A 115,343-nucleotide genomic window follows, 5' to 3' on the forward strand; every position below is an offset into this window, starting at 1 on the left:
GGAGGCGGGTCCGCTGCTCGCCGCCTGCTTCCTGGCGGTCGGCGTGTTCTGGCTGACCGCGCAGCGGGCCACCGAGCCGGCCCCGCACCCGCGCGGGCAGGACGGCGGCCGTACGGCACTGCGCGCGCCGGGTCTGCAGGTCCTGGTGGCCACCTTCGTGGCGACCGGGGCGATCTTCGGGGCGGTGGACGTGGTCACCGTGGCCTTCGCCGACGAGCAGGGCCACAAGGGTGCCGCGAGCCTCGTGCTCGCGCTCTACGCGGCGGGCTCGTGCGTCGCGGGTCTCGTGTTCGGCCTGTTGCACTTCAGGGGACGGCCCGAACCTCGCTGGCTGCTGGGCATATGCGCCATGGCCGTGAGTATGATCCCCCTCCTACTGGTCGGAAACTTGCCGTTTCTGGCCGTGGCGCTGTTCGTCGCGGGCCTGTCCATCGCTCCCACGATGATCACGACGATGTCGCTGATCGAACAGCACGTACCACGCGCGCAACTGACCGAAGGCATGACCTGGATCAGTACGGGGCTCGCGGTCGGGGTCGCGCTCGGCTCCTCCGTGGCCGGCTGGGTGATCGACGCGGCCGGTGCGCGTGCCGGGTACGGGGTTCCGGCGGTGTCCGGGGCCGTCGCGGTCGCGGTCGGTTTCCTGGGGTACCGCCGGCTCAAGAGGCCGGTTCCACGTCGGGGAGGCAGCGTTGAGCACGGCAGCGAGCGCGAAGAACGGCACGTGGCGTAACTGGGGCGGCAATGTCGCCGCGCGTCCCGCGCGGGAGGTCACGCCTGCCTCGGTCGACGAGCTGGCCGCCGCCGTGCGGAAGGCCGCCGAGGACGGTCTCAAGGTGAAGGCCGTCGGCACCGGCCACTCCTTCACGTCGATCGCCGCGACCGACGGTGTGTTGATCCGCCCTCAACTGTTGACCGGCATCCGCAACATCGACCGGGACGCCATGACCGTCACGGTGGAGGCCGGCACCCCGCTCAAGAGGCTCAACGTGGCTCTCGCGCGTGAGGGCCTGTCGCTCACCAACATGGGCGACATCATGGAGCAGACGGTCTCCGGAGCCACCAGCACCGGCACCCACGGCACGGGCCGCGAGTCGGGCTCGATAGCCGCCCAGATCAAGGGCCTTGAACTGGTCACGGCCGACGGCTCGGTGCTCTCCTGCTCCGAGAAGGAGAATCCCGAGGTCTTCGCGGCCGCCCGGATCGGTCTGGGCGCGCTCGGCGTCGTCACCGCGATCACCTTCGCCGTCGAGCCGGTCTTCCTGCTCACCGCCCGCGAGGAGCCCATGAGCTTCGACAAGGTCACCAGCGCCTTCGACGAACTCTGGGCCGAGAACGAACACTTCGAGTTCTACTGGTTCCCGCACACCGGTTCCACCAACACCAAGCGCAACAACCGCAGCGCGGGCCCGGAGAAGCCGGTGCCGCAGCTCCAGGGCTGGTTCGAGGACGAGTTCCTCTCCAACGGCGTCTTCCAGGTGGCCCAGTGGGTCGGCCGCGCGGCGCCGGGCACGATCCCCTCGATCGCAAGGATCTCCAGCAAGGCGCTGTCCGCGCGGACCTACACCGACATCCCGTACAAGGTCTTCACATCGCCCCGCCGGGTGCGGTTCGTGGAGATGGAGTACGCCGTCCCGCGCGAGGCCGTGATCGAGACGCTGCACGAACTGAAGGCGATGGTCGACCGGTCCGGGCTGCGGGTCAGCTTCCCCGTGGAGGTGAGGACCGCGCCCGCCGACGACATCACGCTGTCCACCGCCTCGGGCCGGGACAGCGCGTACATAGCCGTCCACATGGTCAAGGGGACGCCGTACCAGGCGTACTTCACGGCGGCGGAGCGGATCTTCACGGCGCACGAGGGACGCCCGCACTGGGGGAAGGTGCACACGCGCGACGCCGAGTACTTCGCCGGCGTCTATCCGCGCTTCGGCGAGTTCACCGCGCTCCGGGACCGCCTCGACCCCGACCGTCGCTTCCAGAACGACTACTTGCGCCGGGTGTTGGGGGCATAAGCGAACGGTTGCCGGACATAAGTCCGAAGCCAATAGTTCCGTTTCTGGTGATTCCGTGAAGTACACCACGTTCAAGATCGCGGAATCCGCTCAACGAAGGGCCGGGCAGCGTTTCTTGAACGAAGTTGAGTGGCGCGCCAATCCACGCACGTGGCCCAAATGGAGTACTGTTGCGAGCCCTGGGTCCGGTCTCCCGCCAGGGCGTCCGTGGCCTTCAAGGGCGGCCGGGAGGGGGCTAGTTGCACAGGGTGACGGAGTTGGTCACTTAGCGTTGCGAATAGGTAACCGTGCCATAACGGCGTTCCAGGGCCAGTGCCCGACACGCCGGGCAACTCGGCAAGGTTGTGGCAGGCTGCACCCGGGCAGGCCACACTCGACTAGCGGAAGCAGCGACGCACGTGACGTCGGCAGGCACCACCCGGGAGGTCCCCATGCCCGAACTGCGTGTCGTGGCCGTCTCCAATGACGGCACACGGCTGGTGCTGAAGGCTGCCGACTCAACGGAGTACACGCTTCCGATCGACGAGCGGCTGCGCGCAGCGGTGCGCGGCGACCGTCCCCGCCTCGGTCAGATCGAGATCGAGGTCGAAAGCCATCTCCGTCCCCGCGACATCCAGGCGCGTATACGCGCGGGTGCCACCGCGGAAGAGGTAGCCCAGCTCGCAGGTATCCCCGTAGACCGTGTACGGCGCTTCGAGGGCCCCGTGCTCGCCGAGCGCGCCTTCATGGCCGAACGAGCCCGCAAGACCCCGGTCCGCCGGCCCGGCGAGAACGCCGGGCCGCAGCTCGGCGAGGCCGTGCAGGAGCGGCTGTTGCTGCGCGGCGCCGAGAAGGACACCGTCCAGTGGGACTCGTGGCGCCGTGACGACGGCACCTGGGAGGTGCTGCTGGTCTACTGCGTCGCGGGCGAACCGCACTCGGCGAGCTGGACCTACGACCCGCCCCGGCGGCTCGTCCAGGCCGTCGACGAGGAGGCTCGCTCGCTGATCGGCGAGTCCGAGGACCTCGGCGCGCCGGAGCCCAGCTTCCCGTTCGTGCCGCGGATCGCACGGCTGCCGCGCGACCGTCCGCTGGACCGCGCCCTCGACCGGCCGAGCCTGCCCCCGGCCGAGTCCACCGAGGAGGCCGTCGCTGAACGGGACTCGCTGACCAGCCTGTTGGAGGCCGTACCGAGTTTCCGGGGCGACATGGTCGTACCGGAGCGGCCGTCCGAGACGGCGAGCATCGAGGAACCGCCCGCGCTCGAGGAGGAGCCCGAGGTGGAGGAGCCGCCGGCCCCCGCGGCCTCGGCCGGTTCCGCCTACGCGGACGTCCTCATGCCGCGTTCGGTGGCCAGCCACCGCGACCGCCTCATCGGCGCGACCGACCGCCAGGCCGAGGCCGACGGCGTCCGCCCGGGGCGCAGAGCGGCGGTCCCGAGCTGGGACGAGATCGTGTTCGGCACGCGGCGGAAGAAGCAGGAATAGCCGGTCCTACGGCTGTGAGGGCCCGCCTCCGACGGAGGCGGGCCCTTTCGCCGTGTGCCTACTGGGGATCCGGGCCCACCGCGACCGGTCGCTCCGGGTCCGAGGACCACTCCGACCAGGAACCGACGTACAGCGCCGCCGGGATGCCCGCGACCGCCAGGGCAAGGACCTCGTGGGCGCCGGAGACGCCGGAGCCGCAGTAGACGCCGACCGTCGTGTCCTCGGTGGCGCCGAGGGCCTTGAAGCGGGCGTTCAGCTCCTCGGGAGGCAGGAAGCGGCCGTCCGGGCCGACGTTGTCCGTGGTGGGCGCGGAGCGGGCGCCCGGGATGTGGCCGCCGACCCGGTCGATGGGCTCCACCTCGCCGCGGTACCGCTCCCCCGCGCGCGCGTCGAGCAGCACACCCGCGCGGGCCAGCGCCGCGGCCGCGTCGGCGTCGAGCAGACCGGCCGCCGCGGGCACCGGCTCGAAGTCGCCCTCGGCGAGAGCCGGACCCGGCACGGAGGACTGCAGCGGTCCCTGCCAGGACGTCAATCCGCCGTCGAGGACTCGCACATCCGGGTGACCCGTCCAGCGCAGCAGCCACCACGCGCGGGCGGCCGCCCAGCCCTGTCCGCCGTCGTACACGACCACCGGCGTACCCGAGGAGACACCCGCCCGGCGCATCGCGGCGCCGAACTCCGCGAGGTCGGGCAGCGGGTGCCGCCCGGCGCTGCCGGCCGGCCCGGCCAACTCCCGGTCCAGGTCTACGTAGTGGGCGCCCGGGAGGTGCCCGGCCGCGTACTCGGCCCGGCCGTCGAAAGGCGGCTCGCCGGCCGCCTTGGCCACGCTCAGCTGCCAGCGGACGTCGAGCAGGACGGGCGGGTTCGGGCCCGCCAGGACGCTCGCGAGTTCGGATGCGGAGATGATGGCGTTCATGGCCACCATCCTCGCGCACGGGGTGGCCGCGTCGTCCATGTCCGGCTACTCTGCTCCGCCGGACAGGCCCGGTCACCAGGCGTACGGGAACGGGCACCTGCTGTACAGCCGATCGACATCCGTCGGCCATCGCGCGGCAAGGGTCAGGCAGCCGCGGGACAGGCACCCTCCCGGCACGGGAGGCCGTGCGGCGGCGCGCCCGGAGCGCGCCGCGCCGCGGGTGGTGCGAGCATCGGCTCGGAGGTCCGGACAGCGGACACGAGACGGCCACCGCGAGGGGCCGGGGAGAGAGTGACGATGACCGAGGCAAGGGGGTCGGCCGCCCCGCCCGCTCGGCACACGCCCGGTACGCCCTGCTGGGTGAGTCTGATGGTGCACGGGCTCGCCGCGACCCAGGAGTTCTACGGATCGCTGTTCGGCTGGGAGTTCGTGCCGGGCCCGCAGCAGCTCGGGCCCTACGTCCGGGCCCTGCTGGGCGGCCAGGAGGTCGCCGGGATCGGCCAGCTGCCGCCGGACCGCCATCTTCCGGTCGCCTGGACGCCCTACCTCGCCTCGGACGACATCGACCTGACGGCCGAGTCGGTACGGCTGTGCGGCGGCACGGTGGGAGTGGGCCCGCTGGACGCCGGGGACGCCGGGCGGCTGGTGATCGGCTCCGACCCGTCCGGCGCCGTCTTCGGCGTGTGGCAGGCCGCGGCCCACCTGGGCACCTCCGTCGCGGGCGTACCGGGCACTCCCGCCTGGCACGAACTGCTCACCTTCGAGACGGTGAGCGTCGCCAAGTTCTACGAGACGGTGTTCGGTTGCGAGGGGGAGCCGGTGGCCTCCGCCGACCTCGACTACGTCGCCCTCCACGCCGGCGGCCGTCCCGTCGCCGGCCTGCACGGCGTCGGCCACGCGCTCCCCCGCGACCGGGGGCCGCACTGGATGACGTACTTCGAGGTGGCCGACGTGACCGCTTCCGCCCGCCTGCTCACCGACCTGGGCGGGCACGTGCTGGCACCGCCGCACGACAGTCCGCACGGCAGTGTGGCGACGGTGGCGGATCCGGAGGGGGCGCGTTTCTCGTTGATCGAGAACCCGCGCTGAGACCCGACGGCCTCGGGTCAGAAGCGCGCCCCGGCCGGCGGGACCGGCAGGACGTCCGGGGACAGCGCGGCCGCGCGTGCGGTGCCCGCGGTCATACGGCGGCGGTGGTGCCGGCGGCACAGGACCTCGTAGCCGATGTCGTCGGCCTGGTTGACGTCGCCGACGACCACCTGGGCGCCCTCGACGACCATCTCACCGCCCACCGTACGGGCGTTGTGCGTGGCCCGGGCGCCGCACCAGCACAGGGCCTCGACCTGGAGGACCTCGACCCGGTCGGCCAGCTCCACCAGGCGCTGGGAGCCGGGGAACAGCTTGGAGCGGAAGTCGGTGGTGATACCGAAGGCGTAGACGTCGAGGTCCAGGTCGTCGACCACGCGGGCGAGTTGGTCGATCTGCTCCGGCGCGAGGAACTGCGCCTCGTCCGCGATCACGTAGTCCGCGCGGCCGCCCTGGGAGAGGTGGTCGACGAGGTAGGCGTACAGGTCCTGGCCGTCCTCGACCTCGACCGCGTCCGTGACCAGACCGAGCCGCGAGGACAGCTTGCCCTCGCCGGCCCGGTCGTCCCGGGTGAAGATGATGCCCGTCAGGCCACGCGCCGAACGGTTGTGCTCGATCTGGAGAGCCAGCGTGGACTTCCCGCAGTCCATGGTTCCGGAGAAGAACACCAGCTCGGGCATGGGTGGTCGAGCACCTTTCGGTTTCTGCGGCGGAAGGGCCGGATCGGCTTCAGGAGCGTACTTCGAGCAGCGGGACGAGCTGCTCGGCGGGGGTCATCGAGCCGTGGTTGCCGACCATCGCCGACTCCTTCGGCTCCCGCTCGGAGGCGATGAGCAACACGTCGTCGCGGGCGGCGGCGACCACGTCGCCGATCCGGTCGTACACCCGCTCGTCGAAGTGGTCCGGCGGCCCGAACCAGCCCGCCGCGATGGCCTCGTCCCGGGAGGCGACCCAGAACTGCTCGCCGAGGACCTCGCGCCAGCAGGTCAGCACATCGCCTGCGGCGCCGGGTACCGCGTAGACATGGCGGGCCCGGCCCTCGCCGCCGAGCAGGGCGACCCCGGCGCGCAGTTCCCAGTCCTCGTCGAAGTCGATGCGGTGCTGCTCGTCGAAGGGGATGTCGATCATTCCGTGGTCGGCGGTGACATACAGCGCGCTGTGCGGCGGCAGTTGCTCGGCGAGGCGCTGGACGAGGCGGTCCACGTACATCAACTGGGAGCGCCAGGTGTCGGAGTCGACGCCGAAGCGGTGTCCCGCGCCGTCGACCTCGGCGTAGTACGTGTAGACCAACGAGCGGTCCGCTGCGGCGAGTTGCTCGGCCGCGAGGTCCATGCGCTCCTCGCCGGACAGCCGCCCGTGGAACGTCCCGCCGCTGAGCGCGACCTTGGTCAGCGGGGTGTTCTGGAAGGTGGGCGAGGAGACCTGGGCGGCGTGCACCCCGGCCCGGTCGGCGAGTTGGAAGACGGTGGGGTACGGCTGCCAGACGTGCGGCTTGGTCCACGGCTGCCAGCGCAGCTGGTTCATCAGCTCGCCGGTGGCCGGATTGCGCACGGTGTAGCCCGGCAGGCCGTGGGCGCCGGGCGGCCGGCCGGTGCCGACGGAGGCGAGTGAGGTCGCGGTGGTCGCCGGATAGCCGGTGGTCAGGGGGCGGCCGGTGCCGCCGCGCGAGCTGGCCAGCAGGGAGGTCATGAACGGCGCCTCGTCCGGGTGCGCCTTCAGCTGCTCCCAGCCGAGGCCGTCGATCAGGAACACGCAGTTCCGGTCGGCGGGGGTGAGCTCGTGGATCGCGGCGGTGGTGCCCGGTACGGCCATGCCGGCGGCCAGGGTGGGCAGCAGGTCGGCGAGGGAGCCGCTGCCGTACTCGGGGACGGGCGCGGTGTCGAGGGCGAGGGGTTCCGGGTGGTCCCAGGCGGAGACGGGCTGCACCATCAGTGGGTGACGTCCGCTGTGGCCTCGGAGATGGCCTGGGCGAAGGCGAGCGCCTGGCGCACGGTGTCCGGGCCGTCCCCGGCCTCGCTGACGCGCAGGCTGAGGTCGTCCGCCGTGGAGCTGCCGGTGTAGCCGTGGTCCGCCTCGCAGTTGGGGTCGCCGCAGGCGGCGGGCTCCAGGTCGATGCGGGAGACGGCGCCCCAGCCGATGGTCAGCACGACCTCGCGGGGCAGGGTGCCCGGCTGGTACTGCTCCGGGTTCGCGACGACCCGACTGACCACGACCGACGAGATCCGGCCAAGCTTCACGGACTCCGTGGAGGTGGTGGCGTACGGCGTCGGGGACGTGGTGTCCGCGGCCTGTTCGTCGGTGTGGCTCACGATGAAGCGGTTGCCGGTGAGGACGAGCACGGTCACGTGCCGCCGCACCTCGTTCTGGTCGAACGTCGTCTCCTGGTGGACCAGGTACGACCGGATGGGCTCGCCGCCCACGGCGGCCTCCACCGCCTCGGCCACGAGGGCCGGGTAGTAGCCGCTGCGCTCGATCGCCGCACGCAGCCCCTGGGTCGTCGTACTGGTCTTGGCCATGCCGTCCATCCTACGGTGGCGCGCTGACTGCGAGGCACCGCTCGCCGCCGCTCAGTACGCGGGAAGGGTCCGCGGGCCGAGGTCGTCGCGGGCGGGCGGCGGCGCGAGCCGTACGGAGGCGCCGAGGACGCTCAGGCCGCGCGGGGCGACGACGACCGGCTCCAGGGTGACCGCTACGACCTCGGGATGGTCGTCGACCAGCCGGGACACCCGCAGCAGGAGCTCCTCCAGCGCGGGTGTGTCGACCGGGGTGGAACCGCGCCAACCGAAGAGGAGCGGAGCCGTCCGGATCGAGCGGACCAGGGTCGCCGCCTCCCGGTCGGTGACCGGAATCAGCCGGTGCGCGGTGTCGTCGAGCAGCTGTGAGGCCGCCCCGGCCAGTCCGAAGGACAGCACGGCGCCGGCGGCGGGGTCGATGACGGCACGGATCACGGTGTCGACCCCGCGCGGGGCCATCCCCTGCACGACGGGCCGCAGTTCGTCGGGCGGGCCGAACAGCTCGGTCAGCTCGGTGTACGCCCGTCTCAGCTGCTCCTCGTCCGCGAGATCAAGGCGTACGCCACCGAGGTCGGCGCGGTGGCGCAGGTGCGGGGCGGTGGCCTTGAGGGCGACCGGGTAACCGAGGGCGGCGGCGGCCTCGACGGCGGCGTCGGCGGTGGCGGCGGGCAGGGCGCGGTGGACCTGGATGCCGTACGTGGCGAGCAGCTCGCAGGTCTCCTCGGTGCCGAGGGTGAGTCCCTGCCCGCGCGTGAGCAGGCCGTCGATCAGGGCCGCGGCGCCCTTCTCGTCGATGTCCGCGTCGATGGACTCGGGCACCTTGCCGGGCTCGGCGGCCTCCCTGCGCCACTGCGCGTACTGCACGGCGTCGGCGAGGGCCCGCACCGCGCGCTCGGCGGCGGGGTAGGCGGGGATGAGGCGGTCGCTGTTCCCGGGCTCGGGCGGCTGCGCGGGGGCCTGCGTGGCGCGCAGCCGGTCCAGGGCGCGGAACGGGTGGTCGGCACGGATCCTCGGCGGGCCCGCGGCGGCCTGGGGCGCGGTGCTGGTCGCCGCCGACAGGGCCTCCGCGAGGCCGCCGAGCTCGACGTGGACCACGAGGACCGGCTTGCCGGGGACCTGTTCCGCCGCGGACCTGAGCGCCTCGGCGAGGGCGGCGTCGCCTGCGGTCCCCTCGCCGACCGCCGGGATGGCCGTCACGATCACCGCGTCGCAGGAGTCGTCGGCCAACGCGCGCGCGAGAGCCGCGTGGAAGTCCTCGGGCACGGCCGCGGTGGTGAGGTCCAGCGGGGTCGACGGCCTCAGCCCCTCGGCCACGCACGCGTCGTAGGTGAGCAGGCCGAGCGACTCGGAGTTGCCGAGGATCGCCACCCTGGGTCCGCCGGGCAGCGGCTGGCGGGCCAGCAGGAGGCCGGTGTCCACGAGTTCGGTGATGGTGTCCACCTGGATCACGCCGGCCTGCCGGAGCAGCGCGGACACCGTGGCGCGCGGCAGGCGCGTGGCGCGGACGGCGTGGCCCTGCGGGGTGGTCCCCGAGCCCTGCACCACGACCAGGGGCTTCGCCGCCGCCGTACGCCTGGCGAGGCGGGTGAACTTGCGGGGGTTGCCGATGGACTCCAGGTACATGAGGACGACGTCGGTGTCCGGGTCGTCGTACCAGTACTGAAGGACGTCGTTGCCGGAGACGTCGGCGCGGTTGCCGGAGGAGACGAAGGTGGAGACGCCGGTCACGCCGGTGACGCCGCCGCCGCGCCGGTGCAGCCGGGAGAGCAGGGCGACGCCGATCGCGCCCGACTGGGCGAACAGGCCGATCCGGCCGGGGCGGGGGGTCTCGGGGGCCAGCGAGGCGTTGAGGCGGACGTCCGGGTTGGTGTTGATGACCCCGAAGGCGTTCGGGCCGATGATCCGCATGCCGTACGCGCGTGCGTGCCGCACGAGTTCGCGCTGGCGCTCGCGCCCTTCGGGGCCGCTCTCGGCGTACCCGGCGGAGAGCACGACGAGCCCCTGGACGCCATGTGCCCCGCACTCGGCGACGACCTCGGGGACGTGCTCGGCCGGTACGGCGAGGACCGCGACGTCGACGGGGCCGTCGATGTCCCCCACCGAGCGGTGTGCGGGGATGCCGTCGAGGTCCTTCTGCTCCTCGGGGAACGCCTTGTTCACGGCGTACAGGCGACCGGTGAAGCCGTAGTCCCTGATGTTGCCGAGCACGCTGCGGCCCACACCGCCGGGAGCCCGTCCGACGCCTACGACGGCGACGGACCCGGGGGTGAGCAGCCGCTGCACGGACCGCGACTCGGCGCGCTGTTCGCGCGCGTACTGCACCGCGAGCGAGCGGTCGGTGGGCTCCAGGTCGAACTCCAGGCGTACGACGCCGTCCTCGAAGCTGCGCTTCTGGGTGTACCCGGCATCGGTGAACACCTTGATCATCTTGACGTTGGCGGGCAGCACCTCGGCGGCGAAGCGCCGGATGCCGCGCTCACGGGCGACGGCCCCGATGTGTTCGAGGAGGGCGGAGGCCACACCGCGCCCCTGGTGGGCGTCCTGCACGAGGAAGGCGACCTCGGCCTCGTCGGCGGGAGCCGAGGCGGCCATGCCGTCGGCGCCGATGCGGTCGTAGCGTACGGTGGCGATGAACTCGCCGCCGACCGTGGCGGCGAGACCCACCCGGTCCACAAAGTCGTGGTGCGTGAAGCGGTGGACGTCCTTGGCGGACAGGCGCGGGTAGGGCGCGAAGAAGCGGTAGTACTTCGACTCGTCCGAGACCTGCTCGTAGAAGCTGACCAGGCGATCGGCGTCGTCGACGGTGATGGGCCGGATGCGTGCGGTGCCGCCGTCGCGCAGCACCACGTCGGCTTCCCAGTGGGCGGGGTACTCGTGCCGGTCCGACGCGCTCTGCATGGGCCCCAGCGTACGGCTCGCGTACGACAACGGCGCGAGGCAGTCTGTGGAGAACGCGCGAGGACGGACGTCGGACCGAGGCCGCGGTCCGACGATCGCCCCGGAGGGACTTCGGGTCCTCTCCGGAGACACTTCACGTGTGGGAAACTGGTCTAGACAACCTTGAGAACCGAAGGGCAGCATCACATGGCTGAGCGCCGCGTCAACGTCGGCTGGGCCGAGGGCCTCCACGCCCGCCCCGCTTCCATCTTCGTCCGGGCCGCCACGGCCGCAGGTATCCCGGTGACGATCGCCAAGGCCGACGGCAACCCCGTCAACGCGGCCTCCATGCTGGCCGTTCTCGGCCTGGGCGCCCAGGGCGGCGAGGAGATCGTCCTCGCCTCCGACGCCGAGGGCGCGGACGCGGCCCTCGACCGGCTCGCGAAGCTGGTCGCCGAGGGACTCGAGGAGCTTCCCGAGACCGTCTGATTTCGGGTCTCCCGAAAAGCACCGAGGGGCTCGTCCGAATTATCGGGCGGGCCCTTCGCTTTCCCTTTTGCGGGCAGCAGAAATACTCCCCCGCGAATTACTCTTCTTTGTATACGGCGCCCGTGTTAATGCCGCACACCCGTCACGTTTACAGGATGTTGCGAGGTCCTCACACGGTCCGCGCGCTCCGGCCCGGAGGTGAACCGCAGCCGGTGCACCACACCCGAGCGCTCGGTGTGCAGTGCCGTGATCGCCCGCGCTCGCTCGGCGTCCCCGCGTGCCACCGCGTCCACGATGGCGCCGTGCTCCGCCCAGGACTCCACCGGGTTGGCGGGTGCGTCCACGACGTACATCCAGGCGATCTTGTGCCGCAGCTGGGTCAGCATCGAGGTCAGCGCGGGGCTGCCGGAGGCCTGCGCGAGCGTCTCGTGGAACCAGCCCCCCAGGGAGCGCAGATCGTCGCTGTTGCCCCGCCTGGCCCGCTCCTGGCCCAGCCTGACCAGGCCGCGCAGCACCTTCAGGTGGGCCTCGGTGCGCCGCTGGGCGGCCCGGGTGGCGCCGAGCGGTTCGAGGAGCATGCGCATCTCCAGGAGGTCGGCGCCCTCCTGCTCGGTCGGTTCCGCCACGCACGCGCCCGCGTGCCGCCGCGTCACCACGAAGCCCTCGGCCTCCAGGGTGCGCAGGGCCTCGCGGACGGGGACGCGGGAGACGCCGTAGCGACGGGCGAGCAGTTCCTCGGTGAGCCGGCTCCCGCGCTCGTGGACACCGGCGACGATGTCGTCCCGGATCGCCGTGCATACCGAGTGCGCCGGAATACGCATGTCCGACCTCCGTCTTAATCCCCGTGAAACGTCGCCGATTGACGTGTGTTCAGTGACTCTATTGCAATGAGCGGGAATTTCCGACGGCGGACCGGAATCCAGGGATATTTTTTGGACAACGGGGCGCTGGAAACGACGAAACCCCGGCTCGGGGAGCCGGGGTCTCGCGGAGTGTGCGCGACGGGTCGTCAGACGTTCACGCCGTGCGACCGCAGGTAGGAGACGGGGTCGATGTCCGAGCCGTACTCCGGGCTGGTGCGCGCCTCGAAGTGCAGGTGCGGTCCGGTGACGTTGCCGGTCGCGCCGGAGAGGCCGATCTGCTGGCCGGGGGTGACCGACTGGCCGACCGAGACGCCGATGGACGACAGGTGGCCGTACTGGGTGTACGTGCCGTCGGCCATCCTGATCACGATCTGGTTCCCGTACGACCCGCCCCAGCCCGTCTCCACGACGGTGCCGCGGCCGACCGCGTGCACGGAGGTGCCGCTGGCGGCGTGGAAGTCGACACCGGTGTGGCTGCCGGAGGACCACAGCGAGCCGCCGGTCTTGTAGCCGGTGGAGACGTAGGAGCCGGAGATCGGGGCGACGAAGGCGTTGAGACGCTTGCGCTCGGCCTCACGGGCGGCGCGCTCCTTGGCCTCGCGTATCTCCTTGGCACGCGCCTCGGCCTTCCGCTTGGCCTCCGCCGCCGCCTTCTTCTGTGCGGCGGCCTGGGCCTGGGCCTCGGCCTGGGCGCCGAGCTGGTCCGCGAGGGAGTCGCCGACGGTGACGACGGGCATGAGACCGGTCTGCTCGACGGAGTTGTCGGCGGCGAGCGCGGGGGCGGCGACGACGCCGATGACGCCGGTGGTGGCAAGGGCCGCGACGCCTGCGGCGCGGGCGGTCGTGCGCTTCATGCGGCTGGGACGACGGTGCTTCCCGGTGGCGCAGGTGAACGCCATGTGGTGGCTGATCCTTTCCTTCCTTCTCGCCTACCGGGTTAGCTGACGGGTTCGGAGCAGGAAGGTCTCCTACGGACCCCCTCGCGGTGCGCGGGCGTCCGATTCACCCCAGGGACGGTGGGTCCCCGGCTCCCCTGGCTCGCGCCTACGGGGACTCGGCGATGACTGTCCGGTGCCGCGGGCGCGGCGCAGTGCCTGACGGACAGCCCAGAGGACGCTAAGCGGGCCTGCTTTCAATCCCCAAACCGATCAGGGTGTTTGTAGCGCATCCCACAGGGCAGACAGGCAACCTCCTGCCCAATTCGGACATCTAAGTGAGTTGGGTGTCGAAGGGGCCCTGGTGACGCTCGCGTCACCAGGGCCCCTTCGAGGCCTGGTTGCCTCTACTCGGCCGTCACGACCTTGACTTCGCCGATGCCGAGGGCTTCGACGGGCTCCTTGATGGCGGCCGCGTCGCCGACCAGGATCGTCACCAGCCGGTCCACCGGGAAGGCGTTCACGACGGCGGCGGTGGCCTCGACGGTGCCGGTCGCGGCGAGCTGCTGGTAAAGCGTCGCCTGGTAGTCGTCGGGCAGGTGCTGCTCGACCTGGTCGGCCAGCGTGCTCGCGACGGCCGCGGCCGTCTCGTACTTGAGCGGTGCCACACCGACGAGGTTCTGTACGGCGACATCGCGCTCCGCGTCGGTGAGACCGCTCTCGGCGAGCGTGCGCAGCACCTTCCACAGGTCGTCCAGGGCGGGACCGGTGTTCGGGGTGTCGACCGAGCCGCTGATGGCGAGCATCGCGGCGCCCGAGCCGTCCGGGGCGGACCTGAGGACCTGGCCGAACGACCGTACGCCGTAGGTGTAGCCCTTCTCCTCGCGCAGGACGCGGTCCAGGCGGGAGGTGAGGGTGCCGCCGAGGCAGTACGTGCCGAGCACCTGCGCGGGCCACACGCGTGCGTGCCGGTCCGCTCCGATACGGCCGATCAGCAGCTGCGTCTGGACGGCGCCGGGGCGGTCCACGATGACGACCCGGCCGGTGTCGTCGGCGGTCACCGGCGGCACGGGGCGCGGCTCGCCCGTGGAGCCGGTCCAGGAGCCGAGGGTGTCGGCGAGCAGCGCGTCCAGGTCGATGCCGGTGAGGTCACCGACGACCACGGCGGTCGCGGTGGCGGGCCGCACGTGCTTCTCGTAGAAGGCGCGCACGGCCGCGGAGTCGATGTTCTCGACGGTCTCCTCGGTCCCCTGGCGCGGGCGCGACATGCGCGAGTCCGCCGGGAAGAGTTCCCTGGAGAGCTCCTTGGCCGCGCGGCGGGACGGGTTGGCCAGCTCGTGCGGGATCTCGTCGAGGCGGTTGCGGACGAGCCGCTCCACCTCGCTGTCCGCGAACGCGGGCGCCCTGAGCGCGTCGGCCAGCAGACCGAGCGCCTTGGCCAGGCGGGAGGCGGGCACTTCGAGGCTCAGACGGACGCCCGGGTGGTCGGCGTGCGCGTCCAGGGTGGCGCCGCAGCGCTCCAGCTCGGCGGCGAAGTCCTCGGCGGAGTGCTTGTCGGTGCCCTCGGAGAACGCGCGCGCCATGATCGTGGCGACACCGTCCAGGCCGGCCGGCTCGGCGTCCAACGGCGCGTCCAGGAGCACCTCGACGGCGACGACCTGCTGGCCGGGGCGGTGGCAGCGCAGGAGGGTGAGGCCGTTGTCGAGCGTCCCGCGCTCGGGGGCGGGGAAGGCCCAGACCTTGGGCTCGCCCGCCTGCGGCTGCGGGTGGAATTCCATCGTGGCGAGCTCGGTCACTTGGCCGCCTCCTCGTTCTCGTCGCTGGCTTCTACGGTCGCCGCGGCCTGCGGGTCCTCGGCGGCCTCCTCGGCGCTGTCGGCGATCTCGGCCGGGGCGGTGGGCTCGTAGACGAGCACCGCGCGGTTGTCGGGGCGCAGTTTGGCCTTGGCGACCTCCTGGACCTCCTCGGCGCTCACCTCCAGGACGCGCTGTACGGCGGTCAGGGCGAGCTGGGGGTCGCCGAACAGGACGGCGTACCGGCACAGTTCGTCGGCGCGGCCGGCGACGGTGCCGAGCCGGTCCAGCCACTCGCGCTCCAACTGAGCCTGGGCGCGCTCCATCTCCTCGGCCGTGGGGCCCTCCTCGGCGAACCGCGCGAGCTCCTCGTCGATGGCGGCCTCGATGACCGGCACCTCGACGTCCCCTGAGGTCTTCACGTCGAGCCAGCCCAGGGAGGGCGCACCGGCCAGGCGCAGCAGGCCGAAGCCGGCCGCGACGGCGGTACGGTCGCGCCGTACGAGCCGGTTGTAGAGGCGGGAGGACTCACCGCCGCCGAGGACGGTGAGGGCCAGGTCGGCCGCGTCCGCCTCGCGGCTGCCGTCGTGCGGCAGCCGGTAGGCGGCCATCAACGCGCGCGCGGGGACCTCCTCCTCGACGACCTCGCGCAGCTGCTCGCCGATGATCTCGGGCAGGGAGCCGTCGCGGGGCGCGGGCTTGCCGTCGTGCGAGGGGATGGAGCCGAAGTACTTCTCGATCCAGGCGAGCGTCTGCTCCGGGTCGATGTCACCGACGACCGACAGGACGGCGTTGTTGGGCGCGTAGTACGTGCGGAAGAACGCGCGCGCGTCCTCCAGGGTGGCCGCGTCCAGGTCGGCCATCGAACCGATCGGGGTGTGGTGGTAGGGGTGGCCCTCCGGGTAGGCGAGCGCGGTCAGTTTCTCGAACGCGGTGCCGTAGGGGACGTTGTCGTAGCGCTGCCTGCGCTCGTTCTTGACGACGTCGCGCTGGTTCTCCATCGACTCGTCGTCGAGGGCGGCCAGCAGCGAGCCCATGCGGTCGGCCTCCAGCCAGAGGGCGAGCTCCAGCTGATGGGTCGGCATGGTCTCGAAGTAGTTGGTGCGCTCGAAGCTGGTGGTGCCGTTGAGCGAGCCGCCCGCGCCCTGGACGAGCTCGAAGTGCCCGTTGCCCTTGACCTGTCCGGAGCCCTGGAACATCAAGTGCTCGAAAAGGTGAGCCAGGCCGGTACGCCCCTTGACCTCGTGGCGCGAGCCGACGTCGTACCAGAGGCACACCGCCGCGACCGGGGTCAGGTGGTCCTCGGAGAGCACCACGCGCAGCCCGTTGGCCAGGCGGTGCTCGGTCGCTGTCAGGCCCCCGGTGCCTGCCTGGTCTGTGGCCGTGTGACCCATGGGCATGTACGTCCCTTCGATCGCGGTCGCGGTCGTCAAAACCGCGCTTTTCCTGCCGGTCCTGCCACTGTATGCAAGCGTGCGGACCCTCGGCGAAGTTCCCGGAGCACGTACGCCCACAGCGGATCGCGTAGCCTGCGGGCAACCGTGAGGGAGGCGCTGTGCGGTCGCCGGCCCGGGCGGCCCGGCCGGGCCCCGGCCCGGACTGTCAGTGCCGCGGTCCACAATGGTCCGCGTCAGATCCCGTTCACGCTTCAGCAAGAGTGAGCCAAAGGGCCGAAGTGAGCGACCCGTAGGCGAGCGACCAGAAAAGAGGAGCCGGCAGCGATGGCCCGCCGCAGCACGAAGACCCCGCCGCCCGACGACTCGTACGAGGAGCGGATCCTCGACATCGACGTCGTGGACGAGATGAAGGGCTCGTACCTCGAGTACGCGTACTCGGTCATCTACTCCCGCGCGCTCCCCGACGCCCGCGACGGCCTCAAGCCGGTGCACCGACGCATCGTCTACCAGATGAACGAGATGGGCCTGCGCCCCGACCGCGGCTATGTGAAGTGCGCCCGCGTGGTCGGCGAGGTCATGGGTAAGTTGCACCCGCACGGCGACGCGTCGATCTACGACGCCCTGGTGCGCATGGCCCAGCCCTTCTCGATGAGCGTCCCGCTGGTCGACGGCCACGGCAACTTCGGCTCGCTGGGCAACGACGACCCGCCGGCCGCCATGCGGTACACCGAGTGCCGCGCCGCCGAGGCCGCGAGCCTGATGACGGAGTCCATCGACGAGGACACGGTCGACTTCGCGCCCAACTACGACGGCCAGGAGCAGGAGCCGGGCGCGCTGCCCGCCGCCTTCCCGAACCTCCTGGTGAACGGCGCCTCCGGCATCGCGGTCGGCATGGCCACCAACATGGCGCCGCACAACCTCACCGAGGTCATCGCGGCCGCCCGGCACCTGATCCGCTACCCGAACGCGGATCTGGACGCCCTGATGAAGCACATCCCGGGCCCCGACCTGCCCACCGGCGGCCGGATCGTCGGTCTCTCCGGCATCCGGGACGCCTACGAGACGGGCCGCGGCACCTTCAAGATCCGCGCGACGGTCTCGGTGGAGACGGTGACGGCCCGCCGCAAGGGCCTGGTCGTCACCGAGCTGCCCTTCACGGTCGGCCCGGAGAAGGTGATCGCCAAGATCAAGGACCTGGTCAACGCGAAGAAGCTCCAGGGCATCGCCGACGTCAAGGACCTCACCGACCGCGCGCACGGCCTGCGCCTGGTCATCGAGATCAAGAACGGCTTCGTACCCGAGGCCGTCCTGGAGCAGCTCTACAAGCTGACGCCGATGGAGGAGTCCTTCGGCGTCAACAACGTGGCGCTGGTGGACGGACAGCCGCTCACGCTGGGCCTCAAGGAGCTTCTGGAGGTCTACCTCGACCACCGCTTCGAGGTGGTGCGCCGCCGCAGCGAGTTCCGGCGCACCAAGCGACGCGACCGGCTGCACCTGGTCGAGGGCCTGCTCACCGCCCTGGTCGACATCGACGAGGTCATCCGGATCATCCGCTCCAGCGACAACTCCGCGCAGGCGAAGGAGCGCCTGATCGAGCGCTTCTCGCTGAGCGAGATCCAGACGCAGTACATCCTGGACACGCCCCTGCGTCGCCTGACCAGGTTCGACCGCATCGAGCTGGAGTCCGAGCAGGACCGGCTCAACGCGGAGATCGCGGAGCTGACCCGGATCCTGGAGTCGGACGCCGAGCTGCGCAAGCTGGTCTCCGCCGAACTGGCCGCGGTCGCCAAGAAGTACGGCACCGAGCGGCGCACGGTCCTGCTGGAGGCCGGCGCGACGGCCCCCGTGGCCGCCGTACCGCTGCAGGTGGCCGACGACCCGTGCCGGGTGCTGCTGTCCTCGACGGGTCTGCTGGCCCGTACGGCGAACGGTGAGCCGTTCCCGGAGGAGGCCGGCGGAAAGCGCGCCAAGCACGACGTGATCGTCTCGGCGGTACCGGCCACCGCGCGGGGCGAGATCGGCGCGGTGACGTCGTCCGGCCGTCTTCTCCGCCTGAACGTCATCGACCTGCCGCAGCTCCCGGAGTCGGCCGCGAACCTCGCGGGCGGCGCCCCGCTGTCGGAGTTCCTCTCCCTGGAGGACGGCGAGACGCTGATCTGCCTCACCACCCTGGACGAGTCCTCGCCCGGTCTGGCGCTCGGCACCGAACAGGGCGTCGTCAAGCGCGTGGTCCCCGACTACCCGTCCAACAAGGACGAGTTGGAGGTCATCACCCTCAAGGAGGGCGACCGGATCGTCGGCGCGGTGGAACTGCGCACCGGCGACGAGGACCTGGTCTTCATCACCGATGACGCCCAGCTCCTGCGCTACCAGGCCTCGCAGGTCCGTCCGCAGGGTCGTCCGGCGGGCGGTATGACGGGCATCAAGCTCACCGAGGGCGCGAAGGTCATCTCCTTCACGGCGGTGGATCCGGCAGCCGACGCGGTCGTCTTCACGGTCGCGGGCTCGCGCGGCACGCTCGACGACTCGGTCCAGACGACGGCCAAGCTGACCCCGTTCGACCAGTACCCGCGCAAGGGCCGCGCCACGGGCGGTGTCCGCTGCCAGCGGTTCCTCAAGGGCGAGGACTGCCTGTCCCTGGCCTGGGCGGGCGCCGTCCCGGCCCGCGCGGCGCAGAAGAACGGCACACCGGCCGACCTCCCGGAGATCGACCCGCGCCGCGACGGCTCGGGCGTGTCGCTGGCTAAGACGGTGTCGGTGGTGGCGGGGCCGGTCTAGGCCGGTTCCTCCGGGTCCTCCTCGGTGCCCTGGACGTAGCGCAGGACGCCCCACATACCGGCCTCGTCGGCGGTGTGCGGGGCGTCTGTCGTGTCCGCCCTGCACGCCTCCAGTTCCTTGCCGAGCGCCTGGGTGTCGATACCGGAGCCGATGAGGACGAGCTGGGTGAGCCGGTCGTCCCCGGCGTCCCAGGGCTCCGGGTAGAACCGCAGGAAGCTGCCGACGGCGTGGACGGCGTAACGGTTGCGGGCGTCGTACGGCCCGAAGTCGACGTACCCCTTGATCCGGTACAGCCCCTCCGGCCTGCTGTCGAGGAAGGCCATCAACCGACGGGGGTCCATGGGCACGTCGGAACGGAACGCCACGCTGTCGTAGCCGGAGTGCAGGTGGTCCTCGTGGCCGTGCTCGTCGGTGTGGTCGTGGAGGTCGTCGAAGGAGAGCTGTCCGATGCGCTCCTCGCCGGGCCGGCAGTCGAAGAGGAACTCGGGGTCGATGCGGCCGTAGGTGGCCGGGACCACGGCGGCGCGGTCGACGAGCGACCGGACGACCGCCAGAACGCGCTCGGCGTCCTGGGGAGCCGCCCGGTCGAGCTTGTTGACCACGACGAGGTCGGCGAGGCCGAGATGCCGGTCGAGCTCGGGATGCCTGGCGCGGGTGTCGTCGAACTCGGCGGCGTCGACGACCTCGACGAGACCGCCGTAGACGACATGGGGCTGCTCGCTGGCGAGCACCATGCGGACGAGTTCCTGCGGCTCGGCGAGCCCGCTGGCCTCGATGACGATGACGTCGATGCCGGTGTCGGGGTGGGCGAGCCGGGAGAGGTACTGGTCGAGCTCGCCGACGTCGACGGCGCAGCACAGGCAGCCGTTCCCGAGGGAGACGGTCGAGTCGCCGAGCGCGCCGGCGACGGCCATCGCGTCGATCTCGATGGCACCGAAGTCGTTGACGACGGCTCCGATACGGCTGCCTCCGCTGCGGTGGAGGAGGTGATTGAGGAGCGTGGTCTTGCCGGAACCCAGGAATCCGGCGAGCACGACGACCGGGATCTGCCGGGGGCTCCCGCTCGGCTGACTCAACGTACGACCTCTTTCGCGCTGCTGCGTGCACCGGATCGCGGTCCCGGCGCACGTACGAGGTTTCTGTGCCGGACCAGGATACGAGCCGGAATAATCACCGCGAAGTGAACGATTGTTAGCAGCACTTGCGGGGCAGACGTTGGGCAAGGCGCTGGTTCGTGCGACCCTCACTTCCCTCCGTGCGCCTCCTCTCCGCCTCCCCCGCCGATCAGAGCCGCTCGGCACCCTGGGAGACGGCAAGCGCCGCCCACCGCTCGCCGGTCCCCATCAGTCGACCCGCACCCCGACGACCGGCGGACGGCCGTTTGAATCGGGGATTGACATGGCCACAAAGAAGTCTGGGATACGAGGGCTTGGCTCTGCCGCAGCGGCAGGGGCTGCTTTCGCTGCGGGGGCTCTCACCATTGCCGCCGCGTACCAGCACTGGCAGGGGGTTTACGCCGCGCGTGTACAGCGGCTGGAGATCCAGCGCGCCCGACTGACGGACTACCAGCGCCTCCAGTTACGCCTGCTCGACAAGGCCATAGACGATCCCCAGCTGGCGGCCGTGATGAGCACGATCGAGACAGCGTCCGCTGCGGAGCGGCGGCAGTTTCTCTTCGCCAACGCCCTCTATGTCAACGCCGTCTTCGGCTACCGCATCGGGGTTGCCGATTTGGACGAGTTGCGTGGGCACCTTCGCATCCTGGTCCGCAACACCGTCTTTCGCGCGTACTGGGAGGCCACACGCCCCCACCGCGCGAGCCTCCGGGACGACACGGAGGAGGGGCGTGTCGGCAGGATGGTGGACTCCCTGATTCGCGATCTGGATGAGAGCGACACAGACGAGTGGTGGGTGGTGGGTGAACCTCCGGGGTGAACTTTCAGGGTCAACTTCCAGGGTGAACCTCCTGCCGCATGCTGAGGCCTGAACAGCGGCCAACAGCCCGATCCATGCGGCCAGTTGGCCGACACCTGCGGCCGACCGAGTGGTACCGTTTCGGGTAAGGTCCGACCTCTTGAATCACCTCAGTAACACCGAAACATCTGAGCAACCACCGAGGCCTGAGGATCGGATCCCCTTGAAAATCGTGCGCCGTATCGGCGCCTCCCCACGTGAGCGCGGCAGTATGTCCGGCGAGTCCTGCCCGGACATCTTCGAGCTCAGCGACGGCAACTTCGCGGTCATCGGAACCGAAGCCACCGCAGAGTTCGACACTCTGCTTCCTGCCGACGCCTCCCGCGCCGACTACGAGCGGATCGTCATCGTGAGCCGGGAGACCCTGGTTCGCGCCAAGGACGACATTCCGGACGCCTGACGCATCCCCGGGCAACGATCCCACCCCGCTTCGTTCCCCGCACCGTCCCCCGACCGCACCCGACCAGGGAGCGGCTCGGCTGTTCGAGCAACAGACACCCACACCATTGCTCAGCCATCCTTCGTGAGCCCGGCGCCAGAACGGCACCGGGCCTCATTCACCTCTGGGCCGGCACCGGCACCGCCACCGGCGCCTTCGCCCCCACATACCGCGCCACCGGCCGAATGATCTTCGAGTCCGCCGCCTGCTCCAGGACGTTCGCGCTCCACCCCACCACCCGCGCCGCCGCGAACGTAGGCGTGAACATCTCGCGAGGCAGCCCGCACAGCTCCATGACCACGCCCGCATAGAACTCGACGTTGGTGTGCAGTTCCCGCCCCGGCTTCAGCTCGGCCAGGATCGCCTCGACGTGGCGTTCCACCTCGACGGCGAAGTCCACTCGGGGCCCGCCGAACCGCTGGGCGACCTCCCGGAGCATCCGGGACCGCGGGTCCTCCGTGCGGTAGATCGCATGGCCGAAGCCCATGATCCGCTCACCGGCGAGCACGCGTTGACGGATCCAGAGGTCGATACGGTCGGGCGTGCCGATCGCGTCCAGGGTGTCCAGCGCCCGGCTCGGCGCTCCCCCGTGCAGCGGCCCGGACAAGGCCCCTACGGCCCCCACGAGACACGCCACCACATCCGCCCCCGTCGACGCGATGACCCGCGCCGTGAAGGTTGATGCATTGAATCCGTGATCAATGGTTGAGATCAAGTACTGCTCCACCGCCCGGGCCCGCTGCGGCTCCGGCTCCGAACCCGTCAACATGTAGAGGTAGTTCGCCGCGTACGAGAGATCCTCACGCGGCTCCACCGGTTCGAGCCCCTGTCCCAGCCGGTGCAGCGCGGTGAGCAGCGTCGGCACCGCCGCGGCCGCGACGAGTGTGTCCCTTCGCCGCTCGTCCGGGCCGATGTCGTACACCGGCCGGAACCCCTTCGCCGCACCGAGCAGCGACAACGCCGTACGCATTCCGGCGAGAGGACCCGACCGGCCACTCGCCGCGGCTAGCGCGGGCAGCGCAGCCCGCACCCCGTCCGGCAGTCGCCGCAGCGCGGCGGTCTCGGCGCGGAAGGCCAGGGCCTGTCCGGCGTCCGGCAGTTCACCGTGGACCAGGAGATGCCAGACGTCCTCGAAGCCACGGGTCTGCGCGAGCTCGACGGCCGAGTACTGGCGATAGTGATAGAACCCCTCGCGCCCCCGGACATCCCCGACCTCGGTGTCGGTGACGACGACTCCGGCGAGTCCTCGTGGTACTTCGACGAGTGGGGTGGTGGACCTGCTGACCGACATGATTCCTCCCTGGACTTGATTCGACTGTCCATGGTTGACTCAGTGGCTGTCAATATTGATTGAATCAATACAGTCTGATCAACCCACCCCGCTGCGGATACGGTGACCTCTTATGCGCGATCAAGACCCGCTCCCCGGTCCCGCCGACCACCGCCTCAGCACCAAGGAAGCCGCCGAACTGCTGGGCGTGAAGCCCGAGACGGTCTACGCCTACGTGAGCCGCGGCCAGCTCAGCAGCCGGCGCGTCCCTGGCGGCCGGGGCAGCACCTTCGACGCCAAGGAGGTGGAGACCCTCGCCCGGCGCAACCGCCGGGAGAGCGGCGGGAGTCCGGGCTCCGGCGGCGAACTGTCCGTACGGACCCGCATCACGTTCATCGACCGGGACCGCTACTACTTCCGGGGCGTCGACGCGACCGAACTCGCCGCGCGCCACTCCTACGAAGAGATCGCGGAGTGGCTCTGGACCGGACGAATGCAGCCCGGCATCACCTTCACCGCCCCCGACGCCACGGTCGACACGGCCCGCCACGCGGTGGACGCACTGCCCGAACACACCGGCCCCACCGACCGGTTGCGCGTCGCCGCGATCGCCGCCGCGGCGGCCGACCCGCTGCGTTTCGACTTGTCGGAGGACGCAGTGCTCGGCACCGCACGGACCCTCATCCCCACCCTTGTCGCCGCCCTGCCGCCTGTTCTCCACGACCGCCGTCGGGACGACGGCCGACTGGCCCCCCGACTGTGGACGCGACTGAGCGGACGCAAGCCCGACGAGGCGTCCTTGCGCGCCCTGGACACCGCGCTCGGCCTTCTCGTCGACCACGACCTCGCCGCCTCGACCCTCGCGGTACGCGTCGCCGCATCGGCACGCGCGCACGCGTACGCGGCCGTCTCCGCCGGACTCGGTGTCCTGGAGGGCCCCTTGCACGGCGCGGCCAGCGGGCTCGCGCACCGGTTGCTGCTCGACGTGCTCGACCGTGGTGACGCGGCCCCCGTGATCGCGGAGGAGCTGAGGGCCGGCCGCCGCATCCCGGGCCTCGGCCACCGGCTCTACCCGGGCGAGGACCCACGCGCGCGTGCCCTGTTCACCCTCCTGGAGGAGATCCCGCGCGCCGAGCCCGCCCTCCTCGCGGCCCGCGACATCGTGGCCACCACCGCCCGCCACACTCCCTTGCAGGCCAACGTGGACCTGGCCCTCGCCGTACTCACCGTCTCCTCCGGGATGCCGTCCACGGCGGGCGAGACGATCTTCGCCGTCGCCCGTACGGCGGGCTGGATCGCCCATGCGCTGGAGGAGTACGGGGAACGCCCGCTGCGCATGCGCCCGAGCGGCACTTATGTGGGCCCGAAACCACCGCAGCCGCTGCCGGAGCCCTGACAGGGAGGCGGCCGGAAGTCGCCGGGCGCCGAGTCAGGTTAGGCTTACCTCTGTGAGTACCTGCTCAACGGTCTCGCACGACCTCGACGAGCCCGTTTCCGGAACCGCGGCCACCGCGCGGACCTGGCTGCTGCTGGAGCAGCCCGGTCCCTGGGGCGCCAAGGCGCTCACTTCGAGCCACCTCGACCCCGCACTGGGCCGCGCCCTTGAGGCCGCGGCGAAGGACACGGGCGTGCGCATCGCGCTCATCCGCCGCCCCGGTCGGCACGCCGACAGCCGAACACCCACCACCCGGCAGGTGTACGCCGCCCACACCGTGCCCGGCAACGTGTGGCTGCACAGTGCGACGACCCGCGACCCGCGGGACCTGCTCGGCCTGGACCTCGCCGCACTCGGCAGCGGCGACCCCAGCGGCTTCGGCGCGGCGCTCGGCGGAGGTCCCCACACCGGTGATCCGCTCGCGCTCGTCTGCACCAACGGCAAGCGGGACCGCTGCTGCGCGCTCCTCGGCCGCCCGCTCGCCGCGGAACTGGCCGCCTCCGGCGTCGAGGGCGCCTGGGAGGTCACCCATCTGGGTGGTCACCGGTTCTCCCCCACCTTGCTCGTCCTGCCGTACGGCTACGCCTACGGACGCGCCGAGGCCCATGCGGTCAAGGAAGTCCTCCACAGCGTCCAGGAGGGCCGGATCGTGGTCGAGGGGTGCCGCGGCAACTCCGCCTGGGAGCGCCCCGGCCAGGCGGCCGAGCTGGCCGTCCGCACGGCAGTGGGCGAGTACGCGGCCCAGGCCCTGACCGTCGCCCGCGTGGACGGCGCGGCCCCGCACTGGGAGGTGACCGTGGCGCACACCGACGGCCGCCACTGGCGCGTCCTCGTGGCCCAGACCGCGTCCCTGCCGCCCCGTCCCGAAAGCTGCGGGGCGTCGGTGCTCGGCTCGCCCGCGCGGATGGACGTGGTGGCTGTACGCGAGCTGAGGACATCGGCAGCGCTGGCGAGCTGACCGGAAGGCGGGTCGATCACGGCGACCGGGTTCCTGCTCGGCCGCCACACCGGTTGGTCAATGTGTTGATCAAGAGATCCATGCCACACCCCCTGCGGTGAATCGGGCGCCTCCCCGTACCGTTCATGGGTATGAGCCGCACTCCCCCCGCCCGCCGCCTGCGCCTCGGACTGCCCCGCCGGGTGTTCTCGCAGGTGCTCCTGATGCAGTTGGCGATCGCCGCGGGAGTCGTGGTGCTCGCGACCGGCCTGTTCCTCGCGCCTTTGAGCAACCAGCTGGACGACCAGGCGATGCGCCGGGCACTGGCCATCGCCCAGACCACCGCCGCGGAGTCGCAGATCGCCGAGCAGGTCAAGGACACGCCCCCACTGCCCGACGGGCCCGTCCAGCGGGAGGCCGAGCGGATCCGCAGGGCGACCGGTGCCGAGTACGTCGTGGTGATGGACTGGCGAGGCGTCCGCTGGTCGCACCCCACCCGCGGCGAGGTGGGCAGGATCGTCTCGACCGACCCGGGCCAGGCCCTGTCCGGCAAGGAGATCATGCAGATCGACAGCGGCACCCTGGGCCGCACCGCCCGCGGCAAGGTGCCGTTGTACGACAGCCGGCACAAGATCGTCGGGGCCGTCTCCGTCGGCATCGCCTACGACAGCGTGCGCGCCCGGCTGATCCACGCGATCCCGGGGCTGTTCGCGTACGCCGGCGGGGCTCTCGCCGTCGGCGCGCTGGCTGCCTGGTTCATCTCCAGGAGAGTGCAGCGGCAGACCCGTGACCTGGCCTTCTCCGACATCTCCGCCCTCCTCGCCGAGCGCGAGGCCATGCTGCACGGCATCCGGGAAGGCGTCGTCGCCCTGGACCGCGCCGGACGCGTCCGCCTGCTCAACGACGAGGCCAGACGTCTGCTGGGCATCGGTGACGAGGCCGTCGGTCGCTCCCCCGACGAGGCGCTCGGGGACGGCCGTACGGCCGACGTCCTGGCCGGCCGCGTGACGGGCACCGATCTGGTCACCGTGCGTGGCCAGCGGGTGCTGGTCGCCAACCGGATGCCGACCGACGACGGCGGTGCCGTCGCGACCCTGCGCGACCGCACCGAGCTGGAACAGCTGGGCCGGGAGCTCGACTCGACCCACGGTCTCATCGACGCCCTGCGCGCCCAGGACCACGAGCACGCCAACCGGATGCACACGCTGCTGGGGCTGCTGGAGCTGGAGATGTACGACGACGCCGTGGAGTTCGTCGGAGAGGTCGTCGGCGACCACCGGGCCACCGCGGAGCAGGTCACCGAGAAGATCGAGGATCCGCTGCTCGCCGCGCTGCTGGTGGGCAAGGCGACCGTCGCCGCCGAGCGCGGGGTCGCCCTGTGGGTCTCCGACCGGACCCGGCTGCGCGACCGGCTGGTCGACCCGAGCGGCCTGGTCACGATCGTCGGCAACCTCGTGGACAACGCCCTGGACGCCGTCGCCGGCGACCTCCACGCACGCGTGGAGGTCGAGTTGCGCGCGGAGGGCCGTGCCGCCGTCCTCAGGGTGCGGGACACCGGGCCCGGAATCCCGGTGGAACAGCGGGAACTGGTCTTCACCGAGGGCTGGTCCACCAAGGAGCCTCCGGCGCACCGGGGGCGTGGCCTCGGGCTCTCCCTCGTGCGCAAGCTCGCCGAACGCCAGGGGGGCAGCGCGACCGTGGCGGAGGCGGACGGCGGAGGCGCGGAGTTCACCGTCGTACTGCCCGATGCGCTGGCCGAACCGCAACCGGCTCTCACCGGGCCGCCGGCCCAGCAGACCGCCACCGAGGAGGAGTCGTGCTGATCGAGGTCCTGGTCGTGGACGACGACACCCGCGTGGCGCGCGTCAACGCCGCCTACGTCGAGAAGGTGCCCGGCTTCCATGTGGCCGGCGAGGCGCACAGCGCCGCGGACGCGCTGCGGCAGCTGGAGGCGCTGCCCCACGTCGACCTGGTCCTCATGGATCACTACCTGCCCGACGAGACGGGCCTGGCGGTCGTGCAGGAGATGCGCCGACGCGGCCACCAGACCGACGTGATCATGGTGACGGCGGCGCGGGACGTGACGACCGTGCAGGCGGCGATGCGGCACGGCGCGCTGCAGTACCTGGTCAAGCCGTTCGCCTTCGCGGGCCTCAGGGCAAGGCTGGAGGCGTACGCCGAGCTGCGGCGCACCCTGGACGGCGGCGGCGAGGCGGAACAGGCCGAGGTCGACCGCATCTTCGGTGCCCTCTCCTCGCCGGCGGAGCCCGATCTGCCCAAGGGGCACTCCCCGACCACGGTGGAGCTGGTCCGCAGGTCTCTGATGAACGCCGAGGGGCCGCTGTCGGCGCAGGAGATCGCCGACCGCACCGGGGTGAGCCGGCAGACCGCCCAGCGCTATCTGAAGCTCCTGGAGCGCACGGGGCGGGCCAGACTGACCCTCAAATACGGCGACGCGGGCCGCCCGGAACACCGTTACGTGTGGGCGACCCGCGCGTGAGGGAGGTACCTCGCGCTCAGCCTGTGGTGCTCAGCCTGTGGTGCTCTGCGCGGCCTTCGCGACGAACTCGGTCGTGTATGTCCTGTCGAGGTCCACGTCGGCGTTCTGGATGTTGGGGTTGAACGCCTTGAGGACCTTCTCGACGGTCTCGGGGCCGTCCTTGGGCATCACGCCGTCCTTGGTGAACATCGGCAGCGTGTTCTTGATGGCCACCGCGTACAGCAGCTTGTTGCCCTGCGAGTAGTCGGCGGGCATCTTGTCGGCGATCTGGGTGGCGCTGTGGGTGGACATCCACTTGAGCGTCTTGACGAATGCATTGGCCAACTTCTGGACGGTCTCCTTGTGACCGTTGACCCAGTCCGTCTGCATGTACAGGCTCGACGACGGATACGGACCGCCGAGTGCCTCCTCGGATCCTTGGGGCGTGCGCATGTCCAGGAGGATCTTGCCGGCCTTCTTGTCCAGGATGGTCGCGACGGTCGGGTCGGTCGTCATGCCGCCGTCGATGGAGCCCTGCTGGAGGGCCGAGATGAAGGTCGGTCCCGCGCCGACGGCGACCGGGGTGAAGTCGCTGACCTTCACGCCGTTCTTGACGGCGAGGTACTTGGTGAGGAAGTCGGTCGAGGAGCCGAGGCCCGTGACGCCGAGCTTCCTGCCCTTGAAGTCCTTGGCCGACGTGATGTCGCCGGCCGCCTTGTTCGAGACGATCTCCACCTCACCGGGCGCCTGCGAGAACTGCACGACCGACTCCACCTCCTTACCCTTGACCTGCAGGTCAAGGGTGTGGTCGTAGAAGCCGACGGCCCCCTGGACCTGGCCGGAGACGAGCGCGGTCTCGGCCTGGACACCGGCGGGCTCGCTCAGCAGCTCCACGTCGAGTCCCTCGGAGTCGAAGTAGCCGAGCCGCTGGGTGAGCATCGCGGGCAGGTAGATGACCTTGTCGAGGCCACCGACCATGATCTTGACCTTGGTTCCCTTGCCGTCGCCCTTGCTTCCGGAGTCGGCCGACGCCGTACTGGCGGCGTCGTTGGCACAGGCGGTGAGCGAGCAGAGGGCGAGCAGGCCGGCGGCGGCCAGGGAGGTGAGTCTGGCGGTCTTGCGCATGCGGTTCACGTCCTTGTGAGGGGTGGTGCGGAAAGGGCTGGAGCTGGGGAGGAGGCGGCTGCCGTGGACGGGCTCAGCTGTCGGAACCCGTCGGCTTCCAGCGGAAGATGCGGCGCTCGGCGAAGGTGAGCAGCCCTTCGGCGAGGAGTGCGACGACGGCGAGAATGACCATCGCGGCGTACACGCCGGCGGCGTTGAAGGTGCCCTGCGACTGCGCGACGAGCAGGCCGATGCCCTTGGTCGCGCCGATGTACTCGCCGACGATCGCGCCGATGAGGGCGAAGCCGAAGCTGACATGCAGGCTGGTGAAGATCCACGAGGTCGCGGACGGGATGACGACCTGAAGCGTGACCCTGCGGTCGCTCGCGCCGAGGATGCGGGCGTTGGCGACCAGGTTGCGGTCGACCTCTCGGGCGCCCTGGAAGGCGTTGAAGAAGACCGGGAAGAAGACCAGGACAACGGCCGAGGCCACCTTGGAGGCCGGTCCGAGTCCGAACCAGATCACGAAGATGGGGGCGAGGACGATCCTCGGTATGGAGTTGAGCACCTTGATGTATGGACCAAGGACATCGGCAAGCAAGGTGATCCGCCCCAGCGCAATACCGAAGACCACACCGGCCACCACACCCACGACCCAGCCCAGCAGCGCCTCGTACAGCGTGTACCAGATCTGTTCGCCCAACGAGCCGAGTGCGGTCCCGTGCGTCACCCAGGTCCAGATCTGGTCCCAGATCTTCGAGGGCATGGAGAAGTTGAAGGGATCGATGATCTCGGCCCGCGAGAGCGCTTCCCACAGACCGAGGACGGCCACCAGGAGCAGCACCCGGGACGCGGTGACGACGATCCGGCGTCTGCGGGCGGCACGCGCGCGTGAGTGCGCGCGGCCGGTCTTGTCGCCGGAGTCCGTCAGGGCTGGTGCGACCTGAGCCTCGGGCATGACGTCAGGCGACATGGGCGGCGCTCCTCTCGCGAGTGATGCGGACCTCTTCGCCGAGGGACTCCCAGATCTCGCGGTAGATCTCGATGAACCGCGGCTCCAGTCGCACCGACTCGACCTTGCGCGGCCGCGGCAGGTCGATGTCGAAGACCTGCTTGACGGTGGCGGGTCCGGCCGTCATCACGACGACCTTGTCGGCCAGCGCGATGGACTCCTCCAGGTCATGGGTGACGAAGACGACGGAGGCGCCGGTGCCCTCCCACAGTTCGAGGAGTTCGTCGGACATCAGGGCCCGGGTCTGCACGTCGAGCGCGGAAAACGGCTCGTCCATGAGCAGGATCTCGGGATCGTTGACGAAGGTGGCGGCGAGCGCGACCCGCTTGCGCATGCCTCCGGAGAGCTGATGGGGGTAACGGTCCTCGAAGGCCGCGAGACCGACCCGGGCCAGCCATTCCCGCGCCTTCTGCCTGGCCTCCGCCTTGGGCACACCGCGGAAGCGAGGGCCGGCCATGACATTGGACAGGACCGTGCGCCAGGGGAAGGTGGCGTCCTGCTGGAAGACGAAACCGACCTTGTCCCCGACTCCCCGCACCGGCTCCCCGACGACCAGGACCTCGCCCTCGGAGGGCTCCTCCAACCCGCTGACCAGTGTCAACGTAGTCGACTTGCCACAGCCCGTGGGCCCGACGACCGCCACGAACTCCCCACGCCCCACCGTGAGGTCAAGTCCCCTGACGGCCGTGTGCAGACCCCCCGACGGGGTCCGGAATGTCTTGCTCGCGCCCCGCAGCTCGATGGCGGGGCTGGTGTCTGCGCTCATGGCCGGGGACGGTAGATGTGGCCTGCGCCACGGCATCAGGCTTCTGGGCACATGCCGTTCTTTTGCCTGCAACAGCCTGTTGTGCTCGTTTTGCGCGCGCTACAAACAGCGAAGCCGAAACACGGGTGTTACGCCCGCCAGGCCTTGAGGGAAAGAGGCCCGATGATTGACGTCCTGGTCGTGGACGACGACTTCCGCGTCGCCGAGATCAACGCGAAGTACGTGGGGAAGGTTCCCGGCTTCCGGGTCGCGGCCCGCGCCCACAGCGCTGCCCAGGCACTGGCCAGCGTGCAGCGCGGGACCATCGACCTGGTCCTGCTCGACCACTACCTTCCCGACCAGACGGGTCTCGAACTCGTCCACCGCATGCGGGAACAGGGCCACGGCACCGACGTCATCATGGTCACGGCAGCAGGGGACGTGACCACCGTCCAGGCCGCCATGCGCCTGGGCGCCCTCCACTACCTGGTCAAACCCTTCACCTTCGCGGCCCTGCGCACCCGCCTGGACTCCTACGCCGCCCTGCGCCGCACCGTCGACCGGGTCGGCGGCCGCGGCATCGCCGGTCAGGAACAGGTCGACAGGATCTTCAGCGCCCTGCGCACCACACCGGCTCCGGCCTCCCCCGGCCTGCCCAGCGGCCACTCGGAGCCGACCACGGACCTCATCTGCCGCGTCCTGCACCACGCCGAGCACCCGCTGTCGGCCCACGAGGTCGCCGCCGAGACCGGCCTGAGCCGCTCCACCGCCCAGCGCTACCTCCGCCACCTCGAACAGGCCGGTCGCCTCCGCCTGACCCTCAGATACGGCGACACGGGGCGGCCGGAGCACCGTTACGCCTGGGTGGCGCCCTAGCCGTACGCCGCGAAAGACCTCGTCGACAGACGCCGTACGGCGACGGCTGGTGTCGCCGACGAAGGCGGATGCCGTACGACGACGAGGGCGCCGCCCGCTCACTGTCGCCGCCGCCCCTACACGGCTCCCGCCCCGGTGAGCGACCGTACCTCGGTCTCCGCGTGCTTGGCCTCGTCGGCGACCTCCGCCGAGGTGACCGTACCGAGCCAGCCCGCGACGAAGCCCAGCGGAATGGAGACCAGCCCGGGGTTCTGCAGCGGGAAGTACTGGAAGTCGACGCCGGGGAAGAGGGATTCGGGGCTGCCGGACACCACGGGCGACAGCAGCACCAGAACCATGGCCGGGATCAGTCCGCCGTAGACCGACCAGACGGCGCCCCGGGTGGTGAACCCACGCCAGAACAGCGAGTAGAGCAGCACCGGGAGATTCGCGGACGCGGCGACGGCGAAGGCGAGGCCCACCAGGAAGGCCACGTTGAGATCGCGGGCCAGCAGACCGAGGGCGATGGCGATCACGCCGATCCCGACGGCGGCGGTCCTGGCCACGGCCACCTCACTGCGCGGCTTGGCCCTTCGGCGCCGTAGTGAGGCGTACAGGTCATGGGCGACGGAGGCGGAGGAGGCGAGGGTGATGCCGGCGACCACGGCGAGGATCGTGGCGAAGGCGACGGCGGCGACGATCGCGAACAGAACCGTTCCTCCCGTGGAGTCGGTGCCGCCGCCCAGGTCGAGGGCCAGGAGGGGGACCGCGGTGTTCCCCGCGGCGTTGGATCCCCGGACCGTCTCGGGACCCACGATCGCCGCGGCACCGAACCCGAGGACGATCGTCATCAGGTAGAAGCCGCCGATGAGCCCGATCGACCAGACCACCGAACGCCGTGCGGCGCGTGCGGTGGGCACGGTGTAGAAGCGGGACAGGATGTGCGGCAGCCCCGCCGTGCCGAGCACGAGAGCGAGTCCCAGGCTGATGAAGTCAAGGCGGGCGGTCCAGTCTCCGCCGTACTTCAGACCGGGTGCCAGGAACGACTTGCCGTGGCCGCTGCGTTCCGCCGCCGTGAGCAGCAACTGGTCGATGTCTCCGTGGAACCGCACCAGCACGAGCACGGTCAGCGCGACGGTCCCACCCAGCAGCAGGACCGCCTTGACGATCTGGATCCAGGTCGTCGCCCGCATCCCTCCCAGGGACACATAGATCACCATGAGCGCCCCGACGGCGATCACGGTCCAGGACTGGGCCGCCTGGCTGGTGCCTCCGAGCAGCAGCGCAACCAGGCTGCCCGCGCCCACCATCTGCGCCACCAGATACAGAACGGACACCGTGACCGAGGAAGTTCCCGCCGCGATCCGCACCGGCCGCTCGCTCATCCGCGCCGCGACCACGTCAGCGAGGGTGAACCGCCCGCAGTTGCGCACCAGTTCGGCGACGAGGAACAGCACCACCAGCCAGGCCACGAGGAAGCCCACCGAATAGAGCATCCCGTCGTACCCGAAGAGCGCGATGAGCCCGGAGATACCGAGGAAGGACGCGGCCGACATGTAGTCGCCCGCGATGGCAAAACCATTCTCCATCGGCGAGAACAGCCGCCCGCCCGCGTAGAACTCCTCCGCCGAACCGTGCCGGTGGCGGCTCACCCAGGTCGTGATCCCCAGCGTGACCGCGACGAACGCGCTGAACAGCAGCAGCGCCAGAGTCTGGTGGTCTCCCGTCACGATGTCGCACCACCCCGGGCCGTACGCGTCAGTTCCTGGGTGTCCCACCGCAGTTCGAGTGCGGCCCGGTCCCGGCGCAGTCTCGCGTGCCGGGCGTAGGCCCAGGTCAGCAGGAAGGTGGTGAAGAACTGTCCGAGTCCCGCGACCATCGCCACGTTCACCGCGCCGGCCACCGGCCGTGCCATCAGTCCGGGCGCACTCGTCGCCGTCACCACGTAGACCACGTACCAGGTGAAGAACCCGATGCCCGCCGGCACCACGAACCTCCGGTACCTGCTGCGCACCTCCTGGAAGGCCGCGCTGCGCTGCACCTCGAGGTAGACGTCAGCAGCCGCTGCGGCACGGTCCTCGCGCTGCGCGCGTGCCGTGGCGACCGGGGCCACGGGGGTGCCGTCGCCGCCCGTCTCGCCCCAGCCGGAGGCGAGCTCGTCGTACCAGGGGTCGTCGTACCGCACCCCGGCGGACGCTTCGGTGCGGGCCATATCGAGGCCGTCGTGGTTCTCGGCCGGGCTGTCGGCATCACCCTCGCTTCCGCGAGGACGAGCGTTGCTTGACTGCATGCCCAAGGATGGACAGAACGGGAAGATCCCCGACTCTTCTTCCCCGCGCTCTTCACCCCATCAGGTGACTCCTCCCATCGGTGGCCGTACAAGCCCCTTCGCATAGGCGTAACGCACCGCCTGGGCCCGGTCCTTGATTCCCGTCTTGGCGAAGAGGTTGTTGATGTGGGTCTTCACCGTGGCGGTCGAGACATGCAGTTCGCGGGCGATCTCCTGATTGGTCAGCCCTTCGGCGATCAGCGCCAGCACTTCGACTTCCCGGGCGGTGAGCCCGTCGGGTGCCTCCGCAGGTGCCGGCTGCGGCGGTTCGGGGTCCGACAGCCGCTCCAGCAGCCGCCGTTGGATACTCGGGGACAGTCCGGCGTCCCCGGAGAGGACGCTCTGCACGGCCCGCACGATCTCGTCGCCACCGGCGTCCTTGGTGAGATAACCGCGCGCCCCCGCCTTGAGCGCGGGGAACAGCGACTCGTCGTCTGCGAAGGTCGTCAGCACCACGACCTGGGTCGCGGGGTACTCGGCCCGGATCCTCCGGGTCGCCTCCACCCCGTCACAACGGGGCATGCGCAGGTCCATCAGCACCACGTCCGGGGCGAGTTCGGCGACGAGCTCCACCGCCTCCTCCCCGTCCCCGGCCGCGCCCACGACCTCGACTCCGGGCAGCAGACCGAGCAGCATCACGATGCCTTCGCGCACCACGGTCTGGTCGTCCGCGACCACCACCCGCGCGGGCTTCGTCTCCGCCCCCTCCGTCATACCGGCACCTTCAACGTCACCACGAACCCTTCGTCGTCCGGCCCGGCGTGCAGCGAACCACCCAGCAGTTCGGCGCGCTCCCGCATCCCCAGCAGACCGTACCCGCCTCCGGTGGTGGTGAGTTCACCCGGCGAACCACCCGAGTCCCGCACGACCAGCGTCACCTGCTCCTCGCCGTACTCCAGCCGCATCCGGACCCTGGCCCCCGGCGCATGTTTGCGGACATTGGTCAGGGCCTCCTGCGCGACCCTGCGTACGGCCTGCGACGCCTCGACCGGCAGCGGTCTGCGCTCACCCGAAATGGTGGTCTCGGCTCCGTCGGCCGTCCCGACGAGCTCGCTCAGGAAGTCCTCCAGCGGAGTCATGTCCCCGCGCAGAGCCGACAGCGCCTGCCGGGTCTCCGCGAGACCGTCGCGAGCCATGCCCCGGGCCGCCACCACCCTTTCGAGGATCTGATCCCGGTCCGCACCCCCCTCGATCAGCAACCGGGCCGCCTCCAGGTGGACGAGCTGGGCCGAGAGACTGTGGGCCAGCACGTCGTGGATCTCCCGAGCGATCCGGGCCCGCTCCGCGAGCGCCGCCGACTCCGCCTCGGCCGCCCGCGCGGCCCGCTCCTGTGTGAGCAGCCGCTGGGCGTTGCCACGGGCCTCGGCGTCCAACCGCAGGACGTAACCGGCCAGGGACAGCCCCGCGGTCGTGGCCAGGGTGGTCAGCCACACGTCGTCGTTGAAGGCGGCGTAGAAGGCGAGAGCGACCACGGTCACGGGCAGGGCGGCGGCGATGGGCAGCCGTTCCAGAGCGGTGATCGCGCAACCGCACCACAGCACGAGGGCGACGACCCCGAAGTGGGCGGCCTGGGCGGCGACCGCGATCGTCAGGAGGACGCCGTAGAGCGCCAGGGAAGGCCAGAGCCGGTGCGCCAGGGTGGTGCGGAAGAGGGCCCAGGCAACGACGGCGGACAGGAGGATTCCCGTCACTGCTCCGAGCACGCCCCAGCCCTGCACGCGGCTGCTGTGGAAAGCGCCCCACAGGAGCATGACGAGCACCAGCGACCGCGTGACCCAGCCGAGCAGCCGCCGAGGACGCGTGGTCGCCTCACGCCCGAGCGCCTCCCGGGAGGGCCAGCGGGTCCAGACGTTGTCCGTCACACACGTTCCTTCCCCGAGGACCGGACCATGGGCTGACCGTACGCCGGGGCGGGTGCGGCGGCAGGGCTCAGGGAACGCGCTCGCCAGTCGAGGGTCCCGGAGCGCACGAGCAGGGTGGCCGCGAGGGCGAGCAGCAGCGCGGAGGAGTCCTGGTGGACACCGAGCGCCGCGCCGAGCGCGAAGAGGCCGAGACGCAGTCCGATTCCGACGGCCCAGACAGCCCCGCTCGCCTTGGTGCTCCTGCTCCACACCGCGCCGTCCGGTTCGGTCCATATCCGGTTCGTCCAGGCCCAGCCGGCCCCGATGGCAAGGCCGGTGAGGAGTTCGGCGGTCAGCAGGGCGATCGATGCCGTGCGGTGCTGGGCGTCGACCAGTCCCGGCTCGCGCAGGGCCACGACAGCCAGGACGACGGGCAGCAGCCACCAGCGCCGCCCGGTGTCGATCCGGCTCGCCCGGAACTGCCGGGCGATCACCACGACCACCGCGACCACGATCAGCAACGCATCGACGAGCCCGGACATCACAGCCTCCGTGAGCGAGGAAGGGACTGCCGGCAGCGGACGCCGCCGACACCTTCGAAGCTACGGAAATCCGCAGGTCGCGAGATCGGAGCGGGGGTGGATCACGGGTGGATTCCCAGGCTGCCGGGTTCTCCACCCAGGGGTGGACAGCCCGGGGTCGCGACGGCTGACCCCGCCGCAGCGCCAGTCCCGCCACGGGCCGCTGCCGCCTGCCACCTCCCACGGGCCGCTGCCGCCTCCCACCTCACGCCTCACGCCTGCCGCCTGCCGCCTGCCGCCTGCCGTGAACGGTCAGCCGGGCGTGACAGACGAGGCGACGGAGCACGAAGGCCTCCGTGCGGTGAGGACGACACTCCCCTTGCACACGGAGGCCTCAGGCCCAGGCACCTACCAGGACATCCGCCGAAGTTCAGCGCAGCGCTACGCGTCGATGCGCGACCGATCCAGCGTCGCCGCCGAGCCCGAGATGAATTCCTTCCGCGGCGCCACGTCGTTGCCCATCAGCAGATCGAAGACCTGCTCGGCAGCCTCCAGGTCGGCGAGGTTGATCCGCCGCAGAGTCCGGTGCCGTGGGTCCATGGTCGTCTCGGCCAGTTGGTCGGCGTCCATCTCACCGAGACCCTTGTACCGCTGGATGGAGTCCTTGTACCGGACCCCCTTGCTCTGGAACTCCAGCAGCTTCTCGCGCAGCTCGCGGTCCGAGTACGTGTAGACGTACTTGTCCTGCCCCTTCTTCGGCTGGACCAGCTCGATGCGGTGCAGCGGCGGCACAGCGGCGAAGACCCGGCCCGCCTCGACCATGGGCCGCATGTAGCGCTGGAACAGCGTCAGCAGCAGGCATCGGATGTGTGAGCCGTCGACGTCGGCGTCGGTCATCATGATGATCTTGCCGTAGCGGGCCGCGTCGATGTCGAAGGTCCGGCCGGACCCCGCTCCTATGACCTGGATGATCGCACCGCACTCGACGTTCTTGAGCATGTCGGTGACGGACGACTTCTGAACGTTGAGGATCTTGCCCCGGATGGGCAGCAGCGCCTGGAACTCGGAGTTCCGGGCGAGCTTCGCGGTACCGAGCGCGGAGTCGCCCTCGACGATGAACAGTTCGCTGCGGTCGACGTCGTCGCTGCGGCAGTCGGCGAGCTTGGCGGGCAGCGAGGAGGTCTCCAGGGCCGTCTTGCGGCGCTGTGCGTCCTTGTGCTGGCGGGCCGCGATACGCGTGCGTGCGGCGGAGACCGCCTTCTCCATGACGACCCGGGCCTGGGCTGCGGCATCCCGCTTCGTGGAGGTCAGGAACGCCTTGAGCTCCTTGGAGATCACGGTGTTCACGATGCGGCGGGCCGCCGAGGTGCCGAGGACCTCCTTGGTCTGGCCCTCGAACTGCGGCTCGGCGAGGCGAACGGTGACGACCGCGGTCAGGCCCTCGAGAGCGTCGTCCTTGACGATGTCGTCCTCGGCGACACGCAGCATCTTCTTGGCGCGCAGCACCTCGTTCATCGTCTTGGTGACGGCCTGCTCGAAGCCGGCCACATGGGTGCCGCCCTTGGGAGTGGCGATGATGTTGACGAACGACCTCAGGGTCGTGTCGTAACCGGTCCCCCAGCGCATCGCGACGTCCACGCCGAGTTCGCGGGTGACCTCGGTGGGCGTCATCTGGCCGTGGTCGTCGAGGACCGGGACGGTCTCCTTGAAGCTGCCCTGGCCGGAGAAGCGGAGGACGTCGTTGACCGGCTTGTCGGAGGCCAGGTACTCGCAGAACTCGCTGATGCCTCCGTCGAAACGGAACGACTCCTCGCCCTTGCTGCCGCCTTCGCCCAGGCCGTACTCGTCACGGACGACGATGGTCAGGCCGGGCACCAGGAACGCGGTCTGGCGAGCGCGCTGGTGGAGGTTGTCCAGGGAGAGCTTGGCGTCCTTGAGGAAGATCTGCCGGTCGGCCCAGTACCGCACGCGCGTGCCGGTCCGGGTCTTGGGGATCCTCTTGGTCTTGCGCAGGCCGCTCGCGGCGTCGAACTTGGCGTCGGGGCCGTTCGCCGCGAAGGCACCCGGAACGCCGCGCCGGAAGCTGATCGCGTGGGTGTTGCCGGCGCGGTCCACCTCGACGTCCAGCCGCGCCGACAGGGCGTTCACCACGGAGGCGCCCACGCCGTGCAGACCGCCGGAGGCGGCGTACGAGCCACCGCCGAACTTGCCGCCGGCGTGCAGCTTGGTCATGACGACCTCGACGCCGGACAGGCCCGTCTTGGGCTCGACGTCGACCGGGATGCCACGGCCGTTGTCCCGGACCTCCACGGAGGCGTCGTCGTGGAGGATCACCTCGATGTGGTCGCAGTATCCGCCCAGGGCCTCGTCGACGGAGTTGTCGATGATCTCCCACAGACAGTGCATCAAGCCACGGCTGTCGGTTGATCCGATGTACATACCAGGGCGCTTGCGTACGGCCTCGAGCCCCTCGAGGACGAGCAGGTGCCGCGCGGTGTAGTTGGACCCGTCCCGGTCTGCTCCTGCCAGCAGAGCTGTGGACGGCACGGACGTCTCGGCGGTCACGCGGTTCGCTCCTCGCTGAATTTCAGGTGGGGCCCTTGTGGGTAAGGGCGCGGCTTCGGTCGCCGCCAAGAGGGTACCGAGGCCTGGTAGAGCCGTTGTAACGCCACCCTCGTGCGGAAACACAGAGTAGTCCAGGGTCGCATGCCTGTTCGATCCCTCGATGGGGTGAAGTACATATCACGTTCCCTTGGGGGCATGAACCATTTAGGCTCCGGGCACGTCCTCATGAACAACCGGCAAGCCAGCCGGGAGGACCGACCTTGACCGACAGCGCGAAACCGTAAGACACACAGACACGCAATACGGCACATTCGCCGCCAAACCGGCAGCAGCCGGCCGTCCGGAAAATTTCTCTCTGGGTGAAGCCCCGAGCGGGAACGTTTTGGGGCTGGTTGGATGTTGACCCTGGTACGACAGCTCGTCGAGCTAGAGAAGAGGCGACGTGACTACTGTTCTGACCCCCGCGAGCCCGCTGACGGCCGCTGACCGCTGCGACCGCTGCGGCGCCCAGGCGTACGTGCGCGTCGTGCTGCTCAGCGGCGGAGAACTGCTCTTCTGCGCCCACCACGGTCGCAAGTTCGAGCCGGAACTCAAGAAGATCGCCGCTGAGATACAGGACGAGACGGAGCGGCTCACGGCCGTTCCCGCATCCGTATCAGAAGAAGAGCGCTGACACTTCGCGTCCACGACGAGCCAGCTCCGGCACAGGCCGGCACAAGGGCGGCTGTCCCTGCTCCCAGGGGCAGTCGCCCTTGCTCATGCCTTTACGATGCGCTCAGCGCGCCCAAGGCGCTGTCACGCGGCCCCTCGGTGCCGGTCGGCCGCCGCATTGCGACCGTCCCAGCCCAGCGTCCGCATGACGTCGGACACACGGGCATAGACACCAGGACGGCCCGCTCGTCCACAGCCGCTCCCCCACGACACCAGCCCGATCAGCTTCCCCCGGGCGACCAGCGGCCCACCGCTGTCCCCCTGGCAGGCGTCACGACCACCCGAGTCCTCCCCTGCGCACAGCATGCTGTCGGCCCGGTAGGTGCCCTCGGCGCCGCCCGGATAGGCCCTCTCGCAGTCCGCGTCGGCCAGTACGTGCACGTTGGCCGCCCGCAGACTGCGCGCGTAGTCGCCGCCCCCCGTGACGTCACCCCAGCCGTACACCGTGGCGCCGGCTCCCGGCTCGTACGCGGCGTCACCGGCGGGCGCCATGGCGATGACCGCGTTCTGCGGCAACGGCTCGGCGAGGGTGAGGACGGCGAAGTCCCCGGCGTTGCTCTGCGGGTCGTAGCCGGCATTAACCCATGCTCCACGTATGGCGATCTCCTTGCCCTGGTCCGAGAGCAGATCCGTACGGGCCGCGATGACGCGGAAGTCTTTCACCTGCTCGGCCGGTGCTCCCAGGACGTCCTCGCCCATGCAGTGGGCCGCGGTGAGCACCGTGGTCGGGCCGACGGCGACACCGCCGCAGAACTGCCCGGCGCGCGTACCTCCGAACCGGTCACGGGTGGACAGAGCCACCGTCCAGGGCGCCTGGGACACATCGACGGGGAATCCCCCGAGGACGACGCTGTCGGCGGCCACGGGGGCGGCCGACGCCAGCGGTATGGCCGCCGCCACGGCTGCCAGAATCAGCGGCCGGGCCAGCGCCCGGGAAATGGGGTGACGCATGCATGCTCCTCACTCCGGGTGGTGATCGGAAACCCAGAGTCATGCAGGGCGCCTGTACGCGCAGCACGAAGGCCCGGTCCCTGACGAGGGATCGGGCCTTCGGTGTCGTACGACGACGACCTAGTCGAGGTAGTCGCGCAGCACCTGCGAACGCGACGGGTGGCGCAGCTTCGACATGGTCTTCGACTCGATCTGGCGGATGCGCTCGCGCGTGACGCCGTAGACCTTGCCGATCTCGTCGAGGGTCTTCGGCTGACCGTCGGTGAGGCCGAAGCGCATCGATACGACGCCCGCCTCGCGCTCGGACAGGGTGTCGAGGACGGAGTGCAGCTGCTCCTGCAGGAGTGTGAAGCTGACCGCGTCGGCCGGGACGACGGCCTCGGAGTCCTCGATGAGGTCACCGAACTCGCTGTCGCCGTCCTCGCCCAGCGGGGTGTGGAGCGAGATGGGCTCGCGGCCGTACTTCTGGACCTCGATGACCTTCTCGGGGGTCATGTCGAGCTCCTTGGCCAGCTCCTCCGGAGTGGGCTCGCGGCCCAGGTCCTGGAGCATCTGGCGCTGCACGCGCGCGAGCTTGTTGATGACCTCGACCATGTGCACCGGGATACGGATGGTGCGGGCCTGGTCGGCCATCGCGCGGGTGATCGCCTGACGGATCCACCAGGTGGCGTACGTGGAGAACTTGTAGCCCTTGGTGTAGTCGAACTTCTCGACCGCGCGGATCAGACCGAGGTTGCCCTCCTGGATGAGGTCCAGGAAAAGCATGCCGCGGCCGGTGTAGCGCTTGGCCAGGGAGACCACCAGACGGAGGTTGGCCTCCAGGAGGTGGTTCTTGGCGCGGCGGCCGTCCTCGGCGATGATCTCCAGCTCGCGCTTGAGCTTGGGGGCGAGCTTGTCGGCGTTGGCCAGCTTGTCCTCGGCGAACAGTCCGGCCTCGATGCGCTTGGCGAGCTCGACCTCCTGCTCGGCGTTGAGCAGCGGGACCTTGCCGATCTGCTTGAGGTAGTCCTTGACCGGGTCGGCGGTGGCACCGGCCACGGCGACCTGCTGGGCAGGCGCGTCGTCCTCGTCGTCGTCGGAGAGGACGAAGCCCTTGTTCTCGGCCCCCTCCTCTTCCTCTTCGCCGGGCTTGATCTCCTCGAGGACCTCTTCCTCGATGACCTCGGCGTCGTCCTTCTTGGCGGTCGTCTTCTTGGCCGCCGCCGTCTTCTTGGTGGCGACGGTCTTCTTCGCGGCCGCCTTCTTGGTGGCGACCGCCTTCTTCGCGGCGGGCTTCGTGGGCGCTTCGCCCTCGACTGCGGGCTCAGCGGCGGGAGCCGCCGGGGTGGCGGTGGCGGTGGCCTTCTTGGTGGTCACCGTCTTCGCCGCGACCGTCTTGGTGGCGGTGCGCTTGGCCGGACTCTTCGCTGCGACGCTCTTTCGGGTGCGCTTGGGCTCCGCGGCACTGACCATCAGCGTCACACCCTCTTCCTCGAGGATCTGGTTGAGGCTGCGCAGTACGTTCTTCCACTGAGTGGCCGGAATCTGGTCAGCTTCGAAGGCCCGACGCACGTCATCGCCGGCGATCTGCCCCTCGGCCTTTCCCCGCTCAATGAGAGCCATGACAGAGACGGACTCGGCGATCTCCGGCGGGAGCGTACGGGATGTGCTGGCCGACACGAACAACCTCTCGGAACGTTGGAAAACGGCTTCCGGCCCCGTCCACAACGGACAGGAGCCGACCACCGGCCTGGGAGTGGCCGACGGCGCGGGCGGGGGGCCGGGAGGATGCACAGCGCCTGAAACGGCGTCCGTATTCCCTCCGCGGCTGTCACCTCTTAGGTCATCGCGCTGTTCCCGCGAGCGTTACGCCCAATCTGCGTGGCCCGAGTCACACCCCGTAAGCGGCCAAAAACGGTCAGACACGGACAGACAAGGTCACCCAGCGGTTCGGACCAGCAAAGCCCCGGGGTACGTCACCGCGCCGTCGGACCCCGCAGGATCCTTGGGAATCCTGCGGGGTCCGACGGAGGGCGGCTCGGCGGCCGGACGATGCCGCAGGAGCAGAAGGGCATCCTCGGCCGCGCCGCCCGCGCCGCGCGGTCAGTGCTCGCGCGGCGCCGGCACCACACGCTCGACCTCGGGATGAACGGTGAGCAGTTGACGCATGGCCGCTTCGGCCGCCGCGGCATCGCCGGTGGCGAGGGCGTCGACGATACGTCCGTGATGCGCCAAGGACGTCTCGTTCGGCCGGTCACAGCCGGTGACCGGGTTGCCGGAGACCTGGAGGGCGGCGGAGACGATCCCGGAGAGATGCTCCAGCATGCGGTTGCCCGCGAGCTGGATGAGCAGGGAGTGGAACTCGGCGTCGGCACGGGAGAAGGTGAGCGCGTCACCCTGGCTCATGGCGTGCCCCATGATCTCGACCATGTCACCGAGGCGCTGCTGGACGTCCTCCCGGCCATGTCCCGCGGCCAGGCGCGCGGCGAGCGGCTCGATCGTCCAGCGCAGCTCGCTCAGCTCGCGGCGCTGGTCGTCGCGCTGCGGTCCGTAAGCCCGCCATTCGATGATGTCCGGGTCCAGCAGGTTCCAGTCGCTGACGGGACGCACGCGCGTACCGACGTTCGGCCGGGCACTGACCAGACCCTTGGCCTCCAGGACGCGGAGCGACTCACGGACGACGGTGCGGGAGACCTCGAAACGCTGGCCGATCTCCTCGGGGACCAGCGGCCGGTCGGCTCCCAGGTCACCGGAGACGATCATCTGACCCAGCTGCTGGACGAGTTGGCCGTGCAGTCCGCGCCCGCGGTTGCCCGCGGCCCGTCGGCCCACGCGGCCCAGCTCCGGGTCCGAGCCGTCCCAGACGGAGGCTCCGACGCGGCCTGCGGCCGGGGCCTCGGCGTAGGAGTAGCGGTCGAGATCGCCCGGGCCGGCCAGACCGGAGTCGGCGGAGCGGGCGGCGGTCATCATGGTGTGCGCAAGGGTACTCACGGATCCTTTGTCGGCGCCGCCTCCAACTCCCTTGAGGTCTTTGGTGAAAAGCACACGAAAGGGTGATCGCTCACCCCGTCGCAATTGACGCCTTATCGGAAAGAAATGCGCTTTCGTCGGGAAGTTGTGCGCAGGCCGGGACCGGAAGCGCACGGACGGTCGTCATCGGACCCTGCTACGCAGGGTCGTGAGCAGATATGCGCACAGCAGAGCGGTCAGCGACAACGCCAGCGCCCCGCCCACCGGTTGAGCGATCACCCGCACCGCTCCGACGAGATAGCGCTCTCCGCCGAAGGGCCACTGCGGCAGGAAGACCTCGCGCAGCCGCGCGGGAAGACCCGTCGCCGCTCGCACGGACGCCCCCTCCAGGGCTCTTTGCACGAGGGGTACGACGAGAACGGGCACAGCGACCACCGCGGCGAGCCCGGCCGTGGTGGACCGGAAGACGCCGGCGGCCAGGACCCCGGACCAGGCACAGCCGGCCACGAGCCCGAACCAACTCACGCTCAGCGCCGGCCAGTCCGCGGGAACTTCCGTGAGTTCCCGTCCGTAGACGAGATAGAGCACTTCGGCGTCGCAGCCCACCGTGAGAAAGGCTAGTGCCAGCGCGGCGACAGTGGCGACGGCGAGTTTCGCGGTGAGCAGCCCGAGCCGACGGGGCACGGTACCGCGGTCCGCGGCCAGGGCGGGGTGGCGGAACTCGTCGCCGAACGCGAGCGCACCGAGCAGTCCGGCCCCGAGCGCAGCCGGGGGCAGCGGCAGCTCCCTCGGCCATGCGGCCAGCAGCCGCGCCTGCGGGGTGTGACCGACGCGTGCCAGGAGTGCGGCGGTAAAGGCGGACGCGACGAGCACGGCGGCGGCGGTGAGGAACCCAGTGCCGATCCCTGCCGCGCGGCGCAGTTCGTAGCGCAGGGGGCGCAAGGGGCTGGGGGCTGACCTGACGGAGATGGGGGGTGGGAGGGGGGGTAGGGGGGCATGGGCCCCGGAGACGGTGGCGGGGCTCAGAGCGGTGTCACCGCTCTCCGCGGCCTGGGCGCTGCCGGGGTCTGGACTGCAGTGTGCCGTCTGGTCGCCGGGCGCTCTCCGGTCGGCGGGCACCGCCCGCTCACCGCGCAGGTGCGAGCCGCTCGGCGTTGGGGGGTTGTCGTGCGCCTGGCCTCCTCGCACCGCTGTCCCGGCCACCCCGACGGCCTCATTGCCGACGAGCTCGCCGGGCTCCGGCCCCGTGACGCCTGCCCGCACTTCCTGTGCCGCTTCCGCGATCTCACCGGGAAACGGACCCGCGCCGGGCCCCATGTCCCCGATCTCGTCGGCCAGTTGGTGAACCAGGACGCCATGCCGGAAGGCAGTCTCGCCGACGTCGGCACATGTACTGCCGTACACGGACAGACGGTTGCCGCCTTCCCGGACGACTTCGACGGAGCGGTGGGCCGTGCGGGCCTCCTTGGCGAGCAGGGCGGCGAGGCGGGCGGCGTGGGGGGTGCGGACGGCGACACGGGGACGGAGTCTGGTGCGGGCGAACTCCGCGGCCGCCTGGTCTGCGACGAGCCTGCCCTGTTCGAGCGTGATGACGTGATCTGCGGCGCGCGCGGCCTCTTTGGGCTCGGCCGTGGTGAAAAGGACCGTGCCGCCCTGGGCGGCGTGCGCTCGCAGCATGCCGTGCAGCCAGTGGCTCTCCCGAGTGGAGAGTCCGTCGGCGGGAGCGTCCAGCACGAGGGTGTGCGGGTCCGGCAGCAGGGCGCAGGCCAGGCCCAGGCGCCGGTCCATGCCCCGAGACAGGGTGCCGAGCCGCTCGTCGCGCAGGCTGACCAGGCCCACCACTTCGAGCACTTCTTCCGCGCGCCGGACCGGGACACCGGCCGCGGCGCACAGCATGCGCAGATGACCGCGGACCGTGCGCGCGGGATGGCCGGGAACCTCGCCCATGAGGACACCGACCTCGCGCGAGGGGTGCGCGATGCGATGCAGCGGGCGCCCCTTGAAGTAGGTCAGGCCACGGCCCTGTTGGAGTTCGAGCATCAGTCTGAGCGCCGTCGTCTTGCCCGCGCCCGGCGCTCCGAGGAGCGCGGTGACGCGGCCCGCTGGGGCTTCGAAGGACACGTCGTCGACCGCGGGCGGAAGGTCCTTGCGGGAATTGCTGGTCAGTCCGAAGGCCTGGATCACCTGTAGCAAGATAGCGGGTTATGTCCGGTTTTCGGGGCCGTCACACTTCGGGGCGCAGCATCGGGGGGTTGAGAAGAGTGGCGCCGCCGGCCCGGAAGAGCTGGGCGGGGCGGCCGCCCTGTCGCGTGGTGGTGCCGCCGGTGGGGACCAGAAAGCCCGGTGTGCCCGTCACCTTGCGGTGGAAGTTGCGCGGGTCCAGTGCCACGCCCCACACCGCCTCGTAGACCCGGCGCAGCTCTCCGACGGTGAACTCGGGCGGGCAGAACGCGGTGGCCAGCGACGAGTACTCGATCTTGGAGCGGGCGCGCTCCACTCCGTCCGACAGGATCTGCGCATGGTCGAAGGCGAGCGGCACGACCGGCTCACCGTCCCGACCGTAGCCGCCCTGCTGCAGCAGTTCTTCGACGGGCGCCCAGCGTGCGTTGCTGGCGTCACCGCCTGCCCGGGGGGCGGGCAGGTCGGGGGCGAGGGCGAGGTGGGCGACGCTCACCACGCGCATCCGGGGATCACGCTTGGGGTCGCCGTAGGTCGCCAGCTGTTCCAGGTGCGCTCCGTTGTCCTGGACGGGGACGGCCGGGTCATGGGCACGCAGTCCCGTCTCCTCGGCCAGCTCGCGGGCAGCGGCCTGCGCCAGATCCTCATCGGCCCGTACGAAACCGCCGGGAAGCGCCCAACGCCCCTGGAACGGCGGCTCGCCCCTGCGTACCGCGAGCGCACACAGGGCGTGACGGCGCACGGTCAGTACGACCAGGTCCACGGTGACGGCGAAGGGCGGAAAGGCTGACGGGTCGTAGGGCATGCGGCGATCATAGTCGTCTGCCTGACGATAAACACTCCCTTCGCGGGTCGCATCGGTGCCTGATCCAGTACCGTCCGAACGGGTCGCGTCCTCCCCTGCCCGCTTCTGTCGGGAACAGCGTCGTTCGAGGTCACGCCCCCAGTTGCAGCCCTTCGGCGGCCTCCTCGACCATGGCGAGCCCGAGTCTGCTGACCCGTACCGCGAACGGGGCCCCCGCAATCCTCAGCCCGGTCAGGCCGAGCTCGCCGAGAGGCGCGCTGCGCACGGGGCGCAGTGTGACGGTCCCCGCCGGGACATCGGGACGGATGCCCGCGAGGGCGCTCAGCACCAGAACTCCGGTGGCCGCTGCCGTGGCCGCTGGGCGGCAGGCCGCCGGGTGAGGAAGGGGAGCGCTCCCGTCGGTGCGCTGCTCACCCGCGTACATCTCGGGGAGCCGGTGGCCGAAGGCCTCAGCCGCGGCCAGCAGGCCGCGCAGGAGCGAGCCGGCCTCCTTCTCGTACCCGGCGGCAGCCAGGCCCGAGACGGCGATGGCCGTCTCGTGGACTCGTACGGCACCGGTGCGATGGCCGAACGGGTTGTATCCCGCCTCTTTCGTGCCCAGTCCGCGCAGCCCCCAGCCCGAGTCCATGGCCGGGCTCCCGAGCAGCCGGGCCAGCTGTTCGGTCTGCGCCCTGTCGAGCAGACCGGGTGCCTGTTCGCCCCCGCCGAGCAGTCCGGTGTCCAGGAGATGGACAGCCGCGGCGCCGAAGTGCGCCACCAGGCGTCCGTCGGGGGCCCGCGCGGCCGCCGGTCGGCCACCGCTGCGGTCCTCGACCCAGAAGTCCGCGCGGAAGGCCATGCGCAGTTCGCGGGCCCACTGCCGCAGCGCCGCCCCGCCGGGTCTGTCGAACGCGTCCAGCAGTTCGGCACCGAGGACGGCAGCGCGATGCGCATGCGCCTGCGTGTCGCAGCGGACGGGGCCGCCGGGCTGTGGGTCGCACAGATAGGTCCCCTCCCCCACGGTCGCCCGGAGCCAGCCCAGACACCGTTCGGCTGTCGGGAGCAGCTCTTGCGTCTCCTGAGGTGAGAGCCCCCATCGGAAGGCCTCCGCGAGGAGAGCGGGAAAGAGCAGGGTTGCCTCGGTACCCGTGCAACAGGCCGGCAGGTGGGCGCCCGCGTCCCGGCGCGGCCCGGGAATCATGCCGGACTGCCTTGTCTGCTCGCGGAGTTGGGTGCGCGCGAGGGTGCGGAGCGTGCCCGCGGCGAGCCCGGTGCCGAGCGGCAGCGTCATCCGGGCCGCGACGAGCGCGTCGGCCGGTGCCAGGCCGCAGCGCCAGGGGGCTCCGGCCGCGAGGTGGGTGTCGGTGGGGTGCGCCGGGTCGCGCAGCAGTAGGGACTGGAGATCGTCGATGCTCGTGTGCAGGAGCGGCTGGACCGCGGGGTGGTCTCCCGTCGCGCGGGCGGAGGCCAGGGGGCTGGTCGCCGCTCGCCCCACGGCGCGGACGGGGCCCGCGCCCTCCAGACGCACGCGCAGCTCCAGGCCGACGGTGCCTCCGGGGGGTAGGTCGAACTCCCAGCGCAGCAGGCCTGCCGACGCGAGGGCGTCGGCGGGTGGTGGGTCGGCCGTGACCGATGCCCCGCCGGTCGCGCAGGACCAGCGCAGACCGCAGTCGTGGACGACGGCGGGCAGTTCGGGTCCTCTTCGGCCCGAGGCGATCGCGCCCAGGTCCGCCAGGTCCGTACCGAGGGCCACCTCCACCGGCAGCCGCAGCGGACGGGCGGCGGCGCTGTGCAGCATGATGCGTTCCGTCCCGTCCGCGTGGCGGGTTCGCTCCACGACGACGTCAGGGTCCGGGCCGCCGCCCTGGGAAACGCACGCGGTGGCCACGAAGCGTGCGCGATCCGCCGCGGTCGTCCGGGCCTGGACCGCGAGCGGCTCACGGCCGGCGACACGGATCTGACACCGGGAGAGCACACGCCTGCCTGCGCGGTAGAAACCCTCCAGCCCTTGACCGGTCAACTGCCCCTGGTCCGTGGAGATGGCGAGGCCCGGGAGCGCCACACAGATGATGACCGAGTGCGCCGGTGGGAGATCAGCTGAGCCTCGAGGGATCGTCGAGGGGTTCTGTGTCGGCTTGGACGGCACGGGTGAAGGAAGGCGGGCAGCACGGTTCGCCGTCGGAGGCGGAGTCCGGCCCTGCCCCGTGGATGTCGGCGGGCGTCGTACGGGCCCCGATGACGGGGGCGGATCACGGTCCCATGACAGCGAGGGAGTGGTGTCCTCCCGATCCTGTTCCGGAGTCGGGTTCGGATTCCGGCGGTGTTCCACCGCCCCCGCGGTGTGCGCGGTGCCTCTCGGAAACATCGGTTCAGGCGTACCGGTGTCCATGGCCCGCGGCAGCGGACCGGCGCTTCCTTTCCACACCGTCGTCGGCACGCCGAGGACGGCGCGGCCGTCGTCGGCGGAGGGCGGAGTCGGCTGATACAAGGGGCGCTTCCTCTGCACTCTGCGCGGCCCGGGCGTGTTCGGCGCCCGGTGCGGGGCTCCTGAAGGGCATGGGCGATGCGGCGGTACGGCCCGGTAGGGGGTTCCGCCACTCAGGTGAACGGGACGGGCCTGTTCAGGGTCACGCCCATGGGCCCGGAAGCCGACCGAATGGCGGCGGGCCAGGGCCGTCGCCCGACGGCACAGATGAGACCAGCCTCGTGCGAGACCCTTCGAGCGGTCGCTCATCGCTTTTCCTCGGTGGCCTCGCCCCCGGGCCGAGTGCCCTCGGCTCGGCGTGCGTCGCCCATGCCCGTGGTGCGGCGGACCGTACCGGGACGCGTACCGCGGGCCGGGCGGGAGCGTGGGCGGGACTCCTCGGCGCAGGGCTGTCGCCCCTCCGTCTCGGCGGGATGGGGACGGGCATCGGCGCGAGCGCCGGGACGCACCCGCTTGCGTCGGCGGGAGGCCGTGGGCGGTGGCATCGGCGGATTCCGGTCGGCACCGGACGGGCACGGCGGCAGCGCGCCTTCGGCAGGGGACGGACACACAGCCAGCGCGTCCTTGGAGTCCCCGGACAGCTCCATGGTTTCTTCGCAGGCGGGCGGGGATGACGCCTGACTCATGCCAGGACCGGGCATGTTCAGCCCCGTCGTGTCCTCGGCCGACTCCACGTCTGCGGACCGAGCGACCTCGGACCGCGCGCGTGCATCCCGCCCCTCGCGCTCCGCTCGCAGGCAGCGGCGGATGGATTCCGGGTCGAGTCCCTCGTTGCATGCCTGGTGCAGGAGCCGGGCGAAGAGATAGCTGGGATCTGCGCCCAGGGCCATGGCCAGCGCCTCCCTGGCCTCGATCTCGTCGCCCGCGGACCAGGCGACCCATCCCGCGAGGGTGAGTGGCGCCGCCGCATGCTCGCCGTAGGGTCCGACACACCGGCGGGCCAACGCGCGCCACAGACGCAGGGCCGGTCCGGCCTCCTCCGCCTCCATCCACTCCGCCGCGCGGTCCCGGGTCGTGCGGTCCTGAAGCCCGAGGATGAGTTCCGCCGCGTCTTCGTGCCCCAGGATTTCGTCGTCGCGCAGGTCGGCCTGGAGCGGGCCCGACACGGGCGCCGCCTCGGCGAAGCGGGCCATGGTGTGCCGGGCCAGGCTCAGCGTCCTCTCGGCCACGTCCACCCGGCTCGCCTGGTCGAGCATCCTGGGGACCAGGGCCATGCCGGCGGTGTCCAGGGCGACCTCCTGCTCCAGCGCGGCCGCGGTCTCCCAGGGCTGCAGCCTGGCCCGCAACTCGCGAAGGGTCCCCCGCACCTGCAGTCCGGCGTACGTGGCCGCGGCGGCGAGCACCGATGTGCCGGGCAGACCCATCGGAAGTCCCTCCGCGGGGCAGCAGTCCTCGCTCGGGCAGCAGTACGACCAGTAGCGGCCGTCGGAGATGCACAACGCCTCGATCACAGGAACGTCGAGCCGACCGCACTCCGTGCGCAGCAGACCGGCGAGCGGGGCGAGCCGCTCCGTGATCTGCCGGCCCGTCTCGCCGGGCCCCGGTTCCTGGCAGAGGTAGGCGACCATCTGTTCGGGGCGGCCGCCCCTGCGCTCGCTGCCGGTGATCAGCCCGTGGGCCAGCTGCCGGGCGACGGCCGGCCAGTCGTCCTTGTTCGCGGGAATGCCCAGCCGGGCCCGCCCTCCGAACCGGCCGCGGCCGCCCCGGTCGTGCAGGGCGACCAGGACGATGCTGTCCTCGGGCCGGTATCCGAGCAGGTAGGGCAGAGCGTCGGCCAGCTCGCCCGGAGTCCGCAGGGTGACCTGGTGTTCGGCGCCATGTGCGTCGAATCCGACGCGGTCGCTGATCCCCGTGCCGTCGTTGTCCCGCCCGTCGCCGCTCCGTCCGGGGATGTTCCGTCCGCCGCCGTGCCCTCCGGTGTTGCTCCGGCCGCCGCCGGGCCGCCCCTCGCCGTTCCGTCCGTCGCGGTTCCGCTCGCGGTCATTGCCGTTCGCGGCGGATCCAGTCGCTTCGCTGTGGTTCGTCATGCGCAGACGATCTCGCGGATCTTGAGGTTCCGTTTGGGCCTGTGGATAAGTCCGATCAGGGCCACGACAACCCCCGTCCGGTCATCCACAGCCAGGCAACCGAGACGCCCCGCTGTCGGAGGCGTCCTGTTGTATGGGGGCATGACGCACACGAGCAAGACGGAGTTGCGCGAGGCCGCCGACGGGATCCTCGTCCGGCTCGTCGGGGACAGCACCGGATCGGCGCGGCTGCGCGAGGACCAGTGGCGGGCGATCGAGGCACTGGTCGCCGACAAGCGCCGGGCCCTGGTCGTGCAGCGCACAGGATGGGGCAAGTCCGCGGTGTATTTCGTGGCGACGGCCCTGCTGCGCGAGCGTGGCGCCGGACCCACCGTGATCGTCTCTCCGCTGCTCGCGCTCATGCGCAACCAGGTCGAGGCCGCCGCCCGGGCCGGCATCCACGCCCGGACCATCAACTCCTCCAACCCCGAGGAGTGGGAGACCATCCGCGCCGAGGTCGCCGCGGGCACCGTGGACGTACTGCTCGTGAGCCCCGAACGGCTCAACAACCCGGACTTCCGCGACAACGTCCTGCCGGAGCTGTCGGCCGCCACCGGCCTTCTCGTCGTCGACGAGGCGCACTGCATCTCCGACTGGGGCCACGACTTCCGCCCCGACTACCGACGGCTGCGCACCATGCTCACCGACCTCCCGCCCGGGGTGCCGGTGCTGGCCACCACCGCCACGGCCAACGCCCGGGTCACCGCCGACGTAGCGGAGCAACTGGGCACCGGCACCGCTTCGGACGCACTGGTCCTGCGCGGCCCGCTCGACCGCGAGAGCCTGAGCCTCGGCGTGCTCCACCTGCCCGACGCCACACACCGGCTGGCCTGGCTCGCCGATCACCTGGACGACCTGCCGGGCTCCGGGATCATCTACACGCTGACCGTGGCCGCCGCCGAGGAGATCACCGCCTTCCTGCGGCAGTGCGGGCACACCGTCACCTCGTACACGGGAAAGACGGAGAACGCCGAACGCCAGCAGGCCGAGGAAGCCCTCCTCGCGAACAAGGTCAAGGCGCTGGTGGCCACTTCCGCGCTCGGCATGGGATTCGACAAGCCCGACCTCGGCTTCGTCGTCCATGTCGGCTCACCCTCCTCCCCCATCGCCTACTACCAGCAGGTCGGCCGCGCGGGACGCGGTGTCGAGCACGCGGAGGTGCTGCTCCTGCCCGGCCGTGAGGACGAGGCGATCTGGTCCTACTTCGCCTCCGTCGCGTTCCCACCCGAAGAAGCCGTACGGCGCACCCTGGACGCCCTCGCCCGGGCGGACCGGCCGCTGTCGCTGCCCGCGCTCGAACCGCTGGTGGAGCTCAACCGCACCCGCTTGGAGATCATGCTCAAGGTGCTGGACGTGGACGGCGCGGTCCACCGGGTCAAGGGCGGCTGGATCGCCACCGGAGCGCCCTGGTCGTACGACACCGAGCGCTACGCCTGGGTCGCCAAGCAGCGCGCCACCGAACAGCAGGCGATGCGCGACTACGCCACCACCACGGGCTGCCGTATGGAGTTCCTGAGGCGGCAGTTGGACGACGAACAGGCGGCTCCCTGCGGCCGCTGCGACAACTGCGCGGGCCCCCGATTCACCGCCGACATCTCCGTTGCCGCCCTGGACACGGCGGGCGGCTCGCTCTCCCGTGCCGGTGTCGTGGTGGAGCCCCGCCGCATGTGGCCGACGGGTCTGCCGGCCATCGGCGTCGACCTGAAGGGCCGTATTCCGTCCGGCGAACAGGCCTTGCCGGGCCGGGCTCTCGGGCGACTGTCGGACATCGGCTGGGGCAACCGACTGCGACCGCTGCTCGCACCCCGGACTCCGGACGCCCCCGTCCCCGACGACGTGGCGAACGCCGTCGTGACCGTGCTGGCCGACTGGGCCAAGTCGCCCGACGGCTGGGCCTCCGGCGCCCCGGACGCACCGGCCCGTCCTGTCGGGGTGGTCACCGTTCCCTCGCGCGGCCGGCCCCAGTTGGTTCACTCGCTGGGCAGCCGGATCTCCGCCGTCGGCCGTCTGCCGTTCCTGGGATCCCTCGCCTACACGGACGACACCGCCGATGTGGCCCTGCCCCGCTCCAACAGTGCTCAGCGTCTGCGGGCCCTGCACGGGGCGATCGTCGTGCCGCCGCCCCTCCGGGAAGCGCTGCAGGCAGCGGCAGGTCCCGTCCTGCTCGTCGACGACATGACCGATACCGGCTGGACCCTCGCAGTCACCGCCCGACTGCTGTTGCGGTCAGGTGCCCAGGGGGTGTTGCCTCTGGTGCTGGCCGTCCGTGGCTGAGCAGGCACCGCAGCCGGCAGAGCGTCACGCGCGCGACGGATGCGGGCCTCGAACCTCCGGGCTCGGAGGTCCCGGGCGTCGCCCGCCAGAACACTGGGTAGGGATATAAGCCACGAACGACCTGATTCGGGTCGGTGGACCCAATTGCTCGTTGCCGCAACCAAGTTCGACAGGAAGAATTGAGGTCCGCTCCCCGCACGGCTTGTCCGTAGACCGGTAGACCGGTAGGGCTCTGCTGCGGTGCGCGCTTCCCCCGAATCCGACCCCGCCCGCCGTATGGGCGCGTAGCCGAAGGGAGGACCGTGACCTTCGGACTCGCTCCGTCCTCCGCGGCGTCCACGTCGTCAGCCGACCTGTCCGCCGCATCCGCCAACCCTCTGGCCCGTCTGCTCGAACCCGCCGAGTGGGCCGAGGCCGGCATCCCGCTGCTGCGCAACCCGCGTGAGGTCGTCAGCGGGTTGCACTCGCGGCACCGTCCCAAACCGGCGACCGCGATCGTGGCGGTCCTCGATCCGGACGAACGGCTGCGGGCGAGCGCCTCGTTCACGCGCCGTCCGGCACCGGCCGACGGCTGGATGTTCCGGAACACGCTGCTGGCCCAGCTGCGCCGGGTGATCCCGCACGACCTGCGGCGCCGCACCCCCGTACGCACCGCCGTGCTGCTCTACTGCCGCGAGGGCGACGCGCGTTGGACGGAGGAGGACGGTGCGTGGATGTGGGGGCTGCGTGACGCCTGCACCCTGCACGGGCTGCGCTGCGGGGCGTACATCACGCTGACGCGCGACGGGTGGCAGGTGCTCGGCGAGGGACGCGGCGGACGTCGGCCGAACGCGGACTCGACGCCGGAGCCCTTCGCCACGTCCGAGTCACCGCCTCTGCTCCCGCGCACCGGCGGCGCCGCATCTGAGGTCCTGCGCCGCGCGGCGGCTCGCTGAAGCCGAGTCCGTCCCGATCACCGTTCTTCGGCCGTACGTCCGTGACGTACGGCCCCCGACGTCGTGACGCACCGGGTGCGCACACTTCCTGAACCGGCTCGGCATGAGGTCCGAACCGGACGTCCACTCGAACGCGGGCATGCCTGAGAGCTCACTGTGCAGGTGCCGCGCAAGCGGCACCTCTCCTCGCCCCCGGTGTCCTTCCGGACCTACCGAAACCGGCTCAGACGCCGACGCCCAGTACCGAGTTGATCTGCTGCGGGTCGCCACAGACGATCAGCAGGGCACCGGCCCGGGCGTGGGCCAGAGGCAGGGCCTCGGCGACAGCGGCGGCGGAACCGCCGTTGACGGCGACCACGACCACCGGACGGGACGTGGCACGCGAGGCAGTCGTGGCGTCCGCGTAGAACACGTCGTCACCGGCGTCGTGCTGGGCCCAGTAGGCGGTTTCACCGAAGGACAGCTCATGGGCGGCCCACGGATGCTGTTCACCGGTGGTGATCACCAGCACCTCACCGGGGGCGCGGCCGGACTCCAGCAGCAGGTCCACGGCTTCCTCGGCAGCGTCGAGCGCACCGACGGCCGAGGCCGGGATGAGCTGGAGCTGCGGGGCCGCCGAAGCCGCGGCTGGAGCCGAGACCGGGGTGGGGGCGGAGGTGGCAGGGGCAGCGGGGCCCGGCACTGCGGGCTTGGCCACGGCCACATCGTGCGGCGTCCGCTGCACTGGCGGCGCGGGCCGCAGCGGGCCGGGACGACCGGGGCGCGGCGGAGCCACGGGGCGTGGACCGGGTACGGGACGGGGGGTCGGCGCGGTGCGGCCGCTGGCCGGAGTGGCGCGGGGACCCTGGGCACTCTCGTGAATCTGAGGCTCCTCGGGAATGAGAGGCATGGGCTGATATTTATCAAACGTTGGTGCGGCTCGCGTCAGCGGGTGGCACATCAGTGCGAGCGGAATCGTCAGAAATCGAAGCCGAGCTGGCCCTCGATCGCCGGAACGCTTCCGTCCGCCCAGCTGCGGGCCTTCTTGAGGTGCCGCCACTGAGGCAGCGCATCAAGATACGCCCACGACAACCGGTGGTACGGGGTGGGGCCCCGAACTTCCAGCGCGGCCTTGTGCACGGGTGAGGGATACCCGGCGTTGGCCGCGAAACCGAAGTCTGCATGGTCGATACCCAGTTCGGCCATCATTTTGTCGCGCTGAACCTTGGCGATCACCGAGGCCGCCGCGACCGCCACACAGGATTGGTCGCCCTTGATCACGGTCCGGACCTTCCAGGGCGTTCCGAGATAGTCGTGCTTCCCGTCGAGGATCACCGCGTCCGGCCGGACCGGAAGTGCCTCTAGGGCGCGCACGGCGGCGATCCGCAGGGCGGCCGTCATGCCCATGTGGTCGATCTCTTCCGGAGACGCGTGACCCAGGGCGTACGACGTCACCCATGTCCGTAGTTCCTCGGCGAGTTCGGTGCGGCGTTTGACGCTGAGCAGCTTGGAGTCGGTGAGGCCTTGGGGCGGTCGGCGCAGTCCGGTGACCGCCGCGCAGACGGTGACAGGGCCGGCCCAGGCACCTCGCCCCACCTCGTCGACACCGGCGATGATCTTCGCTCCGGTTGTGGCACGAAGAGAGCGCTCGACGGTGTGAGTAGGCGGTTCGTACGGCATGGCGCCCTTAGCCTACGCCGTTCGGATCACCCCGCGACACCCGGTTTCCCCGGACGGCGTCGAGCCGTCCGCGAAGGGCGCTCACGGTCCGCTCGACCGCAGCAGCGGCAGCATGAACCGGTCGATCATCTCTTCGACATCCTGGTCATCCCATTCGCTACCGCGCATCTTGGAGCGGTACATCATCATGGCCGGGATGGCATCGAAGACATAGTCGTTCGCCGCGTCAGGCCGCACCTCGCCCCGCCCTACTCCACGGGTGATGATCTGGCGAAGCAGCTTGACGCTCGGCTCCACGACCCCGTTGAAGATCACGGCATGGAAGCGCTCCGCCTGAGTCTGGTCGCATTCGTGAATGACGGAACGCAGCGCGGAGCCGGGTCGCGAGAACATCGCCTCGCGCGCTTGGCGGCACAGCTCGAGCAGGTCCTCGCGCACGCCGCCGAGGTCGGGGGCCTCCTCGAAGCGCGGCAGTCCGGCCCGAAGGGCGTCCGCGACGAGGTCCTCCTTGGACGGCCAGCGGCGATAGACCGCGGCCTTGCCGGTCTGGGCTCCGGCGGCGACGCCTTCCATCGTGAGGCCGTTCCAGCCGACCGTGCTGAGCTGCTCCAGCGCGGCGTCGAGAATCGCACGCTCCAGCACGGCGCCACGCCGACGGGGGGAGGCCGTCTGAGCGGGGGCGGCCGTCCAGCGCGAGGTAACCATCTGAGTGTCTCCAGCAACAGGGAAGCGGGGGATTTCGGGGAGGGACGGAGCATCGCGCGGCGACACAGGGGGACACGCCACGCGCCAACAAACGCAAGTGAACGCTTGCGTTCACTACTGGGGACTCACTACCGTTGACGCAACAGTGAACGCGACCGTTCACTAACCCGCTTGTGGGGGACCCATAGTGACAACCTCTCAGTTGATCAAGCATCAGAAACCAGGTGCGGCCCGCCGGGAAGGGCGACCCGGCATCGCGCTCGCCGTCATCGCGGCCTGCCAACTCATGGTGGTACTCGACGCGACGATTGTGAACATCGCACTGCCGCACATTCAAGACGCTCTCAAGTTCAGCACCACCGACCTCACCTGGGTCGTCAGCGCCTACACACTCACCTTCGGCGGCCTGCTGCTTCTGGGCGGCCGCGCCGGTGACATCCTCGGGCGCCGCCGGGTCTTCATGACCGGCATCCTGCTGTTCACCTTCGCCTCGCTGCTCGGCGGTCTCGCCCAGGAGCCCTGGCAACTGCTGGCCGCCCGTGTTCTCCAGGGCGTGGGTGGCGCGATCGCGTCGCCGACCTCGCTGGCACTGATCACCACCACGTTTCCCGAAGGGCCTGAGCGGAACCGGGCCTTCGGTGTCTTCGCCGCCGTCTCGGCCGGCGGCGGCGCCATAGGCCTGCTGGCGGGAGGCATGCTCACCGAGTGGCTCGACTGGCGATGGGTGCTCTTCGTCAACGTGCCGATCGGTGTGCTGATCGCCGTACTCACCCCGATGTACATCAGCGAGTCGCAACGGCACAGCGGCCGCTTCGACATCGCGGGCGCCCTGACCTCCACGGGAGGCATGGCCCTGCTGGTCTACGGCTTCATCCGCGCCGCCGACGAGGGCTGGCGGGACAACCTGACCATCGGGTCCTTCGGCATCGCCGTGGTGCTCCTGCTCGCCTTCGCGTTCATCGAGTCGCGCGCCAAGGAACCGATCACCCCCCTGCGGATGTTCGCCGACCGCAACCGCTCGGGCACGTACGTGATCATGTTGAGTCTCGCTGCCGCGATGTTCGGCATGTTCTTCTACATCGTGCTCTTCGTCCAGAACGTCCTGGACTACACCCCGATCGAGGCCGGTCTCGCCTTCCTGCCCGTGACCGTCGTCATCGCGCTGGGCGCGGGCCTGTCGCAGCGATTCCTGCCGGTGCTCGGCCCCAAGCCGTTCATGCTCGCCGGTTCGGCGCTCGCGGTGGCCGGGCTCGCCTGGCAGGCCCTCATCAGCTCCGACAGCTCCTACGTCGGTGGAGTGCTGGGACCCATGCTGATCTTCGGCTTCGGTATGGGCCTGAACTTCGTGACACTGACGATCACCGCGGTCTCCGGCGTCGCCCAGCACGAGGCCGGCGCGGCGTCCGGGCTGCTCAACACCACCCAGCAGGTCGGCGGTTCGCTCGGTCTGTCCATCCTGACGACGGTGTTCGGGTCGGCCAGCAAGGACGAGGCGAAGAAGCAGCTGCCGCATTTCATGGCCGACGGTTCGGCGGAACAGAAGGCGGAGTTCACCAAGACGCACCAACTGCCCGCCCCGTGGGGGCACGAGGTGCTCGCCCAGGGCATCTCGTCGGGCTTCGTGGCCGCCGCCTCGATGGCCGTACTGGCCCTGGCCACCGCCTGGTTGGTGATCAAGGTGCGCAAGAGTGATCTGGAGGCGCTCGCCGGCACGGCCGGACCGGGTCTCGGCTGAGGGAGCCGAGCCCGCGGTGAGCCGCGGATGGCCGGACCGGGTCCGGGGGATCGACGGCGAGGACGGCGGTCCGGCCATCCGCACCAAAAGCACCGCGCTCAGCAGGGCGAACGGCAACAACCACCCCATGGCTGCACCCCCGCCCCTCTCACGTCCCTCCTGCGCGCACCGGCCCACCCGTCGCACGGCACTGTCATCACAACGAGCCGCTGGTTACGCAGAGTTCCCGTCATGCACGAAGAGTTTCGATGAGATGGCGCGGTCCGGCACGGGCTCCTACTCCGGCACCCGCAACCACTCCGGAAACGCCTCGGTCCGTTCCACCCACTCGGCGGGCGGCGTCCCGGCCTTCCCCGCGGCGATCACACCGCCCACGATGGCGCAGGTCGTGTCCACGTCGCCGCCGACCTGGGCGGTCGTCCAGAACGCCTCTTCGTAGTCACCCAGGGACCGGGCGGCGGACCAGACAGCGAACGGCACGGTGTCATGGGCCGTGGTACGGCGCCCGCATCCCAGCACGGCCGCGACGGTGGAGGCGTCGCCGTAGTCGAGCATGTCGCGGGCCCGCCTGAGCCCCGCGCCGACGGCACTCTTCGGGACGAGCGCGATGACACCGTCCAGAAGCGCACCAGGGCTGGGCGGGCCACCGGGGGCGGCGGCCAGCGCGGCGGCCGCGGCAACGGCCATGGCGCCGACGACCGCCTCCCGGTGCTGATGCGTGGGGTAGGCCGAGATCTCCGCCTGGTGGGTCGCCTGCTCCGGGTCGTCCGCGTAGAAGGCGCCGAGGGGCGCGATGCGCATCGCGGCTCCGTTGCCCCAGGAACCCTGCCCATTGAAGAGGGCCGCGGCGAGCTCACGCCAGTCACCGCCCTCGCGGACCAGCCGCAGCAGTCGGTTGACGGCGGGGCCGTACCCCCGGTCGAAGTCGTGGTGCTCGGCGAAGGACCAGGCCAGGGCATCCTGGTCGACGCGGTGGTGGGCGGCCAGGACGGCCACGACCGAGCAGGCCATCTCGGTGTCGTCCGTCCACTGCCAGTTGCCGGGCGGCAGCTCGCGGTTCTTGAGCAGGGGGTAGTTCACCGGCACGAAGAACTGCGAGCCCAGCGCGTCTCCCACGGCCAGGCCGCGCAGACTGGCCAGGGCGCGGTGCAGGCGCCCGTCGGGTGAGGAGTCAGCGGTCATCGGTCAGCCACTCTAATCGGTGATCCCGTACGGTTCCGGCTCTCGCCAGCGTCCGAAGGGCCGGTCAAGGGCGTACTTCCCGTCGTCCCCGAGAACGAGCATCCGCATCTCCGCGTTCCCCGGATTCGACAGCGACTCGAATTCGGCGACCGTCCAGTGGAACCAGCGCATGCAGAACAGCCGCATGGCCAGGCCGTGCGTGACGATCAGGACGTTCGGCGGATGGTCGGGCGCCTCGAAGCTGCGGTACAGGCTCTCCAGGAAGCCGCCGACCCGGTCGTACACATCGGCCCCGGACTCGCCCTGCGCGAACCGGTAGAAGAAGTGTCCGTAGGCGTCGCGGTACGCCTTCTGAAGACGTACGTCGTCGCGGTCCTGCCAGTTCCCCCAGTCCTGCTCCCGCAGCCGGGGTTCCTCGCGCACCCGTATGAGGTCGGGGTCCAGATGGAAGGCGCGAAGGGTCTCGTGCGTACGACGGTACGGGGAGACGTACACACTGACCTGTTCGCGGCCCAGCACCTCCCGCAGCCGTTTTCCGGTCTCCTCCGCCTGCCGCCAGCCCCGTTCCGTCAGGGCCAGGGCGTGATCGGGCTCGCGCTCATACACGGTGTCATCAACATTGCCCGTTGACTCCCCGTGCCGGACAAGGACGATTCGCCGTGGTCGTGCCATGCCAAGACCCTAGATCGAGTGAGGGCGTATCGAGGACTCGTACGGGCTCCATACGGCGTAGGTCACACATTTCCCGCACCATCGGCCGCGCAGAGGCGCCCGTCCGGTGAGTTCGGACATCAAACCGTCCAGGCCGGTTCGAGGTCCAGGATGTCACCCGTGAGGGCGGCGACGTCGGCCTCGGTCTGAGCCCTCAGCGCGAGCCGTTCCACCCGTTCGGTGCGGTACTTGCCGTGCTCGGCGGCCGACCGCCACATCGAGAGCACAAGGAACTCGTGTCCCGGAGCCTCGCCGAACAAGCCGCGGATCATGCCGGGTGAGCCGGCCATCGCCGGATTCCAGACCTTCTCCTGCATGAGGGTGAAATGCTCCGCGCGCTCCTCATGGACACGGCAGTGAGCGAATCGCACCAGGTCGGCGTCGGTGAAGCGGGGCTCGAAGCCCGTCTTCACGTCGAAGCGGTAGTCGAACAGTTTGACCTGGATGTCCTTGAACGTGCCGGACTGGGCCGCCGCGAGCCGGTCGTGGGAACGCGCCATGAAGGAGTCGTAGAAGGAACGGCTCTCCCAGAAGGAGAAGATGTGCGCCACACCCTGCCGCCCCCGGCTCCAGCCTCCGCCCTGTCCCCGAAACCCCGGCTCTCCCAGAAGCCCCGCCCACTTTCGCTGCCCCCGCTCGAAGCCGCGGCGGTCCACCACGGTGCAGCGAATCCACTTGACCAGCACCGCGCCATGGTAAGGCCCAGGAGCGTGGCGCCGGTCACGCTCGGCGGCAGAGGTGACCCACGAGTGACACACGCGCGTGGCAGGATGGACAACCGGTCCTGCCCGACCGGCAGTTCGGACCATGGCCACAGGGGGAAGGGGACATCTGGTGAGCGGCATCAACAAGGGGATCCGCAAGGTCGAGGTCGCGCTCAAGTGGGATCCCAGTCCGGCGGGGCAACCGCCCACCGACCTGGACATCGTCGCCGCCACCTACGTGGCGAGCGATCCGTACGGCGATCCCGCGTATGTGGTGCACTTCGACAGTCGTTCCCCCGACGGCACCATCTATCTCAACCGGGACAGCAAGGACGGCAAGGGCTTCGGCTGGGACGAGGTCATGACCCTCGAACTCGACCGGCTGGACGACCGGTACACGCGCGTGGTCGTCGGCGCCGTCATCCAGCAGCGCGACGTGCCCCGCACCTTCGTCGGCGTGATCAACCCGGGCCTGCGCATACGGGAGGGCTACACGGTCCTGGCCGAGGACGACTTCGGCGGCGTCCTCGGTGCCACGGCCGCGAGGATCGGGGAGTTCGTACGTCAGGAATCCGGCACCTGGGACTTCCACCCGGGCATCCGAGGCTTCGAGGACGACCCCGCGACGTTCACCCGGAGCATGGGCCGGGAGTGACGCCTCAGCCGACGGTCCAGCCCGGGACCGTCGGCAGCACCGTCTCGGCGACGCGGAACAACGCGAGGTCATCGGGCGGGACATCGTCCTGACGCCATATGGAGACCTCGTAGAAGCCGCCGCCGTCCTTGGTGTCCTTGGCGACCAGAAGGCTGCGGGCAATACCGCCGGGGCCGGTGTCGACCTTGCCCCCGCCGAGGTTGAATTTGAGGGCGATGGTCCGGTCCGAGTAGAGGACCGCCGGGTGCCCGCCTATGGTCCTGTTCTCCGCCGACCTCCCCAGGAAGCCGGCCATCTCGGCCACCGGGATGTCGTCGTCGGACGTCGAGAGGTTCACGGTGTAGGTGTCCAGCTGGACCTCCGCCTCGGGCGTGACGGTCTTGGTGCCGTCGGCCCAGTTGCCCACACTCTCGTTGCCGCTGGCGTTCATCGCGTACTCGGTCGGCGTGCCGAGCAGTGTCGGCAGGTCCGCCCGGTTCAGCGCCGTGCACAACTGCACCCCTGAGACAGGCTTGGACGGCCGGGCGTCGTCCGAGGTGTGACAGTCGGCTGGTTGCGGGTCGCTGGACTTCTGCTGAAAGGTCCCTGACAACAAAAGAGCCGCGAGACCCCCGACCACCACCAGTGCCGCCAGGACCTGACCCCACTCGTTCGGGCCCTTCTCAGGCTCTCCCGCACCCACCGCGGCATCGGCAATCTGCTGCTCAGCCATGTTCCCCGTGTCCCCCACCCTGCCGTTCGCGCCGGTCGTGCGCTGGGGGAGCCTAACGTGTGATCGCTCTGTGGAGAAACGGAAAAGCCGAAGGCGGTGCAGTCGACGTACGACTGCACCGCCCCGGACGACCTACCTCACATCAGCTGCAGCCGCTGGTGGAGCCGCAACCCTCGCAGATGTAGCAGGAACCGGCCCGCTGCATCTTCGTACCGCAGGAGAAGCACAGCGGGGCGTCGGCCTGGATGCCCAGCTGCATCTCCACCAACTCGGCGCTGGTGTGGGCCTGCTGCGGGGCGGGCTTGGCCGCCTCGACCTCGGCACGCGGCGTGGCCACGGCCTTCAGCTCCTGGGTACGCGGCGCCGACTGGGCCAGACCCTCGACGTCGACCTCCTCCTCCGTCGGCTCGTAGGAGCCGGTCTCGAGGTGGCGCTGACGCTCCTCGGCGGAGTGGATGCCGAGCGCGGAGCGGGTCTCGAAGGGCAGGAAGTCGAGCGCCAGGCGGCGGAAGATGTAGTCGACGATCGACTGCGCCATCCGCACGTCCGGGTCGTCCGTCATGCCGGCCGGCTCGAAGCGCATGTTGGTGAACTTCGAGACGTACGTCTCCAGCGGCACGCCGTACTGGAGACCGACGGAGACCGCGATGGAGAAGGCGTCCATCATGCCCGCGAGGGTGGAGCCCTGCTTGGACATCTTCAGGAAGACCTCGCCGAGACCGTCGTCCGGGTAGGAGTTGGCGGTCATGTAGCCCTCGGCGCCGCCGACCGTGAAGGACGTCGTGATGCCGGGACGGCCCTTCGGGAGGCGCTTGCGGACCGGGCGGTACTCGATGACCTTCTCGACCGTCTCGCGGATGGTCGCCTCGGCCTTCTCCGTGACCTCGGTCTTCTCCTTCTCCTTGGTCTTCGCGGAGAGGGGCTGGCCGACCTTGCAGTTGTCGCGGTAGATGGCGAGCGCCTTCACGCCCATCTTCCACGCCTCGAAGTAGACCTCTTCGACGTCCTCGACGGTAGCCGTCTCCGGCAGGTTGACCGTCTTGGAGAGCGCACCGGAGATCCACGGCTGGATCGCGGCCATCATGCGGACGTGGCCCATCGCGGAGATGGAGCGCTCGCCCATGGCGCAGTCGAACACCTCGTAGTGCTCGTGCTTGAGCCCGGGGGCGTCGATCACATTGCCGTTCTCGGCGATGTGGGCGACGATCGCCTCGATCTGCTCCTCCTGGTAGCCCAGGCGGCGCAGGGCCTGCGGGACGGTGCCGTTGACGATCTGCATCGAGCCGCCGCCGACCAGCTTCTTGAACTTGACCAGCGCGAGGTCGGGCTCGAGGCCGGTGGTGTCGCAGGACATCGCGAGACCGATGGTTCCGGTCGGGGCGATGACCGACGCCTGGGAGTTACGGAAACCGTTCTTCTCACCGAGGCGCAGAACATCCTGCCAGGCCTCCGTGGCGGCGGCCCAGATCGGCGTGTCGAGGTCGTCCACGCGGACGGCCTTGCCGTTCTCGTCGGAGTGCTGCTTCATGACCCGCAGATGCGGCTGGGCGTTGCGGGCGTAGCCGTCGTACGGGCCGACGACCGCGGCGAGTTCGGCGGAACGCCTGTACGAGGTACCGGTCATCAGAGAGGTGATGGACCCGGCGAGGGCGCGGCCGCCGTCGGAGTCGTACGCGTGGCCGGTCGCCATCAGCAGGGCGCCGAGGTTGGCGTAGCCGATGCCGAGCTGGCGGAACGCGCGCGTGTTCTCACCGATCTTCTGCGTCGGGAAGTCCGCGAAGCAGATGGAGATGTCCATCGCGGTGATGACGAGCTCGACGACCTTGGCGAAACGCTCGACCTCGAAGGACTGGTTGCCCTTGCCGTCGTCCTTCAGGAACTTCATGAGGTTCAGCGAGGCGAGGTTGCAGGACGTGTTGTCCAGGTGCATGTACTCGCTGCAGGGGTTCGAGCCGTTGATACGGCCGGACTCCGGGCAGGTGTGCCAGTGGTTGATGGTGTCGTCGTACTGGATGCCCGGGTCGGCACAGGCCCACGCGGCCTCGGCCATCTTGCGGAACAGCGCCTTGGCCTCGACCTCTTCGATGACCTCGCCGGTCATACGGGACGTCAGGCCGAACTTGCCGCCCGTCTCGACGGCCTTCATGAACGCGTCGTTCACGCGGACCGAGTTGTTGGCGTTCTGGTACTGGACGGACGTGATGTCGTCGCCGCCCAGGTCCATGTCGAAGCCCGCGTCGCGCAGGGCGCGGATCTTCTCCTCTTCCTTCACCTTGGTCTCGATGAAGTCCTCGATGTCGGGGTGGTCGACGTCGAGGATGACCATCTTGGCGGCGCGACGCGTGGCGCCACCCGACTTGATCGTTCCTGCGGAGGCGTCGGCACCGCGCATGAAGGAGACGGGACCCGAGGCGTTGCCGCCCGAGGACAGCAGCTCCTTGGAGGAGCGGATGCGGGAGAGGTTCAGGCCGGCGCCGGAGCCGCCCTTGAAGATCATGCCCTCTTCCTTGTACCAGTCGAGGATCGACTCCATGGAGTCGTCGACGGACAGGATGAAGCAGGCGGAAACCTGCTGCGGCTGGGGCGTGCCGACGTTGAACCACACGGGGCTGTTGAAGCTGAAGATCTGGTGCAGGAGGGCGTACGCCAGTTCGTGCTCGAAGATCTCCGCGTCGGCGGGCGAGGCGAAGTACTTGTAGTCCTCGCCGGCCTTCCGGTACGTCTTCACGATGCGGTCGATGAGCTGCTTGAGGCTCACCTCGCGCTGAGGGGTGCCGACGGCACCGCGGAAGTACTTGCTGGTGACGATGTTGACCGCGTTCACCGACCAGAAGTCGGGGAACTCGACGCCACGCTGCTCGAAGTTGACCGAGCCGTCGCGCCAGTTGGTCATGACGACGTCACGAAGCGCCCATTCCACCTCGTCGTACGGATGCACGCCGGGGGTGGTGTGGATGCGCTCGATGCGCAGGCCCTTGTTCGCAGTCGCCTTGGTGCCCTTGGCGCGGGAACTCCGTGCCGGACCGCTCGCCGTCTCTGTCATGCCGCCTCCCTGTACGGGCGTAAACGCCCTGAAGTGCCCCGTTGTTCCCGTGGCACGGTGTTCTGTCTGGTATTGCGGGCACCCACTCGCTACCGCCCGCAACAGGTCTTGGTTCGCCGCCGCCCGGCCGGCCCGGAGCCCTGACCCCGGCCCGGCCCGCCGATCAGTCGGCGGCGCGGGCGGGCTCGGGGACCTGAGCAGTCTCTCCGGGCCCGCGCTCGTCTTCCTGGCTCCCCGAGACGGCCTCGTCGCCGCCCACAGCCTCTCCGCGGTCCTCGTCGTCCGCGGCGGGGGGCCCCGTGTCTTCCCTCAGTTCCGCGATCGCGGCCTCGAAGTCGTCGAGCGAGTCGAACGCCCGGTAGACGGAGGCGAATCGCAGATACGCGACGAGATCGAGCTCCTGCAACGGGCCGAGTATGGCCAGCCCCACGTCATGAGTGGTCAACTCGGCGCTTCCGGTGGCCCGCACGGCCTCCTCGACCCGTTGGCCGAGCTGGGCGAGCGCATCCTCGGTGACAGGCCTCCCCTGGCATGCCTTGCGCACACCGTTGATGACCTTGGTACGACTGAAAGGCTCGGTGACTCCTGACCGCTTGACCACCATCAGCGAGCACGTCTCCACGGTCGTGAAACGACGGGAGCAGTCCGGACACTGGCGGCGCCTGCGGATCGACGTGCCGTCGTCGGTCGTACGACTGTCGACGACGCGGCTGTCGGGGTGCCTGCAGAAGGGGCAGTGCATGATCTCCCAACCCTCCTCACAGCAGACTCAATAGCTTCGCTGAGCCCCATGGGCCCCTCGAAGCAGCCCCCAGCATAGGCGATCGCAGCGAGTGCGGAGACCCGGGGGACCACAACTTCTGGGCTGCTGTAGCAATCCAAGCACTACATGTAGGGATTGGCACGGCATACACGCCGTACACGCGTGTCGCACCCGTATTGGCATGTGCCATACGACCGTCCCGATGCCCGGCGAACACGACGCACAGCCGTATCGCTGCGACGCATGCGGAGATACCGTGGGCGCCACAAGGAGGGGACGTGGGATTCCCGCACAGATGGGAGCCGTTACCCGGCCGATGGGGCACTGGGTGGCAGACTGGGGCAGCAGCCCACGAGGTCGCCATCCGGCGGTGAAGAGTACAACAATGCGCCCTTTTGTTCGGCAGGCGGCACGTTAGCCATACACCCAGACACATGATCGCGTCAGGCCATCCGCGATTTTTCACTCGAACGTGTGTTTGGCGCAACCTTTCGAAAGCAACTACCGTTGTCCAGCAGGGAGACCATCGAGAGGGGCCGACGTGACCACGACCGCAGACAGTGCCACCATCACTGCCCAGGACCGTTCCCAGGGCCGACTCGAGCCGGTGCATGCGATGAACGAAGCCGCGAACCCGGAGGGGCACAAGCGCTCCCTGCCGGGCCGACCTCCAGGCATCCGGGCCGACAGCTCGGGACTCACCGACAGGCAGCGCCGGGTGATCGAGGTCATCAGGGACTCCGTCCAGCGGCGCGGCTACCCGCCGTCGATGCGGGAGATCGGCCAGGCGGTCGGCCTGTCCAGCACCTCGTCCGTCGCACACCAGCTGATGGCACTGGAGCGCAAGGGCTTCCTGCGCCGCGACCCACACCGCCCGCGCGCGTACGAGGTGCGCGGCTCGGACCAGGGCGCCTCCGTGCAGCCCACGGACACCGCGGGCAAGCCTGCCGCGTCGTACGTCCCGCTGGTGGGCCGGATCGCCGCAGGTGGCCCGATCCTCGCCGAGGAATCCGTCGAGGACGTGTTCCCCCTCCCGCGCCAGCTCGTCGGTGACGGTGAGCTGTTCGTGCTGAAGGTCGTCGGCGACTCGATGATCGAGGCCGCGATCTGTGACGGCGACTGGGTCACCGTGCGCCGCCAGCCCGTCGCCGAGAACGGCGACATCGTGGCCGCAATGCTCGAGGGCGAGGCCACCGTCAAGCGCTTCAAGCGCGAGGACGGCCATGTCTGGCTCCTCCCCCACAACTCCGCGTACGAGCCGATCCCGGGCGACGACGCGACGATCCTCGGCAAGGTGGTCGCGGTGCTGCGGCGCGTCTGAGCACCGCGGTCGGCCTCGCCGACCCGACCGGGCCCCGGAACCCCTGCGCCGGTTCCGGGGCCCTGCGCTGTCCGGCCCCCGTCACGGGGCGCTCGGCATCGTCGGTTGGTCCGACCCGGCGCCGGGTCGGACCAACCGACAGTCACCCGAGCTCCGCCCGGGCCTTCTCGGCCTCGGCCGCGAGCTCCGCCACTTCCGTGGCCTTCGCCGCGGCGTCGATGGCCGCCAGCGACTTCCGCACCTGGTTACGGTCCGTCGTGTACCAGAAGTCAGGCAGTGACGCCTTGAGATAGCTGCCGTACCGCGCCGTGGCCAGCCGCTGATCCAGTACGGCGACCACGCCACGGTCCCCCGATGCCCGTACGAGGCGACCGGCGCCCTGGGCCATGAGCAGGGCGGCGTGTGTGGCCGCGACCGCCATGAAGCCGTTGCCGCCCGCCTCCTCCACCGCCTTCTGGCGAGCGCTCATCAGGGGGTCGTCGGGGCGCGGGAACGGGATCTTGTCCATGACGACCAGCTGGCAGCTGGGTCCGGGCACATCGACGCCCTGCCAGAGCGACAGCGTGCCGAAGAGACAGGTCTTCGGGTCGGCCGCGAAGTTCTTGATCAGTTCGCCGAGGGTCTCCTCGCCCTGGAGGAGGATCGGGAACTCCGGGACACGGGAGCGCAGTTCCTCGGCGGCCAACTGAGCCGCCCTCATGGACGAGAAGAGCCCCAGGGTCCGACCGCCGGCCGCCTGGATGAGCTCCGTAAGTTCGTCCAGCATGTCCACTCGGTCGCCGTCACGCGCCGGGCGCGAGAGGTGCTTGGCGACATAGAGGATGCCCTGCCTGGGGTAGTCAAAGGGCGAACCGACGTCGAGCCCCTTCCACTTCGGCAGGTCATCCCCCTCGGTTCCTTCCGGAGCGAGCCCCAGCGACGCCCCTACGCCGTTGAAGTCGCCGCCGAGCTTCAGGGTCGCCGAGGTCAGGACCACGGAGCGGTCCGCGAACAGCTTCTCCCGCAGCAGACCGGACACGGACATGGGGGCCACGCGCAGGGAGGCCCCGAAGCGGTCATGACGCTCGTACCAGACGACGTCCCACTCCGAACCGTTCGTGATCCGCTCCGCCACGTCGTGCACCGCCTCCACCGAGGCCAGCGCCTGCTTGCGGACCGCGTCCTCGTCCTGGACCGACTTGTCGCGCGTCGCTCCGATCGCGGAGATGACCGTACGGGCGGCGTCGCGCAGAGCCATCAGCGCGTAGCCCAGGTCCTCCGGGATCTCCTCCAGCCGACCGGGCAGAGCAAGCTCCATCAGCCGCTCGAAGCCCTCGGCCGCGGTCTGGAGCTGGTCGGCCGCCTTCTCATTGACGAGCTTCGCGGCGCGGCGCACCGCGCGGTTGACCTGGCCCGGGGTGAGCTCGCCGGTGGCGACGCCGGTGACCCGGGAGACCAGCTCGTGCGCCTCGTCGACGATCAGCACTTCGTGCTGGGGAAGGACGGGGGCGCCTTCGATGGCGTCGATCGCGAGCAGCGCGTGGTTGGTGACGACGACCTCCGCGAGCTTGGCGCGCTCGCGGGCCATCTCGGCGAAGCACTCCGCGCCGTAGGCGCACTTCGTCGCCCCCAGGCACTCGCGGGAGGACACGGAGATCTGCGCCCAGGCCCGGTCGGAGACGCCCGGCGTGAGGTCGTCGCGGTCACCGGTCTCGGTGTCCTGCGACCAGTCCCGCAGCCGCAGCAGGTCCTGACCGAGCTTGCTGGTGGGCGCGGCGGCCTCGAACTGGTCGAAGAGGCCCTCCTCCTCGTCCTGCGGGACGCCTTCGTGGAGGCGGTGCAGACACAGATAGTTCGACCGGCCCTTGAGCATCGCGAACTCCGGGCGGCGGCGCAGCAGCGGGTGCAGTGCGTCGACCGTGCGCGGCAGATCGCGCTCGACGAGCTGTCTCTGCAGGGCCAGGGTGGCCGTCGCGACGACGACCCGCTCCCCGTGCGCGAGCGCGGGCACGAGATAGCCCAGTGACTTTCCGGTACCGGTGCCGGCCTGCACCAGCAGGTGGGAACCGTCGTCGATCGCGTCCGCGACGGATTCGGCCATGGTCACCTGGCCGGGGCGCTCCGTACCGCCGACGGCAGTGACGGCAGCATGCAGGAGTTCGGGGAGTGAGGGCTTCGTCATAGCGCGACCACCCTACGGCCCGGCACTGACAAAGGGGTGATCAAGGCAGGGACCAGGGGCGGGATCAAGACCGTGAGCTCCTCGGAGAAGTAGCGGCGTGGCGGCTGGACCGGCTCGACCCGGTTCAGCTTCAGCGGGGACTGGTCCTGTCGGGACCGGTCGGGACCGAGTTCGATCCAGAAGCGGCCGGAATTGATCGAGTCCGGTGGGGTGGCACGGCGGCAGCCGTCCGGGGCGAGCCCGTCGGAAAAAGTCTCGCTGCGAGTGGGAACCGTCTCGGCGCGAGCGGTGTACCAAAAGTGATTGCACGATGACGCACTGCTACAGCAGATCGCGCAGGGCCCGGTCTCGGATCATGAGGGCCGCCCGCTTGGCGGGCAGGTCCACCTCGGCCGAGAAGCGGAATCCTGCATTCAGAAAGGCGGTGACGGAGGGGATGTTGCGAAGGTCGGGTTCCGCGACGACGCGGGCACAGGCGGAGCGCCTGTCGAGTACGAGATCGGCGACGGCTCTGAGAAGAGTGCTGCCGAGACCGCGCCCGCGATGGGTGACCGCGCCGATGAGGAGATGGATACCCGTGTCGTGCGGTCGGGCCGGATAGTGGCGGGCCAGCGGATCCAGGTCGGCTCGATAGATCTCCCAGTAGCTCATCGGGGCGCCCTCCAGCACCCCTAGGCAGGGGACGCTGCGCCCGTCATCAGCCAGCTGGGACCGCAGGTGGTCCTCCGTCACGTTCTGGGGCCCGGCCAGCTCCCAGAACGCGCTCACGGCGGGGTCGTTCATCCAACGGCAGACGAGAGGAAGGTCCCGCTCGACGCGTACGGGCACGAGTTGGAACGCGCCCACCGGGGTCGTGATCGGCCCCCACTCGGCGACGCCGTCGAGCAGGTCGTCGTCGGCCGGGGTGAGTGAGGAGGCCGGTGCAGTGGTGTCGCCCCAGCTCTGTTGCCGGCGCCCGTGCCCGGTTCCGGAATCGAGGTCGGGGCCGGGGCCAGTGTCGGTGTCGGTGTCGTCCGAGCGCAGCTGTTCTGTCTCGAAGAGCGCGAGGAATTCGTCCGGCAGACGCAGGTCCAGCGTGTCCTCCTGGTCGGTGCTCCAGTCGGCGCTCCGGTCGGCGCCCTCGGCGATGCCGTCCCCGGCCGGGGCGGGGCAGGTGCCGGTGCCGATGTCGGGCACGAGGGCGGAAACGGCGTCGGCAGTCCTGTCGCTGGGAGACACGGGGACGTTCCTCTCAGGAGGTGGGGTGGGTCATGTTCCTCAGGAGTGAAGGGGGTTGGCGATGGTGACGTAGACGGACTGGGTGTCGACCGGGCCTACGAGTTCGTCCAGGCCGTGCACGCGGGTCAGCAGATTGGCCTTGCAGCGCAGGATGGGTGAGTCGAGCAGGCGGCCGGGAAGCGTGGTGCGCAGTCGGGTGGGTCCGGAGGCCACGTCGGCGAGGAAGCGGCGGAAGGCGGCGAGCAGCAGCCGTTCGTCGGCCAGGTGCTGGGAGCCGAACGCACCGATGAGGCCGAAGACGTTGTTGATCGCGAGGTAGTAGGAGAAGCGCTCGTCGGTGACCTCGTCGGAGACGAAGGTGTCGCTGTGTGTACCGATGCCGGGCAGCCGGGCGTCGAGTTCCGCACGCCGGGACTCACGGAAGTAGTAGCCCTGGTTGTCGCGGTAGCGGCCACCGGCGGGCCAGCCGTCGCCGTCCAGCAGGACCAAGGTGTTCTGCTGGTGTGCCTCCAGCGCGATGCCCGCCTCCCCGTCGAGCCACAGCACCGGGCGGACGACGTGTTCCAGGTAGCGCAGGAACCACTCGGCGGCGACGGCTCCTCGGGGGCGGCCGGTGCGGGCGGCCAAGCGCGTGACGACCTCGGCCAGCCGGGACCGCCAGGCCGACCGGTCCGTCTCCGGACCGTCCGGTCCCAGGCGGCCCATGCTCGGGTCGCCCATGCGCGGACGGTCCTCGGTGGTGCCGGCTCGGGCGTGGGGGCGCGGTGAGACGAGCCCTGCGATGCAGGAGACGTCGCGCGAGGGGCTGAACGGGTTGTGCCGGATCACCACGTCGAATCCGGGGGCGGGCCTGCCGTCGGGCCCGTCGACGCCGAGCCATGCCGGGTCGCGGACGATGTCGAACGCCGGGTGGGCCGCCTGCCACTCCGTGGACACGCCGCTGCGCAGGAGCCGGTGCACCTCGACGCCACGGTGGAGCTCCTTGCGGAGGTTCTCGCGGCGGGAGTTGGTGATGCGCAGGCCCAGCGAGAGCTTGAGCATGGCGGGGGCGCCGGAGCGATGGACAGTCCGTACGGAGGAGGTGGGGTGCCAAGGGGAGCCGTGGGCGCCCAGGTCCTGGAGCAGTCCGGTGTCGAAGAGCAGGGCGGTCTCGGGGCGGTGCCGTACCTCGCGGAGCTGCCAGGGGTGAAGCGGCAGGGCCGTGTGTCCGTCGGGCAGCGCCAGGTCGGGGCCGGCCAGGCGCCGGGTGAGCTGGGCGGCGGCGACGGGACGGCCGCGTTCGGTCCAGGCCGAGTCCGTGGCGAGGAGAGAGGGATCGACAGCGAGCCAGTGCAGGGGGAAGGAGCCGCGCAGTTCGGGTGAATACAGGGCCGCTTCGGCTTCGGAGAGACCTTCGCGGCTCTTCGGGGCCGGGTGCAGAGGGTGGCCGAGGACGAGCGACTGCTCGGCGGTGAGGAAGAGGTCGGGGCGGTCGAGGACGTGGAGGGGCGCGCCCGAGTCGAGGACGAGGCCGGGGCGGTCGTCGCTGTCCTTGCGGCGCTCGCGGACGAAGGTGGCGGTGCGGCGGACGGAGTCGGCCACACGGGCCACCAGTTCGGCACCGCCGGCGGAGGCGGGAGCCTCTTTCGCCGCCGACTCACGGGTGAGCAGTGCCGCGACTGTGACGGCGTCGGCCGGCAGGGCCTGTTCGGGGGCGTCGGCGAGACGCGGGAGGCCGAAGCGGTGCCATCCCGTCGGGGACCAGTAGTGGACGGGGACGAGGAGGGATGTGCCACTGGCGGGGAGTGGGATGCGGAGGGTGCCGCCTGTGGGGGCGGACAGGTCGGTCTCGCGGACCCAGCATCGCAGCAGATTCTCCACGGTCGCGGCTTCGGCCGCGGTGTGTGGGTCGGGGTGGGTCAGGAGGTCGGTGGTGGCGCCGCTCAGGCGTTCCAGTTCGGGCGGACCGCCCTGGGACGGAGTGTGGGCGGGGCGGGAGCGGCGCTGCGGGGAGGGAGGTGTGTCGGAGTGGTTGCGCGGGTGCGTGGGGGTGGGGGTGGGGCTGTGGGGAGTGGGGGTGGTGTTCAAGTTCGGTGTTCCTCGGTGGGTCTGCCTCGAAGGCTGCTGACTCGTGGGCGGTGGGTCGAAGTGGTGGTGTCGGTGGCGGGACCGGTGGTGGTGTCCAGACGGGGTCGGCTCGGTGTTGGTGCGGGGGCGGCTGGTGGGGCTTGGTGAGAAGGGCGGTCTAGTCGCGTGGAGGTGAGCGGTGTTCGGGAGGGAATCGGTGAGCAATCGACGTGATGGGGGCGGCTGCTCGGAGGTGCCGGCGAGCGGTGTGCGACTCGGCCTACGGCGCGAGGGACGGGAGCGGCTGCGGGGTGAGGCCGGACTCCGACTTCTGGCCTGGCCCCGGTTCCGCCCTCGGCCTCGACTCCGGCCCCCGCTCGGACCCGGTTCCGGTCCTGGCCCCCGACCTCAGCGCCTACGCCAGTTCCAGCTCCAACTCCGGCTCCGGCTCCGGCTCCGGGCGCTGCTCAGGGTCCGGCATTGGTTGCGGCTGTCACGTCGGCTTCCGGAGGAGCGGTCGCTCCGCCCGAGGGCGTGGCTGCGATTCCGGTTCCCTGCCCGGTTCCAGCCAGCCCACCGGCCCTTGCCGCTCCATCCGCCCAGGCCGACATACCAGCCTCCGCCGCTCTACCGACCCCAGCCGACACACCAGCTCCCTCCGCCCCTCCGGCTCACGTCGCCGCCCCGGCAGCTACCCCGTCCCCTCGCCCCGGCCTCGCCGTCGATGCCGCCGTTGCCTCTCGCTGTCAGGGCCGTGGCTGCGGGCCACCGCTGCCACGGCGTCGGCGAGGCGGTCGAGAACGGCTGTCGTCTGTTCGTCGGTGATGGTCAGGGGCGGGAGCAGGCGGATGACACTCGCGTGACGGCCACCGAGCTCGACGATCAGGCCACGCCGGAGGCACTCTCGCTGGACGGCGGCGGCAAGCTCGGGAGAGGCGGGGCGAGGAGAAGGGATGGTGCCGGGCACCACTGCGGCACTCGCACCACGGGGACCACCCAACCCGATCGTGCCCAGCAGGCCTGCGGGCTCCTTCCCCTCCGCAGTCTCGCCCTCTCCCTCCATCTCCCCGTCCACCATCTCGACCCCAATCATCAACCCCCTCCCCCGCACATCACCGATCACAGAAAACTCCTGGGCCAGCGACCGAAGTTGCTGCAGCATCCGTGCGCCCAGCGTTGCCGCGCGCGCAGTGAGGTCGTTCTCGCGGACGTAAGCCATCGTGGCCGTGCCCGCGGCCATGGCGAGTTGGTTGCCGCGGAAGGTGCCGGCGTGGGCGCCGGGTTCCCAGACGTCGAGGTCGTCGCGGTAGACGACGACGGCGAGAGGCAGGCTGCCGCCGATGGCCTTGGAGAGGACCATCACGTCGGGGGTGATGCCGCTGTGCTCCACAGCCCAGAAGGCACCGGTGCGGCCGACCCCCGTCTGGACCTCGTCGGCGATGAGCGGGACCGAACGGTCGGCCGTGATGCGGCGCATGCGCCGCATCCACTCGTCCGGGGCCGGCAGCACACCGCCCTCGCCCTGGACGGGTTCGAGAATCATCCCGGCGGGCAGCGGCACCCCGGATTTGGGGTCGTCGAGCACGGATTGAGTCCACCGGGCGGCGAGTTCGGCGCCGTGCGGGCCACCGACCCCGAAGGGGCAGCGGTAGTCCTGCGGATAGGGCAACCGGGCGACCCGTACGTCGAAGGCGCCACCGGACGCTTCAAGTGCTCCGGAGGTCATGCCGTGGTAGGCGCCGGCGAACGCGAGGATGCCGTTGCGGCCGGTCGCGGCGCGTACGAGCTTGAAGGCGGCCTCCACGGCGTCGGTGCCGGCGGGGCCGCAGAACTGCACGCGTGCGTGGTCGGCGAGCCCGGGAGGGAGAGTGCGGAACAGTTCGGTGATGAAGGCGTCCTTGACGGGGGTCGCGAGGTCAAGGACGTGGAGGGGCGCGCCCGAGTCGAGGACCTTGCGGATCGCTTCCAGGACGACGGGGTGGTTGTGTCCGAGGGCCAGGGTGCCGGCGCCGGAGAGACAGTCGAGGTAGCGGCGGCCGTCCGCACCCTCGATGGTCAGGCCGCGTGCGCGTACCGGGACGATCGGGAGGGCGCGGGCGTAGGTGCGCGCGGCCGACTCACGGGCCGACTGGCGCCGGAGGATCCCTTCGTGAGCCGGGCGGGCCTGCGACGGTTCCGCGACGGCGGTGGGCCCCGCCATGTCCTCCCCGGATGCGATCTCGGTCACGGCCATGGTTCTCCCGTCGTCGCGCTGTGCAGGGGCAAGCGGTTCCCTCGCGGACTCGCCCGCCCCGAGATACGGAGCCCCGGAACCCTTTGCTCGACCTCGCGGCACATCGATGCCCCGACTGTCGGGAAAACTCGGGGGGTTGGGGCGTGGAGGACCGAACCGTCCGCCGACGTCAGGCCCCCCACCGCTACCAACCGCGGACTGTTCGGCGGGTTACGGGTTGACCGCAGATCTTTGACATGTCGGAACCATTGCGGTTCGGCGGGAAGTCCCCCATAACGGGCGCATGGTGTGTGGTGCCGTTTCAAGGCGCGGTGCCGGAAAGTGAACTCGTAGGCATCTGTGGGAAGTCCCGGGTTCCGGCACCGGGTTCGTCCGCACCAGGGGGAGGCAGAGCATGCGAACCGAACCGCTGTTGTTGACCGCTCGCGGCGAAGGCCAAAAGGGTGCGCGCCGCAGAACCTCTCGCGTGCTGGCTGCCACGGCCCTCGCCTCGTTGCTGGCGTTGACCGCCACCGGCTGTGGCTCGGGCGACCCGGAGGCGAACGCGCAGGCCTCCGCCTCTGCCGCGGCCGAGGGGGACGGCAAGATCACAATCCCGGAGGACATCAGGGACCGGCTCAAGGAACACGGGATCGATGTCGACAAGTGGAAGGACGGCGCCTGGAAGAACTGGGACAGGGACGACTGGCTGCGCGAGGCCCAGGACTACATCAATCCCGTCATCGAGGGCCTGTGGGACCCGGACCGGATGCAGGGGGCCGAGGATCCCGACCGTGGTGTCCAGGAGAGCGACCTCTCGGGTGACCAGGGTGTGACCGACCCGGAGCCGGCGCCGGTGGACGCGAAGGCCGTGTCGCCTACGTACCACGACAACGTCCCCGAGGCGGGCAAGGTGTTCTTCGACTCCCCCGAAGGCACGATGGTCTGCTCGGCGACGGTCGTGGCGGACCCGGCCCACCCGGGCAGGTCCAACCTGGTGTGGACGGCGGGGCATTGTGTGCACGCGGGCAGGAGCGGCGGCTGGTTCCGCAACATCGCGTTCGTGCCGTCGTACAACGACCAGGCCCTCTCCGCAGCGGGGTTGGCCGGTGCGACCGAGGACGAGCTCGCTCCGTACGGCGTCTGGTGGGCCGACTGGGCGGGAACCTCGGACCAGTGGATCGCGCAGGGCGGTCCGACCGGCGGGGAGGGTGCCCCGTACGACTTCGCCGTCATCCATGTGACGCCTGAGGAGGGGGGCAGCGGCAAGTCCTTGGAGGGGACGGTCGGTTCGGCCCTGCCGGTGAACTTCGCGGCGCCGGCGGTGCCGCGGGTGGAGAGCATCACGGTCGACGGGTATCCGGCGGCGGCGCCGTTCGACGGGGAGACGCTGTACCAGTGCCAGGACAGGCCGGGACGGTTGTCCATCAACGCCTCGGATCCGACGATGTACCGGATCGGCTGCACCATGACCGGTGGTTCGTCCGGCGGCGGCTGGGTCGCGACGGGTGCGGACGGTGAGCCGGCGCTGGTGTCCAACACTTCGATCGGACCGGTGAACGCGGGCTGGCTGGCCGGACCCCGGCTGGGTGCGGTGGCCAAAGGGGTGTACGACTCGGTCAGTCAGAAGTTCGCCGGCCGGTGACAGTTCCCGGTCGCGGTCGTCCCGAGCCCGTGACCGACCACGCACGCCGGTGTCCCGTACATGCTGAAGGCCCGCCCCTTTCTCTCGAAAAGGGCGGGCCTGTCAGGAGAGCTACGGCACTCAGGCCACGACCGGTGCCGGCACGTACGGCGCGAGCTCGGCGGCCAGTTCCTCGTGCACCCGCACCTTGAGCAGGGTGCCCTCCGCCGTGTGCTCCTCGGAGATCACCTCGCCCTCGTCGTGGGCGCGGGCGACCAGCTTGCCGTGGGTGTACGGCACGAGCGCCTCGATCTCGACGGACGGCCTGGGCAGTTCGTTGTCGATCAGGGCAAGCAGCTCGGGGATGCCCTGGCCGGTACGGGCCGAGACCGCGATGGAACGCTTCTCGATGCGCATCAGCCGCTGGAGCGTCAGCGGGTCCGCCGCGTCGGCCTTGTTGATCACCACGATCTCGGGCACGCCGGTGGCGCCGACGTCCCTGACCACCTCGCGTACGGCGGCCAGCTGCTCCTCCGGGTTCGGGTGCGAGCCGTCCACCACGTGCAGGATCAGGTCGGACTCACCGACCTCCTCCATGGTGGAGCGGAACGCCTCGACCAGGTGGTGCGGCAGGTGCCGTACAAAACCGACGGTGTCGGCCAGTGTGTACAGACGGCCGCTCGGGGTCTCCGCCCGGCGGACGGTGGGGTCCAGGGTCGCGAACAGGGCGTTCTCGACCAGGACGCCCGCGCCCGTGAGGCGGTTGAGCAGGGACGACTTGCCGGCGTTCGTGTAACCCGCGATGGCGACCGAGGGCACCTTGTGGCGCTTGCGTTCCTGGCGCTTGATCTCGCGGCCCGTCTTCATGTCCGCGATCTCCCGGCGCATCTTCGCCATCTTCTCGCGGATCCGACGCCGGTCCGTCTCGATCTTGGTCTCACCGGGACCACGGGTGGCGAGGCCGCCGCCCTTGCCGCCGCCCATCTGACGGGACAGCGACTGACCCCAGCCACGCAGTCGCGGCAGCATGTACTGCATCTGCGCGAGCGCGACCTGCGCCTTGCCCTCACGGGACTTGGCGTGCTGGGCGAAGATGTCGAGGATCAGGGCCGTACGGTCGATGACCTTGACCTTGACGACGTCTTCGAGGGCGATGAGCTGGCCCGGGCTGAGCTCGCCGTCGCAGATGACGGTGTCGGCGCCGGACTCCACGACGATGTCACGCAGCTCCAGAGCCTTGCCGGAACCGATGAAAGTGGCCGCGTCGGGCTTGTCGCGGCGCTGGATCACGCCGTCGAGCACGAGTGCGCCCGCGGTCTCCGCGAGGGCGGCGAGCTCCGCGAGGGAGTTGTCGGCGTCCTGCACGGTCCCCGTGGTCCAGACGCCGACGAGGACGACCCGCTCCAGACGGAGCTGGCGGTACTCGACCTCGGTGACGTCCTCGAGCTCGGTGGAGAGGCCGGCGACGCGCCGCAGGGCCGCGCGCTCGGAGCGGTCGAACTGGTCGCCGTCCCGCTCTCCGTCGATCTCGTGGCTCCAGGCGACGTCCTCTTCCATCAGGGCATCGGCCCGAAGACCTTCGGCGTATGTGTGCGCGAGGCGCTGCGTGTCCTGGGAAGGGGAAGAAGAGGAGGTCATTGGATCCTTACGTCGATGGGGATTCCGATTCGGCGGTCATACGACTCAACGCACGAACACTCCGGGAGATTCCCGCGCCCCGTGCGGCGCCGACCTGAAGATGGTCGCACGGCACGGGGCGTCTCGTCACCGCCTTATTTCACCGGTGCGGCGGCGGGTGCCACGGCCTTCCAGTTCGGGCGGCCGGGCATCGGCGGGGTCTTCTTGCCGTAGAGCCAGCCCTGGAGGAAGCCGTCGAGGTCGCGTCCGGAGATCTCGGAGGCGAGGTGCACGAAGTCGGCGGTCGACGCCGTGCCGTCCCGGTGTTCCTGCACCCAGGCCCGTTCCAGGCTCTCGAAGGACTTGTGGCCGATCTCCTGGCGCAGGGCGTACAGGACGAGGGCGGCGCCGTCGTAGACGTTCGCCCGGAAGATGCCGATCTTCTGGCCGGCCTTGGGCGGCTTGGGGGCGGCGGGTGGGCCGCCGGCAGCCCGCCAGCGGTCCGAGGCGCTGTACGCGGCCTTCATACGGGCCTCAAGGGTGCGGCCCGCCTTCTCCTCCGCGTACAGCGCCTCGTACCAGGTGGCGTGTCCTTCGTTGAGCCACAGGTCGGACCAGGTGCGGGGGCTGACGCTGTCGCCGAACCACTGGTGGGAGAGCTCATGGACCATGATCGACTCGACGTACCACTTGGGGTAGGCGGGCTCGGTGAAGAGATCCTTCTCGAAGAGGGAGAGAGTTTGGGTTTCCAACTCGAAGCCGGTGTCGGCGGTGGCCATGAGGAGGCCGTACGTCTCGAAGGGGTACGTCCCGACCTTGTTCTCCATCCAGGCGAGCTGGCCGGGGGTCTTCTTGAGCCAGGGTTCGAGCGCGGCGCGGTCCTTTGCGGGCACGACGTCCCGGACGGGCAGTCCGTGCGGTCCCTCGCGGTGCAGCACGGTGGAGCGGCCGATGGACACCTGCGCGAGCTCGGTCGCCATGGGGTGCCGGGTGCGGTACGTCCAGGTGGTCGCCCGGCCGAAGCGGTCCACGCCCGTCGGGAGTCCGTTCGCGACGGCCGTGTAACCGTCGGGCGCGGTGATCCGGATGGTGAACATCGCCTTGTCGGAGGGGTGGTCGTTGCAGGGGAACACCAGGTGGGCGACATCGGCCTGGTTGGCCATGGCGAGCCCGTCCGCGGTGCGTACCCAGCCGCCGTCCCGGTCCGCGGCGGAGACGGGGTCGCTCGTGTGCCGGACGGTGATCCGCATCCAGCTGCCGCGGGGCAGCGGTTCGTCGGGGGTGACCACGAGATCCTCCCCCGCGCCGGTGAAGTCCGCGGGCCGGCCGTCGACCTCGACCGACCGGACCTCGCCGTGCGCGAAGTCGAGGTTGATGCGGTCGAGCTCGGTCGTCGTCCAGGCGTCGATCGTGGTGACGGCCGTGAGCGGCTTGGTGTTGCTGCCGGGATAGTGGAAGGACAGGTCGTACGACGCCACGTCGTAGCCGGGGTTGCCGAGATGCGGGAACAGGCGGTCACCGACGCCGAGCGGCTCGGCCGGGGCACTCGCGGCGAGCAGGCAGACGGAGACGGCGGAGGCGAGCAGCGCGGCCGCCCTGCGCCTTCGGGCGCGTCCGGTACGGCGACGGGGGGCGTCGGGGCCGGACCGGTCGGCGTGGTCGGGGCCGGCGTGGGTGTGGGGGGTCAGCGGCATGCCCCACCGCTACCAGCGCGCGCGGGCGCCACGGCGGCGACGCGCGACCGGCCCACTCGAACGGAGTCCTCCGGTCCCGTTGAGGTGGACGCGTGCGGTCCTGTGTGCTGCCACGCGCGCGTGGGGGCGTGTCGGGCGGTCCTGCCACGGGAAGGGTGGGGCCTGCGGGCGCCACGCAGGTCAGAAGCGGGCCCTGGTTTTCGGCACCGTCCTGGACGCGGGCCGGTGGGGCTCGGGCCGATAAGGTTCGGGCCGGCGGGGCTCGGGCCGATAAGGTCCGGGCCGGTGGGGCTCGGGCTCGCCTCAGTCGGCGCAAAGCCCTTGAGACAGCGATCCCTGTGGGCGAGCCCCCTGGGGCGTCGGCACCGGCCCGTACGCGGAGTACTGAGACTGGGCCCCAGCCCACTCGGGCGAACCCGCTATGGCGTCGATCCCGGTGAAAGGGTCCGCCGACGTGCCGGCACCGCCCCGTACGCAACGCCCTGAGGCTCGGGCTCGCCCCACTCCGGCGAACACCCTGAGGCGTCGCCCCCGGCGCACCCGGCCTCTTGATACGTCGATCCCGGTGGACGGACGGGGTCCCCCGAGATGCGGGCACTGTCCCTGATGCAGGGCCCCTGGGAGTCGGCGTCGCCCACTCGGGCGAACCCGCCGCAGCGTCAATCCTGGCGGCCCCGCCCCCTTGAGACGGCACTCCCGTCGGACGGATCCCAAGATGCCGACACCATCCCCGATACGGCGCCCTGCGACTCGGCGTCACCCCACCCGGGCAAACCCGCCCCAGCGTCAACCCCGGCGGCCCCGGCCCCTTGAGACGGCGATCCCGTCGGACGGATGGGTCCCCCGAGATGCCGACACCATCCCTGACACAGCGCCCTGCGACTCGGCGTCGCCCCACGTCAGCCGCCCTTTGAAGCGCCACCCCCCGCAGGCCCAGCGCCTTGAGACGTCGACCCCATCCCGGACGCGCCCCCCTGAGAATCGGCCTCGGCCAAAGCCGGCCAACTCCCTGAGCCCGGCGGGCCCAGCCCCCTGAGACAGCGAACCCCGCCTACCCGGCCCCCCAAGACACCGCCCCCGTAGGCCCCGAGCCCCCGGAAACATCCCCCCACCCAGCCCCGCCCCCCAACGCCCCTATCAGCCCCCAGGCGTCAGCCCCCAGGCGTCTGCGCCCTGCTCACGTCATAGACGCCCGCCACGTTCCGCATCGCCCTCATCAGGGCGGGGAGCTGGGCTGCGTCCGCCAGTTGGACCGTGTACGTGTGGCGAACCCGCTGCTGGCTGGGGGGTTCGACGGTCGCGGAGACGATTTCGGCGCCCTCGCCGGCCATGGCCTCGGTGAGGTCGGCGAGGAGGTGCGGGCGGCCGAACGATTCCGCGAACAGCGTGACCCGGCACTCGGCGGTGTCTCCCCAGCGCACGTCGACCTCCTTGCGCCCCTTCATCCGGGCCACCGCGGCGCACTCGACGCGGTGCACCGTGACCACTCCCCCGCGCACGGCGAAGCCGGTGATCTCGTCGGGCGGTACGGGCGTGCAGCAGCCGGCCAGCCGTACGGTCGCGCCGGGCTGGTCGACGAGGGCGACCGCTGCGCCCGGACGGTCGGCGGCCTGGTCGTCGTGGGTCTGCGGCTCGGCGACGATCCGACCCGCGCTGTCGGGCGTGTCGGCAGTCGGCGGCTCCACGACGGAGGACCGGAACGGGTTCGCACCCTGAGCCGTGACGTCGGCCGTCCCGCCGACCGTCCCGCCCCGCCCCGCGGTCTCCTCCGGCGCCTCGGGCGTCGGAGGCGTCGGATGCGTCGCGATCCACCGTTGGATGGCGATCCGGGCGGCGGGCGTGTGCGCGTGCTCCAGCCACTCCTTGGAGGGTTCGGCGGCGGGGTCCTGGCCCATGAGGAGCTGAACGGTGTCGCCGTCCTTCAGGACCGTGCTCAGGGTCGCCAGGCGGCCGTTGACACGAGCGCCCAGGCACGCGTGCGCGTCCTCGCCGTACTGCGCGTACGCGGCGTCCACACAGGTCGCCCCCTCGGGCAGGCCCAGGGTGCCGCCGTCGGGCCGGAAGACGGTGATCTCGCGGTCCTGGGCGAGGTCCTCGCGCAGGGTGGACCAGAAGGTGTCGGCGTCGGGCGCGGCCGCCTGCCAGTCGAGGAGGCGGGAGAGCCAGCCGGGCCGGGTGGGGTCCACCCGCTCCTCGTCGGCGCCGACCCCGCGGCCCCCGCTCTGCTCCTCCGACGCGTCCGATGGCGAGGCGTACGGATTGCCCAGCGCTACCACGCCGGCCTCGGCGACCTTGTGCATCTGGTGCGTGCGGATCAGGACCTCGACGACCTGGCCGTCGCCGCGTGCCACCGCGGTGTGCAGCGACTGGTACAGGTTGAACTTCGGTACGGCGATGAAGTCCTTGAACTCCGAGACGACCGGCGTCATACAGGTGTGCAGTTCGCCCAGGACGGCGTAGCAGTCGGCGTCCTCGCCGACCAGGACCAGCAGGCGGCCGAAGTCCGCGCCGCGCAGTCTGCCGCGCTTGCGGGCCGTCCGGTGCACGGAGACGAAGTGGCGTGGCCGGATGACGACTTCGGCCTGGATCCCGGCCTCGCGCAGTACTCCCCGCACCTCGTCGGCGATCTCGGCGAGCGGGTCGTCCGCGCGCGAGGCGTTGTCGACGATCAACTCGCGTGTGTGCTCGTACTCCTCGGGGTGGAGGATCGCGAAGACCAGGTCTTCGAGTTCGGTCTTGAGGGCCTGGACACCGAGGCGTTCGGCGAGCGGGATGAGGACGTCGCGGGTGACCTTGGCGATGCGGGCCTGTTTCTCGGGGCGCATCACGCCGAGGGTGCGCATGTTGTGCAGCCGGTCGGCGAGTTTGATCGACATCACGCGGACGTCGTTGCCGGTGGCGACGAGCATCTTGCGGAAGGTCTCGGGCTCGGCGGCGGCGCCGTAGTCGACCTTCTCCAGCTTGGTGACGCCGTCGACGAGGAAGCGGACCTCCGCGCCGAACTCCTCGCCGACCTGATCGAGCGTCACCTCGGTGTCCTCGACGGTGTCGTGGAGCAGGGAGGCCGTCAAGGTCGTGGTCTCGGCGCCGAGTTCGGCGAGGATCAGGGTCACGGCGAGCGGGTGTGTGATGTACGGCTCACCGCTTTTGCGCATCTGGCCGCGGTGCGAGGACTCGGCCAGGACCCAGGCGCGGCGCAGCGGCTCGAGGTCGGCGTCGGGATAGTGGGCGCGGTGGGCCTCGGCGACGTGGCCGATGGCGTCGGGCAGCCGGTCGCGGGCGGCCGGGCCGAGCAGCGCGGCACGGCCCAGGCGGCGCAGGTCGATCCGCGCCCGCCAACGGGCGGCCGGGCCTGCTACCGGACCTGGGGTCGCGGGGTTCGTCGCCTCCGCACTCATGGGCACCTCCGGCTGCGTGGACCGGCGGACGGGGTGCCCCATGGCGGACACGGCTCAGGGGATGGCATCTGTCCCCCGTCCGGGCCGGTGCTTGATGCTACCGAGCCCATCACGCCCGGCTGACCGCCTCTCGGCGAGCGTGAAACGGATCACCCATTCGAGCGAAGGTTTGTAGGTTTACGATTTCGCGCCTCCTGACCAGCAACTGGCTGTGGTTCCGCATCGCACAAGGGGGCAGAGACTGCGGTTCCACGCCTCCGGGGCTCTGATCATGACGATTCATATGGTCAACGAACCGCGTTTTCAAGCCAGTCGGCGTCGATCTCGCCCTCGGCGACGATCACCGCGGGACCGGTCATCTCGATCTCGCCGTCGGCTTGTTCGGTGATCACCAGGGTGCCGCCGGGCACGTCGACGGTGTACGTCGCCGGGCTGCCGGTGGCCGCCGGGTCGACGCCGTCCCTGCGGGCCGTGGCCACGGCGACGGCACAGGCGCCGGTGCCACAGGACCGGGTCTCGCCCGCCCCGCGCTCATGTACGCGCATGGCGACGTGGCGTGGGCCGCGGTCGACCACGAACTCGACGTTGACCCCGCTCGGGTAGGCGGCTGCCGGGCTGAAGGGCGGCGGGGAGTACAGGTTGCCGGCGTGCGCGAGGTCGTCCACGAAGGCCACGGCGTGCGGATTGCCCATGTTCACGCTCCGTGCGGGCCAGCTGCGGTCGCCGACGCTCACCGTGACGTCTCCCTCGGGGAGCAGCGCCTTGCCCATGCCGACGGTGACGTCACCGTCCTTCGCGATGTGGACGGTCTTCACGCCCCCGCGCGTGGCCAACGCGAGGTCGCCCTCGGTGACGTGACCGGCGTGCTGGAGGTAGCGGGCGAAGACGCGTACGCCGTTGCCGCACATCTCCGCGACGGAGCCGTCGCCGTTGCGGTAGTCCATGAACCACTCGGCCTCCCCGGCCATCTGCGCGGCCTCGGGGTGCTCGGCGGACCGTACGACATGGAGCAGGCCGTCACCACCGATGCCGGCCCGACGGTCGCACAGGGCGGCGACGGCGGCGGGGGGCAGGTCGAGGGCGTTCTCGGGGTCCGGGACGATCACGAAGTCGTTCTCGGTGCCGTGGCCCTTGAGAAAGGGGATCCGGGTGCTCATGTCTCGATCGTACGTGCCGACCCGTGGAAGGCGGTCGTAGGTGCAGGCCCGTGGAGGTCGGTCGTACGTGCAGGCCCCGTGGGGCCGGTAGTACGTGCAGACCCGTGGAGCCGGTCGCGCTCACGCGGCGGCAGCCGCAGACCCGCACAGCCCCGCGCCCCTGAAAGCCTCTAGCGGAGCCTCGCCACGCGCCAGACCGCGAGAACGACCACGACCGCCACCAGCAACACGTAGCCGAGCGCGACCCGCCAGTCCGCGCGGCGGCCGGACCCCCGCTGCGGCAGTCCCGGCCACGTGTAACCAACGCGGCGCGCGGCCATCATGCCCCAGCCGGCCGCGCACGAGCAGATCAGCAGGCCCAGCATCGCGATCACCGCTCCGCTGTCGCCGAAGTCGAAGGCCAGCGGGAAGGCGAACATCAGGGAGCCGACCGCGGCCAGCGAGACGATGGGGGCGAGCTGCCAGATCCGCAGACGGCGCTGTGGGCGCAGCTCGACCTCGACCTCTTCCCCGCCCGGGAACATCTCCTCGGGCTCGGGGCCGTCGGCGGTTACACCGCCCTGGGTGTCGTCGGGCCCGTCGGGGCTCAGACGCTCCGCGTCCAGCTCCGGCTCACCGCTCTCGGCGGTGAGGGGCTCGGTACCTTGTGCGGTGTCGCGAGGGCCGGCCTCCATCGCCACGCGCCCTCCCAACTCGGACTCCACTTGGTCGATCGAAGCTCGATGATGGCACGGCGCCGGAGGCCCGGATGACGGCCGGAGCGTCCCGATGCCAGGACGTGATCAGGCTGTGACCGGTCGTTCGACCAACGCCAGTGCGAGCTGCGGAAGTTCTGTGAGGTGCGCCGCAGCCCCACTCAACCAGTGCACCCGAGGATCGCGCCTGAACCATGAATCCTGACGGCGCGCGAAGCGTTTGGTGGCACGGACGGTCTCGGTCCGCGCGTCCTCCATCGTGCACTCCCCCGAGAGGGCCGCGAGCACCTGCTGGTATCCGAGCGCCCGGGAGGCCGTGCGCCCCTCACGCAACCCTCGCGCCTCCAGCTCCCGCACCTCGTCCACGAGGCCCGCCTCCCACATCCGGTCGACCCGGCGCGCAATGCGCTCGTCGAGTTCGGGCCGGGCGACGTCGACGCCGATCTGGAGGGTGTCGTAGACGGAGTCGTGGCCGGGGAGGTTCGCGGTGAAGGGTTTGCCGGTGATCTCGATCACCTCGAGAGCCCGGACGATACGGCGGCCGTTGCTGGGCAGGATCGCCTGCGCGGCCTCGGGGTCGGCGGCGGAGAGGCGGGCGTGCAGCGCGCCGGAGCCGCGCAGCACGAGCTCCTCTTCCAGCCGGGCCCTGACCTCGGGGTCGGTGCCGGGAAACTCCAGGTTGTCGACGGCCCCGCGGACGTACAGGCCGGAGCCGCCGACGAGGATCGGCCAGCGGCCCTCGGCGAGGAGGGCGTCGATCCTGGCGCGGGCCAGCCGCTGGTACTCGGCGACGGAGGCGGTGACGGTCACGTCCCAGATGTCCAGGAGGTGGTGCGGGACGCCGTCGCGTTCCGCGGGCGTCAGCTTGGCGGTGCCGATGTCCATCCCTCGGTAGAGCTGCATGGAGTCGGCGTTGACGACCTCGCCTCCCAGTCGCTGGGCGAGGAAGACGCCCAGATCGGACTTTCCGGCCGCAGTGGGGCCGACGACGGCGATGACGCGGGGGGCGGGAGGTGTGCTGCTCACCGCCCCAGTCTCGCAAACCTCGAGACCCCACCTCGAACGAGTTACGTGACGGCGCGGGTCCGGCGTCGTTGCCAGTTGCGTGGTTTCCGCCGCCCTGTTCATGGAGGCGGCGCTCCGGACGGCGCGAACGGGCGCACCGGACGACGCGGGATTTCCCCCGCACAAGTAACGTATGGAGTGGATATGGGCGTTTTCGCACGACTTCTCCGCAGGTCGAAGGCCACGGAGGAGGCGTCAACCGCCGAGACGCAGGCCGACATCCTGACGGCCGAGCCCGCGGCGGAGGCGGCGGCAGAAGCGAAGGGATCGACCGACGCCGAGGCCGACGCCGGGGCCGGCACCGAGGTCGGCACCGAGGCCGCGGCCGGGACGGGGACCGAGGTCGAGGGCGACGCCCGGGCCGAGGTCGAGGTCACCGAGACCGCCACGGCCGAGGGCACGGACGGACCGACGGCGACGGAGGCCGTCGAGGACGCTGCCGCCGAGGGCGTCGAGATCCCCAAGCAGCAGTCCGCCGAAGCGACGGCCGACCATGAGACCGGCGAAGGCGCCCGCACGTAACTGTCCCTAGGGAAGGTGAACGATGGGTCTCCTGGACAGTGTGAAGGCCAAGCTCAGCCCGGCCAAGGACAAGGTCTCCGGCCTCGCGCAGCAGCACGGGGACAGGATCCAGCACGGCATCGACAAGGCCGCGAAGGTCGTGGACGAGAAGACCAAGGGCAAGTACAGCGGCACGATCCAGACCGGCACGGGCAAGGCCAAGGACGCCATGGAGCGCCTCGCGCACACCGACGGCACCAAGGGACCGGGGGACGGCAGCGCGCCACCGGCCTCACCGCCGCCGACTTCCTGAACAGCAATACGGCACACGGCGGACGGCCGCGGGGCAGGACACCCCGGCCGTCCGCCGTCTCCCGGGCCCGCCCAGGTCTCCGCCACGGACTCCTCGACGGCCCCTACGGCTCTCGCAGCCGCCGCTCCGCGGCCGTCAGGACCAGGTCGCGACCACGTACCCCACGCCGTACGGCGCGTCCTCGTACAGCAGCGAGCCGCCGAGAGCCGCGCCCTCGGCCGCGCCCGCGAGGACCTGCCAGCAGGCCCGGCCGGAGGCCTTCAGTTCGTACGCCAGCTCGGCGTCCAGCGCGCGCAGGGCCGCCACGTCGGCCGCGCCCAGCGCCCGCGCGACCTCCGCGTCGAAGGGGGCCGCGCGCTCGTCGAGGTAGCCCGGTGCCTTGAGCGTGCGGCAGGCGCTGGCGTCGCCCATCACCAGCAGCGCCACCCGCTCGGCCTGGGCGGCGATGTCCCTTCCGGTCTGGATACACCGCTCGGGCTCCAGCGGTTCCCCCACCCCGAGTCCCTCGATCGGGGCGTCGGACCAGCCGGTGCGCTCCAGCAGCCAGGCGGCGACGGCGAGAGAGGGCGGCAGCGGGCGCTCCGGGGCCGGTCCCCGCTCCGGTCCGAGCCGTACGTCCACCTCCACGCCGAAGCCGCGGAACGAGCCCCGGGCGCCCTGCGGGTGCGGGCCGCGTCCGCTCCGCTCGGCGGGTCCCACGACGACGAGAAGGTCGGGCCGGGCCGCCGCGAGGACGCCCAGCGCGTCCGTGCAGGCCGCGCGGGCCACGTCGAGCTCGGGCGCGGCCCCCGCGGCGACCGGTGGCACGAGAAGGGGCGGACACGGGCAGACGGCGGCTGCTGCAAGCATGATCGGCAGCTTACTTCCAGGCCCAGGGCCAGGACTCGGGATGGGTGCTCCACGCCAGTTCGCCGAGCCGGTACACCACACGGACCGTGGACATCATGCCTTCGATGCGCGCGTAATAGGCGTCCCCGTCACCGATCCGGTAGACCTGCCGGCGCTTCTGGCGCAGAGCGATGCTCGGACGGTGGGTGCAGGCGAGCTCGTACAGGCGGGCGCGGGCCTCCTCCCGGGTGCCCTCGAAGTGCGTCACCTCGTCGAGGTCGTAGCTCTCCCCGACACCGCGGTCGATCAGGATCACCCAGCGCGCCATGCCCCGCCCCGCCTCTCCTGCGTGACCGGCGGCGGGCGCTCAGTGCGCCGCGCAGCCGCCCGTGGCCGCCGGCAGCGGCTCGGGAACCCCGATCTTCGGCAGGCCCAGCATGACACCCGCGGGCGTGGCGGCCTCGGCCGCGTTCCGCTTCTCCCACGCGTCCCCCGCGCGCGTGCGGCGCACATCGAGGACGCCGCCCTCGGCGAGGAGGTGGTGCGGGGCGGCGTAGGTGATCTCGACCGTGACCACGTCGCCGGGGCGTACCTCCTGGTCGGGCTTGGTGAAGTGGACCAGGCGGTTGTCGGGGGCGCGGCCGGAGAGGCGGTGGGTGGCGCCGTCCTTGCGGCCCTCGCCCTCGGCGACCATCAGCTCCAGAGTGCGGCCGACCTGCTTCTTGTTCTCCTCCCAGGAGATCTCCTCCTGGAGGGCGACGAGACGCTCGTAGCGCGACTGCACGATCTCCTTGGGGATCTGCCCGTCCATGGTCGCCGCGGGGGTTCCGGGGCGCTTGGAGTACTGGAAGGTGAAGGCGTTCGTGAAGCGGGCCTGGCGGACCACGTGCATGGTCTGCTCGAAGTCCTCCTCGGTCTCGCCGGGGAAGCCCACGATGATGTCGGTCGAGATCGCGGCGTCCGGCATGGCTGCGCGGACCTTCTCGATGATCCCCAGGTAGCGCTCCTGGCGGTACGAGCGGCGCATCGCCTTGAGGACCGTGTCCGAACCGGACTGCAGGGGCATGTGCAGCTGCGGCATCACGTTCGGGGTCTCGGCCATCGCCTCGATCACGTCGTCCGTGAAGTCACGGGGGTGCGGGGAGGTGAAGCGGACCCGCTCCAGGCCCTCGATCGAGCCGCACGCGCGCAGCAGCTTGCTGAATGCCTCGCGGTCGCCGATGTCGGAGCCGTACGCGTTGACGTTCTGGCCGAGCAGCGTGATCTCGGAAACGCCTTCGCCGACCAGGGCCTCGATCTCGGCGAGGATGTCGCCGGTACGGCGGTCCTTCTCCTTGCCGCGCAGCGCGGGGACGATGCAGAAGGTGCAGGTGTTGTTGCAGCCGACGGAGATCGACACCCAGGCCGCGTAGGCGCTCTCGCGCCGGGTGGGCAGGGTGGACGGGAATGCCTCCAGCGACTCGGCGATCTCGACCTGCGCCTCCTCCTGCACGCGCGCGCGTTCCAGCAGGACCGGCAGCTTGCCGATGTTGTGCGTGCCGAAGACGACGTCGACCCAGGGCGCCCTCTGCACGATGGTGTCCCGGTCCTTCTGAGCCAGACAGCCGCCGACCGCGATCTGCATGCCGGGCCGCGAGGCCTTGCGCGGCGCGAGCCTGCCGAGGTTGCCGTAGAGCCGGTTGTCGGCGTTCTCCCGCACCGCGCAGGTGTTGAAGACGACGACGTCGGCGTCCCCGTCGGAGCCCTCGGGGGCGGGCACGTACCCCGCTTCCTCCAGCAGTCCGGACAATCGCTCGGAGTCGTGGACGTTCATCTGGCACCCATAGGTGCGCACTTCGTACGTTTTCGGAGATGAAACGTCCACTGCCGGGCTCCGGTCGCTGCTGATGGTCATGGCTCAAGGGTAGGCGCTCCGCGGAGACCGTCGCCCCGGTGCCCGGCCGTGGCCGCTCAGGGGCGCAGCAGCCGCTCCAGGGCGCTCGCGCCGACCGTGGAAGGGCTCGGGGAAGCGGACTTCGGGCGGTGCAGGGAGTCGTGGTCGCAGCTGCGCACGTCGCCCGAGCCGCCGTACGTGATCGACTTCGGCCGGGACAGGGAGTACGTCGTGGATGACGTGCATCACGCGGGAGGTGAGCCCCGGGGACTTTGCATGACCATGCGTGGTGATGCATAATCTTCCTATGTCCAAGGTCCTCACGTCCCTCCCCGCCGGCGAACGCGTCGGCATCGCCTTCTCCGGCGGTCTCGACACCTCCGTCGCGGTCGCGTGGATGCGCGACAAGGGCGCCATCCCGTGCACCTACACCGCGCACATCGGCCAGTACGACGAGCCCGACATCGACTCGGTGCCCGGCCGCGCGAAGACCTACGGTGCCGAGATCGCGCGCCTGGTCGACTGCCGGGCCGCGCTGGTCGAGGAGGGGCTTGCCGCGCTCACCTGCGGGGCGTTCCACATCCGCTCGGGCGGGCGGGCGTACTTCAACACCACGCCGCTGGGCCGTGCCGTCACCGGCACGCTGCTCGTGCGGGCGATGATGGAGGACAACGTCCAGATCTGGGGCGACGGTTCGACCTTCAAGGGCAACGACATCGAGCGGTTCTACCGCTACGGCCTGCTCGCCAACCCGAACCTGCGGATCTACAAGCCGTGGCTGGACGCGGACTTCGTGACCGAGCTCGGCGGCCGCAAGGAGATGTCGGAGTGGCTGGTCGCGCACCAGCTGCCGTACCGGGACTCCACGGAGAAGGCGTACTCCACCGACGCCAACATCTGGGGCGCCACGCACGAGGCCAAGACCCTGGAGCACCTCAACACCGGCATCGAGACCGTCGAACCGATCATGGGCGTCAGGTTCTGGGACCCGTCGGTCGAGATCGCGCCCGAGGACGTCACGATCGGCTTCGACCAGGGCCGCCCGGTGACCATCAACGGCAAGGAGTTCGGCTCCGCCGTCGACCTGGTCATGGAGGCCAACGCGATCGGCGGCCGGCACGGCCTCGGCATGTCCGACCAGATCGAGAACCGGATCATCGAGGCGAAGAGCCGCGGCATCTACGAGGCCCCGGGCATGGCCCTGCTGCACGCGGCCTACGAGCGTCTCGTCAACGCGATCCACAACGAGGACACCGTCGCCCAGTACCACAACGAGGGCCGGCGCCTGGGCCGTCTCATGTACGAGGGCCGCTGGCTGGACCCGCAGGCCCTGATGATCCGCGAGTCGCTCCAGCGGTGGGTCGGCGCGGCGATCACGGGCGAGGTCACCCTCCGCCTGCGGCGCGGCGAGGACTACTCGATCCTCGACACCACGGGCCCGGCGTTCTCGTACCACCCGGACAAGCTGTCGATGGAGCGCACCGAGGACTCGGCCTTCGGACCGGTGGACCGGATCGGCCAGCTCACCATGCGCAACCTCGACATCGCCGACTCCCGCGCCAAGCTTGAGCAGTACGCGGGCCTCGGCCTGATCGGCACCGGCAGCCCCACCATCGGCGCCTCCCAGGCCGCCGCGACCGGGCTGATCGGCACCATGCCAGAACTCCCCGAGGGCGGCGCCGAGGCGATCGCCTCCCGCGGCGAGGTCTCGGAGGATGAGGCCCTGCTGGACCGGGCCGCCATGGAGTTCGGCACGGACTGAGGCACCTCACGACGTTCGTCAGAAGGGGCCGGTGCGAGACAGCACCGGCCCCTTCTCACACCCGCCCCTCCCGCGACCGCATCAACGGCTGGATCCGCGTCCCGAAGGTCTCGATCCCGTCGAGGAAGTCGTCGAAGACGAGCATGATCCCCTTGGTCCCGTCGACCCCGGCGATCTCGTCGAGCATGCGCGCGACACTCTCGTACGCCCCGACGAGCGTGCCCATGTTGAAGTTCACGGCGCCCTCGGGCAGCACGATGGTGCGGGCCGTGGAGGAGTCGTCGGCGGTGGTGTCCGTGGCCGACTCCCCCGCCATGTAGGCCAGCGCCGCGCGGTCGGCGCCCGCGTGGTACTCCTGCCACTTCGCGCGGGCGGCCTCGTCGCTCTCGTCGGCGATGACCATGAACAGGGACAGCGCACCGACGTCCCGCCCGGTCTCCCGCGCCGCTTCCACCAGCGTGGCCGCGCTGTCCGCGAAGGCGAGCGGGGTGTTCACGCCGCTGCCGAGGATGAAGTTGTAGTCGGCGTGCCCGGCGGCGAACCGCATGCCCGTGCCGCTCTGCCCGGCGGCCACGATGTCGATGTGCCCGTTCGCCGGCCGCGGCGAGAGCACGCAGTCGTCCATCTCGTAGAACTCGCCCTTGAAGTTGCTGACGCCCTCGCTCCACAGCTCCTTCATCACCGTCACGTACTCGACGGCGCGCGCGTACCGGTTGCCGAAGTGCTCGTCGCCGGGCCACACGCCCATCTGCGTGTACTCGCCGGGCGCCCAGCCGGTGACGATGTTGACGCCGAACCGTCCGGGGGCGATGGAGTCGACGGTGACCGCCATGCGCGCGACGATCGCCGGAGGCAGGGCGAGGATCGGTGTGGAGGCGTACAGCCTGATCCGCTCGGTGACCGCGGCCAGCCCCGCCATCAGCGTGAACGACTCCAGGCAGTGGTCCCAGAACTCGGTCTCGCCGCCGAAGCCCTTGAGCTTGATCATCGAGAGGGCGAAGTCGAAACCGTGCTCCTCGGCCTTCTGCACGACGGCCTTGTTGAGCTCGAAGGTCGGCATGTACTGCGGGGAACTCTTCGAGATGAGCCAACCGTTGTTGCCGATGGGGATGAAGACACCGATGTCCATGCCGCTCCTCATGATCGGAGACTGCCCGGTCCGACGGCACGGTACACGGCCGGGATTTCGTCAACTTCCCTTGCAGCAGGGGCAGTTGAGGTAAGGGAATGCCGAGAAACAGCTCGTCGGAATCTGTGAAGCAGGTTTCGACCGGAAACAGGAACGATAAGTTCCCTCCATGAACGCGCGGCTCGCTCTCCTCGGCTCGGTCACCCCTGGTGCGACGGAGAGCGAGGTCTTCCGGCTGGCGCTCGGGCATGCGGTCGGTGAGCTGAGCGCGCTCGGCGGGACCGTGCACCTGCGCGGCCCGATGTCCGCGCTGCGCCTGGTGTCCTCCGCAGGTCTGCCGCCCGCCCTCACCCGCTCCTGGGAGATCGTCGACCAGGAGGGCCCCCTGGCCCCGGCTCGCGCGCTCCAGCAGGGCAGGGGCGTCTGGGTACCGCTGTCCCCGGACGCGCCGGAGAAGGCCGCCTGGCCCGGCACCGGATTCGCCGCCCTGCCCGTGTTCAGCGGCCGCCGCAGCATCGGCGCGCTGACGGTCCTGGCCGGCGAGCGGGGCGAACCCACCCCGGAGCACTGGGGCTTCCTGCGGGACGTGGTCGCCTGGACCGAGGACCGCATGGCCCAGGCCCCGCCGCCGTCCGGTCCCTCCCAGGCGGAACTGGGCGGTGAACGGCTGCGGCAGGCCCTGAAGGAGGTTCAGGTCGGCTCGTGGGACTGGGACATCCGCAACGGTGACCTGAGCTGGGACGAGGCCGCCCTGGCCCTGTACGGCACTCGCCCGACCGATTTCACCGGCCGGATCGACAACTGGATGCGGATCGTCCATCCCGACGATCTGGCACCCACGCTGGCGGCGGCGCAGCGGGCCATCCTCGACCACAGCGTCTACGAGGCCGAGTACCGCGTACGGCGCCTGGACGGCACGTGGGGCTGGACTCAGGCCCGCGGCCGGGCGACCTACGACGAGCGGGGCGAGCCCCTGCGGATGATCGGGGTCGGCTGGGAGAGCAACGAGTTCCGCACCGCACGGGACGCTCTCAGCAGGGCCCTGCGGCACATGAGCGACGGCTTCCTCGCGGTGGACGACGAGTGGCGGATCACCTTCGCCAACCTGGAGGCGGAACGCTTCCTCGGCTTCTCCGAGGAGGAGTTGTTCGGACGCCTGCTGTGGGACCTGCCAGCGACCCGACAGGTCCCTGGTCTCAAGGAGAGCTGTCTGCAGGCCGGGGCCGAGGAGAAGCCCGCCGGGTTCGACGTGTACATCGCGGACTGCCAACGGCGGCTGCACGTGCGGCTGGTGCCGGGGCCGGACGGCCGCACCCTCTACTTCCAGGACGTCACGGAGAAGCGCCGGCTGGCCCAGGAACGGCAGGCGGCGGAACGGGCCGCGGCCGAGCGGGCGGTGCGGATCGCCGAGCTGACCACGGAACTCGCCAAGGCGACGACCTCCCGGGACGTGGTGGACGCGGTCGCCCGCCGGGTGCTGCCGCCGTTCGCCGCCTCCGGGCTGATGGTCCAGGTCAGCGAGGGGAACCGGCTCCACCACGTCGGCGCGGTCGGCTACCCCCGGGACTTCGTGGCCCTCCTCGACAGCCGCCCCCGGGCGTCGACCGGCGACCCCGCCTGGGACACGATCGCGACCGGCCTCCCGCTGTTCATGTCCTCGGCCCACGAGTACGCCGCCCGCTATCCCGAACTGGCAGACTTCCCCACCCGCGGCGAAAAGAAGTCCTGGGCGTTCCTGCCGCTGACGGCGTCCGGCCACACCTTCGGCGTCTGCGTGGTCTCCTTCGACCGGCCGCGGCTGCTCGACGACGAGGAACGCGCCCTGCTCACCACCATCACCGCCCTCGTCGCCCAGTCCCTGGAGCGGGCCCGGCTCTACGACGCCGAGCACACCCGGTCCCGGGAACTCCAGCGCAGCCTGCTCCCCCAGGCGCTGCCCGACCTGCCCGCGTGCACGGCGGCCGCCCGCTACCTCCCGGCCGGGCAGGGCGCGGACGTGGGCGGCGACTGGTACGACATCATCCCGCTGTCCGGCGGACAGGTCGCGCTGGTCGTCGGCGACGTGATGGGCCACGGCCTGCCGGAGGCGGCCACCATGGGCCGGCTGCGCACCGCGGTGCACACCCTGGCCGACCTGGAGCTGCCGCCCGACGAGATCCTCGGCCACCTCAACGACATCGTCGGCGGCATGGGCGAGGCGTCGTACGCCACCTGTCTGTACGCGCTCTACGACCCGACGACCCGGGCCTGCTCCATCGCCCGGGCCGGTCATCCGCCGCCCGCGCTGGTACGGCCCGACGGAACCGTGCACTTTCCCGAACCGGACGCCGATCCCCCGCTGGGCGCGGCCAAACCGCCGTTCGAAACAGCCGAGTTGGAGGTGCCCGAGGGCAGTCTGCTCGTGCTCTACACCGACGGCCTCGTGGAGTCGGCGACACGGGAGATCGACGAGGGCATGGCCGAGCTGGCGCGGCTGCTCGGCGCCGCCCACGCCGACGGGACCGCCGTGGACCTTGAGCGGCTGTGCGACACGCTGACGGCCGGTCTGCTGCCCGCGGACCAACAGGCGGCCGACGACGCGGCGTTCCTGGTGGCCCGGCTGCACGCGCTGCCGGCCGACCGGATGGCCGCCTGGTCCCTGCCCGACGACCCGAAGGCGGCGAGCCAGGCCCGTCGGCATGTGCGAGAACAGCTCGCGGCCTGGAACCTGGACGACCTGTCCCCCACCACGGAACTCCTGGTCAGCGAACTGGTGGGCAATGTCGTCCGGCACGCCCGCGGCCCCGTCCGGCTGCGCCTGCTGCACACCACCGAGCTGATCTGCGAGGTCTACGACGGCAGCCAGACCATGCCCCGGATCCGCCACGCCGCGGACACCGACGAGGGCGGCCGGGGACTCCAGCTCATCTCGGCCCTCTCCTCCCGCTGGGGCGCCCGTTACACCCCCACGGGCAAGTGCATCTGGACGGAACAGTCCCTGCGGGGCGCGGCCGAGCCGGCGGACGTGCTGTTCCTGAACCCCGCGGCCTTCGACGAGGACTGGGAGGCGTTGCTGTGAGGGCGCGCCCGTTCGGCCCAGCTCCACGGGCCGGATGCCGGGCGCGTCCCTAGATTCGCGGTGACGGCTGTTCCGGCCCCGCCCGAAAGGCACACGACCCATGGCAATACGCATCACGCTCACCGGCGCCGCGCTGGCCGTCCTGGCCACCGCCGGACCGCTGACCGGCGTCGCCCACGCTCAAGGCGACCTGGACTGCGCCGACTTCCGCTTCCAGGAGGACGCGCAGGCGGAGTTCGACCTCGACCGCAGCGACCCCGACCGGCTCGACGAGGACCAGGGTCCCGACGACGGCATCGCCTGTGAGGCGCTCCCCCGAAGAGACACCGCCGCCGTGAGCGTCGCCACGCCACCCGCCACACCGCTCTTCACGCCACTCACCACGCCGCTTCCGACGCTCGGTGTCCAGGGCGGGTCCGGAGGCAGCGTCGGCCCCGCGGGTTTCGAGCGCGCTGTCGGGGTGGCACTGGCCGTCGGCGGAGTCGGCCTCGCAGGCGCGTACGTGGTGCGGCGGCGTCGTGCCGCGAACCCGCACCCCCGCCTCAAGGATCGATGAGCCCCGCCCGTATCGCGTACCGGGTCAGCTCAAGACGGTCCCGCATCCCCAGCTTGTGCAGCAGGTTCGCCCGGTGCCGCTCGACGGTCTTCGCACTGATGAACAGCAGCTCGCCGATCTCCTTCGTGGTGTGACCCTCGGCGACCAGCTTGAGGATCTCCTCCTCGCGTTCGGTGACGGCCCGCCTGGGCAGGTCGTCACCGCGGTGCAGCCGGTCGAGGTAGGACCGCACGAGGGCCCGCTCGGCCCCGGGGTAGACGAAGGACTCGTCGCGTACGGCGGCCCGGCACGCCTCGACGAGATCACGGTCGGCGACGGACTTGAGCACGTATCCGCTGGCCCCGGCCTTGAGCGCCTCGAAGAAGTACTGCTCGTTGTCGTACATCGTCAGGATCAGGATCCGCAGCTCCGGCAGCCGTCGGGACAGCTCACGGGCCGCCTGCAGTCCCGTCATCCGGGGCATCGCGATGTCCAGTACGGCCAGATCGACCTCACGCGCGCGTGCCAGCTCGACCGCCTCGGCGCCGTCCCCCGCCTCGGCCACGACCGTGAGGTCCGGCTCCCCCTCGAGAATCAGCCGCACCCCGCGCCGTACGAGAGTGTGGTCGTCGGCGAGCAGCACCCGGGTCGGGTCCGTCATCAGCGCACCCCCGCCTGGAGCGGTATCCGCAACCGCACGTCCGTCCCCCGCCCGGGACCGCCCTGCACCGAGAACACCGCCCCGACCAGCAGCGCCCGCTCCCGCATCCCCTGGATCCCGGCCCCGTCGGGCACCCCGCCCAGCCCCTTGCCGTTGTCCCGCACGAGGAGTTCGACTCCCCCCGCGACCGGCTGGAGCCGGACTTCGGCACGGTCGGCGGCAGAGTGCCGCGCGGTGTTCGTGAGCCCCTCCTGGGCCACCCGGTAGACCACCAGTTCCGACTCCTCGGTCAGCCGGGGCAGATCACCGCCGACGTGATGGCGCACGGTCAGCCCGTGCGTCGTGAACTCGGCCGCGAGAGACCGCAAGGCGCTCGACAGCCCGAGCTCCTCCAGCACCCCGGGCCGCAGCCGCCGCGCGATCCGACGGATCTCGTCGAGTCCGGCCCGGGTGGCCTCCTGCGCCTGCCCCACGTCCTCCCGCAGCTCCTCCGGCGCCCGGTCGGCGACCCTCTTGAGCTGCAACAGCACGGCGGTCAGCGTCTGCCCGACCTCGTCATGGAGCTCGCGGGCGATGCGATGGCGCTCGCGCTCCTGCGCGGAGAGCGCGTGGGCCGCGCCGGTCGCCCGCTCGGCCTCCAGCCGGTCGAGCATGGTGTTGTACGTCGTGATCAGCGCGGCCGTCTCGGAAGGACCGGAGACGGGGGCACGCACTCCGGGACGGAGCAGATCGGCGGCGGCCATGGCCCGGCCCAGCCGCTGGAGCGGGACGAGCCCCACCCGCAGCACGAGGGCGTTGGCGACCAGCAACAGGGCGAGCCCCCCGAGGACGACCACGGCCTCCCCCTGCCGGACCGGCGTCGACACGGTGACCGGCCCCAGCAGCAGCGCGGCGGCGACGACGAGGCCCGCGGCGTTGAGCGAGAAGATCCGCCAGAACAGCGACACGGCCCTGCCCTCACTCCTCTCGTACGACGCCCGAGGCCAAAGTCTCGCCGGGGCCCGCCGCTCGCGGATATCCGTCACGTCACCCATGTCGCCACCGTACGGGGGCCTGGCAGCATGCGAACCCGGCACTCGCGATCACTCGAACCACAAGGGGAAGAAACGTGTCTGCTCCACGCCTGAGGGCGACGCCGCTGCCGGGAATCGGGGTCCAGTACGACCTCATGACCCGCGAGGACCGCCATCTCTCCGTGGTGGCGCACCGCGACGGTGCCCGCACGGTGAGCGTGTACCGGGCCGACGACCCCGACTCCTGCGCCCAGTCGCTGCGCCTGACCGGTTCCGAGGCCGACGCCCTGATCGACGCGCTGAAGCCCTCCCACCACAGCGCGAGCCTCCTCTACACCTCCGACCTGGGCCTGGTGGCCGAGCGCGTCGAGGTGGCGGCCGGCTCCCGCTGGAACGGCCGGGTCCTGGGCGACACGAAAATGCGCACCGACACGGGAGCCTCGGTCGTGGCGGCCCTGCGCCGCGCGGAGGCGATCCCCTCCCCCGCACCGGACTTCCGCCTGGCGGGCGGCGACATCCTCATCGTCGTGGGCACCCGCGAGGGCGTGGACTCCGCCGCCGCGATCCTGGGGCGGGAGTAGGAACCATGCACTCCGCGGTCCTCCTGATCGAGTTCGGCTCGATCATCCTCGGCCTGGGCCTCCTCGGCCGTTTCGCCGCCCGCTTCCGTCTCTCCCCCATCCCCCTCTACCTCCTGGCCGGCCTGGCCTTCGGCGAGGGCGGTCTGCTCCCCCTGGGCGCCAGCGAGGAGTTCGTCTCGATAGGAGCGGAGATAGGAGTGATCCTCCTTCTCCTCATGCTCGGCCTCGAATACACGGCCGGCGACCTCGTCACCAACCTCAAGGCCCATTACCCCTCCGGCCTGGTCGACGGCGCCCTCAACGCCCTCCCGGGAGCGGCGGCCGCACTCCTCCTCGGCTGGGGCCCGGTGGCGGCGGTGGTCCTGGCGGGCGTCACCTGGATCTCCTCCTCGGGCGTCATAGCGAAGGTCCTGGGCGACCTGGGCCGAGTCGGCAACCGGGAAACCCCCGTGATCCTCAGCGTCCTGGTCCTGGAGGACCTGGCGATGGCGGTGTACCTGCCCATAGTCACCGCCCTTGTCGCCGGAGCGGGCCTGCTGGCCGGAAGCCTGACCCTGGCGATCGCCCTGGGAGCGGCCGGCCTGGTCCTGTTCACAGCGGTGCGCTACGGCCGCCTGATCTCCCGCTTCGTCTCGAGCGACGACCCGGAGAAGCTCCTCCTGGTCGTCCTCGGCCTGACGATCCTGGTCGCAGGCGTGGCCCAGCAACTCCAGGTCTCGGCAGCGGTGGGCGCGTTCCTCGTGGGCATAGCCCTCTCGGGAGAGGTGGCCGAGGGCGCCCACACCCTCCTGAGCCCCCTGCGCGACCTCTTCGCCGCGGTCTTCTTCGTCTTCTTCGGCCTCCACACGGACCCGGCGAGCATCCCCCCGGTCCTGCTCCCCGCCCTCGCCCTGGCCCTGGTCACCGCAGCCACAAAGATCGCCACGGGCTACTGGGCGGCCCGCCGAGCCGGCATCTCCCCCAAGGGCCGCTGGCGCACGGGCGGCGCACTGGTCGCCCGCGGCGAGTTCTCGATCGTCATAGCGGGCCTGGCGGTCTCGGCCGGCACAGAACCCTCCCTGGGCCCCCTGGCCACCGCCTACGTCCTCATCCTGGTCATCCTCGGCCCCCTCACGGCCCGCTACACCGAGCCCCTGGCAACGAGACTGACAACCCCCCGAGCCAACACCCCGACGCCACGTCGAGTGACGGAGCCGGTGAGCCGGGACAGCGCGTAGGCGCCCATCGTTGTGGAGCGGCTGCGGGCTGGTGGGGGCTGGTCGCGCAGTTCCCCGCGGTTCCGCTGCGCTGGGCTTGGGCGGGGCGCCTATGGGGGTGCCGGGTTCGGTTGTGAGGCGACTGCGGGCCGGCGGGGGCTGGTCGCGCAGTTCCCCTCGCCCCTAGGTGGGTGCAGTCACCCGCGCCACGACGAACCGTTCGCCGGACCGCGCGCCCCGGCGGGCCGGTGGCCGCGTACGGCGGGAAGGGGACGGGGTGGGGGGTGTCCGCCCGCAGCGGCCGGCGTCCGTCACAGAGCACTACTCAAAGGGACCGAGCCGCCGGACCGAGGACGGACACCCCCCACCCCGGCCCCGACCCACAACACACGCACGCGCTACACAAGCCCCCACCGAACCCACAGCTGCGCCGCAGGCACCCAGGGGCGCGGGGAACTGCGCAACAAACACCCGCCCCCACCGAACCCGCACCCGAACAAGACCCCGCCCAACCGCCAGAGGCACACGCTGGCCAACCCCCCACCCCCCTGGCAGGATCACCCGCATGCCCAAGCCGTTCCCCCACCTCAGCCGCCGCCAGGCGCTCCAGACCGCGGCCGCCACCCTCGTGGCCCTCGGCCTGCTCCTGTGGTGGCTGCTTCCGCTGGGCGAGGACCCCCCGGCCGGCACGATCACCTTCAGCACGGGCACGAGGCAAGGCGTCTACCAGAAGTACGGCGGACTCCTCCGCAAGGAGATCCACAAGGACATGCCCGACCTGAAGGTGAAGCTGGAGACCAGCGCGGGCTCCCAGGAGAACGTCAGACTCGTGGCGACCGGAAAGTCCGACTTCGCCATCGCCGCGGCCGACGCGGTGGAGACCTACCAGCAGAACGGCGACCCCGGCGCCGACCAGCTCCGCGGCGTGGCCCGCCTCTACGACGACTACGTCCAGCTCGTCGTCCCCGCCGACTCGGACATCCACACCATCGCCGACCTGAAGGGCAAGCGCGTCTCCATCGGCGTCTCCAACTCCGGCGTACGACTGATAGCGGAGCGAGTGCTCGACGCCGCCGGCATCGACCCGGCCAAGGACATCCAGCCGAGGGCCGAGGGCATCGACACCGGCCCCAAGCTCCTCGGCCACGGCCTGGACGCGTTCTTCTGGTCCGGCGGCCTGCCCACCGACGGTCTGAAGCAACTGGCCGAACGGTCCGCGTTCCGCTTCGTCCCGATCGAACCCTCCCTCGTGGCGAAGCTGCACGCCGAGGGCGAGCCCACCCGCTACTACCGGGCCACCAACATGCCGGCGTCGGCGTACCCGTCCGTCCAGAACAACAAAACCGTCCCGACGATGGCCGTCTCCAACCTGCTGATCACCCGCAAGGACATGGACCCCGAGCTCACCGAGTGGCTCACCCGGACCGTGATCAAGAGCAGGGACGGCATCGGCCGGGACGTCCACTCCGCGCAGTTGGTGGACGTACGCACGGCGATCTACACCGACCCGGTCCCCCTCCACGAGGGCGCTCGCCGCTATTACCGCTCGGTCAAGCCGTAGGGCGGCTGCGGGGCACGGACACGGTGACCACCAGCCCGTGCGGCTCGTGGTGACCGTACGAGATCGCCCCGCCCCCCGCGGCCAGGAGCGCCCGCGAGATGGACAGTCCGAGACCGGACCCCTTGACGTTCTGATGCTGCCCGCTGCGCCAGAACCGGTCGCCGACGCGCGCGAGTTCCTCGTCGGTGAGCCCGGGTCCGCGGTCGGCGACGACGATCGTGGAGGTGTCCCCGTCCGCGGCGACCGTGACCTCGACGGTCTCGTCCTGCGGCGTGAACTTGAGCGCGTTGTCGATGACCGCGTCGAGGGCACTGGAGAGGGTGACGGAGTCGGCCCAGGCGGTGGTGGGCGGGCAACTCCCCACCAGCCGCACTCCCTTGGCCTCGGCGGTGGGCGTCCAGGCGGCGACCCGTTCGGCGGCGAGTTCGCCGATGTCGGTGATCCTCAGGTCCGCCTCGGTGTGCTCGGCGAGCGCGAGGTCGAGGAGGCCGTCGAGGACCTGGGCGAGGCGTTTGCCCTCCGTCTGCACGGAGGCGATCTCGGCGTTGCCCTTGGGAAGTTCGAAGGCGAGCAGCTCGATGCGCAGCAGCAGCGCGGCGAGCGGATTCCTCAACTGGTGCGAGGCATCGGCGACGAAGGCCCGCTGCTGCTCCAACACGTCCTCGACGTTGTCCACCATTTCATTGAACGACCGCGCCAGACGCCTGAGTTCGGGCGGCCCGCCGGCCACCGCCACCCGGGACTTGAGCCGCCCGGTGGCGATGTCGTGGGTGGTGGCGTCGAGGACCCGTACGGGCCTGAGCACCCAGCCGGTCAGCCGCAGGGCGGCGCCGACGGCCAGCAGCATGGCGGCGAGTTCACCCGCGAAGATGACCAGCCAGCCCTGCAGGATCCGTGAACGCATCGGTCCGGTGGGCGAGTCGGTGACGACGACCGCGATGACGTCGCCGTCCCGGATCACCGGCGAGGCGACGACCAGGCGGCCCCGCTGCCAGGGCCAGACCTGCTTGGGGTCCTGGCTGCGGCGGCTGAGCAGGGCCTCGCCGAACGCGTCGCGCACCTCGCCCGTCCGGGGGAGGAACCACCCGCGCGGCGCCGTGGCCATGGGTACGTCGCCGTCGTAGAAGACACCGACGCGGATGCCGTAGACCCTGTAGTAGCTGGTGAGTTCGCTCTCCAGGGTCTCCAGGCGCTCGTCGGAGGCGTCGGTGACGAACTGGGCGAGCGCGGCGAAGTGCGCGGTGTCGTCGATCCGGTCGACGACGACCTTCTGCTGCTGCGCGGAGGCCACCCCGATGGCGAGCGGCACGCCCAGGGCCAGCAGCACGGCGGCCATGAGGACGATGAGCAGCGGAAGAAGACGTGTACGCACGACCCCGCCTACGCCCCGCCCCGAAGCCGCGAGCTCCGACGCACACCGCTGAGCGCACCCCGGCGCGGCCGGACACCTGCACCCGAGACACCCGGGGCCCCCGCATCAAGCGGCTCACGGCCACCACCGCACACGCGGGCACCCCCACCGCCGCACTCACCCGCGCCCACAGTCACCGTCCCTCACACGACCCACGTTCCTCCCCCGAGCCTCGCACAGCTCTTGGCTGCACGGTTTCATCCGTAGGCTCCGCCGCAGACGTGGGCCCCACGCCACGAGCCATCACCGCAGGTCTGCGCCCCCACTTTCACGCCGGCCCTCCACACCGTCCCGTCGGCGCAGCCCCACCGAAGCCCGACCGAAGCCGCTCAGCCCCACTGAGCCCCACTGAGCCCCGCTGAGCCCCCTCACACCCCCGGCGCCACCAACCGGTACCCGACCCCCCGCACCGTCTCGATCAGCGCCGGCATCCGCAACTTCGCGCGCAGGGACGCCACATGCACCTCCAGCGTGCGGCCGGTGCCTTCCCAGCTGGTGCGCCAGACCTCGCTGATGATCTGCTCGCGCCGGAAGACCACACCGGGTCGCTGGGCGAGCAGCGCGAGGAGGTCGAACTCCTTGCGGGTGAGCTGGACGACCGTGCCGTCCACGGTGACCTGACGCGTCGGCAGTTCGATGCGCACGGCGCCGAGAACCAGCCCGGTGTCCCCGCCGCCGGGCGCGTCCTCATGGGCGGTGCGCCGGCTCACGGCGTGGATGCGGGCGAGGAGCTCCCCCGTGTCGTACGGCTTGACCACATAGTCGTCGGCACCGAGGTTCAGCCCGTGGATGCGGGAGCGTACGTCGGACCGCGCGGTGACCATGATCACCGGCGTGCTGGTGCGCTTGCGGATCTTGCCGCACACCTCGTAGCCGTCCTGGTCGGGCAGCCCGAGGTCCAGGAGCACGACCCCGAAGCCGTCGCTCTCCGGGACCAGCGCCTGGAGTGCCTCCTCGCCGCTGCGCGCGTGCGTGACGTCGAAACCGTGCCGGGCGAGCACCGCGGACAGCGCGGCGGCCACGTGGTTGTCGTCCTCGACGAGGAGAAGTCTCACCCCGGCCCCCTTTGGTCCATCGGACGTACTATCCGAATATGCAATGAACAGGTACAACTGTGCGTACACACGCGCGTGTGCGCCTCGTGCAGTCATGCTGATGGATGAGGACGGCGTCAAGAGCGTTCCGGTTGCGCCGCGCTTCCGTTATCCGGCCGATACGCGCACCGGATGCACACTGGTCGTAAGTGCTACGACACGTGTCCGATTGCTATCGGATCGTGATGCTCAGATTCCCCTCAAGACTAATGACGCTGGTCGCGTGGGGTCACTACTGTCCTCCGAAACCGAGGAGGACGGAGCCAGAGAGCGATGACCGAAGTATCGGTGGCCAAGGAAGATGTGGCCGCGACCGGCGAACTGGTCGTCCTGAAGAGCGTCAACAAGCACTTCGGCGCGTTGCACGTACTCCAGGACATCGACCTGACGATCGCCCGCGGCGAGGTCGTCGTGGTCATCGGACCCTCCGGGTCCGGGAAGTCCACCCTGTGCCGCACCATCAACCGCCTGGAGACGATCGACACGGGTTCGATCGCCATCGACGGCAAGCCGCTGCCCCAGGAGGGCAAGGAACTGGCCCGGCTGCGCGCCGACGTCGGCATGGTCTTCCAGTCCTTCAACCTCTTCGCGCACAAGACCGTGCTCGAGAACGTGATGCTGGGGCAGATCAAGGTCCGCAAGGCCGACAAGAAGCAGGCCGAGGAGAAGGCGCGCGCCCTGCTCGACCGGGTCGGTGTCGCCACGCAGGCGGACAAGTACCCCGCCCAGCTGTCCGGCGGTCAGCAGCAGCGTGTCGCCATCGCCCGGGCCCTGGCGATGGACCCCAAGGTCATGCTCTTCGACGAGCCCACGTCGGCGCTCGACCCCGAGATGATCAACGAGGTGCTGGAGGTCATGCAGCAGCTCGCCCGCGACGGCATGACAATGATCGTTGTCACGCACGAAATGGGTTTCGCACGATCGGCCGCAAACCGCGTGGTGTTCATGGCGGACGGACGGATCGTCGAGGAGGCTGCGCCCGACCAGTTCTTCAGCAATCCGCGCAGCGACCGCGCCAAGGACTTCCTGTCGAAGATCCTTCACCACTGACGCGTCACACCACTGACGCGTCACACCACTGACGTGTCGCACCGCTGACGTGCCACCCGGATCGACCACCGACGGCTCTCTTTCACCACCCAAAGGATGTTCACCATGAAGCTCCGCAAGGTCACCGCCGCCTCGGCCGCCGTCCTCGCCCTCGCCCTCTCCGCGACCGCCTGCGGCGGCGACAGCAAGGACGAGGGCTCCGGCTCGGGCTCCGGCGGTGGCGGCAAGATCAAGATCGGTATCAAGTACGACCAGCCCGGTCTCGGCCTCAAGGAGCCCGACGGCTCCTTCTCCGGCTTCGACGTGGACGTGGCGACCTACGTGGCCAAGCAGCTCGGCTACAAGCCCGACCAGATCGAGTTCGTCGAGACCAAGAGCGCCGACCGTGAGAACGCGCTCGCCCGTGGCGACGTGAAGATCATCGCGGCCACCTACTCGATCAACGACGAGCGCAAGAAGAAGGTCGACTTCGCCGGCCCGTACCTGCTGGCCCACCAGGACCTGCTGGTCAAGAAGGACTCCAAGATCAGCCAGGCCACGGACCTCAACGGCGAGAAGCTGTGTTCCGTGACCGGCTCCACCTCGGCGCAGAACGTCCACGACGACTTCGCCCCGAAGGCCCAGCTCAAGCAGTACGGCGGCTACTCGGAGTGCATCGCCGGCCTGCAGAGCGGCGCCGTGGACGCGGTGACCACGGACGACTCGATCCTCGCGGGCTTCGCGGCCCAGGACAAGTACAAGGGCCAGTTCAAGCTCGCCGGCCTCAAGCTGAGCAACGAGAACTACGGCATCGGCGTGAAGAAGGGCGACACCGCGACCCTGAACAAGGTCAACGCCGCCCTGGAGAAGATGGTCAGCGACGGCTCCTGGCAGAAGGCTGTCGACAAGAACTTCGGCCCGGCCGGCTACAAGAACGAGCCCGCCCCGAAGGTCGGCGTCATCGTCAAGTAACGCGAGGACCCACCGGCGCGCCGCCGCCCGCCGCGATCAGGGCGGCGGCGCGCCGCGCCCGTCCACGTACGCCACACACACGCCACACACCCGGAAGCGCGGGAGATCGTGTTCGACTTTCTAGAAGGTTACGACGTCCTCGGGGCGTTCTGGATGACGGTGAAACTCACCGCCCTGTCCGCCGTCGGCTCCCTGATCTGGGGCACCGTGCTGGCCGCGATGCGGGTCAGCCCAGTCCCGTTGATGCGCGGCTTCGGCACCGCCTACGTCAACATCGTCCGGAACATCCCCCTGACGGTCATCATCGTCTTCACCTCGCTCGGCCTCGCCGACATCTTCGGTGTGACGATGGGCGCGGCGGACAACTTCGACGTCCAGGGCTTCCGGCTGGCGGTGCTCGGTTTCATCGTCTACACCGCGGCGTTCGTCTGCGAGGCCATCCGTTCCGGCATCAACACGGTGCCGCTCGGCCAGGCCGAGGCGGCCCGCGCGATCGGGCTGAACTTCAGCCAGACCCTGCGTCTCATCGTGCTCCCGCAGGCTTTCCGCGCGGTCATCAACCCGCTGGCAAACGTGCTGATCGCGCTGACCAAGAACACCACCGTGGCGGCCGCGATCGGTGTGGCCGAAGCCGCCCTCCTGATGAAGAAGATGATCGAGAACGAGGCCCAGACGCTCGCCATCGGCGCGGTCTTCGCACTGGGCTTCGTGGTACTGACCCTGCCGACCGGCCTCCTCCTCGGCTGGCTCGCCAAGCGACTGGCGGTGAAGCGATGAGCTCGGTCCTCTACGACACTCCGGGACCCCGCGCCAAACGGCGCAACGTCCTCCTGTCGGTCGTCTTCACCCTTCTCCTCGCCCTCCTCCTGTGGTGGGTGTGGCAGAAGATGGACGACAAGAACCAGCTGGAGTGGAACCTCTGGGAGCCCTTCACCACCGGTGAGGCCTGGACGACCTACCTCCTGCCCGGCCTCGGCAACACCCTCAAGGCCGCGGCGATCTCCATGGTGATCGCCCTCCCGCTGGGTGCGGTCTTCGGCATCGCCCGGATGTCCGACCACGCCTGGGTGCGGGGCGTGGCCGGCACGGTGGTCGAGTTCTTCCGGGCCATCCCGGTGCTGCTGCTGATGCTGTTCGCAAACGAGTTCTACGTCCGCTCATCGGACATCTCCAGCGAGCAGCGCCCGCTGTACGCCGTGGTCACCGGCCTGGTGCTCTACAACGCCTCGGTGCTCGCTGAAATCGTCCGGGCCGGCATCCTCTCGCTGCCCCGGGGCCAGACGGAGGCGGCGTACGCGGTCGGACTGCGCAAGGGCCAGACGATGACCAGCATCCTGCTCCCGCAGGCGGTCACCGCGATGCTGCCGGCCATCGTCAGCCAGCTGGTCGTCATCGTGAAGGACACCGCGCTGGGCGGCGTGATGCTGAGCTTCCCCGAGCTGCTCAACTCGCGCAGCACGCTGGCGGCCAACTACGCCAACGTCATCCCCAGCTTCATCGTCGTAGGCATCATCTTCATCGTCCTGAACTTCCTCCTCACCAGCTTCGCGAGCTGGTTGGAGCAGAGGCTGCGGCGCAGCAAGAAGAGCACGGGCGCGGTCCTCGGCGAGGACACGGTCGAGGTCAACCCGGCCGCCGTGCGCGGCACCTACGGAACCGGCGAGAACACCGGCGGCGGCGGATTCTGACAGTCGGTCAAGTTGCCTGCACCGCAGGTGCGAACGACACGGAGGCAGTGGCATGATCGCCACTGCCTCCGTCACTTGACGCAAGCACCGGCAATGGGTTGCATACGTTCTGTGATCGTGCACCCTGCCCCAACCTCCTGTTCACCCACGTCTTCCGGCACTGCGCTGCGGGCAGGGGGCACCGCGTCGTGGACCCGGTGATCATCGTCGGAGCGGGGCCCGTCGGGCTTACGCTCGCCCTGGCGCTGGCGCGTCAGGACGTCCCCTCCGTGGTTCTCGACGAGGGCCCGGGCAAGGACGAATCCCGCCTGGCCCGCACCGCCGTACTGCACGAGGACACCGCCGCCCTCATGGCACGGCTGACCGGGGTGCCGGTCACCGAGCTGGGAGTGCACTGGGCCGGATGGCGGTCGATGCGCCGCAAGCAGGTGATGCGGGAGGTCGACTTCGAGGAGGCCGGGGACGCCCCCCTGCACCTCGCCCAGCACGTCCTGACCGGCGCCCTGCGCACCGCCCTCGCCGAGGAGCGGCTGGTCAAGCTCATCACCGACAGCCGTCTCGACACGATCGAGCAGGAGCCCTCGGGCGTCACCGCCCACACCCGCGGCTCCAAGGGCACGTGGTGGCGTGGCAGTTACCTCGTCGGTTGCGACGGCACGCGCTCCACCGTGCGCAAGCTCCAGGACATCCGCTTCCCGGGCCGTACGGCGGTGGAGCGCCACGCGGTCGCCGCCCTGCGCACGGAACTCCCCTGGGAGGACCGGGCGTTGCTCCACCGGATGCCGCCGTGGCGGACGTCCGGGCCGTCGGCCGGGGAGATCACCGCCCGCCCCCTCCCCGAGGGCGTGTGGCGCCTGGACTGGCTGCTGCCGCCGGGCAAGGACCTGGTCACGCCCGAGCTCCTGGTGGCCCGCGTCCGGGAGACCCTCGCGGGCTGGACGGGCGGTTCGACCCCGCCGTACGAACTCCTCGACACCGGAGTCCACACCGTGCACCACCGGCTGGCCCGCCGTTGGCGCGCCGACCGGGTCTTTCTCGCCGGGGACGCGGCGCACTGCCTCGGGGCGCTCGGCACGCAGGGGCTCGACGAGGGACTCCGGGACGCCGACAACCTCGCCTGGAAACTGGCCCTGGCCTGGCACCACGGCCCCCATGAGGCACTCCTCGACAGCTACCAGGCGGAGCGGCGCGCGATCGTCGCCGGTCGGCTGCGCGCCGCCGACCAGGCCCTGCCGCTGCTGCGCGGCGGCGGGGGCCTGCGCTCGGTGGTCCCCGGCTCGGCCCGCGGCCACGACGGGTTGCTCACGGACGGCCACTTGGGGCGCGGCCCGCTCGGCGCGCCGGGGGCGTACGCCGACTCGCCGCTCGCGCCCCGGCACCTCGAAGGAGAGGTGCCCGTCGACACACCCCCCGGGGCGCCGGTCGCGGATGTGCGGGTCACCGCCGAGGACGGCTCGTTCGTACGGCTGCGCGAGCGCCTCGGCCGCGGCGCGCTGCTCGTCCTCCTGGTCGCTCCGGGCACCGGGGTGTGGGAGCGCAAGCACTGGGTGACCGCCGGAATCATGCCCCGGCTGGCCGCGGCGGTGACCGCGCTGCCGCACTCCGCCGAGCTCCTGGTCGCCGAGGAGTACCCGGGCGCGGCCCCGCACACGGTCCTGCTCGTACGGCCGGACGGTCACCTCGTCACCGCGCTGAGCGGGGTCCGCCCGGCCGACCTGTACTCGGCGGCCGAGACGGCGCTCGGCGGCCCTGCGGCGAAGACCGAGGCGAACGCGGGGGCCGGCTCGCGTTGACGTGCTCACTGTCACTGTGCGTCCACATAGTGACAGTGAGTTGAAACGGTCCGCGCCCCCATGGTGTACTCCGGATCGTGACCGACACCTGTGTGCGCCTGTGGCGGAGGGTCCATATGGACCTCGTCCGCTATGCGGGCTGCGTGTGTCGCCCGTCCTGCTGAATTCGCCTCTCTTCTTCCCCGCGTGCCGCGCCCGTGCGACGGCACGCTGTCGCGAACTCTCCTCAGGACGGTACCCGTGTCTGCCTCCCCCGCCCTCCCCTCGGTCTCCTCCCTCGCGCCGCCCACCCAGGCCGAACTCCTCGACTTCGTACGGCGCACCGCCGCCGACGCCGAGCTGATCGACTCGCTCCCGCTCGACCCCGAGGGCCGCACCTGGGTGCGCCTGGAGGGGCCCGGTGGCAGCGAGGCCTGGCTGATCGGCTGGCCGCCCGGCACCGGCACCGGGTGGCACGACCACGCCGAGTCGGTCGGCGCCTTCATCACCGCCGCCGGCGAGCTCAAGGAGAACTCCCTCGCCGCCCGGCTGCCCGCCGACGGCTGGAAGACCCTCGAACTCTCCGACGAGGTGGACCGTGAGCGGCGGCTGCCGGCCGGCAAGGGCCGTTCCTTCGGGCAGCACCACGTCCACGAGGTCCTCAACGAGTCCACCGACGCCCACGCGATCTCCGTGCACGCCTACTACCCGCCCCTCCCCCAGATCCGCCGCTACAGCCGCACGGGCCAGATCCTGCGGCTGGAGCACGTGGAGCGGCCGGAGGACTGGCAGTGAGCGGCCTGCCTGCCGGCCCACGGCTGCGGGTGGACGACGTCCGGTATGCCGCCCCGAGGCCGGGGCCATGATCTGCGGGCCCTGGTCGTGTCCGACGAGGGCCATGCGGTAGTCACCCCGGCGCACTGCACAACGGATGTACGCGGTCGTGCCGGGGCCCTTCCCTTCGGGCCCGGCTCGCGAGAACCTCCGCTGCAGAAACTCCCCGTTTCAGAACCCCTCGTCGCCGAGGAACTCCGTCTCCTCCCCCTCCTCCTCCAACGCCTGCCGGACCACCCGCAGGGCCATGCCCTCGGAGTAGCCCTTGCGGGCGAGCATGCCGGCGAGGCGGCGCAGTCGCTTGTCGCGGTCGAGCCCACGCGTCGCGCGCAGCTTGCGGTCGACGAGCTCTCGGGCCGTCTCCTCCTCCTGTTCGGAGTCGAGCTGCGAGACGGCCGCGTCGATCAGTGTGGAGTCGACGCCTTTGGTGCGCAGTTCCTGGGCGAGCGCCCGCCGGGCGAGCCCCCGGCCATGGTGCCGGGACTCCACCCAGGCGTCCGCGAACGCGCTGTCGTTGATCAGCCCGACCTCCTCGAACCGCGACAGCACCTCCTCGGCGACGTCGTCCGGGATCTCCCGCTTGCGCAGGGCGTCGGCGAGCTGCTTCCGCGTACGCGGGGTCCCGGTGAGCAGGCGCAGACAGATGCCCCGCGCCCGCTCCACCGGGTCCGCCGGAGGCTCCCCCTTCTCGGCCCTCGACAAGGAGGGGCCGCCTCCGTCCTCGCCGGGCGATTCCCCGAAGCCGCGCCGGCGCTGCCGACGCCCACGGGGACCGCCCGCGCCGGGTGCTCCGCCGCCTCGACGCGAGCTCCGGCCGAACGCCCCGGAACCACGCGTCGCCCCGTCACCGGACTCCTCGCCGCTCGGCCCACCGTCGCCGAACGTCCCACCGTCACTGTGGGAACGCCCGCCGCGGTAGGACGAACCGGTGCCGTGCGCGAAGTCGTCGCCGAACACTTCCTCGGCGCCGTGCGACACCGAACGGCCGTATCCCCCGTCCGTTCCATGCCCCGTGCCGTCCCCGTGCCCGTCGCCGCCCGGCCCGGCAGAACCCCCGTCGCCTCTTCCGCCCCACCCTCGCGGAGCGTCCTCGTACTCGGCCCAGTCGGTTCGCCGTGTCACGGGATCAGCTCTTGGCGGCCGGAGCCTTGGCCTTCGTCGCCTTCGCGGCCGCCGGAGCCGGCACCTTCGCGGCGTCGTCCGCGACAGCGCTCACCGCGGCGTCCGCACCCGGCTCCGCGGCAGGCTGCTCGGGCCGCACACCGACGCCCAGCTTCTCCTTGATCTTCTTCTCGATCTCGTTGGCCAGGTCGGGGTTGTCCTTCAGGAAGTTGCGCGCGTTCTCCTTGCCCTGGCCGAGCTGGTCGCCCTCGTACGTGTACCAGGCGCCGGCCTTGCGGACGAAGCCGTTCTCCACGCCCATGTCGATCAGGCCGCCCTCGCGGCTGATGCCCTGGCCGTAGAGGATGTCGAACTCGGCCTGCTTGAAGGGCGGCGCGACCTTGTTCTTGACGACCTTGACGCGGGTGCGGTTGCCGACCGCGTCCGTGCCGTCCTTCAGGGTCTCGATGCGGCGGATGTCCATGCGCACCGAGGCGTAGAACTTCAGCGCCCGACCACCGGTCGTGGTCTCCGGGGAGCCGAACATCACACCGATCTTCTCGCGGAGCTGGTTGATGAAGATGGCGGTGGTCTTGGACTGGTTGAGCGCGCTGGTGATCTTCCGCAGGGCCTGGCTCATCAGACGGGCCTGCAGACCGACGTGGCTGTCGCCCATCTCGCCCTCGATCTCCGCGCGCGGGACGAGCGCGGCGACGGAGTCGATGACGATCAGGTCGAGGGCACCGGAGCGGACCAGCATGTCCACGATCTCCAGGGCCTGCTCGCCGTTGTCCGGCTGGGACAGGATCAGGTTGTCGATGTCGACGCCGAGCTTCTTCGCGTACTCGGGGTCGAGGGCGTGCTCCGCGTCGATGAAGGCGACCTGGCCGCCGGCCTTCTGCGCGTTCGCCACCGCGTGCAGCGTCAGGGTCGTCTTGCCGGAGGACTCCGGGCCGTACACCTCCACCACGCGGCCGCGCGGGATGCCGCCGACGCCGAGCGCGACGTCGAGCGCGGTCGACCCGGTGGGGATGACCTCGATGGGCTCGTTCGGCCGCTCGCCCATGCGCATGACCGCGCCCTTGCCGAACTGCCGTTCAATCTGTGCGAGAGCGGCGTCCAGGGCCTTCTCGCGGTCGGTTCCTGCCATGGGTTCCACCCGATTTGCTTGAGTCGATCGCTTCACGTCAAAGACGCTAACGCCTGCCACTGACAATGCGCCCCGACGCCCGTCCAGCCTGTGGATAACTCGGGAACTTCTCCATGCAAAGCATGCCGAAACGCCCGTCATTGACTTCGCCGGAGCTTCCATATGAATGGATGTTCGATTTTCGTGTCAAGCGCACCACGCGGCACCCGGGACACTTCCCGAAGCCCGCTCCGGCGGCCTCTTCCGACCTCTTCGGCTACTTCCCGCGGCGTACTCCAGGTGCCTTCGGCGGTACGACGACCGGGCGGCCCCGTGCCCGCGAGTCTTGTGCCATGCAGACCACGACGAGCACCCGGGAAACGACCTCGACCACCCTCCGGGGCAACAGCGGGACGGCACGACACCCCGCCGTGATCGCGCCCCTGTCCGCCCTGCTCCTGCCGGCCGCGTCCGTCCCCGACGGGATCGCCCCCGGAGCGGGCCACCCCGCCGTGCCGCCCGGTCTCCTCATCCCCCTTGGGGTGGCGGGTCCGCTGACCCGGCGCACGAACCGGGTGACCGGGCTCGCCCTCGGTGTCGGCCTGTTCATCGGGGTGGGCACGCTCCTGACCCCGAACACCGGTGATCACCTCTCCTCGGGTGACACCGCGCTCATCGCCTCGACGCTCGCCGAAGCCGTCGCCCTCGCCGCCCTCGTGATCGCCGGAGCCGCGGCCTGCCTGACCCGGAAGGGAGCGCGGGCCTGATGGACCCGGTCCTGCGCGATGCGCCCTCGGTGCCGGCCCGGACACCGGGGCCGCGGCCCGTCGACGCACGCCGCGTGGAGCGTCTCTGTCACGCCACCGGTCTCCTCCTGCTCCTCTCCGGGCTCGCGCACCTGGTGATGTTCGCCGTGGACGGCGGCCCCTGGGACGGGCCGGTCTCCTGGCGCAAGCCGGTGACGTTCGGGGTGTCCTTCGGAGTGACCCTGATCGCGGTCACCTGGGTCACGTCGTTTCTGCGGGTCGGCCCGCGGCCACGAGCCCTGCTCCTCGCGGTGTTCGCGGCGGACTGTGTGGTGGAGGTCGGCGGCATCACCCTGCAGGCGTGGCGCGGGGTGCCCTCCCACCTCGACATGGAGACGCCCTTCGACACGGCCGTGTCCATGACGCTCGCGGTGGGCGGCGGGGTCCTGGTGGTACTGCTGACGGTCTTCGCGGTCGCCTCCTTCCGGCACCGGCCCTCGGGTCCGGCGGGGATGGCCCTCGCGGTGCGGTCGGGGTTCGCGATCCTGCTGGTCGCCCTCGCCTCGGGCGCCGCGATGATCGCGCGCGGTGTCGTCCTCACCCGCACCGGCCACCAGGAGGCGGCCTACCACTCGACCGCCCCGCTCAAGCCGCTGCACGGCGTGAGCCTGCACGCGATCCTGGTCCTGCCCGCACTGGCCTGGCTGCTGTCGCACACGTCCTGGAGCGAGCCGCTACGGCGACGGCTCCTGTACGCGGCGATCGGCTCCTACGTCTCGGCCGTCATCGGCGCGGCGGTGTGGGCCGCCCTCACCTACTGAATCCGGCGACCTCAGGACGAGCTGTCGTCGTCAGTGGAGTCCTGAGTGCCCTGCCGCCGCCGCTCCCACAGCGCACGCGCGCGTATGACCGGCGAGGGCCCCTGGCCCCGCCTGCGGTGCCCGTGGACACGTGGGTCGTCGGTGACGGCGTACCGCTTCACATAGGCCCCCAGGAACGCCTGCAGCGTGGCGACCGCAGGAATGGCGATCAGGGCACCGACCGCGCCGAGGAGGGCGGTGCCCGCGATGACCGAGCCGAAGGCGACCGCGGGGTGGATGTCGACGGTCTTCGAGGTCAGCTTGGGCTGGAGCATGTAGTTCTCGAACTGCTGATAGACCACCACGAAGACCAGCACCCACAGCGCGTACCAAGGATCGACCGTGAAGGCGACCAGCATGGGCAGGGCGCCCGCGAGATAGGTACCGATGGTCGGGATGAACTGCGAGACCAGGCCGACCCACACGGCGAGCACGGGCGCGTACGGCACGTCCAGGGCCTGGAGCAGGACGAAGTGCGCGACTCCGGAGGCGAGCGCCATCAGGCCGCGCGAGTAGATGTAGCCGCCGGTCTTGTCCACGGCGATCTCCCACGCGCGCAGCACCTCGGCCTGGCGGGCGGGCGGCAGGACGGAGCAGATCGTGCGGCGCAGCCGCGGGCCGTCCGCGGCGAAGTAGAACGAGAACAGCGCGATCGTGAGCAGCTGGAAGAGGCCACCGAGAACCTGGGCGGAGACGTCCAGGACACCGGTGGCGCTGTTCTGCACGTAGTTGCGCAGCCAGTCGGAGCGCAGCAGCCCCTCCTGAACGTCCACCCGCTTCAGCTCGGTGTGGAAGTGACCGTTGATCCAGGCGATGACGGAGTCGAGGTAGTTCGGGAAGTCCTCGACGATCTTGATGATCTGGCCCGCGAGCATCGACCCGAGCAGCGTGACGAAACCCGCCGTCACGATCAGCACGCCGAAGAAGACGAGGAAGGTGGCGAGTCCCCTGCGCATACCGCGCGCGGCCATCTTGCTCACCGCGGGTTCGATCGCCAGGGCCAGGAAGAACGCGATGAGGATGTTGGTCAGCAGGCCGATCAGCTGGTGGAAGGCCCAACTGCCGAGCTGGAACACGGCGATGAGGGCGAGCGCCAGCACCATGGCACGCGGCAGCCAGCGCGGCATGCGCGCGTTCGGCCCGGCGCCTTCGGCCGGGGGCTGGGCTGGGGTCGTCGTGCCGAGCGGAGATGCGTGCTGGGCTGCCTGCCCGGACTCGTCAGTGGGTGCCACGGAGCAAGTCTCGCCCACGCGACTGACAATGGCTGCCGCCCTGCGATCTTCGTGACCGGTAAGTGCCTCTTTCGTGAGATGTTCACGCCCGGCCGGCACTTCTCCCCGGAACGTCCACGCCGTCTCAGTGCCGCTCGCCCGGAACGCTCATCACGGTGCAGACCACGCGCCACACGTCCTTGGCGTCCCAGCCGGCGTCCAGCGCCTCGTGCACCGTGCGCCCACCGAGCTCAGCCATCACGTGATCGCGCGCGAAGGTGTCGGCGTACCCCGGACCGAAGTGTTCCGCCATCCGCTGCCAGAAAACCGTCAACCGCATGACTCCAGTATCCCGCCCCTGGGGGTGGCCTCGGCCGGGACCGCCTGCCGAGACCGCTTTCCGCCCTACGGTCTGACGCATGCCCGAAACAGGAGCCTCCCCACTCCCCCAGACGCCACCGGCGCACTCCCCGCTCTTCCGCGCCGAGCACTTCGTCTGGCTCA

General features: G+C 70.6%; 95 protein-coding genes and 1 riboswitch (2 of these 96 cut by a window edge). Of the genes, 37 read left to right on the forward strand and 58 right to left on the reverse strand.

Annotated elements, in window-relative coordinates; translation table 11 throughout:
* The 3 genes from D1369_RS10300 to sepH form a co-directional block, all read left to right on the forward strand.
* On the forward strand, nucleotides 1-733 hold the 3' portion of the coding sequence (locus D1369_RS10300; protein WP_007385214.1) for an MFS transporter. Its footprint begins 506 nt before the window's first position; 733 of the gene's 1,239 nt are visible here — the last part of the coding sequence; the start codon falls outside the window, past its left edge; the stop codon is at nucleotides 731-733.
* Entirely contained in the window at nucleotides 693-2,012 is a 1,320-nt protein-coding gene (locus D1369_RS10305) for a D-arabinono-1,4-lactone oxidase (protein ID WP_007385213.1), read from the forward strand. Before D1369_RS10300 ends, D1369_RS10305 begins: the two co-directional genes overlap by 41 nt.
* 431 nt (nucleotides 2,013-2,443) lie before the next feature.
* The gene (gene sepH / locus D1369_RS10310; RefSeq protein WP_037901639.1) at nucleotides 2,444-3,478 is read left to right on the forward strand and encodes a septation protein SepH; all 1,035 of its coding nucleotides are present in this window, start codon (nucleotides 2,444-2,446) and stop codon (nucleotides 3,476-3,478) included.
* Between the two features lie 58 nt (nucleotides 3,479-3,536).
* On the opposite strand, the gene D1369_RS10315 is transcribed toward sepH, so the two are convergent.
* A complete protein-coding gene (locus D1369_RS10315; RefSeq protein ID WP_037903698.1) occupies nucleotides 3,537-4,394 on the reverse strand; it encodes a sulfurtransferase in 858 nt (285 codons plus the stop codon).
* Nucleotides 4,395-4,691: 297 nt separating this feature from the next.
* Between D1369_RS10315 and D1369_RS10325 the strand changes: the two genes are divergently transcribed.
* Nucleotides 4,692-5,483 carry a VOC family protein gene (locus D1369_RS10325; RefSeq protein WP_037901638.1) on the forward strand — a complete coding sequence of 264 codons (792 nt, stop codon included), beginning with the start codon at nucleotides 4,692-4,694 and terminating at the stop codon, nucleotides 5,481-5,483.
* Between the two features lie 17 nt (nucleotides 5,484-5,500).
* On the opposite strand, the gene D1369_RS10330 is transcribed toward D1369_RS10325, so the two are convergent.
* From D1369_RS10330 to D1369_RS10345, 4 genes are read right to left on the reverse strand one after another with little or no spacing between them, the layout of a single operon-like run.
* Nucleotides 5,501-6,160: a thymidine kinase gene (locus D1369_RS10330; RefSeq protein ID WP_007385209.1), complete on the reverse strand. Its 660-nt coding sequence runs from the start codon at nucleotides 6,158-6,160 to the stop codon at nucleotides 5,501-5,503.
* A gap of 49 nt (nucleotides 6,161-6,209) precedes the next feature.
* Complete coding sequence (locus D1369_RS10335; protein WP_037903696.1) at nucleotides 6,210-7,409, reverse strand: nucleotide pyrophosphatase/phosphodiesterase family protein; 1,200 nt, start codon at nucleotides 7,407-7,409, stop codon at nucleotides 6,210-6,212.
* Complete coding sequence (locus D1369_RS10340) at nucleotides 7,409-7,996, reverse strand: DUF5998 family protein (protein ID WP_118083130.1); 588 nt, start codon at nucleotides 7,994-7,996, stop codon at nucleotides 7,409-7,411. The genes D1369_RS10335 and D1369_RS10340 overlap by 1 nt, the downstream gene beginning before the upstream one ends.
* 51 nt (nucleotides 7,997-8,047) lie before the next feature.
* Nucleotides 8,048-10,891 (reverse strand): bifunctional GNAT family N-acetyltransferase/acetate--CoA ligase family protein, encoded by a 2,844-nt coding sequence (locus D1369_RS10345; RefSeq protein WP_118082423.1) that lies wholly within the window; start codon nucleotides 10,889-10,891, stop codon nucleotides 8,048-8,050.
* Nucleotides 10,892-11,077: 186 nt separating this feature from the next.
* Between D1369_RS10345 and D1369_RS10355 the strand changes: the two genes are divergently transcribed.
* Entirely contained in the window at nucleotides 11,078-11,359 is a 282-nt protein-coding gene (locus D1369_RS10355; RefSeq protein WP_007385204.1) for an HPr family phosphocarrier protein, read from the forward strand.
* Nucleotides 11,360-11,484: 125 nt separating this feature from the next.
* On the opposite strand, the gene D1369_RS10360 is transcribed toward D1369_RS10355, so the two are convergent.
* The 4 genes from D1369_RS10360 to D1369_RS10375 form a co-directional block, all read right to left on the reverse strand.
* Nucleotides 11,485-12,180 (reverse strand): GntR family transcriptional regulator, encoded by a 696-nt coding sequence (locus tag D1369_RS10360; protein ID WP_007385203.1) that lies wholly within the window; start codon nucleotides 12,178-12,180, stop codon nucleotides 11,485-11,487.
* A 188-nt stretch (nucleotides 12,181-12,368) separates the two neighbouring features.
* On the reverse strand, nucleotides 12,369-13,121 hold the full coding sequence (locus D1369_RS10365) for a M23 family metallopeptidase (RefSeq protein ID WP_007385202.1): 753 nt from the start codon (nucleotides 13,119-13,121) through the stop codon (nucleotides 12,369-12,371).
* A gap of 13 nt (nucleotides 13,122-13,134) precedes the next feature.
* A riboswitch (cyclic di-AMP (ydaO/yuaA leader) is annotated at nucleotides 13,135-13,292 on the reverse strand.
* 212 nt (nucleotides 13,293-13,504) lie between these two features.
* Entirely contained in the window at nucleotides 13,505-14,893 is a 1,389-nt protein-coding gene (locus D1369_RS10370) for a pitrilysin family protein (protein ID WP_007385201.1), read from the reverse strand.
* A complete protein-coding gene (locus D1369_RS10375) occupies nucleotides 14,890-16,284 on the reverse strand; it encodes a pitrilysin family protein (RefSeq protein WP_202478080.1) in 1,395 nt (464 codons plus the stop codon). Before D1369_RS10375 ends, D1369_RS10370 begins: the two co-directional genes overlap by 4 nt.
* A gap of 327 nt (nucleotides 16,285-16,611) precedes the next feature.
* Here D1369_RS10375 and D1369_RS10380 point away from each other — a divergent pair, with 327 nt between their 5' ends.
* Complete coding sequence (locus D1369_RS10380; RefSeq protein WP_118082424.1) at nucleotides 16,612-19,065, forward strand: DNA topoisomerase IV subunit A; 2,454 nt, start codon at nucleotides 16,612-16,614, stop codon at nucleotides 19,063-19,065.
* Here D1369_RS10380 and D1369_RS10385 read toward each other — a convergent pair.
* Nucleotides 19,062-20,141, reverse strand: a complete 1,080-nt coding sequence (locus D1369_RS10385; RefSeq protein ID WP_007385199.1) for a GTP-binding protein — start codon at nucleotides 20,139-20,141, stop codon at nucleotides 19,062-19,064. The genes D1369_RS10380 and D1369_RS10385 overlap by 4 nt on opposite strands.
* 322 nt (nucleotides 20,142-20,463) lie before the next feature.
* Here D1369_RS10385 and D1369_RS10390 point away from each other — a divergent pair, with 322 nt between their 5' ends.
* Nucleotides 20,464-21,000: a DUF6082 family protein gene (locus D1369_RS10390; protein WP_037901635.1), complete on the forward strand. Its 537-nt coding sequence runs from the start codon at nucleotides 20,464-20,466 to the stop codon at nucleotides 20,998-21,000.
* Between the two features lie 202 nt (nucleotides 21,001-21,202).
* Nucleotides 21,203-21,439, forward strand: a complete 237-nt coding sequence (locus tag D1369_RS10395; RefSeq protein WP_007385197.1) for a hypothetical protein — start codon at nucleotides 21,203-21,205, stop codon at nucleotides 21,437-21,439.
* A 157-nt stretch (nucleotides 21,440-21,596) separates the two neighbouring features.
* Here D1369_RS10395 and D1369_RS10400 read toward each other — a convergent pair whose 3' ends face one another.
* Nucleotides 21,597-22,769, reverse strand: a complete 1,173-nt coding sequence (locus D1369_RS10400) for a citrate synthase/methylcitrate synthase (protein ID WP_007385196.1) — start codon at nucleotides 22,767-22,769, stop codon at nucleotides 21,597-21,599.
* A 112-nt stretch (nucleotides 22,770-22,881) separates the two neighbouring features.
* Here D1369_RS10400 and D1369_RS10405 point away from each other — a divergent pair, with 112 nt between their 5' ends.
* From D1369_RS10405 to D1369_RS10420, 4 genes are all read left to right on the forward strand, one after another.
* Nucleotides 22,882-24,144, forward strand: coding sequence for a citrate synthase (locus tag D1369_RS10405; protein WP_007385195.1), 1,263 nt, complete (start codon nucleotides 22,882-22,884; stop codon nucleotides 24,142-24,144).
* 52 nt (nucleotides 24,145-24,196) lie between these two features.
* Nucleotides 24,197-25,141 carry a sucrase ferredoxin gene (locus D1369_RS10410; protein WP_007385194.1) on the forward strand — a complete coding sequence of 315 codons (945 nt, stop codon included), beginning with the start codon at nucleotides 24,197-24,199 and terminating at the stop codon, nucleotides 25,139-25,141.
* A 131-nt stretch (nucleotides 25,142-25,272) separates the two neighbouring features.
* Complete coding sequence (locus tag D1369_RS10415; RefSeq protein ID WP_037901630.1) at nucleotides 25,273-26,943, forward strand: sensor histidine kinase; 1,671 nt, start codon at nucleotides 25,273-25,275, stop codon at nucleotides 26,941-26,943.
* Entirely contained in the window at nucleotides 26,940-27,620 is a 681-nt protein-coding gene (locus tag D1369_RS10420; protein ID WP_031043638.1) for a response regulator, read from the forward strand. The genes D1369_RS10415 and D1369_RS10420 overlap by 4 nt, the downstream gene beginning before the upstream one ends.
* 30 nt (nucleotides 27,621-27,650) lie before the next feature.
* Here the strand turns inward: D1369_RS10420 and D1369_RS10425 are convergent, their stop codons facing one another.
* The 3 genes from D1369_RS10425 to D1369_RS10435 form a co-directional block, all read right to left on the reverse strand.
* Nucleotides 27,651-28,724 carry an ABC transporter substrate-binding protein gene (locus tag D1369_RS10425; protein WP_007385191.1) on the reverse strand — a complete coding sequence of 358 codons (1,074 nt, stop codon included), beginning with the start codon at nucleotides 28,722-28,724 and terminating at the stop codon, nucleotides 27,651-27,653.
* A 73-nt stretch (nucleotides 28,725-28,797) separates the two neighbouring features.
* Nucleotides 28,798-29,676 carry an ABC transporter permease gene (locus D1369_RS10430; protein WP_007385190.1) on the reverse strand — a complete coding sequence of 293 codons (879 nt, stop codon included), beginning with the start codon at nucleotides 29,674-29,676 and terminating at the stop codon, nucleotides 28,798-28,800.
* Nucleotides 29,666-30,481, reverse strand: coding sequence for an ABC transporter ATP-binding protein (locus tag D1369_RS10435; RefSeq protein WP_020121891.1), 816 nt, complete (start codon nucleotides 30,479-30,481; stop codon nucleotides 29,666-29,668). Before D1369_RS10435 ends, D1369_RS10430 begins: the two co-directional genes overlap by 11 nt.
* A 162-nt stretch (nucleotides 30,482-30,643) precedes the next feature.
* Here D1369_RS10435 and D1369_RS10440 point away from each other — a divergent pair, with 162 nt between their 5' ends.
* Nucleotides 30,644-31,336, forward strand: coding sequence for a response regulator (locus tag D1369_RS10440; RefSeq protein ID WP_007385188.1), 693 nt, complete (start codon nucleotides 30,644-30,646; stop codon nucleotides 31,334-31,336).
* Nucleotides 31,337-31,452: 116 nt separating this feature from the next.
* Here D1369_RS10440 and D1369_RS10445 read toward each other — a convergent pair whose 3' ends face one another.
* From D1369_RS10445 to D1369_RS10470, 6 genes are all read right to left on the reverse strand, one after another.
* Nucleotides 31,453-33,045, reverse strand: a complete 1,593-nt coding sequence (locus D1369_RS10445) for a cation acetate symporter (protein ID WP_007385187.1) — start codon at nucleotides 33,043-33,045, stop codon at nucleotides 31,453-31,455.
* Nucleotides 33,042-33,605 carry a DUF485 domain-containing protein gene (locus D1369_RS10450; RefSeq protein WP_007385186.1) on the reverse strand — a complete coding sequence of 188 codons (564 nt, stop codon included), beginning with the start codon at nucleotides 33,603-33,605 and terminating at the stop codon, nucleotides 33,042-33,044. The genes D1369_RS10445 and D1369_RS10450 overlap by 4 nt, the downstream gene beginning before the upstream one ends.
* A gap of 60 nt (nucleotides 33,606-33,665) precedes the next feature.
* Nucleotides 33,666-34,358: a response regulator transcription factor gene (locus D1369_RS10455; protein WP_007385185.1), complete on the reverse strand. Its 693-nt coding sequence runs from the start codon at nucleotides 34,356-34,358 to the stop codon at nucleotides 33,666-33,668.
* Nucleotides 34,355-35,506, reverse strand: a complete 1,152-nt coding sequence (locus D1369_RS10460) for a histidine kinase (RefSeq protein WP_007385184.1) — start codon at nucleotides 35,504-35,506, stop codon at nucleotides 34,355-34,357. The genes D1369_RS10455 and D1369_RS10460 overlap by 4 nt, the downstream gene beginning before the upstream one ends.
* Nucleotides 35,503-36,027, reverse strand: a complete 525-nt coding sequence (locus D1369_RS10465; RefSeq protein WP_037901629.1) for a hypothetical protein — start codon at nucleotides 36,025-36,027, stop codon at nucleotides 35,503-35,505. Before D1369_RS10465 ends, D1369_RS10460 begins: the two co-directional genes overlap by 4 nt.
* 420 nt (nucleotides 36,028-36,447) lie before the next feature.
* Nucleotides 36,448-38,571: a DNA topoisomerase IV subunit B gene (locus D1369_RS10470; protein ID WP_007385182.1), complete on the reverse strand. Its 2,124-nt coding sequence runs from the start codon at nucleotides 38,569-38,571 to the stop codon at nucleotides 36,448-36,450.
* A gap of 442 nt (nucleotides 38,572-39,013) precedes the next feature.
* Here D1369_RS10470 and D1369_RS10475 point away from each other — a divergent pair, with 442 nt between their 5' ends.
* Entirely contained in the window at nucleotides 39,014-39,244 is a 231-nt protein-coding gene (locus tag D1369_RS10475; RefSeq protein ID WP_007385181.1) for a hypothetical protein, read from the forward strand.
* A 122-nt stretch (nucleotides 39,245-39,366) separates the two neighbouring features.
* Here D1369_RS10475 and D1369_RS10480 read toward each other — a convergent pair whose 3' ends face one another.
* From D1369_RS10480 to D1369_RS10510, 7 genes are all read right to left on the reverse strand, one after another.
* Nucleotides 39,367-40,233 carry a serine protease gene (locus D1369_RS10480; RefSeq protein ID WP_007385180.1) on the reverse strand — a complete coding sequence of 289 codons (867 nt, stop codon included), beginning with the start codon at nucleotides 40,231-40,233 and terminating at the stop codon, nucleotides 39,367-39,369.
* A 120-nt stretch (nucleotides 40,234-40,353) separates the two neighbouring features.
* Nucleotides 40,354-41,892: an RNA polymerase sigma factor gene (locus tag D1369_RS10485; protein WP_007385179.1), complete on the reverse strand. Its 1,539-nt coding sequence runs from the start codon at nucleotides 41,890-41,892 to the stop codon at nucleotides 40,354-40,356.
* A 423-nt stretch (nucleotides 41,893-42,315) separates the two neighbouring features.
* The gene (locus D1369_RS10490; RefSeq protein ID WP_007385178.1) at nucleotides 42,316-43,203 is read right to left on the reverse strand and encodes an FCD domain-containing protein; all 888 of its coding nucleotides are present in this window, start codon (nucleotides 43,201-43,203) and stop codon (nucleotides 42,316-42,318) included.
* Between the two features lie 162 nt (nucleotides 43,204-43,365).
* Nucleotides 43,366-45,366: an ATP-binding cassette domain-containing protein gene (locus D1369_RS10495; protein WP_007385177.1), complete on the reverse strand. Its 2,001-nt coding sequence runs from the start codon at nucleotides 45,364-45,366 to the stop codon at nucleotides 43,366-43,368.
* Between the two features lie 40 nt (nucleotides 45,367-45,406).
* On the reverse strand, nucleotides 45,407-46,165 hold the full coding sequence (locus D1369_RS10500) for an NUDIX hydrolase (RefSeq protein WP_007385176.1): 759 nt from the start codon (nucleotides 46,163-46,165) through the stop codon (nucleotides 45,407-45,409).
* A gap of 130 nt (nucleotides 46,166-46,295) precedes the next feature.
* Nucleotides 46,296-48,206, reverse strand: coding sequence for a glycogen debranching N-terminal domain-containing protein (locus D1369_RS10505; RefSeq protein ID WP_240436066.1), 1,911 nt, complete (start codon nucleotides 48,204-48,206; stop codon nucleotides 46,296-46,298).
* A gap of 668 nt (nucleotides 48,207-48,874) precedes the next feature.
* A complete protein-coding gene (locus D1369_RS10510; protein WP_007385175.1) occupies nucleotides 48,875-50,656 on the reverse strand; it encodes a DUF4192 domain-containing protein in 1,782 nt (593 codons plus the stop codon).
* 141 nt (nucleotides 50,657-50,797) lie between these two features.
* Here D1369_RS10510 and D1369_RS10515 point away from each other — a divergent pair, with 141 nt between their 5' ends.
* Complete coding sequence (locus D1369_RS10515; RefSeq protein WP_007385174.1) at nucleotides 50,798-52,969, forward strand: RecQ family ATP-dependent DNA helicase; 2,172 nt, start codon at nucleotides 50,798-50,800, stop codon at nucleotides 52,967-52,969.
* A gap of 302 nt (nucleotides 52,970-53,271) precedes the next feature.
* A complete protein-coding gene (locus tag D1369_RS10520; RefSeq protein WP_007385173.1) occupies nucleotides 53,272-53,904 on the forward strand; it encodes a hypothetical protein in 633 nt (210 codons plus the stop codon).
* A gap of 223 nt (nucleotides 53,905-54,127) precedes the next feature.
* On the opposite strand, the gene D1369_RS10525 is transcribed toward D1369_RS10520, so the two are convergent.
* The 3 genes from D1369_RS10525 to D1369_RS10535 all read right to left on the reverse strand — a co-directional run bounded on the left by D1369_RS10525 (nucleotide 54,128) and on the right by D1369_RS10535 (nucleotide 56,268).
* Nucleotides 54,128-54,793 carry a hypothetical protein gene (locus D1369_RS10525; RefSeq protein WP_007385172.1) on the reverse strand — a complete coding sequence of 222 codons (666 nt, stop codon included), beginning with the start codon at nucleotides 54,791-54,793 and terminating at the stop codon, nucleotides 54,128-54,130.
* Nucleotides 54,794-54,861: 68 nt separating this feature from the next.
* Nucleotides 54,862-55,563, reverse strand: a complete 702-nt coding sequence (locus D1369_RS10530; RefSeq protein WP_007385171.1) for a ribonuclease HII — start codon at nucleotides 55,561-55,563, stop codon at nucleotides 54,862-54,864.
* Nucleotides 55,564-55,644: 81 nt separating this feature from the next.
* Nucleotides 55,645-56,268, reverse strand: coding sequence for a TetR/AcrR family transcriptional regulator (locus D1369_RS10535; RefSeq protein ID WP_007385170.1), 624 nt, complete (start codon nucleotides 56,266-56,268; stop codon nucleotides 55,645-55,647).
* A 187-nt stretch (nucleotides 56,269-56,455) separates the two neighbouring features.
* Here D1369_RS10535 and D1369_RS10540 point away from each other — a divergent pair, with 187 nt between their 5' ends.
* Nucleotides 56,456-58,003: an MFS transporter gene (locus D1369_RS10540; RefSeq protein WP_007385169.1), complete on the forward strand. Its 1,548-nt coding sequence runs from the start codon at nucleotides 56,456-56,458 to the stop codon at nucleotides 58,001-58,003.
* 276 nt (nucleotides 58,004-58,279) lie between these two features.
* Here D1369_RS10540 and D1369_RS10545 read toward each other — a convergent pair whose 3' ends face one another.
* From D1369_RS10545 to D1369_RS10555, 3 genes are all read right to left on the reverse strand, one after another.
* A complete protein-coding gene (locus D1369_RS10545; RefSeq protein WP_007385168.1) occupies nucleotides 58,280-59,185 on the reverse strand; it encodes an ADP-ribosylglycohydrolase family protein in 906 nt (301 codons plus the stop codon).
* Nucleotides 59,186-59,197: 12 nt separating this feature from the next.
* Nucleotides 59,198-59,857, reverse strand: coding sequence for a histidine phosphatase family protein (locus tag D1369_RS10550; protein ID WP_007385167.1), 660 nt, complete (start codon nucleotides 59,855-59,857; stop codon nucleotides 59,198-59,200).
* A 119-nt stretch (nucleotides 59,858-59,976) separates the two neighbouring features.
* Complete coding sequence (locus D1369_RS10555; RefSeq protein WP_007385166.1) at nucleotides 59,977-60,582, reverse strand: YdbC family protein; 606 nt, start codon at nucleotides 60,580-60,582, stop codon at nucleotides 59,977-59,979.
* Nucleotides 60,583-60,703: 121 nt separating this feature from the next.
* Between D1369_RS10555 and D1369_RS10560 the strand changes: the two genes are divergently transcribed.
* Nucleotides 60,704-61,255 (forward strand): TerD family protein, encoded by a 552-nt coding sequence (locus D1369_RS10560; RefSeq protein WP_082319469.1) that lies wholly within the window; start codon nucleotides 60,704-60,706, stop codon nucleotides 61,253-61,255.
* A gap of 4 nt (nucleotides 61,256-61,259) precedes the next feature.
* On the opposite strand, the gene D1369_RS10565 is transcribed toward D1369_RS10560, so the two are convergent.
* The 3 genes from D1369_RS10565 to nrdR all read right to left on the reverse strand — a co-directional run bounded on the left by D1369_RS10565 (nucleotide 61,260) and on the right by nrdR (nucleotide 65,752).
* Entirely contained in the window at nucleotides 61,260-61,967 is a 708-nt protein-coding gene (locus D1369_RS10565; RefSeq protein WP_050789759.1) for a DUF6215 domain-containing protein, read from the reverse strand.
* 142 nt (nucleotides 61,968-62,109) lie between these two features.
* On the reverse strand, nucleotides 62,110-65,010 hold the full coding sequence (locus D1369_RS10570) for a vitamin B12-dependent ribonucleotide reductase (RefSeq protein ID WP_007385163.1): 2,901 nt from the start codon (nucleotides 65,008-65,010) through the stop codon (nucleotides 62,110-62,112).
* A gap of 163 nt (nucleotides 65,011-65,173) precedes the next feature.
* Nucleotides 65,174-65,752, reverse strand: coding sequence for a transcriptional regulator NrdR (gene nrdR / locus D1369_RS10575; protein ID WP_007385162.1), 579 nt, complete (start codon nucleotides 65,750-65,752; stop codon nucleotides 65,174-65,176).
* A 562-nt stretch (nucleotides 65,753-66,314) separates the two neighbouring features.
* On the opposite strand from nrdR, the gene lexA reads away from it, so the two are divergent.
* Nucleotides 66,315-67,094 carry a transcriptional repressor LexA gene (gene lexA, locus D1369_RS10580; protein WP_007385161.1) on the forward strand — a complete coding sequence of 260 codons (780 nt, stop codon included), beginning with the start codon at nucleotides 66,315-66,317 and terminating at the stop codon, nucleotides 67,092-67,094.
* A 142-nt stretch (nucleotides 67,095-67,236) separates the two neighbouring features.
* Here lexA and D1369_RS10585 read toward each other — a convergent pair whose 3' ends face one another.
* The 4 genes from D1369_RS10585 to D1369_RS10600 form a co-directional block, all read right to left on the reverse strand.
* The gene (locus tag D1369_RS10585; RefSeq protein ID WP_118082425.1) at nucleotides 67,237-69,255 is read right to left on the reverse strand and encodes an ATP-dependent DNA helicase; all 2,019 of its coding nucleotides are present in this window, start codon (nucleotides 69,253-69,255) and stop codon (nucleotides 67,237-67,239) included.
* Between the two features lie 321 nt (nucleotides 69,256-69,576).
* On the reverse strand, nucleotides 69,577-70,473 hold the full coding sequence (locus tag D1369_RS10590; RefSeq protein WP_007385159.1) for a GNAT family N-acetyltransferase: 897 nt from the start codon (nucleotides 70,471-70,473) through the stop codon (nucleotides 69,577-69,579).
* Nucleotides 70,474-70,512: 39 nt separating this feature from the next.
* Nucleotides 70,513-72,408: an IucA/IucC family protein gene (locus D1369_RS10595; RefSeq protein ID WP_237557991.1), complete on the reverse strand. Its 1,896-nt coding sequence runs from the start codon at nucleotides 72,406-72,408 to the stop codon at nucleotides 70,513-70,515.
* 802 nt (nucleotides 72,409-73,210) lie between these two features.
* Nucleotides 73,211-74,719 carry a diaminobutyrate--2-oxoglutarate transaminase family protein gene (locus D1369_RS10600; protein ID WP_007385157.1) on the reverse strand — a complete coding sequence of 503 codons (1,509 nt, stop codon included), beginning with the start codon at nucleotides 74,717-74,719 and terminating at the stop codon, nucleotides 73,211-73,213.
* A 427-nt stretch (nucleotides 74,720-75,146) separates the two neighbouring features.
* Between D1369_RS10600 and D1369_RS10605 the strand changes: the two genes are divergently transcribed.
* On the forward strand, nucleotides 75,147-76,376 hold the full coding sequence (locus D1369_RS10605; protein ID WP_007385156.1) for a hypothetical protein: 1,230 nt from the start codon (nucleotides 75,147-75,149) through the stop codon (nucleotides 76,374-76,376).
* Between the two features lie 120 nt (nucleotides 76,377-76,496).
* On the opposite strand, the gene hflX is transcribed toward D1369_RS10605, so the two are convergent.
* The 6 genes from hflX to miaA form a co-directional block, all read right to left on the reverse strand.
* Nucleotides 76,497-77,993, reverse strand: coding sequence for a GTPase HflX (gene hflX, locus D1369_RS10610; protein WP_007385155.1), 1,497 nt, complete (start codon nucleotides 77,991-77,993; stop codon nucleotides 76,497-76,499).
* Between the two features lie 134 nt (nucleotides 77,994-78,127).
* Nucleotides 78,128-79,666 carry a M1 family metallopeptidase gene (locus D1369_RS10615; RefSeq protein ID WP_007385154.1) on the reverse strand — a complete coding sequence of 513 codons (1,539 nt, stop codon included), beginning with the start codon at nucleotides 79,664-79,666 and terminating at the stop codon, nucleotides 78,128-78,130.
* A 1,151-nt stretch (nucleotides 79,667-80,817) separates the two neighbouring features.
* Nucleotides 80,818-83,064 carry an HD domain-containing protein gene (locus D1369_RS10620; RefSeq protein ID WP_118082427.1) on the reverse strand — a complete coding sequence of 749 codons (2,247 nt, stop codon included), beginning with the start codon at nucleotides 83,062-83,064 and terminating at the stop codon, nucleotides 80,818-80,820.
* A 287-nt stretch (nucleotides 83,065-83,351) separates the two neighbouring features.
* A complete protein-coding gene (gene dapF / locus D1369_RS10625; protein ID WP_007385151.1) occupies nucleotides 83,352-84,221 on the reverse strand; it encodes a diaminopimelate epimerase in 870 nt (289 codons plus the stop codon).
* Nucleotides 84,222-84,391: 170 nt separating this feature from the next.
* Nucleotides 84,392-84,895: a hypothetical protein gene (locus tag D1369_RS10630; RefSeq protein ID WP_037901615.1), complete on the reverse strand. Its 504-nt coding sequence runs from the start codon at nucleotides 84,893-84,895 to the stop codon at nucleotides 84,392-84,394.
* 108 nt (nucleotides 84,896-85,003) lie between these two features.
* On the reverse strand, nucleotides 85,004-85,942 hold the full coding sequence (gene miaA / locus D1369_RS10635) for a tRNA (adenosine(37)-N6)-dimethylallyltransferase MiaA (protein WP_007385149.1): 939 nt from the start codon (nucleotides 85,940-85,942) through the stop codon (nucleotides 85,004-85,006).
* Between the two features lie 183 nt (nucleotides 85,943-86,125).
* Here miaA and D1369_RS10640 point away from each other — a divergent pair, with 183 nt between their 5' ends.
* A complete protein-coding gene (locus D1369_RS10640) occupies nucleotides 86,126-86,503 on the forward strand; it encodes a hypothetical protein (RefSeq protein WP_037901613.1) in 378 nt (125 codons plus the stop codon).
* Between the two features lie 22 nt (nucleotides 86,504-86,525).
* Nucleotides 86,526-86,795 (forward strand): antitoxin, encoded by a 270-nt coding sequence (locus D1369_RS10645; RefSeq protein WP_007385147.1) that lies wholly within the window; start codon nucleotides 86,526-86,528, stop codon nucleotides 86,793-86,795.
* Nucleotides 86,796-86,930: 135 nt separating this feature from the next.
* On the opposite strand, the gene D1369_RS10650 is transcribed toward D1369_RS10645, so the two are convergent.
* From D1369_RS10650 to miaB, 3 genes are read right to left on the reverse strand one after another with little or no spacing between them, the layout of a single operon-like run.
* Complete coding sequence (locus D1369_RS10650; protein ID WP_118082428.1) at nucleotides 86,931-87,644, reverse strand: class III extradiol dioxygenase subunit B-like domain-containing protein; 714 nt, start codon at nucleotides 87,642-87,644, stop codon at nucleotides 86,931-86,933.
* A 10-nt stretch (nucleotides 87,645-87,654) separates the two neighbouring features.
* Nucleotides 87,655-87,951, reverse strand: coding sequence for a hypothetical protein (locus tag D1369_RS10655; RefSeq protein WP_007385146.1), 297 nt, complete (start codon nucleotides 87,949-87,951; stop codon nucleotides 87,655-87,657).
* A gap of 39 nt (nucleotides 87,952-87,990) precedes the next feature.
* Nucleotides 87,991-89,517 carry a tRNA (N6-isopentenyl adenosine(37)-C2)-methylthiotransferase MiaB gene (gene miaB, locus D1369_RS10660; RefSeq protein ID WP_007385145.1) on the reverse strand — a complete coding sequence of 509 codons (1,527 nt, stop codon included), beginning with the start codon at nucleotides 89,515-89,517 and terminating at the stop codon, nucleotides 87,991-87,993.
* 286 nt (nucleotides 89,518-89,803) lie between these two features.
* On the opposite strand from miaB, the gene argG reads away from it, so the two are divergent.
* Entirely contained in the window at nucleotides 89,804-91,258 is a 1,455-nt protein-coding gene (gene argG, locus D1369_RS10670; RefSeq protein ID WP_007385143.1) for an argininosuccinate synthase, read from the forward strand.
* 55 nt (nucleotides 91,259-91,313) lie between these two features.
* On the opposite strand, the gene rutA is transcribed toward argG, so the two are convergent.
* On the reverse strand, nucleotides 91,314-92,387 hold the full coding sequence (rutA, locus tag D1369_RS10675; RefSeq protein WP_037901612.1) for a pyrimidine utilization protein A: 1,074 nt from the start codon (nucleotides 92,385-92,387) through the stop codon (nucleotides 91,314-91,316).
* A 169-nt stretch (nucleotides 92,388-92,556) separates the two neighbouring features.
* Here rutA and D1369_RS10680 point away from each other — a divergent pair, with 169 nt between their 5' ends.
* A complete protein-coding gene (locus D1369_RS10680; RefSeq protein WP_037901610.1) occupies nucleotides 92,557-95,445 on the forward strand; it encodes a SpoIIE family protein phosphatase in 2,889 nt (962 codons plus the stop codon).
* Nucleotides 95,446-95,545: 100 nt separating this feature from the next.
* Nucleotides 95,546-96,001, forward strand: coding sequence for a hypothetical protein (locus D1369_RS10685; protein ID WP_007385140.1), 456 nt, complete (start codon nucleotides 95,546-95,548; stop codon nucleotides 95,999-96,001).
* Here D1369_RS10685 and D1369_RS10690 read toward each other — a convergent pair.
* Nucleotides 95,988-96,641, reverse strand: a complete 654-nt coding sequence (locus D1369_RS10690; RefSeq protein WP_007385139.1) for a response regulator transcription factor — start codon at nucleotides 96,639-96,641, stop codon at nucleotides 95,988-95,990. The two genes, D1369_RS10685 and D1369_RS10690, sit on opposite strands and share 14 nt — an antisense overlap.
* Complete coding sequence (locus tag D1369_RS10695; protein ID WP_037901609.1) at nucleotides 96,641-97,588, reverse strand: HAMP domain-containing sensor histidine kinase; 948 nt, start codon at nucleotides 97,586-97,588, stop codon at nucleotides 96,641-96,643. Before D1369_RS10695 ends, D1369_RS10690 begins: the two co-directional genes overlap by 1 nt.
* Before the next feature lie 161 nt (nucleotides 97,589-97,749).
* On the opposite strand from D1369_RS10695, the gene D1369_RS10700 reads away from it, so the two are divergent.
* The 3 genes from D1369_RS10700 (at nucleotide 97,750) to D1369_RS10710 (ending at nucleotide 100,992) form a co-directional block, all read left to right on the forward strand.
* Nucleotides 97,750-98,235 (forward strand): TrkA C-terminal domain-containing protein, encoded by a 486-nt coding sequence (locus D1369_RS10700; RefSeq protein ID WP_007385137.1) that lies wholly within the window; start codon nucleotides 97,750-97,752, stop codon nucleotides 98,233-98,235.
* 5 nt (nucleotides 98,236-98,240) lie between these two features.
* Nucleotides 98,241-99,452 (forward strand): cation:proton antiporter, encoded by a 1,212-nt coding sequence (locus D1369_RS10705; RefSeq protein WP_007385136.1) that lies wholly within the window; start codon nucleotides 98,241-98,243, stop codon nucleotides 99,450-99,452.
* Nucleotides 99,453-99,996: 544 nt separating this feature from the next.
* Nucleotides 99,997-100,992, forward strand: a complete 996-nt coding sequence (locus tag D1369_RS10710) for a TAXI family TRAP transporter solute-binding subunit (RefSeq protein ID WP_007385135.1) — start codon at nucleotides 99,997-99,999, stop codon at nucleotides 100,990-100,992.
* Here the strand turns inward: D1369_RS10710 and D1369_RS10715 are convergent.
* The gene (locus tag D1369_RS10715) at nucleotides 100,982-102,364 is read right to left on the reverse strand and encodes a HAMP domain-containing sensor histidine kinase (RefSeq protein ID WP_007385134.1); all 1,383 of its coding nucleotides are present in this window, start codon (nucleotides 102,362-102,364) and stop codon (nucleotides 100,982-100,984) included. The genes D1369_RS10710 and D1369_RS10715 overlap by 11 nt on opposite strands.
* Nucleotides 102,365-102,771: 407 nt before the next feature.
* A complete protein-coding gene (locus D1369_RS10720) occupies nucleotides 102,772-103,458 on the reverse strand; it encodes a response regulator transcription factor (RefSeq protein WP_007385133.1) in 687 nt (228 codons plus the stop codon).
* 312 nt (nucleotides 103,459-103,770) lie between these two features.
* Here D1369_RS10720 and D1369_RS10725 point away from each other — a divergent pair, with 312 nt between their 5' ends.
* From D1369_RS10725 to D1369_RS10750, 6 genes are all read left to right on the forward strand, one after another.
* On the forward strand, nucleotides 103,771-104,547 hold the full coding sequence (locus tag D1369_RS10725; RefSeq protein ID WP_007385132.1) for an amino acid ABC transporter ATP-binding protein: 777 nt from the start codon (nucleotides 103,771-103,773) through the stop codon (nucleotides 104,545-104,547).
* Between the two features lie 105 nt (nucleotides 104,548-104,652).
* The gene (locus tag D1369_RS10730; protein WP_007385131.1) at nucleotides 104,653-105,498 is read left to right on the forward strand and encodes a glutamate ABC transporter substrate-binding protein; all 846 of its coding nucleotides are present in this window, start codon (nucleotides 104,653-104,655) and stop codon (nucleotides 105,496-105,498) included.
* A 108-nt stretch (nucleotides 105,499-105,606) separates the two neighbouring features.
* Nucleotides 105,607-106,275, forward strand: a complete 669-nt coding sequence (locus tag D1369_RS10735) for an amino acid ABC transporter permease (RefSeq protein WP_007385130.1) — start codon at nucleotides 105,607-105,609, stop codon at nucleotides 106,273-106,275.
* Nucleotides 106,272-107,186 carry an amino acid ABC transporter permease gene (locus D1369_RS10740; RefSeq protein WP_007385129.1) on the forward strand — a complete coding sequence of 305 codons (915 nt, stop codon included), beginning with the start codon at nucleotides 106,272-106,274 and terminating at the stop codon, nucleotides 107,184-107,186. Before D1369_RS10735 ends, D1369_RS10740 begins: the two co-directional genes overlap by 4 nt.
* Nucleotides 107,187-107,374: 188 nt before the next feature.
* Nucleotides 107,375-108,979 carry an FAD-dependent monooxygenase gene (locus D1369_RS10745; RefSeq protein ID WP_037901608.1) on the forward strand — a complete coding sequence of 535 codons (1,605 nt, stop codon included), beginning with the start codon at nucleotides 107,375-107,377 and terminating at the stop codon, nucleotides 108,977-108,979.
* A gap of 240 nt (nucleotides 108,980-109,219) precedes the next feature.
* The gene (locus D1369_RS10750; protein ID WP_007385127.1) at nucleotides 109,220-109,753 is read left to right on the forward strand and encodes a cysteine dioxygenase; all 534 of its coding nucleotides are present in this window, start codon (nucleotides 109,220-109,222) and stop codon (nucleotides 109,751-109,753) included.
* A 210-nt stretch (nucleotides 109,754-109,963) separates the two neighbouring features.
* On the opposite strand, the gene recX is transcribed toward D1369_RS10750, so the two are convergent.
* Nucleotides 109,964-110,914, reverse strand: coding sequence for a recombination regulator RecX (gene recX / locus D1369_RS10755; protein ID WP_037901606.1), 951 nt, complete (start codon nucleotides 110,912-110,914; stop codon nucleotides 109,964-109,966).
* 4 nt (nucleotides 110,915-110,918) lie between these two features.
* Nucleotides 110,919-112,043, reverse strand: a complete 1,125-nt coding sequence (gene recA, locus D1369_RS10760; RefSeq protein WP_020121808.1) for a recombinase RecA — start codon at nucleotides 112,041-112,043, stop codon at nucleotides 110,919-110,921.
* Nucleotides 112,044-112,375: 332 nt separating this feature from the next.
* Between recA and D1369_RS10765 the strand changes: the two genes are divergently transcribed.
* On the forward strand, nucleotides 112,376-112,789 hold the full coding sequence (locus tag D1369_RS10765; RefSeq protein WP_037901604.1) for a hypothetical protein: 414 nt from the start codon (nucleotides 112,376-112,378) through the stop codon (nucleotides 112,787-112,789).
* Nucleotides 112,786-113,589 carry a hypothetical protein gene (locus D1369_RS10770; protein WP_202478065.1) on the forward strand — a complete coding sequence of 268 codons (804 nt, stop codon included), beginning with the start codon at nucleotides 112,786-112,788 and terminating at the stop codon, nucleotides 113,587-113,589. Before D1369_RS10765 ends, D1369_RS10770 begins: the two co-directional genes overlap by 4 nt.
* Nucleotides 113,590-113,600: 11 nt before the next feature.
* On the opposite strand, the gene D1369_RS10775 is transcribed toward D1369_RS10770, so the two are convergent.
* On the reverse strand, nucleotides 113,601-114,860 hold the full coding sequence (locus D1369_RS10775; RefSeq protein ID WP_082319580.1) for an AI-2E family transporter: 1,260 nt from the start codon (nucleotides 114,858-114,860) through the stop codon (nucleotides 113,601-113,603).
* 124 nt (nucleotides 114,861-114,984) lie between these two features.
* Nucleotides 114,985-115,179, reverse strand: a complete 195-nt coding sequence (locus tag D1369_RS10780) for a DUF3046 domain-containing protein (protein WP_007385121.1) — start codon at nucleotides 115,177-115,179, stop codon at nucleotides 114,985-114,987.
* A gap of 79 nt (nucleotides 115,180-115,258) precedes the next feature.
* Between D1369_RS10780 and D1369_RS10785 the strand changes: the two genes are divergently transcribed.
* Nucleotides 115,259-115,343, forward strand: partial view of a hypothetical protein gene (locus tag D1369_RS10785; RefSeq protein WP_007385120.1) — the 5' portion only. It continues 860 nt past the right edge of the window; only the first 85 of its 945 coding nucleotides appear in the window; the start codon lies at nucleotides 115,259-115,261; its stop codon lies off the right edge, out of view.

Source organism: Streptomyces sp. CC0208 (assembly GCF_003443735.1).
In the GTDB taxonomy this organism is placed as follows: Bacteria; Actinomycetota; Actinomycetes; order Streptomycetales; family Streptomycetaceae; genus Streptomyces; species Streptomyces sviceus.

What these genes read in the sequence shown, in the direction of transcription:
- D1369_RS10390 (WP_037901635.1), top strand. Translation starts at nt 20,464, where the DNA reads ATGGCCACAAAGAAGTCTGGGATACGAGGGCTTGGCTCTGCCGCAGCG.
- D1369_RS10405 (WP_007385195.1), top strand. Translation starts at nt 22,882, where the DNA reads ATGCGCGATCAAGACCCGCTCCCCGGTCCCGCCGACCACCGCCTCAGC.
- D1369_RS10605 (WP_007385156.1), top strand. Translation starts at nt 75,147, where the DNA reads ATGCGAACCGAACCGCTGTTGTTGACCGCTCGCGGCGAAGGCCAAAAG.
- D1369_RS10535 (WP_007385170.1), bottom strand. Translation starts at nt 56,268, where the DNA reads ATGGTTACCTCGCGCTGGACGGCCGCCCCCGCTCAGACGGCCTCCCCC.
- D1369_RS10440 (WP_007385188.1), top strand. Translation starts at nt 30,644, where the DNA reads ATGATTGACGTCCTGGTCGTGGACGACGACTTCCGCGTCGCCGAGATC.
- D1369_RS10600 (WP_007385157.1), bottom strand. Translation starts at nt 74,719, where the DNA reads ATGGCGGGGCCCACCGCCGTCGCGGAACCGTCGCAGGCCCGCCCGGCT.
- D1369_RS10765 (WP_037901604.1), top strand. Translation starts at nt 112,376, where the DNA reads ATGCAGACCACGACGAGCACCCGGGAAACGACCTCGACCACCCTCCGG.
- D1369_RS10345 (WP_118082423.1), bottom strand. Translation starts at nt 10,891, where the DNA reads ATGCAGAGCGCGTCGGACCGGCACGAGTACCCCGCCCACTGGGAAGCC.
- D1369_RS10430 (WP_007385190.1), bottom strand. Translation starts at nt 29,676, where the DNA reads ATGTCGCCTGACGTCATGCCCGAGGCTCAGGTCGCACCAGCCCTGACG.
- D1369_RS10515 (WP_007385174.1), top strand. Translation starts at nt 50,798, where the DNA reads ATGACGCACACGAGCAAGACGGAGTTGCGCGAGGCCGCCGACGGGATC.
- dapF (WP_007385151.1), bottom strand. Translation starts at nt 84,221, where the DNA reads ATGAGCACCCGGATCCCCTTTCTCAAGGGCCACGGCACCGAGAACGAC.
- miaB (WP_007385145.1), bottom strand. Translation starts at nt 89,517, where the DNA reads ATGACCATCAGCAGCGACCGGAGCCCGGCAGTGGACGTTTCATCTCCG.
- D1369_RS10560 (WP_082319469.1), top strand. Translation starts at nt 60,704, where the DNA reads ATGGCCACAGGGGGAAGGGGACATCTGGTGAGCGGCATCAACAAGGGG.
- D1369_RS10450 (WP_007385186.1), bottom strand. Translation starts at nt 33,605, where the DNA reads ATGCAGTCAAGCAACGCTCGTCCTCGCGGAAGCGAGGGTGATGCCGAC.
- D1369_RS10530 (WP_007385171.1), bottom strand. Translation starts at nt 55,563, where the DNA reads ATGCCGTACGAACCGCCTACTCACACCGTCGAGCGCTCTCTTCGTGCC.
- D1369_RS10325 (WP_037901638.1), top strand. Translation starts at nt 4,692, where the DNA reads ATGACCGAGGCAAGGGGGTCGGCCGCCCCGCCCGCTCGGCACACGCCC.
- D1369_RS10685 (WP_007385140.1), top strand. Translation starts at nt 95,546, where the DNA reads ATGGCAATACGCATCACGCTCACCGGCGCCGCGCTGGCCGTCCTGGCC.
- D1369_RS10645 (WP_007385147.1), top strand. Translation starts at nt 86,526, where the DNA reads ATGGGTCTCCTGGACAGTGTGAAGGCCAAGCTCAGCCCGGCCAAGGAC.
- D1369_RS10565 (WP_050789759.1), bottom strand. Translation starts at nt 61,967, where the DNA reads ATGGCTGAGCAGCAGATTGCCGATGCCGCGGTGGGTGCGGGAGAGCCT.
- D1369_RS10480 (WP_007385180.1), bottom strand. Translation starts at nt 40,233, where the DNA reads ATGCGTCACCCCATTTCCCGGGCGCTGGCCCGGCCGCTGATTCTGGCA.
- recA (WP_020121808.1), bottom strand. Translation starts at nt 112,043, where the DNA reads ATGGCAGGAACCGACCGCGAGAAGGCCCTGGACGCCGCTCTCGCACAG.
- D1369_RS10425 (WP_007385191.1), bottom strand. Translation starts at nt 28,724, where the DNA reads ATGCGCAAGACCGCCAGACTCACCTCCCTGGCCGCCGCCGGCCTGCTC.
- sepH (WP_037901639.1), top strand. Translation starts at nt 2,444, where the DNA reads ATGCCCGAACTGCGTGTCGTGGCCGTCTCCAATGACGGCACACGGCTG.
- D1369_RS10710 (WP_007385135.1), top strand. Translation starts at nt 99,997, where the DNA reads ATGCCCAAGCCGTTCCCCCACCTCAGCCGCCGCCAGGCGCTCCAGACC.
- D1369_RS10435 (WP_020121891.1), bottom strand. Translation starts at nt 30,481, where the DNA reads ATGAGCGCAGACACCAGCCCCGCCATCGAGCTGCGGGGCGCGAGCAAG.
- D1369_RS10620 (WP_118082427.1), bottom strand. Translation starts at nt 83,064, where the DNA reads ATGAGTGCGGAGGCGACGAACCCCGCGACCCCAGGTCCGGTAGCAGGC.
- D1369_RS10340 (WP_118083130.1), bottom strand. Translation starts at nt 7,996, where the DNA reads ATGGCCAAGACCAGTACGACGACCCAGGGGCTGCGTGCGGCGATCGAG.
- D1369_RS10400 (WP_007385196.1), bottom strand. Translation starts at nt 22,769, where the DNA reads ATGTCGGTCAGCAGGTCCACCACCCCACTCGTCGAAGTACCACGAGGA.
- D1369_RS10570 (WP_007385163.1), bottom strand. Translation starts at nt 65,010, where the DNA reads ATGACAGAGACGGCGAGCGGTCCGGCACGGAGTTCCCGCGCCAAGGGC.
- D1369_RS10705 (WP_007385136.1), top strand. Translation starts at nt 98,241, where the DNA reads ATGCACTCCGCGGTCCTCCTGATCGAGTTCGGCTCGATCATCCTCGGC.
- D1369_RS10680 (WP_037901610.1), top strand. Translation starts at nt 92,557, where the DNA reads ATGAACGCGCGGCTCGCTCTCCTCGGCTCGGTCACCCCTGGTGCGACG.
- D1369_RS10500 (WP_007385176.1), bottom strand. Translation starts at nt 46,165, where the DNA reads ATGCCCTACGACCCGTCAGCCTTTCCGCCCTTCGCCGTCACCGTGGAC.
- rutA (WP_037901612.1), bottom strand. Translation starts at nt 92,387, where the DNA reads ATGGACATCGGTGTCTTCATCCCCATCGGCAACAACGGTTGGCTCATC.
- D1369_RS10690 (WP_007385139.1), bottom strand. Translation starts at nt 96,641, where the DNA reads ATGACGGACCCGACCCGGGTGCTGCTCGCCGACGACCACACTCTCGTA.
- D1369_RS10655 (WP_007385146.1), bottom strand. Translation starts at nt 87,951, where the DNA reads ATGGCGCGCTGGGTGATCCTGATCGACCGCGGTGTCGGGGAGAGCTAC.
- D1369_RS10780 (WP_007385121.1), bottom strand. Translation starts at nt 115,179, where the DNA reads ATGCGGTTGACGGTTTTCTGGCAGCGGATGGCGGAACACTTCGGTCCG.
- D1369_RS10550 (WP_007385167.1), bottom strand. Translation starts at nt 59,857, where the DNA reads ATGGCACGACCACGGCGAATCGTCCTTGTCCGGCACGGGGAGTCAACG.
- D1369_RS10465 (WP_037901629.1), bottom strand. Translation starts at nt 36,027, where the DNA reads ATGTCCGGGCTCGTCGATGCGTTGCTGATCGTGGTCGCGGTGGTCGTG.
- D1369_RS10455 (WP_007385185.1), bottom strand. Translation starts at nt 34,358, where the DNA reads ATGACGGAGGGGGCGGAGACGAAGCCCGCGCGGGTGGTGGTCGCGGAC.
- D1369_RS10415 (WP_037901630.1), top strand. Translation starts at nt 25,273, where the DNA reads ATGAGCCGCACTCCCCCCGCCCGCCGCCTGCGCCTCGGACTGCCCCGC.
- D1369_RS10650 (WP_118082428.1), bottom strand. Translation starts at nt 87,644, where the DNA reads ATGCTTGCAGCAGCCGCCGTCTGCCCGTGTCCGCCCCTTCTCGTGCCA.
- nrdR (WP_007385162.1), bottom strand. Translation starts at nt 65,752, where the DNA reads ATGCACTGCCCCTTCTGCAGGCACCCCGACAGCCGCGTCGTCGACAGT.
- argG (WP_007385143.1), top strand. Translation starts at nt 89,804, where the DNA reads ATGTCCAAGGTCCTCACGTCCCTCCCCGCCGGCGAACGCGTCGGCATC.
- D1369_RS10330 (WP_007385209.1), bottom strand. Translation starts at nt 6,160, where the DNA reads ATGCCCGAGCTGGTGTTCTTCTCCGGAACCATGGACTGCGGGAAGTCC.
- D1369_RS10630 (WP_037901615.1), bottom strand. Translation starts at nt 84,895, where the DNA reads ATGGAGGCCGGCCCTCGCGACACCGCACAAGGTACCGAGCCCCTCACC.
- D1369_RS10365 (WP_007385202.1), bottom strand. Translation starts at nt 13,121, where the DNA reads ATGGCGTTCACCTGCGCCACCGGGAAGCACCGTCGTCCCAGCCGCATG.
- D1369_RS10740 (WP_007385129.1), top strand. Translation starts at nt 106,272, where the DNA reads ATGAGCTCGGTCCTCTACGACACTCCGGGACCCCGCGCCAAACGGCGC.
- D1369_RS10730 (WP_007385131.1), top strand. Translation starts at nt 104,653, where the DNA reads ATGAAGCTCCGCAAGGTCACCGCCGCCTCGGCCGCCGTCCTCGCCCTC.
- D1369_RS10585 (WP_118082425.1), bottom strand. Translation starts at nt 69,255, where the DNA reads ATGACGAAGCCCTCACTCCCCGAACTCCTGCATGCTGCCGTCACTGCC.
- D1369_RS10615 (WP_007385154.1), bottom strand. Translation starts at nt 79,666, where the DNA reads ATGCCGCTGACCCCCCACACCCACGCCGGCCCCGACCACGCCGACCGG.
- D1369_RS10375 (WP_202478080.1), bottom strand. Translation starts at nt 16,284, where the DNA reads ATGGGTCACACGGCCACAGACCAGGCAGGCACCGGGGGCCTGACAGCG.
- D1369_RS10360 (WP_007385203.1), bottom strand. Translation starts at nt 12,180, where the DNA reads ATGCGTATTCCGGCGCACTCGGTATGCACGGCGATCCGGGACGACATC.
- D1369_RS10355 (WP_007385204.1), top strand. Translation starts at nt 11,078, where the DNA reads ATGGCTGAGCGCCGCGTCAACGTCGGCTGGGCCGAGGGCCTCCACGCC.
- D1369_RS10525 (WP_007385172.1), bottom strand. Translation starts at nt 54,793, where the DNA reads ATGCCTCTCATTCCCGAGGAGCCTCAGATTCACGAGAGTGCCCAGGGT.
- D1369_RS10545 (WP_007385168.1), bottom strand. Translation starts at nt 59,185, where the DNA reads ATGACCGCTGACTCCTCACCCGACGGGCGCCTGCACCGCGCCCTGGCC.
- D1369_RS10725 (WP_007385132.1), top strand. Translation starts at nt 103,771, where the DNA reads ATGACCGAAGTATCGGTGGCCAAGGAAGATGTGGCCGCGACCGGCGAA.
- D1369_RS10380 (WP_118082424.1), top strand. Translation starts at nt 16,612, where the DNA reads ATGGCCCGCCGCAGCACGAAGACCCCGCCGCCCGACGACTCGTACGAG.
- D1369_RS10640 (WP_037901613.1), top strand. Translation starts at nt 86,126, where the DNA reads ATGGGCGTTTTCGCACGACTTCTCCGCAGGTCGAAGGCCACGGAGGAG.
- D1369_RS10510 (WP_007385175.1), bottom strand. Translation starts at nt 50,656, where the DNA reads ATGACGAACCACAGCGAAGCGACTGGATCCGCCGCGAACGGCAATGAC.
- D1369_RS10315 (WP_037903698.1), bottom strand. Translation starts at nt 4,394, where the DNA reads ATGAACGCCATCATCTCCGCATCCGAACTCGCGAGCGTCCTGGCGGGC.
- hflX (WP_007385155.1), bottom strand. Translation starts at nt 77,993, where the DNA reads ATGACCTCCTCTTCTTCCCCTTCCCAGGACACGCAGCGCCTCGCGCAC.
- D1369_RS10335 (WP_037903696.1), bottom strand. Translation starts at nt 7,409, where the DNA reads ATGGTGCAGCCCGTCTCCGCCTGGGACCACCCGGAACCCCTCGCCCTC.